This window comes from Rhizobium sp. PAMB 3174 (genome assembly GCF_052908375.1).
On record NZ_CM128608.1, the window covers coordinates 1,903,488 to 2,016,105 of the forward strand.

Annotated in this window: 107 protein-coding genes and 4 tRNA genes (2 of these 111 only partly in view); 34 read left to right on the plus strand and 77 right to left on the minus strand. The window is 60.5% G+C overall.

All coding sequences use genetic code 11. The features are described 5' to 3' along the window. A protein-coding gene (locus ACU5AY_RS09070; RefSeq protein WP_446828811.1) for a hypothetical protein crosses the window boundary here: on the plus strand, nt 1-2,178 show its 3' portion. The gene continues 2,133 nt to the left of window position 1, outside the view; 2,178 of the gene's 4,311 nt are visible here — the last part of the coding sequence; its start codon lies beyond the left edge, outside the window; the stop codon is at nt 2,176-2,178. A 43-nt stretch (nt 2,179-2,221) separates the two neighbouring features. On the opposite strand, the gene ACU5AY_RS09075 is transcribed toward ACU5AY_RS09070, so the two are convergent. Further along, on the minus strand, nt 2,222-2,617 hold the full coding sequence (locus tag ACU5AY_RS09075) for a hypothetical protein (protein ID WP_446828812.1): 396 nt from the start codon (nt 2,615-2,617) through the stop codon (nt 2,222-2,224). A gap of 506 nt (nt 2,618-3,123) precedes the next feature. Next, complete coding sequence (locus ACU5AY_RS09080; protein WP_446828813.1) at nt 3,124-4,497, minus strand: tyrosine-type recombinase/integrase; 1,374 nt, start codon at nt 4,495-4,497, stop codon at nt 3,124-3,126. A 434-nt stretch (nt 4,498-4,931) separates the two neighbouring features. On the opposite strand from ACU5AY_RS09080, the gene ACU5AY_RS09085 reads away from it, so the two are divergent. The 5 genes from ACU5AY_RS09085 to ACU5AY_RS09105 all read left to right on the plus strand — a co-directional run bounded on the left by ACU5AY_RS09085 (nt 4,932) and on the right by ACU5AY_RS09105 (nt 11,544). After that, entirely contained in the window at nt 4,932-6,176 is a 1,245-nt protein-coding gene (locus tag ACU5AY_RS09085; RefSeq protein ID WP_446828814.1) for an AAA family ATPase, read from the plus strand. 2 nt (nt 6,177-6,178) lie between these two features. Continuing rightward, entirely contained in the window at nt 6,179-6,841 is a 663-nt protein-coding gene (locus tag ACU5AY_RS09090) for an RloB family protein (protein WP_446828815.1), read from the plus strand. Nucleotides 6,842-7,424: 583 nt separating this feature from the next. Beyond that, the gene (locus ACU5AY_RS09095) at nt 7,425-8,762 is read left to right on the plus strand and encodes a hypothetical protein (protein ID WP_446828816.1); all 1,338 of its coding nucleotides are present in this window, start codon (nt 7,425-7,427) and stop codon (nt 8,760-8,762) included. Nucleotides 8,763-9,078: 316 nt separating this feature from the next. After that, nucleotides 9,079-11,019 carry a ParB/RepB/Spo0J family partition protein gene (locus ACU5AY_RS09100; protein WP_446828817.1) on the plus strand — a complete coding sequence of 647 codons (1,941 nt, stop codon included), beginning with the start codon at nt 9,079-9,081 and terminating at the stop codon, nt 11,017-11,019. A 228-nt stretch (nt 11,020-11,247) separates the two neighbouring features. After that, entirely contained in the window at nt 11,248-11,544 is a 297-nt protein-coding gene (locus ACU5AY_RS09105; protein WP_446828818.1) for a nucleotidyltransferase family protein, read from the plus strand. Between the two features lie 159 nt (nt 11,545-11,703). Here ACU5AY_RS09105 and ACU5AY_RS09110 read toward each other — a convergent pair whose 3' ends face one another. After that, nucleotides 11,704-15,618, minus strand: a complete 3,915-nt coding sequence (locus tag ACU5AY_RS09110; protein ID WP_446828819.1) for a beta strand repeat-containing protein — start codon at nt 15,616-15,618, stop codon at nt 11,704-11,706. A gap of 475 nt (nt 15,619-16,093) precedes the next feature. Here ACU5AY_RS09110 and ACU5AY_RS09115 point away from each other — a divergent pair, with 475 nt between their 5' ends. From ACU5AY_RS09115 to ACU5AY_RS09125, 3 genes are all read left to right on the plus strand, one after another. Next, nucleotides 16,094-16,954, plus strand: a complete 861-nt coding sequence (locus ACU5AY_RS09115; RefSeq protein WP_446828820.1) for a nitrate- and nitrite sensing domain-containing protein — start codon at nt 16,094-16,096, stop codon at nt 16,952-16,954. Between the two features lie 662 nt (nt 16,955-17,616). Then, nucleotides 17,617-18,192, plus strand: coding sequence for a YdcF family protein (locus ACU5AY_RS09120; RefSeq protein WP_446828821.1), 576 nt, complete (start codon nt 17,617-17,619; stop codon nt 18,190-18,192). Nucleotides 18,193-18,340: 148 nt separating this feature from the next. Next, entirely contained in the window at nt 18,341-18,649 is a 309-nt protein-coding gene (locus ACU5AY_RS09125) for a pyrophosphatase (RefSeq protein WP_446828822.1), read from the plus strand. Between the two features lie 42 nt (nt 18,650-18,691). Here ACU5AY_RS09125 and wrbA read toward each other — a convergent pair whose 3' ends face one another. Further along, a complete protein-coding gene (gene wrbA, locus ACU5AY_RS09130) occupies nt 18,692-19,291 on the minus strand; it encodes an NAD(P)H:quinone oxidoreductase type IV (protein WP_446828823.1) in 600 nt (199 codons plus the stop codon). A gap of 276 nt (nt 19,292-19,567) precedes the next feature. Between wrbA and ACU5AY_RS09135 the strand changes: the two genes are divergently transcribed. Further along, on the plus strand, nt 19,568-20,320 hold the full coding sequence (locus tag ACU5AY_RS09135; RefSeq protein WP_446828824.1) for a competence/damage-inducible protein A: 753 nt from the start codon (nt 19,568-19,570) through the stop codon (nt 20,318-20,320). A gap of 15 nt (nt 20,321-20,335) precedes the next feature. Here the strand turns inward: ACU5AY_RS09135 and ACU5AY_RS09140 are convergent, their stop codons facing one another. Both ACU5AY_RS09140 and ACU5AY_RS09145 read right to left on the minus strand, forming a co-directional pair. Then, entirely contained in the window at nt 20,336-21,505 is a 1,170-nt protein-coding gene (locus ACU5AY_RS09140; RefSeq protein ID WP_446828825.1) for a DUF1501 domain-containing protein, read from the minus strand. A gap of 10 nt (nt 21,506-21,515) precedes the next feature. Next, a complete protein-coding gene (locus ACU5AY_RS09145) occupies nt 21,516-23,021 on the minus strand; it encodes a DUF1800 domain-containing protein (protein ID WP_446828826.1) in 1,506 nt (501 codons plus the stop codon). A 202-nt stretch (nt 23,022-23,223) separates the two neighbouring features. Between ACU5AY_RS09145 and ACU5AY_RS09150 the strand changes: the two genes are divergently transcribed. After that, entirely contained in the window at nt 23,224-25,197 is a 1,974-nt protein-coding gene (locus tag ACU5AY_RS09150; protein WP_446828827.1) for a putative bifunctional diguanylate cyclase/phosphodiesterase, read from the plus strand. 96 nt (nt 25,198-25,293) lie between these two features. Here ACU5AY_RS09150 and ACU5AY_RS09155 read toward each other — a convergent pair whose 3' ends face one another. Then, nucleotides 25,294-26,553 (minus strand): MFS transporter, encoded by a 1,260-nt coding sequence (locus ACU5AY_RS09155; protein WP_446824445.1) that lies wholly within the window; start codon nt 26,551-26,553, stop codon nt 25,294-25,296. 349 nt (nt 26,554-26,902) lie between these two features. Between ACU5AY_RS09155 and ACU5AY_RS09160 the strand changes: the two genes are divergently transcribed. After that, nucleotides 26,903-27,460, plus strand: a complete 558-nt coding sequence (locus tag ACU5AY_RS09160) for an NADPH-dependent FMN reductase (protein WP_446828828.1) — start codon at nt 26,903-26,905, stop codon at nt 27,458-27,460. Between the two features lie 16 nt (nt 27,461-27,476). Here the strand turns inward: ACU5AY_RS09160 and ACU5AY_RS09165 are convergent, their stop codons facing one another. Continuing rightward, on the minus strand, nt 27,477-27,830 hold the full coding sequence (locus ACU5AY_RS09165; protein WP_446824447.1) for a DMT family protein: 354 nt from the start codon (nt 27,828-27,830) through the stop codon (nt 27,477-27,479). A 243-nt stretch (nt 27,831-28,073) separates the two neighbouring features. Here ACU5AY_RS09165 and ACU5AY_RS09170 point away from each other — a divergent pair, with 243 nt between their 5' ends. After that, nucleotides 28,074-28,916, plus strand: coding sequence for an RDD family protein (locus tag ACU5AY_RS09170; protein WP_446828829.1), 843 nt, complete (start codon nt 28,074-28,076; stop codon nt 28,914-28,916). On the opposite strand, the gene ACU5AY_RS09175 is transcribed toward ACU5AY_RS09170, so the two are convergent. Next, nucleotides 28,913-29,071, minus strand: a complete 159-nt coding sequence (locus tag ACU5AY_RS09175; protein WP_446828830.1) for a hypothetical protein — start codon at nt 29,069-29,071, stop codon at nt 28,913-28,915. The genes ACU5AY_RS09170 and ACU5AY_RS09175 overlap by 4 nt on opposite strands. Before the next feature lie 303 nt (nt 29,072-29,374). Between ACU5AY_RS09175 and ACU5AY_RS09180 the strand changes: the two genes are divergently transcribed. Further along, nucleotides 29,375-30,961 carry a tannase/feruloyl esterase family alpha/beta hydrolase gene (locus tag ACU5AY_RS09180; protein ID WP_446828831.1) on the plus strand — a complete coding sequence of 529 codons (1,587 nt, stop codon included), beginning with the start codon at nt 29,375-29,377 and terminating at the stop codon, nt 30,959-30,961. A gap of 256 nt (nt 30,962-31,217) precedes the next feature. Here the strand turns inward: ACU5AY_RS09180 and ACU5AY_RS09185 are convergent, their stop codons facing one another. Together ACU5AY_RS09185 and ACU5AY_RS09190 are read right to left on the minus strand one after the other, a co-directional pair. Further along, on the minus strand, nt 31,218-32,447 hold the full coding sequence (locus tag ACU5AY_RS09185; RefSeq protein ID WP_446828832.1) for an endonuclease/exonuclease/phosphatase family protein: 1,230 nt from the start codon (nt 32,445-32,447) through the stop codon (nt 31,218-31,220). Between the two features lie 301 nt (nt 32,448-32,748). After that, nucleotides 32,749-34,203: a hypothetical protein gene (locus ACU5AY_RS09190; protein ID WP_446828833.1), complete on the minus strand. Its 1,455-nt coding sequence runs from the start codon at nt 34,201-34,203 to the stop codon at nt 32,749-32,751. A 674-nt stretch (nt 34,204-34,877) separates the two neighbouring features. On the opposite strand from ACU5AY_RS09190, the gene ACU5AY_RS09195 reads away from it, so the two are divergent. Then, nucleotides 34,878-35,774 carry an alpha/beta fold hydrolase gene (locus ACU5AY_RS09195; protein ID WP_446828834.1) on the plus strand — a complete coding sequence of 299 codons (897 nt, stop codon included), beginning with the start codon at nt 34,878-34,880 and terminating at the stop codon, nt 35,772-35,774. 273 nt (nt 35,775-36,047) lie between these two features. Here the strand turns inward: ACU5AY_RS09195 and ACU5AY_RS09200 are convergent, their stop codons facing one another. Then, entirely contained in the window at nt 36,048-37,094 is a 1,047-nt protein-coding gene (locus ACU5AY_RS09200) for a potassium channel family protein (RefSeq protein WP_446828835.1), read from the minus strand. Nucleotides 37,095-37,383: 289 nt separating this feature from the next. On the opposite strand from ACU5AY_RS09200, the gene uvrB reads away from it, so the two are divergent. Then, the gene (gene uvrB / locus ACU5AY_RS09205; RefSeq protein ID WP_446828983.1) at nt 37,384-40,311 is read left to right on the plus strand and encodes an excinuclease ABC subunit UvrB; all 2,928 of its coding nucleotides are present in this window, start codon (nt 37,384-37,386) and stop codon (nt 40,309-40,311) included. A gap of 588 nt (nt 40,312-40,899) precedes the next feature. Next, on the plus strand, nt 40,900-41,103 hold the full coding sequence (locus ACU5AY_RS09210) for a hypothetical protein (RefSeq protein ID WP_446828836.1): 204 nt from the start codon (nt 40,900-40,902) through the stop codon (nt 41,101-41,103). 300 nt (nt 41,104-41,403) lie between these two features. On the opposite strand, the gene ACU5AY_RS09215 is transcribed toward ACU5AY_RS09210, so the two are convergent. Both ACU5AY_RS09215 and ACU5AY_RS09220 read right to left on the minus strand, forming a co-directional pair. Beyond that, a complete protein-coding gene (locus tag ACU5AY_RS09215) occupies nt 41,404-42,006 on the minus strand; it encodes a hypothetical protein (protein WP_446828837.1) in 603 nt (200 codons plus the stop codon). After that, nucleotides 42,007-43,041, minus strand: a complete 1,035-nt coding sequence (locus ACU5AY_RS09220; protein ID WP_446828838.1) for a ParA family protein — start codon at nt 43,039-43,041, stop codon at nt 42,007-42,009. It lies immediately after the preceding gene. A 1,343-nt stretch (nt 43,042-44,384) separates the two neighbouring features. On the opposite strand from ACU5AY_RS09220, the gene ACU5AY_RS09225 reads away from it, so the two are divergent. Both ACU5AY_RS09225 and ACU5AY_RS09230 read left to right on the plus strand, forming a co-directional pair. Beyond that, on the plus strand, nt 44,385-44,648 hold the full coding sequence (locus ACU5AY_RS09225) for a hypothetical protein (RefSeq protein WP_446828839.1): 264 nt from the start codon (nt 44,385-44,387) through the stop codon (nt 44,646-44,648). A gap of 65 nt (nt 44,649-44,713) precedes the next feature. After that, on the plus strand, nt 44,714-45,310 hold the full coding sequence (locus ACU5AY_RS09230) for a DUF922 domain-containing Zn-dependent protease (RefSeq protein ID WP_446828984.1): 597 nt from the start codon (nt 44,714-44,716) through the stop codon (nt 45,308-45,310). Nucleotides 45,311-45,609: 299 nt separating this feature from the next. Here the strand turns inward: ACU5AY_RS09230 and ACU5AY_RS09235 are convergent, their stop codons facing one another. Beyond that, nucleotides 45,610-46,182, minus strand: a complete 573-nt coding sequence (locus ACU5AY_RS09235) for a DnaJ domain-containing protein (RefSeq protein WP_446826090.1) — start codon at nt 46,180-46,182, stop codon at nt 45,610-45,612. A gap of 330 nt (nt 46,183-46,512) precedes the next feature. Here ACU5AY_RS09235 and ACU5AY_RS09240 point away from each other — a divergent pair, with 330 nt between their 5' ends. After that, nucleotides 46,513-46,821: a DUF1883 domain-containing protein gene (locus ACU5AY_RS09240; RefSeq protein WP_446824462.1), complete on the plus strand. Its 309-nt coding sequence runs from the start codon at nt 46,513-46,515 to the stop codon at nt 46,819-46,821. A gap of 16 nt (nt 46,822-46,837) precedes the next feature. Here ACU5AY_RS09240 and ACU5AY_RS09245 read toward each other — a convergent pair whose 3' ends face one another. Both ACU5AY_RS09245 and ACU5AY_RS09250 read right to left on the minus strand, forming a co-directional pair. Beyond that, complete coding sequence (locus ACU5AY_RS09245; protein ID WP_446828840.1) at nt 46,838-48,151, minus strand: replication-associated recombination protein A; 1,314 nt, start codon at nt 48,149-48,151, stop codon at nt 46,838-46,840. After that, nucleotides 48,148-49,542 carry a DegQ family serine endoprotease gene (locus ACU5AY_RS09250; RefSeq protein WP_446828841.1) on the minus strand — a complete coding sequence of 465 codons (1,395 nt, stop codon included), beginning with the start codon at nt 49,540-49,542 and terminating at the stop codon, nt 48,148-48,150. The genes ACU5AY_RS09245 and ACU5AY_RS09250 overlap by 4 nt, the downstream gene beginning before the upstream one ends. 204 nt (nt 49,543-49,746) lie before the next feature. On the opposite strand from ACU5AY_RS09250, the gene ACU5AY_RS09255 reads away from it, so the two are divergent. Next, nucleotides 49,747-50,124, plus strand: coding sequence for a lysozyme inhibitor LprI family protein (locus tag ACU5AY_RS09255; RefSeq protein WP_446828842.1), 378 nt, complete (start codon nt 49,747-49,749; stop codon nt 50,122-50,124). A gap of 10 nt (nt 50,125-50,134) precedes the next feature. Here ACU5AY_RS09255 and ACU5AY_RS09260 read toward each other — a convergent pair whose 3' ends face one another. The 3 genes from ACU5AY_RS09260 to ilvD all read right to left on the minus strand — a co-directional run bounded on the left by ACU5AY_RS09260 (nt 50,135) and on the right by ilvD (nt 52,714). Further along, nucleotides 50,135-50,590, minus strand: a complete 456-nt coding sequence (locus ACU5AY_RS09260; protein ID WP_446828843.1) for a hypothetical protein — start codon at nt 50,588-50,590, stop codon at nt 50,135-50,137. Continuing rightward, entirely contained in the window at nt 50,580-50,810 is a 231-nt protein-coding gene (locus tag ACU5AY_RS09265) for a DUF4160 domain-containing protein (RefSeq protein WP_446828844.1), read from the minus strand. Before ACU5AY_RS09265 ends, ACU5AY_RS09260 begins: the two co-directional genes overlap by 11 nt. 68 nt (nt 50,811-50,878) lie before the next feature. Next, nucleotides 50,879-52,714 carry a dihydroxy-acid dehydratase gene (ilvD, locus tag ACU5AY_RS09270; RefSeq protein ID WP_446828845.1) on the minus strand — a complete coding sequence of 612 codons (1,836 nt, stop codon included), beginning with the start codon at nt 52,712-52,714 and terminating at the stop codon, nt 50,879-50,881. A gap of 271 nt (nt 52,715-52,985) precedes the next feature. Between ilvD and ACU5AY_RS09275 the strand changes: the two genes are divergently transcribed. The 5 genes from ACU5AY_RS09275 (at nt 52,986) to ACU5AY_RS09295 (ending at nt 56,237) form a co-directional block, all read left to right on the plus strand. Continuing rightward, nucleotides 52,986-53,390: an OsmC family protein gene (locus ACU5AY_RS09275; RefSeq protein WP_446828846.1), complete on the plus strand. Its 405-nt coding sequence runs from the start codon at nt 52,986-52,988 to the stop codon at nt 53,388-53,390. Between the two features lie 151 nt (nt 53,391-53,541). Beyond that, the gene (gene msrP, locus ACU5AY_RS09280) at nt 53,542-54,486 is read left to right on the plus strand and encodes a protein-methionine-sulfoxide reductase catalytic subunit MsrP (protein WP_446828847.1); all 945 of its coding nucleotides are present in this window, start codon (nt 53,542-53,544) and stop codon (nt 54,484-54,486) included. A gap of 2 nt (nt 54,487-54,488) precedes the next feature. After that, complete coding sequence (gene msrQ, locus ACU5AY_RS09285) at nt 54,489-55,199, plus strand: protein-methionine-sulfoxide reductase heme-binding subunit MsrQ (RefSeq protein ID WP_446828848.1); 711 nt, start codon at nt 54,489-54,491, stop codon at nt 55,197-55,199. A 122-nt stretch (nt 55,200-55,321) separates the two neighbouring features. Then, entirely contained in the window at nt 55,322-55,456 is a 135-nt protein-coding gene (locus ACU5AY_RS09290) for a hypothetical protein (protein ID WP_261930324.1), read from the plus strand. A 115-nt stretch (nt 55,457-55,571) separates the two neighbouring features. Continuing rightward, complete coding sequence (locus ACU5AY_RS09295) at nt 55,572-56,237, plus strand: HAD-IA family hydrolase (protein ID WP_446828849.1); 666 nt, start codon at nt 55,572-55,574, stop codon at nt 56,235-56,237. Nucleotides 56,238-56,345: 108 nt separating this feature from the next. Here ACU5AY_RS09295 and ACU5AY_RS09300 read toward each other — a convergent pair whose 3' ends face one another. The 32 genes from ACU5AY_RS09300 to rpsL form a co-directional block, all read right to left on the minus strand. Continuing rightward, a complete protein-coding gene (locus tag ACU5AY_RS09300; protein WP_446824473.1) occupies nt 56,346-56,945 on the minus strand; it encodes a DoxX family protein in 600 nt (199 codons plus the stop codon). 240 nt (nt 56,946-57,185) lie between these two features. Continuing rightward, nucleotides 57,186-57,608: a 50S ribosomal protein L17 gene (gene rplQ / locus ACU5AY_RS09305; protein ID WP_261930329.1), complete on the minus strand. Its 423-nt coding sequence runs from the start codon at nt 57,606-57,608 to the stop codon at nt 57,186-57,188. Between the two features lie 49 nt (nt 57,609-57,657). Next, a complete protein-coding gene (locus ACU5AY_RS09310) occupies nt 57,658-58,668 on the minus strand; it encodes a DNA-directed RNA polymerase subunit alpha (RefSeq protein ID WP_261931946.1) in 1,011 nt (336 codons plus the stop codon). 106 nt (nt 58,669-58,774) lie between these two features. Next, entirely contained in the window at nt 58,775-59,164 is a 390-nt protein-coding gene (gene rpsK, locus ACU5AY_RS09315; RefSeq protein ID WP_007766864.1) for a 30S ribosomal protein S11, read from the minus strand. A 136-nt stretch (nt 59,165-59,300) separates the two neighbouring features. Next, nucleotides 59,301-59,669 (minus strand): 30S ribosomal protein S13, encoded by a 369-nt coding sequence (gene rpsM / locus ACU5AY_RS09320; protein ID WP_446828850.1) that lies wholly within the window; start codon nt 59,667-59,669, stop codon nt 59,301-59,303. Nucleotides 59,670-59,910: 241 nt separating this feature from the next. Next, entirely contained in the window at nt 59,911-60,561 is a 651-nt protein-coding gene (locus ACU5AY_RS09325) for an adenylate kinase (protein ID WP_446828851.1), read from the minus strand. Further along, nucleotides 60,558-61,898, minus strand: coding sequence for a preprotein translocase subunit SecY (gene secY, locus ACU5AY_RS09330; protein ID WP_446824476.1), 1,341 nt, complete (start codon nt 61,896-61,898; stop codon nt 60,558-60,560). Before secY ends, ACU5AY_RS09325 begins: the two co-directional genes overlap by 4 nt. A gap of 241 nt (nt 61,899-62,139) precedes the next feature. After that, the gene (rplO, locus tag ACU5AY_RS09335; protein ID WP_446828852.1) at nt 62,140-62,613 is read right to left on the minus strand and encodes a 50S ribosomal protein L15; all 474 of its coding nucleotides are present in this window, start codon (nt 62,611-62,613) and stop codon (nt 62,140-62,142) included. Nucleotides 62,614-62,629: 16 nt separating this feature from the next. Next, nucleotides 62,630-62,833 carry a 50S ribosomal protein L30 gene (gene rpmD / locus ACU5AY_RS09340; RefSeq protein ID WP_261930334.1) on the minus strand — a complete coding sequence of 68 codons (204 nt, stop codon included), beginning with the start codon at nt 62,831-62,833 and terminating at the stop codon, nt 62,630-62,632. A 14-nt stretch (nt 62,834-62,847) separates the two neighbouring features. Next, nucleotides 62,848-63,417, minus strand: a complete 570-nt coding sequence (gene rpsE, locus ACU5AY_RS09345) for a 30S ribosomal protein S5 (RefSeq protein WP_261930335.1) — start codon at nt 63,415-63,417, stop codon at nt 62,848-62,850. 155 nt (nt 63,418-63,572) lie between these two features. Then, the gene (rplR, locus tag ACU5AY_RS09350) at nt 63,573-63,935 is read right to left on the minus strand and encodes a 50S ribosomal protein L18 (protein ID WP_446824478.1); all 363 of its coding nucleotides are present in this window, start codon (nt 63,933-63,935) and stop codon (nt 63,573-63,575) included. Nucleotides 63,936-63,947: 12 nt separating this feature from the next. Beyond that, the gene (rplF, locus tag ACU5AY_RS09355; protein ID WP_261930337.1) at nt 63,948-64,481 is read right to left on the minus strand and encodes a 50S ribosomal protein L6; all 534 of its coding nucleotides are present in this window, start codon (nt 64,479-64,481) and stop codon (nt 63,948-63,950) included. Between the two features lie 42 nt (nt 64,482-64,523). After that, the gene (gene rpsH, locus ACU5AY_RS09360; protein WP_446824480.1) at nt 64,524-64,922 is read right to left on the minus strand and encodes a 30S ribosomal protein S8; all 399 of its coding nucleotides are present in this window, start codon (nt 64,920-64,922) and stop codon (nt 64,524-64,526) included. A 12-nt stretch (nt 64,923-64,934) separates the two neighbouring features. Further along, nucleotides 64,935-65,240 carry a 30S ribosomal protein S14 gene (gene rpsN / locus ACU5AY_RS09365; RefSeq protein ID WP_261930339.1) on the minus strand — a complete coding sequence of 102 codons (306 nt, stop codon included), beginning with the start codon at nt 65,238-65,240 and terminating at the stop codon, nt 64,935-64,937. A 33-nt stretch (nt 65,241-65,273) separates the two neighbouring features. Then, complete coding sequence (gene rplE / locus ACU5AY_RS09370) at nt 65,274-65,831, minus strand: 50S ribosomal protein L5 (RefSeq protein WP_446828853.1); 558 nt, start codon at nt 65,829-65,831, stop codon at nt 65,274-65,276. Next, nucleotides 65,824-66,135: a 50S ribosomal protein L24 gene (gene rplX, locus ACU5AY_RS09375; RefSeq protein WP_261930341.1), complete on the minus strand. Its 312-nt coding sequence runs from the start codon at nt 66,133-66,135 to the stop codon at nt 65,824-65,826. The genes rplE and rplX overlap by 8 nt, the downstream gene beginning before the upstream one ends. A gap of 12 nt (nt 66,136-66,147) precedes the next feature. Further along, on the minus strand, nt 66,148-66,516 hold the full coding sequence (rplN, locus tag ACU5AY_RS09380; RefSeq protein ID WP_261930342.1) for a 50S ribosomal protein L14: 369 nt from the start codon (nt 66,514-66,516) through the stop codon (nt 66,148-66,150). A 241-nt stretch (nt 66,517-66,757) separates the two neighbouring features. Further along, nucleotides 66,758-66,994 carry a 30S ribosomal protein S17 gene (gene rpsQ / locus ACU5AY_RS09385; RefSeq protein WP_446824482.1) on the minus strand — a complete coding sequence of 79 codons (237 nt, stop codon included), beginning with the start codon at nt 66,992-66,994 and terminating at the stop codon, nt 66,758-66,760. A gap of 13 nt (nt 66,995-67,007) precedes the next feature. Further along, on the minus strand, nt 67,008-67,208 hold the full coding sequence (rpmC, locus tag ACU5AY_RS09390; protein WP_261930344.1) for a 50S ribosomal protein L29: 201 nt from the start codon (nt 67,206-67,208) through the stop codon (nt 67,008-67,010). Nucleotides 67,209-67,220: 12 nt separating this feature from the next. Continuing rightward, the gene (gene rplP / locus ACU5AY_RS09395; RefSeq protein WP_446824483.1) at nt 67,221-67,634 is read right to left on the minus strand and encodes a 50S ribosomal protein L16; all 414 of its coding nucleotides are present in this window, start codon (nt 67,632-67,634) and stop codon (nt 67,221-67,223) included. A 38-nt stretch (nt 67,635-67,672) separates the two neighbouring features. Beyond that, a complete protein-coding gene (rpsC, locus tag ACU5AY_RS09400; RefSeq protein ID WP_446824484.1) occupies nt 67,673-68,386 on the minus strand; it encodes a 30S ribosomal protein S3 in 714 nt (237 codons plus the stop codon). Continuing rightward, complete coding sequence (gene rplV / locus ACU5AY_RS09405; protein WP_446824485.1) at nt 68,386-68,775, minus strand: 50S ribosomal protein L22; 390 nt, start codon at nt 68,773-68,775, stop codon at nt 68,386-68,388. Before rplV ends, rpsC begins: the two co-directional genes overlap by 1 nt. Before the next feature lie 2 nt (nt 68,776-68,777). After that, nucleotides 68,778-69,056 (minus strand): 30S ribosomal protein S19, encoded by a 279-nt coding sequence (gene rpsS / locus ACU5AY_RS09410; protein ID WP_261930348.1) that lies wholly within the window; start codon nt 69,054-69,056, stop codon nt 68,778-68,780. Nucleotides 69,057-69,071: 15 nt separating this feature from the next. Then, nucleotides 69,072-69,908, minus strand: coding sequence for a 50S ribosomal protein L2 (rplB, locus tag ACU5AY_RS09415; RefSeq protein ID WP_446824486.1), 837 nt, complete (start codon nt 69,906-69,908; stop codon nt 69,072-69,074). Nucleotides 69,909-69,919: 11 nt separating this feature from the next. Further along, nucleotides 69,920-70,213 (minus strand): 50S ribosomal protein L23, encoded by a 294-nt coding sequence (locus tag ACU5AY_RS09420; protein ID WP_261930350.1) that lies wholly within the window; start codon nt 70,211-70,213, stop codon nt 69,920-69,922. Next, on the minus strand, nt 70,210-70,830 hold the full coding sequence (gene rplD, locus ACU5AY_RS09425; protein WP_446824487.1) for a 50S ribosomal protein L4: 621 nt from the start codon (nt 70,828-70,830) through the stop codon (nt 70,210-70,212). Before rplD ends, ACU5AY_RS09420 begins: the two co-directional genes overlap by 4 nt. A gap of 13 nt (nt 70,831-70,843) precedes the next feature. Further along, nucleotides 70,844-71,485 carry a 50S ribosomal protein L3 gene (rplC, locus tag ACU5AY_RS09430; RefSeq protein WP_261930352.1) on the minus strand — a complete coding sequence of 214 codons (642 nt, stop codon included), beginning with the start codon at nt 71,483-71,485 and terminating at the stop codon, nt 70,844-70,846. A gap of 162 nt (nt 71,486-71,647) precedes the next feature. Next, nucleotides 71,648-71,956: a 30S ribosomal protein S10 gene (rpsJ, locus tag ACU5AY_RS09435; RefSeq protein ID WP_003547547.1), complete on the minus strand. Its 309-nt coding sequence runs from the start codon at nt 71,954-71,956 to the stop codon at nt 71,648-71,650. A gap of 117 nt (nt 71,957-72,073) precedes the next feature. Next, a complete protein-coding gene (gene tuf, locus ACU5AY_RS09440) occupies nt 72,074-73,249 on the minus strand; it encodes an elongation factor Tu (RefSeq protein WP_446828854.1) in 1,176 nt (391 codons plus the stop codon). Nucleotides 73,250-73,318: 69 nt separating this feature from the next. Further along, nucleotides 73,319-75,418, minus strand: a complete 2,100-nt coding sequence (fusA, locus tag ACU5AY_RS09445; RefSeq protein ID WP_446828855.1) for an elongation factor G — start codon at nt 75,416-75,418, stop codon at nt 73,319-73,321. Nucleotides 75,419-75,448: 30 nt separating this feature from the next. After that, nucleotides 75,449-75,919: a 30S ribosomal protein S7 gene (rpsG, locus tag ACU5AY_RS09450; protein ID WP_261930355.1), complete on the minus strand. Its 471-nt coding sequence runs from the start codon at nt 75,917-75,919 to the stop codon at nt 75,449-75,451. Nucleotides 75,920-75,999: 80 nt separating this feature from the next. Continuing rightward, nucleotides 76,000-76,371, minus strand: a complete 372-nt coding sequence (gene rpsL / locus ACU5AY_RS09455) for a 30S ribosomal protein S12 (protein ID WP_003507760.1) — start codon at nt 76,369-76,371, stop codon at nt 76,000-76,002. 584 nt (nt 76,372-76,955) lie between these two features. Between rpsL and ACU5AY_RS09460 the strand changes: the two genes are divergently transcribed. Continuing rightward, on the plus strand, nt 76,956-77,249 hold the full coding sequence (locus ACU5AY_RS09460) for a transcriptional regulator (RefSeq protein WP_261930356.1): 294 nt from the start codon (nt 76,956-76,958) through the stop codon (nt 77,247-77,249). 117 nt (nt 77,250-77,366) lie between these two features. On the opposite strand, the gene rpoC is transcribed toward ACU5AY_RS09460, so the two are convergent. From rpoC to ACU5AY_RS09515, 11 genes are all read right to left on the minus strand, one after another. After that, a complete protein-coding gene (gene rpoC / locus ACU5AY_RS09465) occupies nt 77,367-81,578 on the minus strand; it encodes a DNA-directed RNA polymerase subunit beta' (RefSeq protein ID WP_446824490.1) in 4,212 nt (1,403 codons plus the stop codon). Nucleotides 81,579-81,765: 187 nt separating this feature from the next. Continuing rightward, a complete protein-coding gene (gene rpoB, locus ACU5AY_RS09470; protein ID WP_446824491.1) occupies nt 81,766-85,908 on the minus strand; it encodes a DNA-directed RNA polymerase subunit beta in 4,143 nt (1,380 codons plus the stop codon). Nucleotides 85,909-86,167: 259 nt separating this feature from the next. Then, nucleotides 86,168-86,545 carry a 50S ribosomal protein L7/L12 gene (rplL, locus tag ACU5AY_RS09475; protein ID WP_446828856.1) on the minus strand — a complete coding sequence of 126 codons (378 nt, stop codon included), beginning with the start codon at nt 86,543-86,545 and terminating at the stop codon, nt 86,168-86,170. A gap of 57 nt (nt 86,546-86,602) precedes the next feature. Further along, entirely contained in the window at nt 86,603-87,121 is a 519-nt protein-coding gene (rplJ, locus tag ACU5AY_RS09480) for a 50S ribosomal protein L10 (protein WP_261930360.1), read from the minus strand. A gap of 331 nt (nt 87,122-87,452) precedes the next feature. Next, nucleotides 87,453-88,154 (minus strand): 50S ribosomal protein L1, encoded by a 702-nt coding sequence (gene rplA, locus ACU5AY_RS09485; RefSeq protein ID WP_446824493.1) that lies wholly within the window; start codon nt 88,152-88,154, stop codon nt 87,453-87,455. Nucleotides 88,155-88,158: 4 nt separating this feature from the next. Then, complete coding sequence (gene rplK / locus ACU5AY_RS09490) at nt 88,159-88,587, minus strand: 50S ribosomal protein L11 (protein WP_261930362.1); 429 nt, start codon at nt 88,585-88,587, stop codon at nt 88,159-88,161. A gap of 154 nt (nt 88,588-88,741) precedes the next feature. After that, entirely contained in the window at nt 88,742-89,272 is a 531-nt protein-coding gene (gene nusG / locus ACU5AY_RS09495; protein WP_261930363.1) for a transcription termination/antitermination protein NusG, read from the minus strand. Between the two features lie 19 nt (nt 89,273-89,291). Continuing rightward, nucleotides 89,292-89,492, minus strand: coding sequence for a preprotein translocase subunit SecE (gene secE / locus ACU5AY_RS09500; RefSeq protein WP_446824494.1), 201 nt, complete (start codon nt 89,490-89,492; stop codon nt 89,292-89,294). Between the two features lie 173 nt (nt 89,493-89,665). Further along, nucleotides 89,666-89,741: transfer RNA gene (locus ACU5AY_RS09505), tRNA-Trp, on the minus strand. A gap of 126 nt (nt 89,742-89,867) precedes the next feature. Continuing rightward, the gene (locus tag ACU5AY_RS09510) at nt 89,868-90,482 is read right to left on the minus strand and encodes a hypothetical protein (protein WP_446828857.1); all 615 of its coding nucleotides are present in this window, start codon (nt 90,480-90,482) and stop codon (nt 89,868-89,870) included. A 215-nt stretch (nt 90,483-90,697) separates the two neighbouring features. Further along, entirely contained in the window at nt 90,698-91,591 is an 894-nt protein-coding gene (locus tag ACU5AY_RS09515) for an NAD-dependent epimerase/dehydratase family protein (protein WP_446828858.1), read from the minus strand. Between the two features lie 178 nt (nt 91,592-91,769). Here ACU5AY_RS09515 and ACU5AY_RS09520 point away from each other — a divergent pair, with 178 nt between their 5' ends. After that, nucleotides 91,770-92,159, plus strand: coding sequence for a hypothetical protein (locus tag ACU5AY_RS09520; RefSeq protein WP_446828859.1), 390 nt, complete (start codon nt 91,770-91,772; stop codon nt 92,157-92,159). 413 nt (nt 92,160-92,572) lie between these two features. Here the strand turns inward: ACU5AY_RS09520 and tuf (ACU5AY_RS09525) are convergent, their stop codons facing one another. The 4 genes from tuf (ACU5AY_RS09525) to ACU5AY_RS09540 form a co-directional block, all read right to left on the minus strand. Continuing rightward, a complete protein-coding gene (tuf, locus tag ACU5AY_RS09525; RefSeq protein WP_446824488.1) occupies nt 92,573-93,748 on the minus strand; it encodes an elongation factor Tu in 1,176 nt (391 codons plus the stop codon). A gap of 249 nt (nt 93,749-93,997) precedes the next feature. Continuing rightward, nucleotides 93,998-94,071 (minus strand) — tRNA-Gly (locus tag ACU5AY_RS09530). Nucleotides 94,072-94,097: 26 nt separating this feature from the next. Next, nucleotides 94,098-94,182 (minus strand) — tRNA-Tyr (locus tag ACU5AY_RS09535). Nucleotides 94,183-94,389: 207 nt separating this feature from the next. Next, nucleotides 94,390-95,616 (minus strand): multidrug effflux MFS transporter, encoded by a 1,227-nt coding sequence (locus ACU5AY_RS09540; RefSeq protein ID WP_446828860.1) that lies wholly within the window; start codon nt 95,614-95,616, stop codon nt 94,390-94,392. Between the two features lie 112 nt (nt 95,617-95,728). Here ACU5AY_RS09540 and ACU5AY_RS09545 point away from each other — a divergent pair, with 112 nt between their 5' ends. The 4 genes from ACU5AY_RS09545 to ACU5AY_RS09560 are packed head-to-tail and all read left to right on the plus strand — an operon-like array spanning nt 95,729 to nt 99,374. Next, complete coding sequence (locus ACU5AY_RS09545) at nt 95,729-96,400, plus strand: TetR/AcrR family transcriptional regulator (protein WP_446828861.1); 672 nt, start codon at nt 95,729-95,731, stop codon at nt 96,398-96,400. Between the two features lie 49 nt (nt 96,401-96,449). Continuing rightward, nucleotides 96,450-97,337 carry a TrmH family RNA methyltransferase gene (locus ACU5AY_RS09550; protein ID WP_446828862.1) on the plus strand — a complete coding sequence of 296 codons (888 nt, stop codon included), beginning with the start codon at nt 96,450-96,452 and terminating at the stop codon, nt 97,335-97,337. Continuing rightward, on the plus strand, nt 97,334-98,107 hold the full coding sequence (locus ACU5AY_RS09555; RefSeq protein ID WP_446828863.1) for an HAD-IIB family hydrolase: 774 nt from the start codon (nt 97,334-97,336) through the stop codon (nt 98,105-98,107). Before ACU5AY_RS09550 ends, ACU5AY_RS09555 begins: the two co-directional genes overlap by 4 nt. Nucleotides 98,108-98,150: 43 nt before the next feature. After that, on the plus strand, nt 98,151-99,374 hold the full coding sequence (locus ACU5AY_RS09560; RefSeq protein ID WP_446824503.1) for a glycosyl transferase: 1,224 nt from the start codon (nt 98,151-98,153) through the stop codon (nt 99,372-99,374). A 57-nt stretch (nt 99,375-99,431) separates the two neighbouring features. On the opposite strand, the gene ACU5AY_RS09565 is transcribed toward ACU5AY_RS09560, so the two are convergent. Together ACU5AY_RS09565 and ACU5AY_RS09570 are read right to left on the minus strand one after the other, a co-directional pair. After that, nucleotides 99,432-99,689 (minus strand): hypothetical protein, encoded by a 258-nt coding sequence (locus ACU5AY_RS09565; protein ID WP_446828864.1) that lies wholly within the window; start codon nt 99,687-99,689, stop codon nt 99,432-99,434. A gap of 108 nt (nt 99,690-99,797) precedes the next feature. Continuing rightward, a complete protein-coding gene (locus ACU5AY_RS09570; RefSeq protein WP_446828865.1) occupies nt 99,798-101,024 on the minus strand; it encodes an MFS transporter in 1,227 nt (408 codons plus the stop codon). 267 nt (nt 101,025-101,291) lie between these two features. Between ACU5AY_RS09570 and ACU5AY_RS09575 the strand changes: the two genes are divergently transcribed. Further along, a tRNA-Thr gene (locus tag ACU5AY_RS09575) sits at nt 101,292-101,367 on the plus strand. 100 nt (nt 101,368-101,467) lie between these two features. Here ACU5AY_RS09575 and ACU5AY_RS09580 read toward each other — a convergent pair. From ACU5AY_RS09580 to ACU5AY_RS09595, 4 genes are all read right to left on the minus strand, one after another. Continuing rightward, entirely contained in the window at nt 101,468-102,214 is a 747-nt protein-coding gene (locus ACU5AY_RS09580; RefSeq protein WP_446828866.1) for a maleate cis-trans isomerase family protein, read from the minus strand. A gap of 18 nt (nt 102,215-102,232) precedes the next feature. Then, nucleotides 102,233-103,393, minus strand: a complete 1,161-nt coding sequence (locus ACU5AY_RS09585) for a M24 family metallopeptidase (RefSeq protein ID WP_446828867.1) — start codon at nt 103,391-103,393, stop codon at nt 102,233-102,235. Next, the gene (locus ACU5AY_RS09590) at nt 103,390-104,451 is read right to left on the minus strand and encodes a pyridoxal-phosphate dependent enzyme (RefSeq protein WP_446828868.1); all 1,062 of its coding nucleotides are present in this window, start codon (nt 104,449-104,451) and stop codon (nt 103,390-103,392) included. Before ACU5AY_RS09590 ends, ACU5AY_RS09585 begins: the two co-directional genes overlap by 4 nt. A gap of 70 nt (nt 104,452-104,521) precedes the next feature. Further along, complete coding sequence (locus ACU5AY_RS09595) at nt 104,522-106,063, minus strand: glycosyl hydrolase (RefSeq protein ID WP_446828869.1); 1,542 nt, start codon at nt 106,061-106,063, stop codon at nt 104,522-104,524. Nucleotides 106,064-106,260: 197 nt separating this feature from the next. Between ACU5AY_RS09595 and ACU5AY_RS09600 the strand changes: the two genes are divergently transcribed. After that, the gene (locus ACU5AY_RS09600; RefSeq protein ID WP_446828870.1) at nt 106,261-107,034 is read left to right on the plus strand and encodes an NAD kinase; all 774 of its coding nucleotides are present in this window, start codon (nt 106,261-106,263) and stop codon (nt 107,032-107,034) included. Nucleotides 107,035-107,040: 6 nt separating this feature from the next. On the opposite strand, the gene ACU5AY_RS09605 is transcribed toward ACU5AY_RS09600, so the two are convergent. The 4 genes from ACU5AY_RS09605 to ACU5AY_RS09620 all read right to left on the minus strand — a co-directional run. Continuing rightward, nucleotides 107,041-107,634, minus strand: a complete 594-nt coding sequence (locus ACU5AY_RS09605) for a LysE family translocator (RefSeq protein ID WP_446828871.1) — start codon at nt 107,632-107,634, stop codon at nt 107,041-107,043. A 136-nt stretch (nt 107,635-107,770) separates the two neighbouring features. Next, nucleotides 107,771-108,902 (minus strand): peptide chain release factor 2 gene (gene prfB, locus ACU5AY_RS09610; RefSeq protein WP_446824513.1). Its coding sequence is split into 2 segments (ribosomal slippage): nt 107,771-108,832 and nt 108,834-108,902, totalling 1,131 coding nucleotides; the frame shifts between segments, so codons are not numbered across the junction. A 103-nt stretch (nt 108,903-109,005) separates the two neighbouring features. After that, entirely contained in the window at nt 109,006-111,453 is a 2,448-nt protein-coding gene (locus ACU5AY_RS09615; protein ID WP_446824514.1) for a penicillin-binding protein 1A, read from the minus strand. A 254-nt stretch (nt 111,454-111,707) separates the two neighbouring features. Continuing rightward, nucleotides 111,708-112,618 carry the 3' portion of an N-acetylmuramoyl-L-alanine amidase gene (locus ACU5AY_RS09620; RefSeq protein WP_446828872.1) on the minus strand. The gene runs 298 nt beyond the window's last position, so the window shows 911 of its 1,209 coding nt (coding positions 299-1,209); the start codon falls outside the window, past its right edge; the stop codon is at nt 111,708-111,710.

Below are 112,618 nucleotides of genomic sequence, written 5' to 3' on the forward strand. Positions count from 1 at the left end.
ATCGGAGAACTGTTCGCAACTAAGCCTCTCTTGAAGCGAAGCCTCCTGTGGGAGGCAACAGCGCATGCGCGTGAAGATTCATCCGAAAAAAGAGACGTCACTGCTATTTGGAACCTTCATACCTTTCGTGGGCCGACACTCTCGTTTGCTGAAAACGATATCGGCTGGTTGTTCTCGGATCTTGAGGATATTTCCCGTCTTCTAGACGACCGGAAGGTGATACTGAGCATTCTATGGCGAATGATGCATTTTGCCGAATTCCAAAACGACGAACTAACGCCAGAACTGGTAGCTGCACGAATTTCCGATAACATCCCCCTGTTGGATTATTGGAAGCAGCTTCTTACGCCCCCCAAACGCGACAAAGAAATGGAAAAATGGGAGAGGCGTGAAGCGGATCTGAAGCAGAAAGAGGAACGTAGGCGGAAAAAGAATAACGCCACCTGGATTCAATTGCAGCGCAAGATTAAGGCAAACCCAGGTCTGCTAAACGATCCAGAGCGCGGCCTCAGTTATATTCACGACATGTCTGACCTATTACGTAGACAGTCGCGGGCTGGCGACGAACACTTCGTGGACCATTTTGACGATCTCGACACTTTGTTCTCACCAGAGGTGAAAACGGCTTATAAGCAGGCGCTTCAAAAACATTGGCGCTCGATAATCCCTTTGTTCGAAAAGCGATCTTATTGGGATCAGATTTACGCCAGAACCGGTGCCTATCTTGAGTTCCACAATGATCTCCCCGCTTTCAAAGAACTGCCAGAGGCCACAGCGCGTAAAGTCATTCAATTTGGGGTATATGACCACCACAGCGACTGGGTTCAGCGTCTTGTTGATTGCCGTCCTGAGATCGGCTTGCCCTTGGTGGCTATGGAAATTCACCGCGAAATCTCTGGCCCTTCCGCCAGTGGTCGCAGCTTCCTCTACTATTATGCCCGACAATCAACTGAGATACCCCGCTTAGTGCTCAACAGGATCGTTGACGCAATCAGACCAGAAACCCTTTCAAACGTCGAACTAACCGATCAGATACTTGCAGTTTTGATGAAAGCGGAATTGCTGGCGTCGGATCGCACTCATATATCTGATGTTTTTGAACAATACCTTCAGCACATGCTGAATGAGAAGGAATATCATAGAGCGGCACAATGCCTGGCAGGCCTCATGGTGGCCAATCACACGACTGGAGCCCAGCGGCTTCTGGAGATCTGCGCACAGCTGCCAAAAAAACAACGTCCAGCGTTTGTCGTGGCGGCTATAGGGAAGCTCTTCGACCCTCACCACCACGGTCTTGCTTTGCCCATATTGAGACAGTTGGAAGTGGATCATTTGGTCTCTCTATACAAGATGGCCCGTGACCATATTCCAGAAAGAGAACGGACATCAGGAGTAAAGTCGCTCGACGAGATCGATTATGCGGAACAAGGACGAGGAGCTGTTCTTTCCGCCCTCACCAACCGCAAAGGCAGTGAAGCCTATTTTCGGGTTTGTGAGTTAGCAAACTACGGGACCGCGCGAGACGGCTGGTATCTCCAACATGCAAAGCGCATGCTGGAGCGAGATAGCGAACCACAACCATGGCAAGAGAAAGAGGTCTTGAGCTTTGAAAAAGGCTTCACGGCTCCCATAAAAAGTGGAAGACAGTTGCATGAAGCAGTAATGCACGCGCTACAGCGGATCTCCGATGATTTGACGGGTGCCGACGCCTCAATGCTCGGAATCTTGAAAGCAATCGCCGCGAAAGGCGTACGAGACGAAGGTGCCTTGAGGGACGCCTTCATGAGTAAGCTTATCGACAGCAATTCGGACAGGTTTCACTCGGCGAAAGAAAACCACGTTGGGAATGAAAAGAGGCCGGACATCTTTCTGGCCTCAACAACCTGCCCATTCCAGATTGCCGTCGAGGTGAAACAGGCTGATTATTGGTCAGGTGCCGACTTGCTGGAAGCTTTAGAAAGTCAGCTGGTGGGGCAATATCTTTATCCCGAGAATCGGAGAAACGGCGTTCTGCTTCTCATAAATACCGGCAGCAAACAGAAGTGGCAGTTTCCGGGCATTAAGAAGAAGCTCAACTTCTCTGAGCTAGTTGGCAAGCTCGCAGGGCAAGCGGAAAAACTGAGTGATACCGATGGACGAGAGAAGGTTGGCGTATTTTCAATTGATGTGAGTGCCTGACCGACAATTCAACACTCGCAATCTCTGGAAAAAGCATTGGCTATTATCGCCCTCGATAATAGGCGTCCCACGCCAGTTTGATATCCATGAAAGTCCATTCCCTGCGGCGTCCATGCGCCGGACTTGGGCGACTCCGGCAATCCTTCAGGCCTGTTTCCCGCTGGAACTTCATGAACCAGGCTGTGGATTTCGGATTGCCGCGCGGGGTCTGTTCGATCCGGCGGATGATATCAGCGTGCGCCCAGCGCTCGTGCGGATTGGGAATATGGGCAGGATCGGAAAGATAGGCACGAAGTTGCTGCAGCGTGGCATCTTCCGGTGTTTGGTGGAGGTCGGCGCGCAGCTCGGTGACCGCGAGCTTCGCACCTTCCCTCGCGGCATCTGTCAAAAGATCGCGAAGCTGAGTATTGGTCAGGACAAGCGCCTGCAAGGCTTCCATGGGCCGGGCTTTCGTTGGTGGTGGATTCAGGGCAAAGGTGAAGAGGCGACCCTACTTCATTTCCACATAATGAAAAAATGACGTCAACAGCTTACTGCATAGGTTCTGTCGAGCGCCTTTTTATGGCAGTCTTAACTGAAGGCGGAGCATCTTGAAATCGCACCCCCTGACAGTATCTCTCACCAGGGTGTAATCAGCAGAGGAGCAAAATGTGCGGAAGGACCAAGTACCCGAGTTTGTCGAAGCAATTCTTGATACCGGCTGCTTGATACGTGTGGTCGAACACAAGAGGTACCTATTCACCAGCCCCGACGTGCCCGACAGTGAATTTGACCACATATGCCGCTCGGTACACAAAATATGCAACGCATACGGAGATCGCGACCGCCTTCGCCGTGACATTGTTGCTCATCTCTGCCGCATCGCAAAATATGGGGAGATCGAGGGCGTGAGCATCCATTGATGCGGCACCATTCTAGAATTTTTAACGGGGACGATCGCATAGGTCAAATACCCAGCATTTCCCCGAGCTTTTCGGTAACCGGCCGCAGCGGATCGACCAGGCCCAGGTCGTAGATCATCGTGGTTTCGAGGTTGCCCTTGTGGTCCACGTAGTGCGAGACCGCTTCGTGGGACACGCCCTGCCCCGTCAGCATGAGAGAGATCGCGATCCGCTTCAGGTCGTACATCTGGAAATAGTCCGGCACGCCGGGAAGTGCCTTGAATCGGTCGAAACCCTTTCGGAAATTGTCCCGCGGCCGGGTTTGATCGGTATGCGATGGGAACAATAGCGCACTTTGCGGCCAGCGTTGACGCTGGGACCGCACCATGCCAGCAACCCTCGGGTGGATCGGCACCGAACGGTAGGCGTATTCATAGATCGAGCGCGACAGCTTGATCCCCTTGGTATTGTGCTTGTGCCAGACCAACTTCTCCAGATCGAAGTGATCAAACGCGGCTTTCGACAGATCGCTAGGGCGCGCCATGGTCAGGAACAGGATGCCCATGAAGTTGCATAGCTCCAGCATCTGATCGTTGGCGACCATGGCATGCGCTTTGGCAAGTGCGGTATTCCTCTTGGCAAATCCTGAGAGATTTTCGGTTTCCGGTACGGCTTCCAAAACCGGACAGAAGATGTGGACGGCGATCTGTCGGATTTGTTCGGTGGAGTAATCCCTGCGCTGACGTAAAACCTTACGCTTCCGGATCGGATCACAAGGGTTGCGCATGTCAACCAATTGCATCCGGATGGCCCAGTTATAAAGGGCCATAACGTGCCGTAGTGCACTGTTGTACATATAAGGGGATGCAAACTGCTTCTGGTATCGTTCGATGTCCAGCGGCTTTATTGATGCCAGTGGACGATCGGCGAACATCGATCCAAAATCGGCATAGCGCCTGCGCACGTTGTGCCCGCGCCGGGTTGCCACCTTCGGCACCCTGCGCCGCCATTTCGCAACGAACATGGCGAAGTTGTCACGATATCCCTGGGAAAGTTCGTGAACATGGCTTTCCCAATAGCGGTCGATGGCCTGACGAACGGTCAGTAAATGGGCGCGGCGTGGATCGGTCTGATCGAGGTCGGGATTTTCGCCTGCCTGCAGCTGCCGCTCACGGTTACCTACGGCCAATCGGGCGGACGCGACGTTGAGAACAACCGTCGATCCCAATGCCTTTCGGTAGCGTTTGCCGTTGAACTGATAGGTGTGAACGAACGATTTGGCACCGAGAGCCGTCACGCGGAGACCAAGGCCAGACACAGAACCATTGCGGATTTGGCCATCGACGCCGACTGGGTAGTCCCAGTAGATTTCCTGATCCTTCCCGCTCGGGCATCGCGCATCGAAAACAACGGAATCGGTCAGGAATATCTTGGGCATCTCATGTAACTCTCATGTAACAAATTTATACATAATGTTACATGAGAAATATAGTATTGATCGAGTCAAAACATCAAAAAATGACGGAATAACACTTATTTATAACTTTATGAAGATTGTGAAATACGCCCCCTGTGGCCGCTCCGAAGGAAGGGGCCGTGGGTTCGAATCCCGCCGAGTGCACCATTGTTTTCAATAAATTGCATGAAGGCAACTTCCAGACAGCCCCCTCATGTAAATTTGATGTAACGGCCAGGTTTCTACTGAAACTATCCCTTTCAACCAAGCAGCGACTGGCTTTCCAGATAGCGGCGCTGATTCACACTCACCCCATTCCGCCGCCAAGACCTGATATTCGGACGCTTGATCGAAATAAATTGTATTTCCGCACATTTTATGCAAATGATTAGCCTATAACAGGATTGAACTGAAAAATGCTTTTAGAGTTTCGAGTCAAAAATTTCCGCTCTTTCCGCGAGGAGGCGGTATTGAGTTTGGCGGCTAGTGCCGATCCCACATTGGAAGATAGCCATACCCGCAAAACTGGGCTGGATAAGGTTAAGCGTGCCCTCAATGCGGTAGCGGTCTACGGCGCAAATGCAAGCGGCAAAACAAATATTATCCGTGCGCTTCAATTCATGCAGTTGATGGTAACAACGTCCAACCAGGTGCAGCCGGATCAGGAAAACAACCTTACCCCATTCCGTATGCGCCCGGATTTCGCCAACCATCCGACGTTGTTCGAAGCGACTTTTGTCATTGATGGGAAGCGTTTTCAGTATGGATTCGAGTTGACGCGCCAACGTGTCATCAGCGAATGGCTACTCGTGTATGAAAAGGCCAAACCGCAAGTATGGTTTTCCCGCACTTACAACGAAAAGAAAAAAAGCCGCTACGACTACACCTACAGTGACTATTTCCTTGGGTCGAAGAAGGTCTGGGAGAACGCGACTCGTAAGGAGACGTTGTTCTTAACAACCGCTATTCAACTTAACAGCGATCAGCTGAAGCCCCTGTATCAGAAGTTCTCCGACGAGATGGCGATTTTTCCCGACGGGGGAGGCATCGGGTTCGATTTTTCAGCGAACTATATCCAGAACTCCAGCAATATGCAGCGCGTGGTTTCCCTCATTGCAGCGGCTGATACCGGTATCTCCCAAGTCTCACTAACCAAACGTCCTGGACGCCAATTCCAAGTCAACCTGACCTCCGGCGTACCTGAAATCAAAGAAGCCGAGTTCGACATTCCGCAATTCGGGCACATGACTGAAGGGGAACTGTACAATTTTGAGTTCGCGGATGAATCCGCCGGCACACAAATTCTCTTCAGCCTCGCCGGACCTATACTGGATATTCTTCAGCGTGGGCGCCTGCTGATCATAGATGAATTGGACCGCAGTCTGCATCCACTTCTGGTGCAAAGAATTCTCGATATGTTTAATAACCCCGAGATCAACACCAAGGGCGCTCAGTTGGTCTTTTCCACCCATGACGTGTCTCTTCTGGAAAGTCGCAGGCTTCGGCGAGATCAGATTTGGTTTACCGAAAAGGATTCCTTTCAGGTTTCACATCTATTCCCGTTACTCGAATTCTCGCCCCGAAAGGGTGAAGCCTTGGAGAAAGGGTATTTGGGTGGACGCTATGGGGGCATCCCGATTCTCGGAACGGTGGACCACTAGCCTTGGCAAAAAAACACCGCTTTGAACGTACCGAATCTCGCCTGTCCCGACCGAAAGGCAAGAAGCGCTCATACGATCGCATGTTGATTGTTTGCGAAGGCGAAAAAACCGAGGTCAACTACTTTGAGGCCATCCGGCGCGAGAAGAGGCTTCCTAACGCGGATATCGAGGTGGTTCCCTCCGACTACGGCACGTCTCCGCTCGACATCGTCGAATACGCTATTGATCGGTTCAATGAGAGCCAGGCTTTTGATCGCGTCTACGTGGTTTTTGACCGGGACGATCACGCTAGTTATCACAATGCACTGTCAAAAGCCGATGCCACCCATAGGAAACTGAGAAATGACGAGGGAAATTTGGTTCCGTTTACGTCGGTTCCGTCCGTTCCGAATTTCGAATTGTGGATTCTACTTCACTTCCGTGATGTCCTGGCGCCGATCCATCGGAACGAGGTCTACGCAGCACTCCGCCGGGCCGAATTCTATCCCACCTACGTTAAGAACAGCAAAACGGTTTTTCGCGACACCAAGGACCGCCTTCCCGATGCAGCCCGGAGGGCGGCTGTGCTTCGGGGACGGTTCAACAAGTATGACGGGAACGACCCGTATACGGACATTGACGTGCTGACGTCCGAGTTGCTGAAGATTGCCGGGAGGTTTGGATGACGTCGGCTGGAGCCATACACGTTCTTGTCTTCTTGGACTCCGTCACTTGATAGCGACATCATCCTCTTTGGCGGAGGATGGAACTGTGCGGCATGGCAATCCGGCAAAGCAAGCGTCCTGACAGAAGTGAATACGCTTTGTTTGAATGGATATCAAATATACTTGGAATTTCCATAATGAATCTTTTCCTCCGGCCTGGGGTTGCATTGTCAATTTCCATATTCAGTAGCCTAATCGGCTGGGCTATCAGCGATCAGCCTTGGCGGGCCTGATCCTCGCGTGTTAGTACTAGCTTTCGCTGTTTGGGCATCGGCGGAAAGCCTAGTAGGTGGCACTGCAGGATTTTTCGCTGGCATAATTGGCTTCCAAGTGCTCGTGGGCGCGAACTCCAATTTGGGTATGTTTCACAAGTTGCCCTATGGCTGTATTTCGATTGATCGGCGAACCACCACAGATTGCCTCGACGATGCCGCTCGAAATGCAAATGAAATTCCGCCAAGCACGCTTATACATCCATAAAATGGCTTCAGATGTTTCAGCCTTTTGCCTGGGTAATGCCGACAAATAATGATAGTTGTTGGTTATGATCGAGAAACCCGAAAAGCATACTGACGGTTGTCCGCTTGAGCCTGTGCACAAGCGCCTCGAAGATTTGCACCATCAATGGCACTTAGCGCAGAATGCGTACTTCGACCCAGAGGCGTTCCGCATGGCGATCCAGACCGCCATTCAAACGTCGCGCACCGTGTCATTCATCCTTCAAAACAACAAACGCGTCATTCCTGATTTCGATAACTGGTATATGAAATGGCAGAATGAATTCCGTTCCATTCCGCTTATGAAATGGATGGTTGACGCCCGCAACAAGATTGAAAAACAGGGCGACCTTGAGGCGCACAGTTTCATCCGTGCAGAGATCGTGGCCTCCCACCTCAACGAAGGTCCAGTCGTACAAGTCCCTGCTGAATTGTTCGATGCGCCTTGGAAACTCGTAAAGAGCATTCCGGACAGCGAGTTGGGCAATCACATAAAGAAAGATGGTGTACTCAGGATCCAGCGCCGCTGGATTGAGAACACGCTTCCGGATTTCGAGCTCCTTGATGCAGTTGCCATCGCATATGGGCATCTCTCGCGCTTGCTTGATGATGCGCACCGGCAAATCGGCCTTCCTGTTCCAGAACATCGAAACGTCGAGACGGGCGAACTCTATGACGCCGAGGCCATGCAAGGCCGCCTGCCGTGCATGATCGGGCACGGAGACCTCCGCTCACTTGATGTTTGGCTTGCTAATGGCACGGCTGTTGAATTTGACCGGATCGAACGGAAAATCGATCGCGAGGATCTGATAGCGCAGGCTGACCGGTTCACGGAACGCTATGGTTTGGAGCCAAAAGATATATTTGGCGGGTCCGATAGTGCGGAAGCCACTCTCGACGCGCTTTTCAAGACTGCACGGGTGATGCTTGAAAAGGACGGCGGACACATCACCATTATGTTCTATTTCAAGGGTAAAGCGATGCTTCATATGACAGAGCTCCGCCCTGCAGAGCACGGTCAGAAATATCTCATGATGCGAAATGCAGCTCATGATCTCGTTCGCAAAGGCGCTGATACAGTGATTTTGATCGGTGAAGTTTGGAGTGCGCCTTACTCGCCATCAAATCCTTACCGGCGTGCCGTTGATGCACCGGAGCGGGAAGAATGGCTAGTGGCCAACCTCGTCCGCAAGACGGGCGAGCCCATCCAGTTGTCTGCCCGCATGGTCCGAAAGGAGGGGCGGATAACGCTTGACGCGACACAAGAACAGCGCGGCGGAGCGCACTTCCTTTTCGCACCCTTTTACGAGGCCTGGGGGCGCGAAATTCCTACCGAATGGATGGAGCAGGAGAAGGCGACCCGTGGCATGGATCACTTCGGCTAGTTTTCTTCCATATCCCTTCCGTATTTGTACCTCTCAAGTGCCGCGCATTGCGGCGCGTTCGAAAACAAACATCCACTTACTATTGAGAACGTCAAAGCCATTTCATCGACAAGGGGGCCGAGGGGCGTTGCCCCTTCTCTCCCCCAAACAGGATCTTCCGCCCAGCTTCCGTCCCTTCGCTTGCGCTGCGGTCCGTGCAGCCGGGTCCCCGCGAAGACCTGTTGTCCCCTTCCAACCCCACCACTCGCGCGGCCCCGGGAAGCAGGACGGGGTCCTGTTTCCCTGTCCCATCAACCAAAGTGAAGGGACAAAATCCATGAACATCATCAATCCTCAAGACGCCGCTGCGGCGGCGGTCGAGCAAAACATCAACATGCGCCACGCCGTGGAAGCCATTCCGCTGAACCGGCTGGTGCCGAGCGGCGCCAATGTGCGCCGCATCAGGGGTACGGCGGGCGTGCCGGAACTGGCCGACAGCATTGAAGCTCATGGGCTTCTGCATAACCTGACCGTCCGCAAGGGGAAAAAGGGCCGCTACGAGGTTGTGGCGGGTGGCCGTCGCCTTGCGGCGTTGCGCCTGTTGGCAAAGGAAGGGCGGCTGGCGGCGGATGTCGATATTCCCTGCAACGTGCGGGACGCCGACAGCGATACAGAGCTTTCGCTGGCGGAAAACGTCCAGCGGGAGGCCATGCACGTCGTCGATGAAATCCTCGCCTACCGTGACCTTGCCGAAACCGGCATGGCACCGGAAACCATCGCCGCGCGGTTCGGACAATCCGTCCTGACCGTGCGCCAGCGCCTCAAACTAGCAAACCTCTCGCCCAAGGTGCTGGACGTCATGCGCGAGGATGGCATCACGATCGAGCAGGCACGGGCACTCGCCATCAGCAACGACCACGAAGAGCAGGAACGGGTCTGGTTCGAGGCTCCGGCATGGAACCGCGACCCGCGCAGCCTGCGCGCCCTGTTGACGCGTGAACATGCGCGCAGCACCGACCGGCTGGCCCGTTTCGTGGGGCTGGAGGTTTATGAAGCCGCTGGCGGCACCGTTCTCCGCGACCTGTTCGCCGACGAAACCGGCTGCTATCTGACCGACCAGCCCCTGCTGGCGCGGCTTGCTCTGGACGCTCTGGAGACGGCGGCGGAATCCTACCGGAGCGAAGGCTGGAAGTGGGTGGAAACCACCCTCAACGCCTCCGCCAGCTACAGCAGCGGCCACGGGCGCATCTACCCGCAGATGCGTGAGCCAACCGAGGCCGAGCAGGCCGAACTTGCGGACCTCGGCGCGCAGTACGATGCCCTGCAGGCGCAGATCGAAGCCTATGCCGAGGGTGATCCCGCGATCGCGGACGACGAGCGGCGACTGGCCGACATCGAGGCTGCCATAACGGCCATCCGCAACGCGGCCAAGAGCTATGATGGTGAGGAGCAGGCGCTGGCAGGCTGCATCCTTGGCATCGACCACGCGGGCAGCCTGTATGTCGGTCGCGGCTATGTGAAGGACGAGGATCGGGACGCGCTGGAGCGCCTGCGCCGTGGTCAGGACGGTGACACGGACGAACCCGACAGCGTGGCACCGGCGACGCCGACCGAGCCCGATGCGGGGTATTCCGCCGCATTGGTTGAGGAACTGACCGCCATCCGCACTGCCGCCCTGCGGCTGGAACTTGCCAACCGTCCCGCCGTGGCTCTTGCCGCCCTGCTCTATCCGCTGGCCGGTCGCCTGTTCCAATCCGGCTACGGCATGTTCGATACGGCGGTGGAGGTCAGCGGCCAGCGCCGCGACCTCGCTCCCGCCATCAAGGAACCGGAAAAGGCCCGTGCGCTTGCGGCATGGCACGCGATGAAGGACGCGTGGGGCGAGACCTTGCCCGGCCAACCGGCGGACCTGTGGGAGTGGCTGTTGCAGCAGTCCACCGACAAGCTGCTGGACCTGCTCGCGTTCACCGCCGCCGCCAACCTCAATGCCGTCAAAGCCAAGCATGACCACAGCAAGGCGCGGCTGGACAATGCCGAGCGGATTGCGGAGGCGGTCGGTCTCGACATGCGGGAACACTGGCAGGCGGACGCCACCTTCCTCTGCCGCCTGAACAAGGGGACGATTGCGGAGGTACTGGCCGACGCTGGATGTACCCCCGAGACAGTCCAAGCGGTGGAGAAGGCACCGAAGGCCGATGCCGTTGCCGAGGCTGAAAAGCAGCTGGCGGGTAAGGACTGGCTGCCGCCCGTCTTGCGCGGAAAAGGCGACATGGCCTGACCAACCGCACCGATCTGTAATCAAGAGCCCGAGCCCTCCGCTCGGGCTGTTGTGTTCCGTGCCACCGGCGCGGACCGGCACCCGCCGGGGTCGACCCGGCAGGTGCCGGGGCGAGGAGAACCCCGTTCCCCTCTCCTCGCGCACCTCTCCCGCCCTGAAAGGTTTTGGCCCCGCGGACGTCAGTGAAGAAATCTGGATGGCTCGCGCGAAATGATATAAGTTGTAGGTATGAACAGGTCGGACGCCATTCGCAAACTCAAGCAGCACGCCCATGCCGTGAAAGGCATGGGCGTGACGGCCCTGTATATTTTCGGATCGACGGTCCGCAACGAGGCCCAGGCCTCCAGCGATTTGGATCTGTTTATCGACTATGACCCGGCACGCCGGTTCTCGCTTCTGGACCTGGTCGGCATCAAGCAACTGCTGGAGGAAGAACTGTCCGTCGAGGTCGATGTGACGACCCGCAGCAGCCTCCACCCGATGCTCCGCAACGACATCGAACAATCCGCCGTGCGGGTTTTCTGATGGTCAAACGCAAGGTCGGCCCGGTTCTGGCCGACATGCTGGAAGCCATCGAGGGCATCGAAACCCACACCGCCAGCAAAAACCCGATCTGACTTTGAGCGCAAACGTCAATGGAAGCTGGCCGTTCAAAGAGCTTTTGATATGAGGCCGGATCAAATTTCAGCTCCACTTGAAATCGGTTGCCGACAGATCCGACGAAGACACCCCAGCGAGCGTCAATTGCATGTCGGCAACGCCGTCCCCATTAACGTCGACAATCAAGGTATGACTCGAATTCACGAAATAGGCCTCGGAATTGCCGGTGCCTGACAGGGACGTCGAACCGCCGAGCCAATTGAACGTTCCCGACAGGAGCCCCGAAAACACCAGTTTGTCGGTTCCGGCGACGAAGTCGGTGATCTTGTCGGCCGCCGCGGCATTGGATTGGCTGGTAGAGGTGAAGGTGAACATATCCGCTCCCGCGCCGCCCGTCACAGTGTCGATGCCGTCGCCGAAGATGATGGTGTCGCTGCCCGCTCCCAGATCCACAATGGTCGATCCGTTTCCTCTCAGCACGATGAAATCGGCACCGGAACTGCCGGTGATATGTTCGGCATTGGAGACGGTCAGCGTCGATGCCGAAGACAAGGTCAGATAATCCTCGCCGGCACCCAAATCGATCGGCCCGCCGCTGAAGGTCCCGGAAATCGTGATATCGTCGGAGTATCCGGAACCTCGGATGGTCTCGACACTGGTCAGTGTGGCTGTCGCTCCCTTGGCAAAATAGATGCTGTCCATGCCGGTACCAAGGTTGAACTGGCCACCGGTCACTTCGTCTTCGACATAGACCGTGTCCGCATTGGACCCGCCAAGGATCGATTCCACGGAGTAGACAGAAACCGTGTTCGTGTAGTTGCCGAGGATGAGCGTGTCGTTGCCGTCGCCAAGATCGATTTCGATCCCTTTCGCCGCGTCGAGAATGGTAACGCGATCTGCCCCGCTGCCGCCCAGCACGGTTTCCACCCCGGTCAGCGTCACCGTGTTCGATCCTGCGGCGAGCCTCACCTCGTCGTAGCCCGCACCAAGATCCAAGCGTCCGGCAAATACCTCGGAGTTGATGACGACAAGATCGTCGGTCGCGCCGCCGATGACCGTCTCGACATTGCTGATCGTCACCGTGTTGATCACGTTTGCGAGAACGAGTTTGTCGTTGCCGTCGCCGAGGTCGATGTAGCCACCGGTCATTTGCGTTGCAAGCGTGATGCGGTCGGCATAGGCGCCGCCGGAAATCGACTCCAGGTTCGAGACCGTTGCCGTCAGGCCGCCGGTCCAGCTGAGCCTGTCCATGCCCTCGCCAAAGTCCATCACCGCCCCGGCAATCGAGCCGTCGATCGTGATGTCGTCGTCGCCGGACGAACCGACCAACGTTTCCACGCCCGCAATCGTCACGGTCGCGCCTGCCGAACCGATGATAAGCTTGTCGTTGCCGCTGCCAAGATCGATGTAGCCCCTCTCATAGGTTCCTTCGAGGGTGACCGTATCAGAGAGCGTACCGCCCTTGACGGTTTCGACGTTCTGGACGGTTGCGGTGTTGTTAAAATTACCAAATCTGACCTGATCATCACCGCTCATCAGGTTGATCACGCCACCGGTATATTGCTCGACAAAGGTTATGACATCCGATCCTGCATCCCCGATCAGTGATTCAATTCCGGCAACGGAGATAGTTGCCCCGAATTCGGAAAGCCGCAGCGTGTCGGTTCCCGCCCCGAGTTTGATCATCCCGCCGGTTATCGCATCGCTGATCGTGACGTCGTCATCGCCGCCGCCGCCGATGATGCTTTCCGTTCCGGAAACCGTCACCGTGTTGCCGCCGGCAGACAGGATGAGCGTATCTGCTCCATCGCCAAGCGCGATATAGCCGGTATCGCCGTCCGAAAGTGTGACCCTGTCGTTGCCGGCTCCACCGCGAATGCTTTCCACATGCGCAACCGTGACCGTGCCGCCGAGGTCGGAAAAAATGAGCTCGTCTTCACCGCCGCCAAGGTCGATGTAGGTTCCCGTCGTGAATGTGGCGAGAGTGACCACATCTTCCCGACTGCTGCCGATAACGGTCTCGATATTGGCGATGGTGACCGTCGCTCCTTGTGCCGAGAAGGTGAGCAAATCGCTACCCTTGCCGAGATCGATGTAGGCGCCGGTCACTTCCGATCCGAAGGTCACCGCATCGTTGGAACGCCCGCCGGTCAAAGTTTCCACGTTGCTGACCGTCAGCGTATTGTTCTTGTCGGCGAGGATGACGGTGTCGTTGCCATCGCCCAGGTCCAGCATCACACCTGCGGCAGCGCCGGCAAAAACGATGGTGTCGTCGCCGCGTCCCCCGATAATCTTTTCCACATTGGCAACCGACAGCGATGCGCCATTGTCACCGATCTTCAGCGTATCGTTGCCGTTGCCGAGATCGACGATCGTGGTGGTTCCAACCTTGGCGATGGTGACGACGTCATCGCCGCCGCCGCCGGTAATTGTCTCGACTGCCGACAGGGTAATCGTATTGCCACCATCGGCCATGATGACGGCATCGTTGCCTCCGGCAAGATCGATCTCACCGTCGAACGGAGCAGACAGATAGATCTTCTCGGTCCCGCTTGAGCCGGTGATGGTCTCAACATTGGCGACGGTCACGGTCACATTGCCGGAAAGCTTGAGGACGTCATTTCCGCCGCCAAGATCGATAAAGCCGCTGTCGACCGTTCCACCGAACTGGACGACATCGTCCGCGGCCCCGCCAATCACCGTTTCGACGTCGGCGACCGTCACGGTCGCTCCGAGATCGCTGAAGATGAGCGTGTCGTTACCACGACCGAGGCTGATGGTTCCGCCGGTATACTCACCGGAAAGAATGACGGTATCCGCCGACTTGCCGCCGGTAATCGTTTCCACATTGGCGATGGTTGCCGTGTTGTCATAGTCGCCGAACTTGACCCGGTCCTTGTTCTTGCCGAGATCGATGTAGGCTCCGGTCACCTGCCGGTCGAAGATCACATAGTCAGCGCTGGCGTCCCCGAGAATCGTCTCGATATTGCGGGCAGTGATCGTCCCGCCCGAATACATCATGACCGTATCGTTGCCGGCGCCAAGATCGAGGAAAGTTCCGGTCGTCTGGTTGGAGATCAGCACGTAGTCGGAACTCGTGCCACCGTTGATCGACTCGATCAGCGCAACGGTCAGCGAGTTGTCGAAGTTGCCGAGCGTCAGAGCGTCATAGCCAGCGCCGAGATTGAACAGCGCACCGGTCACTTGGCTAGCCACTGTGATCGTGTCGGTACTGGTAGAGCCGATCACCGTTTCGATATTGGCGACCGTCAGCCGGTTATTGCCAGCCGTCAGAGCGAGATAATCCGACCCCGCGCCAAGGTCAACGTAGGCACCGGAGGCTGATACCGCCATGGAGATGCGGTCGTCTCCCGCGCCTCCGATCAATGTCTCGACGGAACTGATATTGAAGGTATTGGTACCGTTGCCGAGATAGACCGTGTCATTGCCCGCGCCGAGATTGATCGAACCGCGCGTGACTTCGCCTTGAACGACAATGGTATCGGATGATTGGCCACCAACGATGGTCTCGACGTTGCGAACCGTCAGGGTATTGTCGTAGTTGGCAAGGAATACGCTGTCGCCGCCCTCGCCGAGGTCGAACAGGCCACCAGTCATTTGCGTCCTGACGGTGATGCGATCCGACTTCTCCCCGCCTGTGATGAATTCGACGTTGGCAACGGTCAGCGTCGCGCCCTGATCGGAAAGATAGAGGTAGTCGGTGCCATCCCCGAGATCGATTGTTGTCGATGTCACCTTGCCATCGAGGGTGACGACGTCAGACTGACTGCCGCCCGTCACCGTTTCAATATTGGCCAGTGTCAGTGTATTTGGGCCCGCATCCGAAAGGATCAGACTGTCTTTGCCAGCTCCGAGATCGATATAGCCACCTGTCACCTGCCGGGAGACGGTAATAATGTCGGTGTAGGACGACGCGGTGATCTCCGAGATACCGGTGACGGTCGCCTTCTTGCCGCTGTTTGATGTGCCCGTCGCCATGACTTTCCCGCGTTCGCCAGAGGTAACCGAAGACACACGGATCTATTGCGCAAACGGCGGGATGTTGAATGCGCACACCGAACGCGATCAGCGCTCGGGGGAATGGCACTCATCAACCCGGCTGGTCAGAGCCGCGATGTCATCGAATGTTCGGAAAGAGCCAGCCTTGGATGCTTCATCGGATTGTCCGATAAACACCGTTCACACGGGATGAACACGCCGCCGCGCCACCCTGATAACAATGAGGTGTGCCATCAGATGACACGTCCATTGCCGTTCCCCAAGCATCGACACTAAGCGTCATAGCTTGCCCGGAACTTGCCCTGAAAATCTCCTCGGAAGGCGGCGGATTTTGCACTCCGTCAATGCCTAAGAGTTTCCCCGTCCCGGCGCGAGCGTGGCCGCCATTGACACTTCGTTAACCTAAAACCTCTATGAGCATAGCGATATCCCTTTTCCATATCGGTAAACTGAAATGAGGCAGACCAACCGTGGCTACGCCCGCCATATTGGGTGGGCCGCTGCACTTCCGCTCACGATTTGTCTCTTGTCATTGCCGCAAGCTTTCAGGCTGTCGGAGTCGGCAAATTATGCCCAAATGAACCTTGCGGCCGACCTCCGGACCACTGCATTTGCAGACATGACCCAGCAACTTCAAGCCGAACGTTTCCGGGCACTGCGGTTCGGCCTCAACCCTTCACTGAAGAATAATGCCGCCCTCGCTGAAGCTCGGCTGCGAACGGACGATGCTCTAGATCGGTTTGATGAAGCCATGAGCCGGGTGACCGCCTCAGGAGTTTCAGATGTGCTAGCAGATCAAATCGACGAATTGATGCTGAAGTTCTCCTCGCTTGCCCGACAAAGAAGGCAAATCGATCGTCATAAGTTACCATGGCGAGAGAGCTTTGCGGCATACTCAGCATTGGTAACTGCGGTGCTGGATTTGTCCCAATCACTGCATCTCGACAAAGTGACATTATCCGGGTCCACCAGGGCGCAGTGGTTTGACTTAACATTTTGGACCGGCAAGGATTCAAATGACCTTGGAAAAGAGGTTGGACCAGACTCATTTGACGTAAATGGAGAGCTTAGTCACCTTCAGAGCAATGTTCTCGGTCGGTTGTCCGAGATTAGTGCCTCATTGGATGCGGCAGATATCCACGAAACCGATATCACTCCGCAAAAGCTCAGAATTATCAAATTGCAGCTTGGAATTCTGGCAGATCTGGAGAACAGGATTCTCTCCGAAACCACTGACGAACCGGATAAGAGTGTCGTCCGATCCCTCATGTGTCGTTCGTCAATGTGCAACCTGCTCAGCACAGATGTTCTTTAAGGCTGAACACGCCGGCGTCGTGCGTGCGCGCAAAGTCCGTGCCATTGAGAAATACCTCTATCGGATAGCGTCGGACTGGTCGTCCATGGACAACGCTGTGTCCGAACGCATGCTGTCAGGTGGGATTTGTGGACACACATGCGGACACACACGAAAGTCACTTACATTTTAAATAAAAAAATCATACACTTATTTATATCCAACAAGGACTTAAAATCCCTCGACCTTGGTCGTACGGGTTCGACCCCCGTCGTCCGCACCAACTTGATGCGTCGTCTCCGCCACTCGACGTAGAGTGAAGTTCACCTAAGAGAGCGAATTACACTATTGATGCAAAGTGTCTCGCTTCAGAACCAGAATTTCCGGAAACATGCGAGGCTACAGACAGCGCTTACACATTTCGCAGCCCCATTGGAAAGCTGATAATTTGCCCTAAGACGGTGCGGGAACTAGCGCCATAACACATATCCGATCCGCCCAGTTAGGTCTCCAGACCCCGATGGGCATTGCCACTTTGCTCCACAAAGATTGCGCCTCAAAAACGCCCACCGCCATTCGCAAATTTCTTCATGCAGGAAGTCATACGGGATAGCGCAATCTCCGTCGTACGCTATCGTGTGGTAGATCGGCGCCACATTTAGTTCAATCTTCGCGAGTGCTTCATGAACGAAATCTGGAAAGAAATACTGTCTTACGTCGCACCGGCAACCGCGAAAGTCACGTGCCGGTATTGCTTGGTTTTTGGCACACGTCACGGGGTAGATGAATTTGTAGAGGTAATTCACAGATGTTTCAGCGAGGGGGCCTTCGAAAAGATAATTATCTCCGGCGGGGCTACCATGGGCAATCCTGTTACAGAGGCCAAAATTATAGAATCCGCCCTGCTAAACCGTGGCCTTCCGCCAGATGCCCTTATTCTGGAGCCGAACTCCAATAATACATACGATAATGTCGTTATGAGCAGGAGCGTTCTATTTCAGTTGGAGAGCAATATCGATTCCATTGCCATAGTCGGAAAAATAAGTTCGATGAGGCGATATATGATGACGATCAGAAAAAATTGGCCCGAGATCAATCGCGTTGTAGCCTATCCCGTAAACATATTCTCATCGCAGCCCGAAAAATGGTTTGACGACACCGAATTCAGAGGACGAGTCTTGGGAGAATTAGATCGAATTGCCAAATATCAACTGAAAGGCGACATAGAAGAAATTGATATCAGTAATTTTTCTTATTAGCTGCAAATTTGAAATTGAGAGTTTCGAAATCCCTCGACCTTGGTCGTGCGGCGTCGGCAGGTCTCACCCACTCCCCGGTAAAACGCTTGACGAATCTCCTTCGACAACCAACAATAGAACAAACAGGAAACAAAAAATCGGAGCACCCATGCTCAAACAATTGATGGACATGTTCGAGGCGGCGTCTTCCGCCTATGCCGAGAAGAACGGCATCGCGCGCGACGCGGACTGGCATGTGTTCAAGCTGCAGGAAGAGTTGGGGGAACTGACGCAGGTGTTTAACCGGGTCACCGGGCGTTCACCGGCCAAGGGGCGTACGGCGGAAGAGCTCAAATCGGCGCTGGCCGACGAGACGGCCGATCTCATCGGCCATGTGCTGCTCTTTGCCCGCGCACACGACATCGACCTTGCAGCCGCCATCGCTCGGAAATGGCAATTCAGGCCGGAAAGCCCTTGAGCTTCCCGGCCTGACTGTGGCGTGGGGCTGTTCGCGGTCCGCTTATGCCGAAAGCTTGGCGGCGATCTTGGCGACGTGGGCGCCCTGGTAGCGGGCGGCATCCAGTTCGATTTCGGAGGGCTGGCGCGAGCCGTCGCCACCGGTGATCGTGGAAGCGCCGTAAGGCGAGCCGCCCTTGATCTCTTCCAGGCCCATCTGGCCCTGGAAGGCGTATGGCAGGCCGACGACGACCATGCCGTGGTGCATCAGGGTCGGGATGAAGCCGAGAATGGTCGTTTCCTGGCCGCCATGCTGGGTGGCCGAGGAGGTGAAGACCGAGCCGACCTTGCCGACCAGCTTGCCGGCGGCCCAGAGACCACCCGTCTGGTCGACGAAGTTGCGCATCTGCGAGGCGACCGTGCCGTAGCGGGTGCCGGCGCCGAAGATGATGGCGTCGTATTCTTCCAGTTCGGCCGGGGTGGCGATCGGCGCCTTCTGGTCCATCTTGTAGTAGGAGGCCTTGGCGACTTCCTCGGAGACGAGTTCCGGAACGCGCTTGACGGTGACGTCGGCGCCGGCGGACTTGGCGCCTTCGGCGACGGCATAGGCCATGGTTTCGATGTGGCCGTATGCGGAGTAATAGAGAACCAGTACCTTTGCCATTTGCAAATATCCTTCGTTGTCAGAACTGTATGGGTCGAGACGTGTCGACGGCAATCTAGGGTTTCCGCGCGCCATTCCAAGAGGCGCAATTGGTGACGGACTGTTCACACCGGCACCGCCAAGTTTCACTTGCGCGCACCGTTTCGTCGCCTTTCGACCGTCTTTGCCCGGCGATTGCCCCCGGCGACTGTCCAGCGATGCCCCGTCGCCATGCCGCATTTGCAAATCGGCAAAACGGCGCTACCTATGGCGCAACACTTCATCAGGACGCTTTTCATGACCACTGCCACCGTCGTCACCGCCGCCATGCTCGCCATCGGCGACGAACTCCTTTCCGGCCGCACCAAGGACAAGAACATCGGCCACCTCGCCGAGGTGCTGACGCTTGCCGGCATCGACCTGAAGGAGGTGCGCATCGTCGCCGACGACGAGGAGGCGATCGTCGAGGCGCTGAATGCGCTGCGGGCGCGCTACACCTATGTGTTCACCTCGGGCGGCATCGGCCCGACCCATGACGACATCACGGCGGATGCAATCTCCAAGGCCTTCGGCCTGCCCTGCGTCCACGACGAGAAGGCGATGGAACTGCTCGGCGCCATGTACGAGCGCCGCGGCCTCGAATTCACCGATGCCCGCAAGCGCATGGCGCGCATGCCGAAGGGTGCTACCCATATCCCCAATCCGGTCTCCACAGCACCGGGCTTCATCATCGGCAACGTGCATGTCATGGCCGGCGTGCCGTCGGTGTTCGAGGCGATGCTCGATGCCGTCGTGCCGACGCTTGCCACCGGCTCGAAGATGCTGTCGGAGGCCATCCCCTGCCCGCATGGCGAAGGCGATATCGGCGGCCCGCTGGGCGATATCCAGAAGGCCCATCCCGACACCTCGATCGGCTCCTATCCGCGCTTTTCGGAAAACCGCTTCTTCACCGAGATCGTCGTGCGCGGACGCACCGCCGAAGCGGTCGCCGCAGCGGCGGCCGATGTCCGCCAGATGATCGAGGCGCTCGACCGCAAGAAGGCCGGCTGACCGGCCTTACGCCGCTCAAATGTAGGGCGCGCTGCCGGAAAACTGCAGGCCGGGAAAGACGTCGCGGCCGAGCGCCGAGGCATTGACGCCAAACTGCTTGTAAAGGGCGGCCGCCGCCACCTCGCGCACGTCCGCGGTCGGCATCAGGTCGCGCTGTTCAAACAGCGACGCGTCGTCGAGGCCCGGCCATTTGCCGATCACCCGTCCGCCGGGAATGGCGCCGCCCGCCATCACCGCCACGCCGCCCGTGCCATGGTCCGTGCCGCCGGTACCGTTCTGGCGGGCCGTGCGGCCGAATTCCGTCATCGCCACCACCACCGTCTTCGACCAGACGTCCGGACCGAGTGTCGCCTTGATCGTGGTGATCGCCTCGGCAAGATCGCCGGCCACCTTTTGGAACTGCGCCTTCTGGCTGAAATGCGTGTCCCAGCCGTTGATCGAGAAACTGGCAATACGGAACTCCTTCAGGAGGAAGCCCGCCGCCAGACGCGCGGTTGCGGCAACGCCCCTGCCCTTGTCGCCGCCGCGCAGGAGGTCGCTGTACTTGTCGGCGCTGGTCGCCTCTTCGATCGCCGCACTGAAGGCGGGATCGGACCGGTAGAGTCGCTTCAAAAACTGGATCTGGTCGTCGTTCAGCGACAGGTCGGCATCGCTGGACCAGTTGGCGGCGCGATTGGCGCCCCACAGGATCAGTTCCGAGGACGCGGCGACGTCGATCGCGTTGGCCTTGCCGCTGCCGGGGATCACCGACAGGCTGCGGTTCAGCCAGCCGGTCCGCTCGCCGTTGACGCCTTCGGCGCCGGTCTCGAGGATATCCTGGCCGTCGAAATGGCTGCGCCCGTCGCGGTACGGCGTCGACACCGCGTGAACAAAACTCAGCTCCTTCGCCTTCCACAAATCGGCGAGACCGCCCGCGGCCGGGTTGAGCCCAAAAAAGCCGTCGAGATCAATTAGCCCGGCATCGGGCGAAAGCGCCAGATCGGGCCGCAAGGTTTTCAAAAGCGGATCGCCGTAGGGCTGCACGAGGTCGAGCCCGTCCATCGCGCCGCGCAGCACGATGGCGACGAAGCGCTTGTCACCGGGTGCGGCCGCGAATGTCACCTTGGTCAGAAGCGGCGAAGCGGCCGCGCAGCACGCGCCGGCCAAGAGACCGCGGCGGGTGAGCGAAAAGGGAATGGCGTTCATGGCGATCATCCTAGCGACGGTTGAATTCGGGGGAAGCAAGCACCAGCGTCAGCCCGTAGGGCCGGCTCGGCGCCTGCGAGACGACCTTGCGGGTATTGTCGCCGGCGGCATCCGCCAGCACGTCGTCGACAAAGGCGCGCGGATCGCGGTCGCCGCCGAAAAGCTGCACCGCGTTGCGGCACCAGGCGATGCGTTCCGTCAGCTGCGAGGCGTTGATCCATTCCTCGGCGCGGTCGCCGAAGCCGGCCGGGCTTGAGGGGTTCCAGATCGGCTGGCCCATGCGGTTGAGGGCTGCCACCGTCAGATTGCGCAGCCGGCGCCGGCGCTTGTCGTCGTTGTTCGCAGGCGTCTGCGGCGCCATCATCGACATGCTGTCGCCGCCCATTGCCTCCGCATCGTCTCCTTCGGTCATGCCAGCCATCAGCGGCGACGAAGCGACGTCGAGCGCCTTCAGCCCCGAGACGACGAATTCGAACGGCCGCTTGGCCTTGGTCAGTGGCGCATTCAGCTGATCGGGATGGGTCAGCAGCACCTGGTAGACTTCGGTCAGATCTCCGTCGCTTTTCTCCCACGCCGCCTCCATGTCACCGACCAGAGACTGTGGCGGATCGTCGGCGACGAAATGGCTGGCGAGCTTCAGGCAGATATGCTGGCGGGTGCGCGGATCGGCGGCGAGATCGGAGAGAAGGTCTGTCGTGTCGGCAAGCCGGCGTCTGGCCCCGCCATAGTCGCGGTCGAGCACCGTGAAGTCACCCGGCTGCGCGAGCCTCGGCCGATAGACGGCCTCCATCGCCTTGCGGTCGACGGTCAGGCCCGTCAGCACCATCGCAGCCTGGCGCACATCCGTCTGGGTATAGCCGCTATGGGCGCCGAGCGTATGCAGTTCGATCATCTCGCGGCCGAGGTTCTCGTTGATGCCGCGCTTGCCCTTGCCCTCGGCAACCGCAAGCGAATCCGGCCCAACCGAAGTCGCCTGGTCGAGATAGTAGAGCATGGCGGGATGGGTGACGGCCGCCGTCAGCAAGGTGGTGAAACTGCCCGCGACGTTGGGTCGGATCGCTTCCGCCTCGAACAGCGGCACCATGGCCGCCGTCATCAGGTTCTTGGCCGTGCTGACGGAGAAATGGTCGAACCAGAAGGCGACGAGCCGCTCGTAAAAGGCATTCGGCGAGACGACCGGCTGCAACAGGCGCTGCGACAATGTCGTGCGGCCAGCCTGGACCAGCGTCCTGCGGTAATCCCGGACGGCCACGCGCTTCGTCGGATCGTCCCTGGCAGCACGCTGGAGTTCCGCCATCTCGGCGGCGGCCACAACGGCGCGCGACCGGTAGGCCTCGACAGACGGCATGAACAGTGGCGGCTCGGCAGAAGCCGTCGTCAATTCCGCGAGCAGTCCGTCCGCATTCGCGGCTCCCGTCGCTGTGGCAGACCGACCGAAGCCAAATCGTATGGATGCAAGTGTCGCGTATTCCAAGGGCAATGCTCGCCTCCCGATTGACGAAAAATGCCCCCACACACGGATAGTTTTATCGAAAAATGCGACCAAATTACAGCGCTGCGGGCATTTGGCGCCCGCATCCCCATATCTGGGGAGGCGGTAAAATCTTAAGAAACTGTTATTAATCAATGACTAGTGTTCACCGGTCATGTAGTGACTGCGATTGACCTTGCACGGTCAATCAATGTGGCATGCGTTTGAAACGGGCGGCAAATCCGGAATGACCCAGGTAGAAAATCTGCAGCGGAAACTGAAAGCCGCTCAGGCGGAAGCGGTCGCGAGCAACATCCACCTCACGCTGTTCGCCAACAGCTTTATCGCCCTCTCGCTGGTGATGGTGCTGCGCAGCCAGACCAACCTGTCGAAAATCTACATCTGGTTCGCCTGCGTGCTTGCCATCAACGCCCTTCGCTGCCTGTTCGTCCACATCAGCAAACGCCGGAAGCTCATCTCCACCAGTCCCGAAATGGTGTTGCGGGTGCTCGTCGCCGGCGCGGCCTGTTCGGGCATCAGCTGGGCAACGGTTCCGCTGTTCTTCGGTGACGCCACGGCCGGCGCCTATCATGGCCAGGCCTTCTTCATCGTCACCGGGGTGGCGGCCGGGGCGTTGATCCAGAGCGCCGCCTATGCACCCCACGCCCTTGCCTTCTTCGGCCCCGTCATTCTGGCGACCGCCATCTCGTTTTTCCGGATCGGCGACATGCTGCAGACCATCGTCGGCATCAACGCCACGATGCTGCTGTTCCTCATGATCCGCGCCAGCCTGAACAGCGAGAAGGCCTATCTCAAGAGCCAGCGCGCCGCGCTGGCTGCAACCTCCCTCGCCCAGTCGCTGTCCCTGGCCAACAGCGAGATCCAGAGCAAGAATACGAAGCTGGAGATCCTGGCGAACCGCGACCCGCTGACCGGCCTGGTCAACCGCGCCGTCTTTCACGACCGGTTGAAGCAGATGGTTGCCGAATGCCAGGTCAACAGGTCCACGCTCGCCCTGCTGATCCTCGACCTCGACCGTTTCAAGTCGATCAACGACATCTACGGCCATCATGCCGGCGACCGGGTGCTCATCGAATTTGCCGACCGGATCGGCGAACTGGTCGCGGAGGACGAACTTGTCGGCCGGCTCGGCGGCGACGAATTCGCCATTATCATCCCCGGCCCCGATGCGGCCGGCCGGGCCCGGCAGGTGGCCGAGGCGATCGTCACCCGGGCCACCGATCCCGTGACCATCGCCGGACGGCGCGCCATCATCGGCTCCAGCGTCGGCATCGCGCACTATCCGGAGCACGCATCGAACGCCTCGGACCTATTCACCTTCGCCGACATGGCGCTTTACGAAGCCAAGGCGCGCGGACGCCGTCGCGTCATGGCCTTCAACGACATGCTCTGCAATCGCATCCAGCGCGAGCGGCTGATCGAATCCAGCCTGGAACAGGCGATCGCCAATGGCGAAATCCGCGCCGTCTTCCAGCCGCAGGTGGTGATCGGCACCGGTGAGATCATCGGCTTTGAGGCGCTGGTCCGCTGGACCAGTGCGGCGTTTGGCGAAGTCAAGCCGGCGGAAATCGTCGATGCCGCAAGCGTCGTCCACTACTCGCGCGAACTGACCGGGCTGATGGCCAACGAGGCCTGCCGGCTGATCGCCCTTCTCGACCGGCGCGGCCTCGCCCATGCGACCGTCGCCGTCAACCTGTCGCCGCGCGAATTCGCCAGCTACTCGCCTTCTGCACTGCTCAAGGAGACAGTCGACCGCCACGGCGTGCGGCCCGACAGGATCGAGGTTGAAATCACCGAAGAGGCGCTGCTCGACACGAAATCCAGCGAGGCCGAGCTGAAGGCGATGAACGAGACGGGCTTCAAGCTCGCGGTCGACGATTTCGGCATGGGGCATTCCTCCTTCGCCTATCTTCTCGGCTTCAAGATCGACCGCCTGAAGATCGACCGCTCCTTCGTCAACGGAATTACAACGAACCGCCACAACCAGGCGCTTGTGACCGCGCTGATCAGCGCCGGACGCGCTCTCGACATCGACGTCCTGACGGAAGGCGTCGAAACCGTGGAAGACGCCGAAACGCTGCGCCTGCTCGGCTGCCGTCTGGCGCAGGGCTATCTCTACGGCAAGCCGATGCGGATCGAGGACATCGACCGCTGGCTGGACGAGAGCGTCTCCAGGCATCCGCCCTTCGCGCGGGTCTGACCCGCGACAGGACCCCGCCCGGCTACCATCCCCCGGCATGCACGAAAACAGCGGGAGGCCGATGGGCTCTCCCGCTGCTTTTCCTCCCAAGGTCATTCAACTCCTGGCCGGGTGCCCGATGTCCGGGGCCGGTGCGGCGCGGGCTTCGCCAAAGGCGACGTTGTGCTTCTCGTAGCCAAAGCCGGCCAGCAGCGCGACGGCAACGGCCACCACGACCGCGACGACGATCAGCGCCAGCGCATAGTCACCGTTCCAATGGGCGGCAAGCGTCGTCTGCAGCGTGGCGTTACCGGAGGCAAGCAGATTGCCGAGCTGATAGGCGAAGCCGGGGAACGTGCCGCGGACCTCGTCGGGCGACAGTTCATTCAGATGGACCGGGATCACGCCCCAGGCGCCCTGGACGAAGAACTGCATGATGAAGGCGCCGACGGCCAGCAGCACGGCATTGGGTGCATAGGCCCAGAGCCAAGACGCCGGGATGGCGAGGATGGCGGCAAGCACGATCGCCCGCTTGCGGCCGATCTTCTGCGAGAAGGCGCCGAAGACGATGCCGCCGATGATGGCGCCGACATTGTAGACGATGGCAATCGCACCGACCGTGTAGCTGTCATAGCCGCGCTGGGTTTCCAGGAAGGTCGGGTAGATGTCCTGGGTGCCGTGGCTGAAGAAGTTGAAGGCGGTCATCAGGAAGACGGCCCAGATGAATAGCGGCACATTGCGCTTCAGCACGGTGAGGAACGGCTCGCGTCCGCGCTTCTGCTGGGCGATGAAGGCCGGTGATTCCTCGACGTTGCGGCGGATGTAGAGCACCAGCAGCGCCGGCAGCGCGCCGACGAAGAACATGCCGCGCCAGCCGACGATCGGGAACAGGAAGAAGAACACCAGCGAGGCCAGCAGATAGCCGGTCGGATAGCCGGCCTGCAGCAGGCCGGAGACGACGCCGCGCGATTCCTCCGGCACGGTCTCCATCGTCAGCGACGCGCCGACGCCCCATTCGCCACCCATGGCGACGCCGTAGAGCATGCGCAGCACGATGAACATGGTGAGCCCGGTGGAGAAGCCGGACAGGAGTTCGAACAGCGAGTAGAGGGCCACGTCGGCCATCAGCGTCGCCCGCCTGCCGAACCGGTCGGAGGCAAGCCCGAACAGCAGCGCACCGATCGGCCGCATGGCCAGCGTCAGGAAGATCGCGATCGAGACCTCCGGAACGCTGGTATGGAACTCGTCGGCGATGTGCTTGATGACGAAGACGAGAATGAAGAAATCGAACGCGTCGAGCGTCCAGCCGAGGAAGCTGGCGATGACGGTTCTGCGCTGCTGCGGATTCAGCGCTCTGAGCGAGTCCACGATGGACATGGCAAAACTCCTCCTGTTGCAGCCGGCACGCCGGAGCGCTCTCCGGATGCCGCCACTGGGGCATGGAACAAGGATGTAGAACGATGTGGCGGCGGGTGCCGGCTCGCCTTCGGAGGTGTGACGGGCGGAGGTGTGTCGGGCGACGGGCCGCGTTTCCGGGAGGAAACAATTAGCAATTGGGGCAAATCGGTGGACTGGCAACCGACTGCGACAAAATGGCCGCGACAAAGCGATCCACCTTCGGTCCATACGCCGAAAAGACGGCAGCGATTGACGCAGCCGCCTCAGCCGGTATTGCTGTCACATGCCGTGCGGCAAAGCCGCGGGACAACGACAGAAGGAGAACGGAATGGTGAAGCTGATCGGCGTTTCTGGAAGCCTGCGCAAGGGCTCGTTCAATACGGCGCTGCTCTCCGCCGCCACCGGCCTGATGCCGGAAGGCGCGACGCTTGAGACCGGCACGATCCGCGGCATTCCGCTCTACGACGCCGATCTCGAGGCCGAACACGGCATTCCCGACGCGGTCGCCACGCTCAAGGATGCGATCGCCGCCGCCGACGGTCTCCTGCTGGTGACACCGGAATACAACAACTCCATGCCCGGCGTCTTCAAGAACGCGATCGACTGGCTGTCGCGGCCGCCGGCCGATATCGCCCGCGTCTTCAAGGGCAAGCCGACCGCCATAATCGGCGCCTCGCCGGGCGGCTTCGGCACCATCCTGTCGCAGAACGCCTGGCTGCCGGTCATGCGCACGCTCGGCACGGACCTGTGGACCGGCGGCCGCCTGATGGTTTCGCGCGCCGGCAGCGTCTTCGATGCCGGCGGCAAGCTCACCGACGACAAGGTCGCCGAGCAGCTCAAGGCCTTCCTCGCCGACTTTGCCGCGCATGTGGCCAGGCGCGGCTAGTCCGGCGCAATCCGCCCTACCCCTTGAAGACGAAGCCCGCGCCGATCGCGATCAGCGCGAAGCCGATGGCGTGGTTCCAGGTCAGGCTTTCCTTCAGCCAGAAATAGGAAAAGCCGGAGAACACCACCAGCGTGATCACTTCCTGGATCGTTTTCAGCTGCGCCGGCGAATAGGCGTAGGAGCCGATGCGGTTGGCCGGCACCGCCAGGCAGTATTCGAAGAAGGCGATGCCCCAGCTCACCAGGATGACGATATAGAGCGGCGCGCCGCGGAATTTGAGATGGCCGTACCAGGCAAAGGTCATGAAGACGTTCGACGCGCACAACATGAGGATCGGCCAGAGATAGGCCGGAGAAAAACTGAACGCCATCGCGGGGCTCCGGGGACTTGAGGAATTCGCGGGCATGCACATAGCACGGCCGAACGATCCGGCAAGCGCAATGTGGGGCTCGCGACCACCTGCCACGGATGCGGTGCCAAGTCTTGCCCTGTCTCGCAACGCGACAATGATGAATGTTCTCACAACGCCAGACCGCAAGAACCGACACTTTATTGCCCGCTCCGGTTGCGCGATGGTCGCACCAACATCAATCGCCGGAGTCTCCCCGCCCCTATGCCGTCCGACCAGGATTTCGTCCCGCCGCGCCTCGCGTTCCGCCGCTTCTTTGCGTTCATCATCGACGGCATGCTGTGGGGTGCTGCGGCCAGTATCTTCTTCTATGTCCTGGGCTTTGCCGTTCCGGCGGTGCACTTCTACAACAATGCCCTTATTCCCTGGGGTAATCATTGCGAACCCGCCGCCTTCAGGGAGCCGCTCACCCAGACGATCGAGGACCTCTGGCCGTTGGCAGAGGGAGAAACTCGGTTTCACACCGTCTGCAGCGTGAATGGCGTTCTCGCTCCGCCAAGGCGAATACTTCACAGCGGCACGACCCTGACGGAGGGCGTCGTCGTCCAGACCCGCTCCCTTTCCGTTTTCGTCATGCCCAATGGGCAGCCGGCCTTCCCGAACCCGGTCGTCGGGACGTTCGTCACCTATCTGCCGCAGTTCCTTTTCCCCATCTTTATCGGCCTCTTTACCGGATTGAGCGGCCGGACGCCGGGCAAGCGCCTGATGCGGCTGAAGGTGATCGAGAATGGCAAATACGAGTTTGACAACCATCCGGACGTGACGACCGCCATCGCCCGGGAGCTGGTGAAATTCTGGCCTTATCTGGGCTGCCTTGCGCTGGTATTCGGCTCGACGTTTCTCGCCGCCTCAGCCAAACCGGATACCCTTCCGGGCCTCGTCGCGGCGGCACGAGCACTGCCGGTTCCGACCGAACTCGGCCTCTTCAACGTCGTACTTTTGGTCGTTGGCCTCCTCGGCCTCATCTGGTGGGTCGGCCCGCTCCTCTTCTGGCGCGGACGCATGTGGTACGACGCCATCATCGGCTGCCGCGTGGAGCGGCGCTAATCGGCGCCTGCCAGCCCCGCTAGGTATTCGTCGGCGAAGTCGATATCCAGTTCGACGAACAGCGGAAAATGGTCGCTGATCTGGAAGGTCCGCCATTCCTCGAGATAATAGTCCTCGCGCAGCGCGGCGCCTGCCAGCCACGCTGAACAGTCCAAATACTGTTCGTACACAATTGACATACACCCCAATTCATCGCAAATTTCATTTGTATGCAGTCGAATTTATTGAAATTTTTCTGCTGGATTGCCGCCGGTTTCGACAGAGGAAGCCGGCCAAGTTTCATAATTAGAAAAGTACCGGGCGGGCAACCGCGAAAGGGGATGGAAACACCTATATTTCAATAGTTTATAGGGGTTTCTGTAATGTCTCGACAGTTTCGTTATATCACCATTCTCGCCGCCCTTGGTGCAGCTGGAAGCGCAAGCACAGCCATGGCGGCGGACGCGTGCTCTCAAGCCATGCTGGAAAAAATTGCACCGCAGAGCGTAACCTTCACAAAAGTCGCATTGGACAGCGAGGGCAATGCGCAAGATTGCATCGTCGAAGGTTCCGTCACCACAAGCGGTTTCGGCGTCGAGCCCGGGTCTGCAAGGTTCAGCCTGCGTCTGCCGGCCAAGTGGAACAGCAAGTTTCTGATGCTGGGAAATGGCGGCTTTGCGGGCTCCGTTCGCGGTTCAGGCAATGGCGAGGATATCCAATATGCGCTCGAATCCCGCTACGCGACGGTCGCCACCGACATGGGTCACGAGGGCGAGAGTTCGCTCGACGCCACATGGGCGCTGAAGAAGGATGGAACGCCTGATCTCGCCAAGGTGATCGACTATAACTACCGGGCCACGCATGATGTTGCGGATACCGCCAAACAAATTGTCCGCGCCTTCTACGATCAGCCCATTCAGCGGTCCTATTTCACCGGCTGCTCGACCGGCGGTCGCATGGGCATGGTGGAGGCAAACCGTTTCCCCTCCGATTTCGACGGCATCATTGCGGGGGCTCCATTCATGGACATTTCGTCCATGCTGCAAATTCAGCACTTCCAGATCGCGCAGCTTGCCACGAAGGATGCGCATATCCCGGCCTCGCTGGTCCCGGTCATCAACAGTGCAATCACCAAAGCCTGCGATCCTGTCGATGGCGTGACAGACGGATTGATCCAGAATCCCGCCGCCTGTTCCTTCGATCCGTCGAGCCTGATCTGCAAGCCAGGACAAGCGGACGCCTGCCTCAATCCGGATCAGGCCAAGGCACTTCGCGCCTATTACACCGGGCTTTACACCGACGACAGACAACTGGTCTTTCCTGGCTATTCCCCGGCTGCGATGAACGAGACGTTCTCCAAATACATGGCCGGCAACGAACCGCCGCATGACATCAACGCAGCCGAACCATGGGGGAATAACGGCAACCCGCCCTCGCCCTTCGAATGGGCGTTCTCCGATCACGTCATCCAGTATTTTGTCGAAAAGGACCCGAAGTTCGACGTTCGGAAATTCGGCGTCACGGCGGATGGCACCATCAGCCGCGCGGCAGTCGAGCGTTTTCTTGAAGGAACGAACGAGGGCAATGGCACAAACCTCGACACCATCAAGACGTTTCTTGGCTCCGGGCGCAAGCTGATCCTCTATCACGGCCTTGGCGACCATGCCTTGAGCCCTTTCCGCACCATTCGCTATTACGATGATCTTGCGAAGGAAAACGGCGGTTATGACGCACTCCAGAAAGATGCGCGCCTTTTCACGGTGCCGGATATGAACCACTGCAGCGGCGGAACCGGTCCCGACAAGTTCAACACGCTGAAAGCCCTGGAAAAATGGGTGGAGCAAGGCGAAGCACCGACAAGCCTGTTGGCTGAAAGCCGGCAGGAGGACAACTCCGTCACACGTTCGATGCCGCTTTGCGCCTATCCGACAATGGCAGCCTATGACGGCAAGGGCGACGTCAACGATGCCGCCAGCTGGAGCTGCACGCCAAACCAGAAGATGCTCAAGGTCGGCAGCATCGGTATTGCCGCGGGTCTGACCGCTGCCGGCAGGCCCACTCAGTAATCGCTACCGGGAGATCCCGGGAAACCTGGGAGATCTCGCAGACGAACACACGAATGCCGTGTTCATCAAGCTGACCCCCGAACGTCGAAACCGACTTCGGGGGTTTTGCATGACTGACCACTGCACGCCATTCGCAGGGCTGCGAAATTTGACGGCGCCGAACCTCAGAGACACGGGTGGCATCACCCGGAGTGTCTCCTTCTCCCTGCCCGCGGGGAGAAGGTGCCCGGCAGGGCGGCTGCCGGGTGGAGCGGCGCTAATCGGCGCCTGCCAGCCCGGCCAGATATTCGTCGGCGAAATCGATGTCCAGTTCGACGAACAGCGGAAAATGGTCACTGATCTGGAAGGTCCGCCATTCCTCGAGGTAATAGTCCTCGCGCAGCGCGGCATCGGCCAGCCGCGCCTCCTGCAGGGCGAGCGCCTTTTCCGCCGTCTTCTTCTGCCCCTCGGCGCGCTTGCGGGCACTCACGCTCAGGTCCGGCTTCTGCAGCTTCTCGGTGAGCGCGGCGATCTCCGCTTGCGCCTCGGCCTTGCGACGTTCCGTCAGGTCGATGATCACCCGGTCGAACAGCGGAAAATCCTCCGGCCGGAACACCGAAATGAACGGGTTGAAGACGCCATGCGCCTTCTCCGATGCCGGGTCGGCCAGCATCACCCGCTTCGGGTCGGGCATGAAGGAGATCTGGTCGTAGAATTTCGTCTCGTCGGTGTTGGAGCCGATCTTGTTGCGAAACACCTCGAAGCCGTGCTTTTCCAGCGCATCGAAGGTCCGGTCCTTGTAGCCCTCGATGTTGAAGTCGCCGACGAGGATATGGGCGCGTTCCTTGTCCGCCTTCGCCTGGGCGGCGATGAACTTGGCGACCGCGTCGATCTCCTTCACCCGCCGCTCGAATTGCGGCGAATTCGGCGCGTCGTCGCCGAAATAGATATGCACGGTCGCGAAGTTGAACTTGAACCAGCCGGCCTGGAAGGTGCAGGAAAACGGCGTGCGGGCGAATTGCCGCTGCTTCGTGCCGTCGGAAATCTGGTCGTCGAAGGGCAGCACCAGCTCGCCGGCAATGCCGCTGAAGCGCACCTTGTTGCGGTCGAAGACGAAGGCCAGCCGCTCGCGGTTGCCGCCGGGCCCGAGCGTCACATCCGTCATGATGAAATCATAGGCCGGCCCGAGCGTATCCATCAGCCGTTCGAACGGCGCCAGATCGACGCAGATCTCCTGCACCGCCAGAATGTCGAAGGCGGAGATGATCTCGGCCAGATAGAAGAAGCTTTCGGGATGGCGCGGCCCGTGGCCGAAGCGGTTGTCGTCGAAATTGCGGATGTTCCAGGTGCCGAGCAGCAGCGTCTTGCCGACCTTGCGCTCGGGTATCTTCTCCACGAGCGAAGCCCTCAGCCGCGCCAGCCCCGCAATCGCCCCCTTCAGCCGAAGCCCCCGCTCCGGCTCCGGCAGATCGCGAAACGCATGTTTCAGACGCCAGTAAGCAACCATGTCCCACCCCCGTTGTGGACCGATCGGGATTGCAACGGCGAGTATAGCCGGGATTTGACGGTTTGACGATGGCGTCTCCTTCTCCCCACTTGCGGGGAGAAGGTGCCCGGCAGGGCGGATGAGGGGCTGGGCCTGATCCACCCGTTGAAACTTGCAACAAGCAATGCGGCTTCAGGGAGAAAATACCTCAAGTGGAAGTTTCGGCCCTAGTATTGATGGTGCGTTAATTAATGAATTCGAACAGAATCCCCAATCTGAATGGCGGCATTCGGGCGATCTCAAGCCGCCCTCAGCGAAATGCCTAATCGAGGATAGACTCGGTTACCTCAATATCACCTGCAGTCTCACCCGCGGCGACCGGAACATCCGGAAATCTTACGATGCCTGACATTTCAATCATGGCCAGACGGCAGCGGCGAGCAAATTCGTCGTCTGAATTACCGGAAAGATACTGTGCGGCAGCGTACAGTCGGTCGGTTGAAACTAATCCGTATGACATAGATGTGGCCGAGGTGATGCACTTATCGGTGAACTGGGTCTCGCGCTCACCCGGCTTCGTCAGGCGATAGCCGTTTCCGAACAGAATGCCTTTGGCCGGCTGATTGACTTCTTCGCGCTGAAGGTCTTCGTGCAGGTTGGTTGACAGCTGACGCAGCTTCTCGATATTTACTGCTTTGTTGTCTTTGCCTTCAGCTTCACCAAGGAGGCGGCCTTCCGCACTCTCAAAGACCGCGTCGAATTCCGATTTCCCGTCCTCATATGGTTCTGCTTTGAAGCCGAGCACCGTCAACGCAGTGATGATCGCGGCTTCCAACTGCTTGCCCTTCTCGAAGAGCAGTGCGCGTAGCTGCCCGGCATCCTCCAGCTTGCGGGATAGATCTTCCTTGGCGCGCTGGGCTTTCTCCAGTTCTGTCTCTGCCTGGAGCAGTTGCTGGCGAAGCTCGATCTCCGGGGCGAGCGCGAATTCGTCAGCTGACGCCCATTCGGGCTGCGGCGTTTTCTCACCATCGCTGGCAATTGCCTTCGATAGCGAGACAATTTCCCTAATCAGGGACGCGCAGAATTGTTCTCCTGCCGGCGACCAGACTTCACCTTCCTCTTCATCCTCAGCGAAGAACTCCTCGGCGATAAAATCCATGTCCGGAAGGAGCAGAAGCGCACCACCGGAAACCTTGCTCTTAAGGAACAGCCCGACAGGCTTCTGTCCGTGCTCAGTTTGAACACATACACCTTTGGCGTCGCTGTCCCAGACCACGTTGTAATAGGAGGATTGCCCAAACAGCTTCCAGTAAGGAGCCAGCAAGTCGCGTGCGCCAGCGGTCAGCGTCATAGCAGTGCCCTGCGTTGCCGTCCAGCGTGGCGATACAGGCAAACAATCGTAGCTCGTGACTAGGTCGACGTGTCGAGTAACTTTCTGATTGCGGCCGGTACCGGACGTAGATTTCGTGCCGGTTGCCGCGAAGACCTCCACAGGGGGCGGGAGGAATCCTACCACCAATTTTCCGGCTTCGACCGCCTGGGCAATCTCCCGCCGCCAATGAGCGCTCGCCTCGCGCATTTCGAACGACTTGCGATCGTTCAGGGCCAGCTTCCCCATGTACTCGCCGTTATCGTATTGGTATCTGATGAAATCAGACATGTCTGGTCGGAATAGTACGATGTCCCAATCCAGAAGCGATTTCTTTTCAGTGAAAGCCGCAAACTCTATGTCGTCGCCGGCCAGATCAAAACCAACAGTCAAAATCTTCTTAGGCATACAACCCCGCAGTCCCGTTGATAACTCCCAATGTATTGTTGGCCGAATACCCATTCAAGATTGACGGTTGCGGTCATCCCGGGAAATGTGACCTTCGAGGGTAAAACTTGCTACAGCTGCATGATAGTCAGTCTATTGACTTGACCAGCAATATCACCCTGGCTGGTTGACTCTAGTCACGCCTGAAAAGATCGCGATTTGATCATCATGTTAACCTGCTCAGACTAGCATCATCGTTCCGCGCCAAAAGGGTCAAACTTCAACGCTTAATCACAGCCCGCTTCTGACCCCGGAATGCCCCGTAGCACGCGTGACTTCGGTGAGTGTCTGCTTACTTGCGTCCCCCGCCAAGGAGCCGCCAGTCCGCTGGCGGCGCGAAATCAGCCGCTGCATAGCCGGAAGCCTCTCTCCGCACCTAGCGCAACAAGGCGGCAATGCTCTTTTCCACAGTTGCAACATCACTGCTTGCCCCCCGAAAGGGGACGAGACGCCCCGCCCCTCACCCTGGCCCTCTCCCCGCCTGCGGGGAGAGGGAACGGACGCATCGGCGAGCACCTCCGACACCTTTGCATCGCCCGCCCCGGTTGCGGCGGTCGCGAAAACCGGTAACCTCACGACAAGGTCACACACCGGCGGAAATCCCGCCATGCCGGGACACCGACGAGGGAGATGCCATGAAAACCGTTGCCGCCGGGGTGCTGGAGATTGCCTATCGCGAGACGGGGCCGGTGGATGGACCGGCCGTCATCCTCCTGCACGGCTTTCCCTATGACATTCACGCCTATGACGTGATCACCGAACGCCTGGCCGCCGCCGGGCATCGCTGCATCGTGCCCTATCTCAGGGGGTATGGGGCGACGCGCTTCCTGTCGGCGGACATGCCGCGGTCCGGCGAACAGGCGGCGCTCGGCGCGGACCTGCTGGCGCTGGTGGATGCGCTCGGCATCGAAAGCGCCATTCTCGGCGGCTATGACTGGGGCGGACGCGCCGCCTGCATCGTCGCGGCGCTCTGGCCCGAGCGGGTGCGCGGTCTCGTCAGCTGCGGTGCCGGCTACAACATCCAGAACATCGCCGCCGCCGGCACCCCCGCCCCGCCGGAGCAAGAGGCGCGCTACTGGTACCAGTACTATTTCCATTCGGCGCGCGGCCGCACGGCGCTGGAACAGAACCGCCGCGGCGTCTGCGAGTTCATCTGGAAAATCTGGTCGCCGACATGGCGCTTCGACCGGCAGACCTTCGCGCAGACGGCAAACGCCTTCGACAATCCGGATTTCGTCGACATCGTCATCCATTCCTACCGGCACCGCTTCGGCGGTATTCCCGGCGATCCGGCCTATGCCGGCATCGAGGCCCGCCTTGCCGCCCAGCCCGACATCGCCGTGCCGGCCATCGTCCTGCAGGGCGCCGACGACGGCGTCGATCCGCCAACCGAGGCCGATCACGACCAGCCGCATTTCACCGCGGCCTATCGCCGGCTGATCCTGCCCGGCGCCGGCCACAACCTGCCACAGGAAGCCCCCGACGCCTTTGCCGAGGCGGTGCTGGAGCTCGCCGGCCAGAACGAGCTTTAGGTCTGAGTGCGGCGCAAAACCGACGAGAGCTGGCACGGCACCGGCGGCGCGTCCCCTTCTCCCCGCCTGCGGGGAGAAGGTGCCCGGCAGGGCGGATGAAGGGCAAGTCCCCAGGCATCGTCCGTCTAGCCGCCGCTGACCTCCGCCAAAATCCACCCTCACTTCGTGCAGCCTTGCCCCTCACCCTGGCCCTCTCCCCGCAAGCAGGGAGAGGGGATGGACCCGCCCGCTTCCTGCCGTATCGTTGAGAGACCTCGCCACCGGCACCGCGTCCTACCCCTCGCCCGCCTGCGCCTCCGTCTCGAACAACACCCGCGCCGCCGAGCCGCTGCGGCCGATGATGACCATGCCGTCGCCGCCGTAGAGCTTCGTGCCCGGCGCCGGGGCGGTCACGGCGTCGCCGTCGCGGCGGTTGATCTGCACGACGAAGAAGCGGCCGTTCGCCCGCCGCTCGACCTCCTCGACCGCGATGCCGGCCGTGGCGCTGTCATGCGGCACCACCACGACCTCCATCTCCAGCCCCAGGCCGTGCAACGAATGGTCGAGTTCCTGCATCTCGGCGCTCGAGCGCAGGAAGCGCGAGGTCTGCGGATAGAGGATCATCTCGGCGATGCGCTCGGCGCCGATATGGGCCGGCAGCACCACCTTGTCGGCGCCGGCCTGCTTGAGCTTGTTTTCCGTCGACGGCACCTCGCCGCGGGCGATGATCTCGATTGCCGGATTGAGGCTGCGCGCCGACAGCGTGATGAAGACGTTGGCGGCATCGTCCGGCAGCACGCAGGCGAGCGTGCGCGCCCGCTCGATGCCGGCGTTTTTCAGCGTCTCCTCGCTGGTGCCGTCGCCGACCATGCACAGATGCCCGAGTTCGCGCACGGCCTCCGCCCGGTGTTCGTCGACCTCGAGGATGACGAATTTCCGCCCGGCGGTCTTCAGCTCCTTGGCGAGCATCAGGCCGATACGGCCGAAGCCGACGACGATGACGTGGTCGCGGAGCTTGTCGATTTCCGTTTGCATGCGCTTTCCTCCGAAAATCTGCTGCAGCTGGCTGATGGTCAGGAACTGCACCAGCGCACCGGTCAAAAGGATCGTGCCGGTGCAGCCGAAGATCATGGTCAGGATGGTGACGGTGTGCAGGTAGGAGGTGTCGATCGGATGAACTTCGCCGTAGCCGACGGTGTAGACCGTCAGAAGCACCATGTAAGAGGCATCGACGAAGCTCCAGCCGGCATGCATGTAGGCAAGCGTCGCCACCGCGACCACCAGGAGGTTGAACGCGATGATCCGGTTCAGCGTGCGCCCGGGTTGCCCCAGAAGGTTCATGCGTCATCCCCCGGACCTTGGGCGATTCCCTCTTTCGCCAGGCCCGCGGCCAGTATTTCACCGCGCGACGTGAATGCAAGATGCGGGCAGGCGCACGTCTGGCAAAACCGGGTGACAGTTTCTGTCAGCAGCGCCGCGCCTGTTGCCATTTTGTACTTCCCCGCCTCTTTCCTTTTCACCCGGCTGCCTCCATATTCCGGCCATGGCCAGATCACCGAAAAAATCCGACTCCCATCCGGGCGAAGCCCGGCAAGGGCGCAAGCCCGTCGCGGACTTTTCCGCGCCCCGCGTGGAGGCCAGCCCGAAGGGCGGTGCGGCCGTGAACGCAGGACAAGGTTTTGAAGAGGCGCCGCAGTCCTCCTTTGAAGGCGCGCCGCTGTCGGGTGACATCTCCGACTGGGTGCGGCAGCTGGAGGCGGAAGCCGAGGCGGCGGCTGTCGAGAGCCAGCGCGAGATCGCGTCGAAGGCCGGCAAGCACCGCAAGAAGGTGGAAAACGAGGCACGCAAGCATTCGGAAAAGGTCGAGGCGCAGAAGGCCGCCGGCGCCAACAAGAACACCACCGTCGCCAAGACGTCCCGCGGCGTCTCCATCGGCGCCTCCTCCGATCCGAAGACGCGCGCCGCCGCCGGGCTCAATCCGGTCGCAGGCCTCGACGTGTCGCTGGAAGACGCCGGCGCGCTCGCCAAGGGCAGCGTCACGGCCACCGTCGAGGCGCTCTCCGCGCTGATCGAGAGCGGCAATCCGCTGTTCAAGGACGGCAAGCTGTGGACGCCGCACCGGCCGGCCCGGCCGGAGAAATCCGAAGGCGGCATCGCCATCGAGATGGTCAGCGAGTACCAGCCGGCCGGCGACCAGCCGACGGCGATCAGGGATCTCGTCGAGGGTCTGGAAACCGGCGAACGGTCGCAGGTCCTGCTCGGCGTCACCGGCTCGGGCAAGACTTTCACCATGGCCAAGGTGATCGAGGCCACCCAGCGCCCGGCCCTCATCCTGGCGCCCAACAAGACGCTCGCCGCGCAGCTCTATTCGGAGTTCAAGAACTTCTTCCCGAACAACGCCGTCGAGTATTTCGTCTCCTACTACGACTACTACCAGCCGGAAGCCTATGTGCCGCGCACCGACACCTTCATCGAGAAGGAATCGTCGATCAACGAGCAGATCGACCGCATGCGCCACGCCGCCACCCGCGCCGTCCTGGAGCGCGACGACGTCATCATCGTCGCCTCGGTCTCCTGCATCTATGGTATCGGCTCGGTCGAGACCTATACGGCGATGACCTTCCAGATCCAGCTCGGCGATCGCATCGACCAGCGGCAGCTGCTGGCCGATCTCGTCGCCCAGCAGTACAAGCGCCGCGACATGGATTTCCAGCGCGGCTCCTTCCGCGTCCGCGGCGACACGATCGAAATCTTCCCGGCCCACCTGGAGGATGCCGCCTGGCGCATCTCCATGTTCGGCGACGAGGTCGAGCAGATCACCGAATTCGATCCGCTGACCGGCAAGAAGACCGGCGACCTGAAGTCGGTCAAGATCTACGCCAATTCGCACTATGTCACGCCGCGCCCGACGCTGAACCAGGCGGTGAAGTCGATCAAGGAGGAGCTGAAGGGCCGCCTCGCCGAGCTCGAAAAGGCCGGCCGCCTCTTGGAAGCCCAGCGGCTCGAGCAGCGCACCCGCTACGACATCGAGATGCTGGAGGCGACCGGGGTCTGCCAGGGCATCGAGAACTATTCGCGTTACCTCACCGGCCGCAATCCCGGCGAGCCGCCGCCGACCCTGTTCGAATACATCCCCGACGACGCGCTGATCTTCATCGACGAGAGCCATGTCACCATCCCGCAGATCGGCGGCATGTATCGCGGCGACTTCCGGCGCAAGGCGACGCTGGCCGAATACGGCTTCCGCCTGCCCTCCTGCATGGACAACCGCCCGCTTCGCTTCGAGGAATGGGACGCCATGCGGCCGGACACCATCGCCGTCTCGGCCACGCCCGGCTCGTGGGAGCTCGAACAGTCCGGCGGCGTCTTCGCCGAACAGGTCATCCGCCCGACCGGCCTCATCGACCCGCCGGTCGAGGTGCGCTCGGCCCGCACCCAGGTCGACGACGTGCTCGGCGAGATCCGCGAGACCGCGCTGAAGGGCTACCGCACGCTCGTCACCGTGCTCACCAAGCGCATGGCCGAAGACCTCACCGAATACCTGCACGAACAGGGCGTGCGCGTGCGCTACATGCATTCCGACATCGACACGCTGGAGCGCATCGAGATCATCCGCGATCTCCGCCTCGGCGCCTTCGACGTGCTGGTCGGCATCAACCTCTTGCGCGAAGGCCTCGACATTCCCGAATGCGGCTTCGTCGCCATCCTCGACGCCGACAAGGAAGGGTTTCTGCGCTCCGAAACCTCGCTGGTGCAGACCATCGGCCGCGCTGCGCGAAACGTCGATGGCAAGGTCATCCTCTATGCCGACAACATCACCGGCTCCATGGCCCGCGCCATGGAAGAGACCAGCCGCCGCCGCGAAAAGCAGCTCGCCTACAACGAGGAACACGGCATCACGCCGGAATCGGTCAAGGCGAAGATCTCCGACATCCTCGACTCGGTCTACGAGCGCGACCATGTACGCGCCGACATTTCCGGCGGTTCGGGCAAGGGTTTTGCCGATGGCGGCCATCTGGTCGGCAACAATCTGCAGTCCCACCTCAACGCGCTGGAAAAGCAGATGCGCGACGCCGCCGCCGACCTCGACTTCGAGACCGCCGCGCGCCTGCGCGACGAAATCAAGCGCCTCAAGGCCGTCGAGCTCGCCTCCATGGACGACCCCATGGCGCGGGAGGAGGCGCGGAGTGTGGAGAAGACCCCCTCTCCCCACAAGGGTGGAGACAGGGCGCAAGCGGCAGCCCCGCGCACGACGGACTCCCTCCCCCCTGTGGGGAGGGTTGGGGAGGGGTCAGGCGACACCGCCACATACTTCCGCAAGAACTCCCTCGACGAAATGACCGTCGGCCGCACCGAAAAACCGGTGACCGGCAAGCTGCCCCAAAAGCCGGCCGATGGATCGATCTCCCCCCTCACGGGGAAGGTTGCGGAAGGGCAAGACAAGGACGACCCCCGCCCGCTCGTGCGCGGCAAGGTCGGCGCCGGCTCCTACGAGGACCCGGCCGAGGCCAAGCGCAAGAGCCGCACCAAGGGCAAGACGGGGAGACCGGGACGCTGAGTGCCCCACCTCTCCCCTTGCGGGAGAGGATACAAAATCAAGGCCTTGGCGCAGCCAAGTCTTAGATTTTGTTGGTGAGGGGGTGATACGCGGCCGCCTTTGCCGATGAACCGATCCCGAGAGCCGTTTCAAGCCGCGAACGCGCGGAGCTCAAGCGCAGCGCCGGGGATGACAATTGCCGGCCTACCCCCTCTCTTGGAATTTCTAGCACTTACCGCTTCGCGCTAAGACGCTGAAATTCCATTCTCCCCCGCCAAGGGGGAGATGGCACCCCGCCCCCTTCACAAACTGATTCAACACCCTGCCAAACCGATTCCGGAAACGCCGCCAACCCGTTCAAATCGGAGTCCTTTCCGCCCCCGGTCCACCGCCGAGCCCGCCGCATTCGGCGCCCGAATCCCGCCACCGGAACCACCGCCGATCACCCCCGGCCCTGCGCATGGCTTCGGGCGTTTGGCGCTGCGATCGGTGCACTGGATCGATCGCTCCGCTGCGCGGACCGCGCATCACGATGTCAGGAAAATGCCGCATAGTCCGCGCAAGGAATCCATGGCACTTTAGCGACGGACCAGCAGCGAAAGGCACGCCATGCCAGACATCGGCAGCATATTCTCCCCCACCGATCTCCTCCTCATGGTCCTGATTGCCTGCGCCCCCGGCACCCTGCTCGGCACCGCCATCGGCGCCTGGGTCTACCCCCGCCACCGCATCACCGGCGGCATCGTCGGCTTCATCGCCGGGTTTGCCGTGTCGTTCGGCGCGTGGGCGGCGTATTTTGCTGTGGTGAAGTAGAGAAGCGCGATCACTGCATCACCCTCCCATTCCATCGGAGAATTCCTGCGCAAGCGTTGAACTGCCCTCATCCTCGGGCTTGTCCCGGGGATCCAGCCACCGCGCTTCTGCGCGGTGAATGACTCATTGATAAAGTGGTGAACGCTCCATCCCCTCACCTGAAAAATCTGCGACTTGGCTGTGCCAAGACCGTGATTTTATGGCACTAGATAACAACTGCCATCAGTGGCCGCTTCCGGCCGATTGCGGCCATTCATTCGTGATATGCAGAAAGTTTCACGCTCTCTACAGGGGGCTTCGTTACCAGAATGCCCGCTGCGGGAAGCTAATCGTGCCGTGGGCAAGCAAACCGGCGTCAGTCGCTGACGCCAGATGAATAAAAAAACGCTCTATCCGAAATAAAGCTTGGTCGCTGAGTTGAATCCGACCACTTGGAGTCTGGGTCCAACGAAAGGTTGGTATTGCAAAGCCGTGAGCGAAACTGTGTCTGACTTTAAGTATGCCGTTTAGAAAGTCCTGTGACTGCTGCCTGTTGAGTTGTGCTTTTCGCCAAGTCCAGTCTGAAATCGGATCGTAACCGGTACAACTTATCAGTAGTTCTCGCGAATTTTCCCAATTTGGCGTGTTAAATTTACATAATTTTTGGTAAACAATCGGCGAAAATAGAGAGTGTATACTGGAATAATCTACGACAGAATTATCTGCTATTTTTTGCAGGAACTCCATTATTACTTGATTGAGGTATGAGTCCCAGCCCGCCACGTATTTCGCCAGTGCGGCATGAAAAAAACGCGTCTTTTGATCGTGCGAGACAGGGCGAAGGCGCGCGTCTTTTCCAACAGCCCGCAATTCGCGAGCTGCCTCCACGGACGATTGAAATCGAGTGTAGGAGACGCTCGACATTCAAAGCCTCGCAACAAACTCGTGAAGCGCGACCTTATAGTTATCAAGAGGGCCTTCGTTGAGTTGGACGCGTTCACCGTCAAATTCCTTTGGACCCGGTTTCAGTTTGAATATCGGAGTTCCAGTTGCTGCGCAGTATACTGACGCCCCGTGATAATCAGGAATTTGAACAAACGCATTACTTGGTTTTTCTTTTGGAATCGCGTAGAAACTTCTGTGTTTTTCGTGAATAGCGTCTACAGTTTTCTTAATGCGCTCGCTTACCACCCGAAAAGCTTTACTTGGTTGGCCATCATAAAGCGTAACGCGATTTGAAACGAATGTGTGAAGCCTCGGTTGATTAATGCCCTCTTCATCCGCTTTACGTGCAAAACTAATCTTCGCATATGTCTCTGTGTGCTTGTCTCCTACGCCGTAAAGCAGAGCAATAACATTTTCGATGCCACGCCTTGAACTGTCGTCAGCAGTAAACGGGATGATTACATTATCCGCAGCCACTAACCCAAGCTGGGTGTAAACTGCGAAGCTTGGGTTACAATCAATTATAAATATTGAGTCTCGTGGTCCGCTTCGCCGTTTAAGGGCCTGACGAAGATCGTTAATCCATCCTATCACCTTCGCCCAAGCATCAAACGGGACGGCTAATTGAGAAGTCTGACGGATAGCTTCGGAGAGAATTTCCAGAAGATTATCACCACAAACGAGCCAGAGATTTTCTGGAATTTTTGGATTGAATTTTTTTGGGTGCGTCAAGTAGGATTCAATGTCGTCAATCATCCTAAATGGAGAGTTTAAGCGGTCCTCTAAATAGCCAGCTACTGTACATCTGGGCTTGGAATTTGTGAGTTCTAACAACGCTTTTGCATCAGGATCGAATCCGCCGAGAAGAGTTTCAGACAGGTTTCCTTGAGGGCACAAATCGATAACATAAACGTCGGTATCAGGATGGAGGTGAGCATACTCCGTTGATGCAATAAAAGCTAAGAAGCTCTTCCCAACGCCACCTTTGTTATTCCAGAACGCGTAACCCGTCATGACTGCCCTCATTTATTCTGAACTGCGATGCCGAGACACAAGCCATACAGCTACATGGTCAGAGCGGCTAGCTAGAGTTGGCAATGCAATCAGTACGCATTAGTGCCTTAGCAATGCAAGGGGCTCACTTCCATGCACGAACCTTATCGGTCAGTCTACATTCACCGCAGCAAATCAAATGGCGAGGTGAAGCGGTTCAAAAGTTTTAAAGTGAAACTGCTATCCCCCAATAGGTATGTAAGAGACTGTAAGTCTCCTCTTGGCGCAAAGCGACCATCGCGCACGATCGCCGGCTGGTGGCAATGGCTATGTAATTCTGTGATTTTGCATCCTCCCCCGCCAAAGGGATAGGCAAACCGCCGGCCGCCACCCCCGGCCCTCCGCATGGCTCCGGGCGTTCGCTGCTTGAAACGATTCACTGGATCGTTTCATCGGCAAAGCCGACCACATCTCACCCCCTTAAATCCCCCTCCTGAAAACCCGTGCCATACTCGTTCCGTTCCGTGTGGATAGGCCGGGGGAGCGAACCTGGCGAGCGGAACCGGCGCTGACGGGTGCGGGCGATCGCAGGCTCATATCCGTCGGGGTTCGCGAACGGTCCCCCTCGGCCCGTGCGGTTCCCGCGATGCGGGGGCCATACAGGACGCAAGCCGTTGCGTGCTGGCGGGTGGGCAGACCGGTCGGGTGCGGAAACGCCCCGCCGGCGCGCCCTTGAATGATGTGCCTTGGAGGCACGCAAGGCCCTGCCGCAAGGCAAGGCCGCAGAGGGATCCGCGGGCATAAACCGCCGAACGAGGCGCCCGGAAGGGCCATGATACCAAACAAAAGATGAGGCACCCCGGGCGCTTCGTCCTTCATACCCTTCATGCCACGGCCGGCAACGGCGCGTGAAGGGGAAGGTGTGTCGGGAGGGTAAGGACAGGAATGGAGACGCAGACGATGGCCACCAGCAACACCCGTCATCCCGGACTTGATCCGGGATCCAGCAGCGCGATGTCCATCGCGCCAGGGACTCCCTTGGAAGGGAGGCGTCCGCCGCCCCTTCTCTCACCGCGCGGACGCGCGGTGGCTGGATCCCCGGGACAAGCCCGAGGATGAGGGAGGGCGACGGCGGCGGCGCGCTATCTCCCCCCTGGCGGGGGAGAATGGAATTTCAGTGTCTTGGCGCGAAGCGGCAAGCGCTAGAAATTCCAAGAGAGGGGGTCAGGGCCACGCCTAGCGAAGCAATCCCCTCACCTGAAAAATCTAGCACTTAGCCTGACGGCTAAGATGCTGATTTTTCTTCCTCTCCCGCAAGGGGAGAGGTGTCTTCAACCCCAAACCCAAACCCGAAAGGAACCCCCATGCGCATCACCGCATCCGAAACCCTGATGACCGAACTCCGCCGGCTGGCCGAGATCTGGGGCGATCCCCTCGCCTGTCCGACGCGGCGCTGCCGGCGGGCGCGGCGGTGCGAGGGCCAGCTGACGGCGGCGGGCTATCCGCGCTGCGCCGGCGCGGACGAGGCCAGCGGCCACGGCACCGGCACCGGCACCGGCGCCCGATGGACTTGGCCGGCGGAGCGCTCTAGTGTCGCGCCGACCGACACCGACGGAGCCCGCCCGTGATCCACCGCCCCGCCGCAACACCCGACACCGGTTCAGGTTCGGGCCGCGCCATCCGCCCGAAACCCATCCGGCGCCTCGCCCTGCCGGCCGCGCTCGTCCTGCTGTCAACGCTCCTGCCCGCCGCGGCCAGCGCCGGCGGCAGCGTCAGCGAGCGGGTCGAGACCTATGCCGTTTCCGGCGCGAGTGGCGCGGCGCTCTACGAATCGATCGGCCTTCACGGCCCGAAGGCCGGCGGCGGGCGGGCGATCGCCCATACCGGCTTCCGCCTCACCTGGCGGCGCGACTACCAGAACCGCGGCAGCGCCTGCGTCATCGCCTCCGCCGTGCCGAAGCTCGTCATCACCACCACGCTGCCGAAAGCGAAGGGCCGGCTGTCGCCCGAGGTCGCCGCGAGCTGGAAGACCTTCGTCGACGGCGTGGCCGCGCATGAGCGCGTGCATGGCCAGCACATCCGCGAGATGGTCGAGAAGATCGAAGCCGCCAGCATCGGGCTTTCGGCGGAGAACGACCCGAAATGCGCCAAGGTGCGCGCCACGCTGCAGGCCCGGCTGAAGGTCCTCTCCGACGAGCGCGTCGCCCGCGAGCGCGATTTCGACCGCGCCGAACTCTCCCCTGGCGGCACCGTCCACCAGCTGATCCTCACCCTCGTCAACGGCCCGTGACGGGACGGTTCAATCTCCCCCCGTGTGGGGGAGATGTCCCGACAGGGACAGAGGGGGGTGAAGCGGAGAATACGAAGGGTGGCGGAAGAGGCAAAGTTCACCCCCCTCTGTCGGCTTCGCCGACATCTCCCCCACAAGTGGGGAGATCGGGCAGGACGCCGGCGCAACAGCCCCTTCTCCCCCTGGGGAGAAGGTGGCCCGAAGGGCCGGATGAGGGGTTTTCAGGCAGCCAAGGGGAACCCCTCATCGCCTCACTGCGTTCGGCACTTCTCCCCAAGGGGAGAAGGGGAAAAACGCCCCTACTCCGCCGCCTTGGCGGGCTGGGCCTCCAGCGCTTCGAGCTCGTAGGAATATCCCTCGAGCAGCGAATAGGCCTTCTCGATCGCCTCGATCTGGTTTTCGGTGTTCTTGATCGCCTCGGCGATCGCCTGCGAGCGGGCGCGCAGCATCGAGCCGAGCACGTCGGTTTCCGGCTTGCGGCCGAGGCGGTCGACATGCTGGCGGATGCGGGTGCGGTGGCGCTCCAGCTCGAGGATGTGGAAGCGGTTCTTGAGGATGTCGTCGGACAGCTTGCGGCGCATGGCGGCCAGCGGATCGAAGGAGCCGGGGTCGCGCTCGTCGAGGATGACGTCGTTGATCAGCGTCTCCAGCATCATGACGCCCTTCAGGTCCTTCGGGTCGGCCAGCTGCGGGTCGTAGCCGGTGTCGTCATAGACCTTGCGGCGCACCGGGTCCTTCAGGAGGTCGTAGGCCGCCTGCAGGCGCTCGAACTCGCCGGGATCGCCGCCCTGGTCCGGGTGCGCGGTCTTGGCCTTGGTGCGGTAGGCCGCCTTGACGGCCGGCTCCTGCGCATCACGGTCAATGCCAAGCATCTGATAGGGATCGATCAATCTGCCACCTGCCTTCCGGGCTCCGTCCGTTACCTTCACCTACTCCCGCGGGCCGCTTGCCGCAAGCCCGCCGGGTCGACTGCCGGGTCGCGAAGCGCCGGGCGTCACCGCCATCATCGGCCAAAACCGGCGGCGAAATTGTGGTCGTGGCAATCAAATCAGCAAATTACCGCGTATTTTCCCCGCCGACAAATTTCGTGGGATAATTCCAGGGACAGAGAATGGCGGCGGCGGTCGGTCATCCAACCAACGCTTCCTTAACCGGCGCGGGCTAAAATCCGGTCCGCATGGCATTTTAGGGAGACTGAGGGCATGGTTGCCTTCCGCTTTACGCATTACGATCTCGGCCGCATCAAAGCCGGGCAGATGATCGAGGTGACGCTGTCGGCGGTCGCCAATGTCCGGCTGATGACGCCGGAGAATTTCGAGCTGTTCAAGCAGACGCGGCCGTTCAAGTTCAAGGGCGGCATCGCCCGCAAGTCGCCGCTCAGGCTCGCCGTGCCGGAAGACGGCCACTGGCATGTCGTCGTCGACATGGAAGGCCACAAGGGATTCGCCAATTCCGCCGTCAAGCTGGTCGCGCCGCCGGCCCCGCCGCCGCGCATGAGCAAGGCGTCGTAGCCCCGCGATCGCGGGTCTACTTGCCGGAGCGCTCGCGCCGGAGCTTCGCCCACCAGTCCAGCCGCTTGCGGATCTCGCGTTCGAAGCCGCGCTCGGGCGGGTCGTAGAAGGTCTTTCGGCCCATCTTCTCCGGAAAATAGTCCTGGCCGGAAAAGGCATCCGGCTCGTCATGGTCGTAGCGGTAGCCGTCGCCGTAGCCCTCGCCCTTCATCAGCTTCGTCGGGGCGTTCAATATGTGCTTGGGCGGCAGCAGCGAGCCGTTCTCCTTGGCCGCCCGCATCGCCGCCTTGAAGGCCGTGTAGACGCCGTTCGACTTCGGCGCGGTCGCCAGATAGACGCAGGCCTGTGCGAATGCGAGTTCGCCCTCCGGCGAGCCGAGATAGTCGTAGGCGTCCTTGGCGGCATTGGCGATCACCAGCGCCTGCGGATCGGCGAGCCCGATATCCTCGACCGCCATGCGCACCAGCCTTCGGCCGAGATAGAGCGGGTCCTCGCCGGCGTCGAACATGCGGGCGAGATAGTAGAGCGCGGCATCCGGGTCGGAGCCGCGCACCGACTTGTGCAGCGCGGAGATGAGGTTGTAGTGGCCGTCCTGGCCCTTGTCGTAGACCGGCGCGCGGCGCTGGACGATGCGCGTCAGGCCCTCGGTGTCGAACACCTCGCCCTCGCGCGCCGCCCGCCAGACTTCCTCGGCCAGTGTGAGCACCGCCCGTCCGTCGCCGTCGGCCATCCGCACCAGGCTGGCGCGGGCGTCCTCGTCGAGCGGCAGCGCCCTGCCCTCCGTGGCCTCCGCCCGGCTCAACAGTTCGCCAAGGCTTTCCTCGTCATGCGGCTTGAAGGTCAGCACCCGGGCGCGCGACAAAAGAGCGGCGTTCAGTTCAAAGGACGGATTTTCCGTCGTCGCGCCGACGAGGATCACCGTGCCGTCCTCCATGACCGGCAGGAAGCTGTCCTGCTGGGCGCGGTTGAAGCGGTGGATCTCGTCGACGAAGAGCAGCGTCTGGCGGCCGTTCATGCGGCGCGTGCGGGCGGCCTCGAAGACCTTCTTGAGGTCCGCGACGCCGGAGAAGATCGCCGAGATCTGCTCGAACGCCAGCCCTGCCTCGCCGGAAAGAAGCCGGGCGACCGTCGTCTTGCCGGTGCCGGGCGGGCCCCAGAAGATCATCGAGCCGAGCGAGCCGGAGGCGATCATGCGCCTCAGCACCCCGTCGTCACCGGTCAGATGCGACTGGCCGGTGACATCGCCGAGGCTCTGCGGTCGCAGCCGGTCGGCCAATGGCCGGCGGTTCGCCACATCCTCGGGGATCTGCGGGGCGAAGAGATCGCTCATCGGAAGGATTGCCTTATGTCCTGGCCGCCGCGGTTGATGTCGAAGGACCAGAAGCCCGGATCGTCGGCCAGCATGGCGGCGAGCGTCTTGGTGCTGTCGACCTTCTGGCCGTTCATGGCGACGATGATGTCGCCCGGCTTGAAGCCGGCGCGGACAGCCATGGCGTTGTCGGCAAAGTCGGAGATGACGACGCCGGTCTGATCGGCCGGCAGGTGCAGTTCGGTCGCGACCCGCGGCGACAGGTTTTCGACGATCGCGCCGGCCAGCGGATTGTTGCCGTCAAGCGTCCGGGTGTCACGCGGCACCGTTTCCGGTGCTACGCTGAGCTTAATGTTCATGTCGCGCTTCTTGCCGTTGTCGATCACCGTCAGGTCGACCGTCTGGCCAAGACCCGCCGTCGTCAGCCGGTAGCCGAGCGCGTCGGGATGCTCGACCTCCTCGCCATTGACCGCGACCACCACTTCGCCGGTCTTCAAACCCGCCTTGTCGGACGGGCCGTCCTTGATGACCTTGGTCACCAGCGCGCCGCGCGGCACCGGCAGGCCGAGCGCTTCGGCGACATCGGAGGTCACCGGCTCGAAGGAGGCGCCGATATAGGGGCGTTCGAAGCTCTTGGCGCCGCTCTCGGCCGCCTTGACGAAGACGCGCACGAGGTTGGACGGGATGGCGAAGCCGATGCCGTTGGAGCCGCCGCCGCGGGTGAAGATTGCCGAATTGATGCCGATCAGCTCGCCGTTCATGTTCATCAGCGCGCCGCCGGAATTGCCCGGATTGATCGATGCATCGGTCTGGATGAAGAAGGAAAAATCGGAGGACTGCAGCTTGTTGCGGGCGAGCGCCGAAACGATGCCGCTGGTCACCGTCTGGCCGACGCCGAAGGGATTGCCGATCGCCAGCACCAGGTCGCCGACCTCGGCATTGTCGGAATTGCCGATCGGCATCGCTGTGAAGCTGTCCTTCGACTGGATCTTCAATACCGCGAGATCCACGCCGGCGTCCTTCAGCACGACCTTGCAAGGGTACTCCCGGCCGTCGGCGAGCGCGATCTTGATGTCGTCGGCGCCGTCGACCACGTGGTTGTTGGTGACGACGAAACCGTCGGCCGCGACGATGACGCCGGAACCCAGCGACGACTGCTTTTCGGTCCTGTTCGGCATGCGCTGGCCGAAGAACTGCTGGAAGAACGGATCGTCGAACAGCGCCGAGCGCCGTTGGACAAGCCGTTCGGCATAGACGTTGACCACGGAGTTCTTCGACTGCTTGACGAGCGGCGCAAAGGAAAGCTGCATTTCCTCGCGGGTCGAGGGAACGGTCTTGGTATCCTGCGCATCGGCAAGCGGCGCGGACAGCACGAGACAGGCGATAAGGGCGAATGAGGCTTTCTTGATCATCTTGTTTTCCGAATCCCAGTTCTGGCTGCACTTTATCTAGGGTTCCGGCAATCGGAACGGTAGACCGGCGAGACGACGCGATAGCGGACGCACCTCGCGTGAAGACGCCTCGAACGACATAGGGATGTCGCAACCCTCTTCCCAAGGGTCAACTTAATTCCATGTTAGATTCGCCAGACGATTGCCAACGGAAGGATCGCCATCATGAAGATTTCAACCGCTTTGCCCCGGCTCGCACGCCACGCACTATTGCCGGCCTTGCTGTTTGCCGCGCCCGCGCCCCTCGCCCATGCCGCAAGCTTCGACTGCGACGCCAAGGGGCTTGCTGCCGACGAACAGGCGATCTGCGACAACCGTGATCTGAACGATCTCGACGTCAAGATGGTGACGGAATTCCATTTCTTCGAAGGACTGATGGCCATGGGCAGCAGGGGCGAGCTTCAGGACGAGCAGACCGCATGGCTCGCCAAACGCCAAGCCTGCGGGCCGGACAAGGCCTGCATCAAGGCTACCTATGACGAACGCCTGAAGCAGTTCGACGACCTCTACAACAAGCTCGAACGGCCGGCGATGTGGCGTTGATTGACGGGTTTCACGCGACCTTTGCCTGATGCTCCAGCAGAAAGCGCACCGCATAGGCGATGTTGCGGGGAACCGGCTTGTCCTTGCGGTAGCTCGCAACCTGCCGTCTGGAAATGTCGAGCGCCGCCGCCATTCCGTCCAGTGTCATGTGCAGATCGTCCATGGCGCGACGGAAATCCTCATTGTCGAACTCGACCGGCGGCAAGCGCAGCAGCCAGAGCGCAGAGAATTCGAGGTCCCCATCCCACTCAAGCGCATCGCCGAACTCGCTCACACGCAGGGACTGAAAGAGTGCATCGTCCTTTCTCAGACGCTGGTAGATACGCCGGCTTTCCAATGCCGGCGCGAGATCGACCACGCCAGTCTCTCCCGTCGACAGCCGATAGCGCACAAGGCGATTTTCCAGCGGAAGCGCTTCCGCGATCCGCGGCATGATGGAGCCGGACGAAACGATATCATCTTTCATTCAAACGCCTCCATTCGCCTTCCAGCACGGTGCGGTTCTCGTCGGCCCACGCCAATGCGATTTGCAGGCTCTTCCGGTCCATTTCGCCCGCAATCATGACGAAGTCAGCGATGCGCACCGCCCCATGATGATCCGGCGTGACGATATGAAAGTGCGGTGGATGATGGTCATCCGCAAACATCCGGATCACAATGTTTCCGATCCGGACCAGCGTCGGCATCGCACACCTCTCACCTCGAAAACATAGTGCGCCATGTGCACTATGTCGAGTCGGGAATGCGAGGAACCCTATTCCGGAAGGATGCGCACGGCGCCGCGGTCGGCGGACGAGGCGAAGGCGGCGTAGGCCTTCAGGGCCGTGGTAACGTTGCGCTTGCGGGCATGGGCGGGCTTCCAGCCGGCCTTGTCCTGCTCGGCGCGGCGGGCTTCAAGCTCGGCGTTCGACACCTTGAGGTTGATCGTCCGGTTGGGGATGTCGATCTCGATCGTGTCGCCCTCGCGCACGAGGCCGATGGCACCGCCCTGGGCTGCTTCCGGCGAGGCATGGCCGATGGAGAGGCCGGAGGTACCGCCGGAGAAACGGCCGTCGGTGATCAGCGCGCAGGCCTTTCCGAGGCCCTTCGACTTCAGGTAGCTCGTCGGATAGAGCATTTCCTGCATGCCGGGGCCGCCCTTCGGGCCTTCGTAGCGGATGACGACGACATCGCCGGCAACCACTTCATTGCCGAGGATACCCTTCACGGCCGCATCCTGGCTTTCGAAGACCTTGGCCGGACCGGTGAACTTCAGGATCGATTCATCGACGCCAGCCGTCTTCACGATGCAGCCGTCGAGAGCGATGTTGCCGTAGAGAACGGCGAGACCGCCATCCTTGGAGAACGGCTTTTCGACGGAGCGGATGACGCCCTTTTCGGCGTCGGTATCCAGGTCGTCCCAACGCGAGGACTGGGAGAAGGCAACCTGTGTCGGTACGCCGCCCGGCGCGGCCTTGAAGAAGGTCCGCACGCTTTCCGAATTGGTACGGGTGATGTCCCAGCGATTGATCGCGTCGCCGAGCGTCGCCTCATGCACGGTCTTGCAATCGGTGTTCAGCAGGCCGCCACGCTCGAGCTCGCCGAGGATGCGCATGATGCCGCCGGCGCGATGCACGTCTTCCATGTGCACGTCCTGCTTGGCCGGAGCCACCTTGGAGAGGCAGGGGACGCGGCGCGAAAGCTTGTCGATGTCATCCATGGTGAAGTCGACGCCGCCTTCATAGGCAGCGGCCAGGATGTGCAGAACGGTGTTGGTCGAGCCGCCCATGGCGATGTCGAGTGCCATGGCATTTTCGAAGGCCTCCTTCGTGGCGATCGAACGCGGCAGGACGCCATCGTCGTCCTGTTCGTAATAGCGGCGCGCCAGATCAACGATCAGGTGGCCGGCTTCGACGAAGAGGCGCTTGCGGTCGGAATGGGTGGCAAGGGTCGAGCCGTTGCCGGGCAGAGACAGGCCGAGCGCTTCCGTCAGGCAGTTCATCGAATTGGCGGTGAACATGCCGGAGCAGGAACCGCAGGTCGGACAGGCCGAACGCTCGATGACCTGGACGTCCTCGTCCGTCACCTTGTCGTCGGCGGCGGCGACCATGGCATCGACGAGGTCGAGCGCAACCGTCTTGCCGTGCATGACGACCTTGCCGGCCTCCATCGGGCCGCCCGAGACGAAGACGGCCGGAATGTTGAGGCGCATCGCGGCATTCAGCATGCCGGGGGTGATCTTGTCGCAGTTGGAGATGCAGACCATGGCGTCGGCGCAGTGTGCGTTGACCATGTATTCGACCGAGTCGGCGATGACTTCGCGCGAGGGCAGCGAATAGAGCATGCCGTCATGGCCCATGGCGATGCCGTCGTCGACGGCGATCGTGTTGAACTCCTTGGCGACACCGCCGGCGGCCTCGATTTCGCGGGCGACCAGCTGGCCGAGATCCTTCAGATGCACGTGGCCCGGCACGAACTGGGTGAACGAATTGACGACCGCAATGATCGGCTTGCCGAAGTCGCCATCCTTCATGCCCGTCGCGCGCCAGAGGCCGCGGGCGCCGGCCATGTTGCGGCCGTGGGTGGTGGTGCGTGAACGATAAGCGGGCATCTTGCGTTTCCTCACATCTGACGTGATTTTTTTATCGGGCGGTCCCAGGCGACGAAAATCTCGCGGAAAATGCGCCAAACGGCCCGATCTTTGGGACTTCCTAACGCAAATGCGGGCGGGTGTCACTATCAGGACGGGCCGTTTCGGTACGCATGGCGCCGCCTGCAGCCGCTTGCCGATCGTCAATTTCGGTGCCGGCTACAAGAGGCTGGCTTTTTCCGTTTCCGCGTGATCGAATTCGTTTCGTTCACCCTTTTCCGGAGGTTCTCCGATGGCATCCGTGACCGTTGAATTGCGCTCCATAGACGAAACCGAAGCCGCGCTCGGCTGGGCCGGAGGCCACACGATCGTCGTCGACAGGCCGGAGGGACGAGCCGGCGGAATGGGGCTCGGCTTTAACGGCGCGCAGCTTCTCGGGCTGGCGGCGGGTGGCTGCTTCTGCAACGATCTGCGCTACGCCTCGCACGAGCTCGGCATTCCGCTGAAGTCGGTGCAGGTGACCGTCTCCGCCGAGCTCGGTGGCGAACCGTTGCTGGCGACCGCGATCGAGATCGACGCGAAGGCGGAGACGGAGAGTGGCAAGGATCCCTCGCCTGTGATCCGCAGGGCACGCGCGATCTGCACCGTCGCGAATTCACTGAACCGGGGTGTTCCGACGCACTTTGCCACCGGTTGAAAACACGGGCGCGATCAAACGCACTACACGAAAACGTGCCTGATGCCCCCCTTCCATGTGAAGACGACTTTTGGTCTTCTCTTTTCGAAACTGTTCCGGGTCCCATCTCGTATAGAACGACAGACCCCAAAGACCGAAACGGAAGAATGCCATGACCTATCATCCGCCCCGCATCCCCTCTTCCGAGATCACCGCGCGCAAGTTCTACCTCACCCGGCGCGAGATCATCAAAGGTGCCGCGGCCGCCGGTATCGCCATTACCGGCGCATCGACAGCCTTCGCCAAGGCGCTCGACGCCAAGAAGACCGATTACACCGTCGACGACACGCTGACGCCGAAAAAGGATGTCCTCAGCTACAACAACTTCTACGAATTCGGCACCGGCAAGGGCGACCCGGCCCAGAACTCCGGCGACTTCAAGCCGCTGCCCTGGTCGATCAAGATCGACGGCATGGTGCAGAAGCCGATGACCATCAGCTATGAGGACATCATGACGAAGATGCCGATCGAGGAGCGCGTCTATCGCATGCGCTGTGTCGAGGCGTGGTCGATGGTCATTCCGTGGGACGGCTTCCAGCTCTCCGAACTCCTGAAGATGGCCGAACCGCTGGGCAGCGCCAAATATGTCGCCTTCGAGGGCGTTGTCCGTCCGGAGGAGATGCCCGGCCAGTCCGGCTGGGCGCAGCCCCTGCCCTGGCCCTATCTCGAAGGACTCAGGCTCGACGAAGCGATGCATCCGCTGACGATCCTCGCCGTCGGCGTTTACGGTGAAACCCTGCCCAACCAGAACGGCGCGCCGATCCGGCTCGTCGTACCGTGGAAATACGGTCTCAAGGGCATCAAGTCGATCACCAGGATCACGCTGACCGACAAGCAGCCGGAAACGAGCTGGAACAACGCCGCCGCAAACGAGTACGGCTTCTACGCCAACGTCAATCCCGAGGTCGACCATCCGCGCTGGAGCCAGGCGACCGAACGCGTGATCGGCGAAGGTTCGTTCCTGTCGCCCGTCACCAAGAAGACGCTGATGTTCAACGGCTATGGCGACGAGGTCGCGAGCCTCTATGCCGGCATGGACCTGAAAGCGAACTTCTGACCATGATCGTGCTTGCCCCCCGCAACCGGACGCTGCGCTCGGCCGTCATCTGGCTTATCTATGCGGTCAGCTTCGTGCCGGCGGCCTGGTATTTCTATCAGGCCGCGACCGGCGCCTTGGGCGCGGACCCGATCAAGACCTACGAACACCTGCTCGGCATCTGGGCGCTGCGCTTCCTGATCGCCACGCTGCTCGTCACGCCGCTGATCGACCTCGCCGATCTCAACCTGATGCATTACCGACGCGCCTTCGGCCTGATGGCCTTCTGGTATGTCGTGATGCACTTCCTCGTCTATGTCATCCTCGACAAGAACCTCAATCTCGGCGTCGTGCTGCAGGACATCACCAAGCGCTGGTTCATCATCATCGGCATGTCGGCCTTCGTCATGCTGATCCCGCTGGCGCTGACCTCGAACCAGTTCTCGATCCGCCGGCTCGGCTCGACATGGGCAAAGCTGCACAAGCTCGTCTACGTGATTGCCGCCGCCGGCGTCATCCACTTCGCCATGTCGCGCAAGTCGATCACGCTGGAACCGGCGATCTACATCGCGATCATCGCCTTGCTGCTCGCCTACCGGCTGGTTGGTCCCAGGATCCGCGGCTGGAAGAACGAGCGGCGCAAGGCGGCAAGGCTCGCCGAGCGGGAGCGGCAGAAGACGCAAGGCGTCTCGGCGCGCTCGGGTGAGATGCCACAGGCGGGCGGCAGGGCCTGACCGGCCCAAGCCTTGCATTGGCTGCATGGCTGGCATCGCAAATGGGCGCGGCCCGACTATTGTGCGGCGCACAATCCAGGATTACCTTGTCTTCAACGAAGCGAACTCGAGAGGACAAGATCATGAGACACGACAGAAACCCCGCCGACGGCAGCTTCTTCACCCGCTTTCGCAAGGGCTGCGTCGACTACTACCGCACCTACCAGGAAGTGAAGCAGGAAGCCGATCGCATCACGCGCAAGCACGGCCTGCGATAAGCGGACCACTGACGCACACAAAAAAGCCGGGGCATGCCCCGGCTTTTTGTTTGCACGGGATGTCCCTGAATCCGTTGCCAGACTGCCGGCTTTCCACTAGGGCGGAGGCAGGTATGTGTTCCCGGATGAGAGTGCTTCTTCGATGCGCGAAATATGTGTCATCTTCGATCTGGACGGCACGCTGGTCGACAGCGAGACCCTCTGCAATCAGGCGTTTCTGGATCTTCTGCCGAACCTGAACGAACCGGTCAGCAGCCTGTTGCTGCGATATCGGGGGCACAAGCTCACCAATATCTTTTCCGACCTTGAAGCCCGCCTTTCCATGGCGCTGCCGCGCGATTTCGAGAAAACGTATCGGGCGCGCGTTGCCGAACTCATGCAAAGCGAACTGAGACCAATGCCCGGCGTCGCAGGCATGCTGGCCAGCCTCACCTACCCCAAGTGCATTGCCTCGAGCGGCCCACCGGCGAAAATCATGCAGGCGCTTGATATCTGTTCCCTGAGGTCTCATTTCGGCCCACACCTGTACAGTTCACATACCGTCGGAAGCTGGAAACCTGAGCCGGACCTGTTCCTTCACGCCGCGAAGTCGATGGGCTTTGAGCCCTCAGAATGCGTCGTCGTCGAAGACAGCGACGTCGGTGTCGAGGCCGCAATGCGAGCGGGAATGCATGCTTTTCACTATCTGCCGGGAGGAGAGCCTTGCGGTCATCTGCATGCAAAGGCCTTTCGAGACATGCAGGACCTTAACGGCCTCATCGAAGACCATTTCCAAAACTAGATAATTCGGAGAGCCATCCGACGAGCAAGTGGGGCCGGAACATCCTGTCGGATGCTCCGGCCCCACGATACGCAATTCAGGTGGCGACCTTTGTCGCCTGTTTCCCACTCAGAACCACTTCTTGAAGAACAGCCGGTCCAGCGAGAGATAGCCGCCGCCGAAGGCTGCGAAGAGGAATGCGCCGCCGGTCCAGAACAGCGACGCCAGTTCGGCCTTTTCCTGGACCTGATGGACGAATTTCGTGCCGCCGTCGGCAAGCCGGGCGACACCGTTGGCGGTGAAGAAGTCACTGCCGGCCTTCAGGGCATCGATGCCGGCCTGGGTCAGAAACGCATCGCCGTAGGGATGCGCCCAGTGGAACCAGAGCGTGATCGCCAGCATCACGGCGTTGGCGAGCGCGATCGGCCGGGTGAAAAGACCGATGGCGATCAGAAAGCCTCCGAAGAACTGCATGGCAGCCAGAAGGGGCGACCATAACCAGCCGGGGTAGAAGTGCAGGCTCTCGACGAACCCGACCTGCGCCATGGGCGCCGTGATCTTCGGCCAGCCTTCGATCATCAGCATGCCGCCGACCGCAAGGCGGAAGATGCTCCATGCCATGGGCTGGGCGATGCGATCGTAAAATCCGCCGAGAAAGGGAAGGATCAGATGGTCGCGGTCATTCTCGAAAATGGGGTGTTCAGCTTGAAATGCAGTATGGTCGGTCATTGCCTTAATCCTTTAAGTATCAGTCCCGAATTGACAATACGCCGTTCCGGATCCGTCCTATTGATACAAGTCAAATAACCTGAGTACTGCGATCACAATTTCTGCCGAAACCGGGCCCGCCTCCCCGCCCCTTTGAGACAGTTCACTGACATGAACGCGGCCGCAGATGCAAAAAGGCCGGGCGCCCCAGCGGCACCCGGCCTTCTTGAACAGTTCCCGTTGCCTGGAACCTATATGCTATTAAGCAGCTTCAGCCTGGGCTTCGGCTTCGACGCGGGCCTTGTCGGCTGCGCCCTTGGCGTCCACGTCGCGGTCAACGAATTCGATGACGGCGAGCGGAGCGTTGTCGCCCTGACGGAAACCAGCCTTCATGATGCGCAGGTAGCCGCCGTTGCGCGAAGCGTAACGGGAAGCGATGGCATCGAACAGCTTGCGGACGGCGTCCTGATCCTTGATCTGCGAGATGGCCTGACGACGAGCGTGCAGGTCGCCGCGCTTGCCGAGGGTAACGAGCTTCTCGACGATCGGACGGATTTCCTTTGCCTTCGGCAGGGTGGTGACGATCTGCTCATGGGTGATGAGCGAGGCCGCCATGTTAGCGAACATGGCCTTGCGGTGGCTGGCGGTTCTGTTCAGCTTGCGGCCGGCTTTCTGGTGGCGCATTGCTTTTCTCCTTCACTTGCAGGCATCCCGCCCGCAGTATGATACTCGGTTAATACTGGTCTTCGTAACGCTTGGCGAGGTCTTCGATGTTCTCCGGCGGCCATGCGGGCACTTCCATGCCGAGGTGCAGGCCCATGGAGGCGAGGACTTCCTTGATCTCGTTCAGCGACTTGCGACCGAAATTCGGCGTACGCAGCATTTCGGCTTCGGTCTTCTGGATGAGATCGCCAATGTAGACGATGTTGTCGTTCTTGAGGCAGTTGGCCGAACGGACCGAAAGCTCCAGTTCGTCGACCTTCTTGAGAAGTGCCGGGTTGAACGCGAGTTCGGTAACCGATTCTTCTTCTGCTTCCTTCTGCGGCTCGTCGAAGTTGACGAAGACGCCGAGCTGGTCCTGAAGGATGCGCGCGGCGAATGCAACAGCGTCCTCACCGGAAACGGAACCGTCGGTTTCGATCGTCATGGACAGCTTGTCGTAGTCGAGAACCTGGCCTTCACGGGTGTTTTCCACCTTGTAGGACACTTTCTTGACCGGCGAATACAGGCTGTCGACCGGGATCAGGCCGATCGGTGCGTCTTCGGCGCGGTTGCGCTCGGCAGGAACATAGCCCTTGCCGTTGTTGACGGTGAATTCCATGCGGATTTCAGCGCCCTCGTCGAGGGTGCAGATCACATGGTCGGGGTTCAGGATCTCGATATCGCCAACCGTCTGGATATCACCAGCGGTTACCGAGCCCGGGCCCTGCTTGCGTACGACCATGCGCTTCGGATCATCGCCGTCCATCTTGATGGCGATTTCCTTGATGTTGAGCACGATGTCCGTCACATCTTCCCGGACGCCCGGGATGGAGGAGAACTCGTGCAGCACGCCGTCGATCTGGACGGCGGTGACCGCAGCGCCGCGCAGCGACGACAAGAGAACGCGACGAAGCGCGTTGCCGAGCGTCAGGCCGAAACCGCGTTCCAGCGGCTCGGCAACCAGCGTCGCCTTGGTGCGGCCGGAGGTGGTGAATTCCACCTTGTTCGGCTTGATGAGTTCTTGCCAGTTCTTCTGGATCATATTTCTACCTTCCATTCGCCACCACCATCCAATCGTGACGGCCGATTTTCAGAAGCGCCGGGAGGAGCGCGAAATGCGCGCTCTCCGGCTTGATGAATGACCAATGTCAGACGCGGCGCTTCTTGCGCGGACGGCAACCATTGTGCGGGATCGGCGTCACGTCGCGGATCGAAGTGATCATGAAACCAGCAGCCTGGAGCGCTCGCAGTGCGGACTCACGACCCGAACCAGGACCGCAGACTTCGACTTCCAGCGACTTCATGCCGTGTTCCTGGGCCTTCTTGGCGCAGTCTTCAGCGGCGATCTGTGCGGCGAACGGGGTCGACTTGCGCGAACCCTTGAAGCCCTTGGCACCGGCAGACGACCAGGCAATGGCATTGCCCTGTGCGTCGGTGATGGTGATCATCGTGTTGTTGAAGGTGGAGTTGACGTGGGCAACACCGGACGTAATGTTTTTACGTTCGCGACGGCGAACGCGAGTGGCTTCCTTGGCCATGCTATTCCTTTCATTGATCTCATCGCCGCCGTAATCCCAGCGGCTACACCGACAGGGCAGACCGGAAGCCTACCCTGTCAAACTCAAAAAGAGGCCGGTGGAAACCACCAGCCTCCCCTTCCCGGTTTCCCGGAAATTACTTCTTCTTACCGGCGATAGCCTTTGCCGGACCCTTGCGGGTGCGGGCATTGGTGTGCGTGCGCTGACCGCGGACCGGAAGGCCACGGCGATGACGCAGACCACGGTAGCAACCGAGGTCCATGAGACGCTTGATGTTCATCGAGGTCTCACGACGCAGGTCACCTTCGACCTGGTAGTCCTGGTCGATGGCTTCGCGAATCTGCAGGACTTCGGCGTCCGTCAGTTCGTGAACCCGGCGCTCGGCCGGAATGCCAACCTTGTTGCAGATTTCCTGCGCGAATTTCGGACCGATCCCGTGAATGTACTGAAGCGCAATAACGGTGCGCTTTGCAGTCGGGATGTTGACGCCAGCGATACGTGCCACGTCTCTTCTCCTTAGTTTCATGTTCCGGCCGGAAAAACGCAAAAGCTACGCGTACCCTGCCACCGTTGTTCTTTAAAAATCCAGGTTCGTCACAAGTGAACACGACCGAAGCCGGACTTCCTTCTCGAAATCCGCACCGATCGCGTTAACTTATTGCGAGTTGGCGCGGTGTTTAGCGGAATCAGCGGCCAAAAGCAACCGGCCCCGCCAAGTTTATTTTCCTGCCGACTTCCCCGTGAAATCAGAGAGCGGACAGAATGGCTTCGATGTCGGCGCTGACCGCGTCGATATCCTTCATGCCGTCGACGCCCTTCAGCTTGCCCTTGGCATAGTAATAGCCGATCAGCGGCGAGGTTTCCTTGTAGTAGGCCTGCAGGCGCGTGCGGACCGTCTCGCGGTTGTCGTCGGGACGACGCTTGAAGGTCGTGCCACCGCACTTGTCGCAAACGCCTTCGACGGCGGGCTTCAAGTTTTCGTCATGATAGCCGGTGCCGCAGGTCGCGCAGGTGTAGCGGCCGGCGATTCGGTCGGCGAGAACGGCGTCGTCGACGCGAATCTCGATGACGGCCGAAATGTCGAGGCCCTTGGCGGCAAGCATCTTCTCGGTCGCATCCGCCTGGACAAGCGTCCGCGGAAAGCCGTCGAGAATGAAGCCCTTGGAACAATCGTCCTGATCGATTCGCTCGGACACAATGGCGATCACGATATCGTCGGAGACAAGGTTGCCGGCGTCCATGACGGCTTTCGCCTTCTTACCGACTTCCGTACCTGCGGCAACCGCCGCACGCAGCATGTCACCGGTGGAAAGCTGGGGAATGCCATACTTTTCCACGATACGGTGGGCCTGGGTCCCCTTCCCTGCACCCGGCGGCCCCAAAAGAATAAGTCTCATCGTCCCCTCTTTCCTCCACGCAACTTCGACTTCTTGATCATGCCTTCATACTGCTGGGCAATAAGGTGCCCCTGGATCTGTGCTACCGTATCGAGGGTCACGCTGACAATAATCAGAAGCGACGTTCCGCCGAGAGCGAGCGGTACACCCGTCTGAGACACGAGAATTTCCGGAAGAATGCAAACAAACACCAAATAGATCGCGCCGACGACGGTGATGCGTGTCAAAACGAAATCGATGTATTCAGCGGTGCGCTCGCCGGGACGGATGCCAGGGATGAAGCCACCGTGCTTCTTGAGATTGTCGGCGGTATCGGACGGGTTGAAGACGATCGCCGTGTAGAAGAATGCAAAGAACGCAATCAGGGCACCATACAGCACCATGTAGAGCGGCTGGCCGTGGCCGAGCAGCGCGATGGTGCGCGTCGCCCAGTCGGGCATGTCGGACGACCCGGAGAAGCCTGCGAGCGTCGCGGGCAGCAACAGCAGCGAGGACGCGAAGATCGCCGGGATGACGCCCGCCGTGTTGAGCTTCAGCGGCAGGTGCGAGGTGTCGCCCTGGAACATGCGGTTGCCGACCTGTCGCTTCGGATACTGGATCAGCAGCCGGCGCTGGGCGCGTTCCATGAAGACGATCAGGGCGATGACCAGGATGCCGACGACGAGGACGGACAGGATGATGCCGGTCGACAGCGAGCCGGTGCGGCCGAGTTCGAGCAGGTTGACGACGGCGGTCGGCAGGCCGGCTGCGATACCGGAGAAGATGATCAGCGAAATGCCGTTGCCGATGCCGCGCGAGGTGATCTGCTCACCGAGCCACATCAGGAACATGGTGCCGCCAACGAGCGTGATGACGGTGGAAATACGGAAGAACATGCCCGGATCGTTGACCAGACCGTTGCCGTTCTCGAGGCCGACCGCGATGCCATAGGCCTGCAGCGTGCCGAGAATAACCGTGCCGTAACGGGTGTACTGGTTGATGATCTTGCGGCCCTGCTCGCCTTCCTTCTTCAGGTTTTCCAGAGTCGGAATGACCGAGGTCAGCAGCTGCACGATGATCGACGCGGAAATGTAGGGCATGATGCCGAGCGCGAAGATCGCCATGCGCTGGACCGCGCCGCCCGAAAACATGTTGAAGAGTCCGAGAATGCCGTTGGACTGGCCCTGGAAAGCCGCCGCATAGGCGCCGGGATTGATGCCCGGAAGCGGGATGTGCGTGCCAAGACGATAGACAAGGAGTGCCGCCAGGGTGAACCAGAGGCGCTTTTTCAGATCCTCGGCCTTGGCGAAGGTCGAAAAGTTCAGGTTCGAAGCCAGTTGTTCAGCTGCAGAAGCCATGCATATCTCCGCGCGACTTCGCCTCACGCCTCTGTCCTCAGAGGGGTCGAGACTCAGTCTTCATGACATTCCAGAAAGCAAAGCCAAGGACGGATTGCAACGCAACCAAACGCCTCACCCTCGTTTTCCGTTTGTGCCCGGTCCAATAATGCAACATCATCGCGACCGGAATTGTGAGGCTCTTATATGAGAGCAAAATCGCCCGGTGTGAAGCACCCCGGGCGATAACTTCGCAAATTGTTTATTCAGCAACTTCTGCAGAGAGAAGCTTGATCGAGCCACCGGCCTTTTCGATCTTTTCGACGGCAGCCTTGGAGGCGCCGGCGACTTCGATCGAAAGCTTGGCCTTCAGTTCGCCGTCGGAGAGGACGCGAACGCCATCCTTGGTGCGACGGATCACGCCAGCAGCCTTCAGGGCTTCGGCATCAACGGTCTTCTTGGCATCGAGCTTGCCGGCGTCGACGGCTGCCTGGAGGCGGCCGAGCGATACTTCAGCGAACTCGGAAGCGAAGATGTTGTTGAAGCCACGCTTCGGCAGACGGCGGTAGATGGGCATCTGGCCGCCTTCGAAGCCGTTGACGGCTACACCCGAACGCGCCTTCTGACCCTTTACACCGCGGCCACCGGTCTTGCCGGTGCCCGAGCCGATGCCGCGGCCGATACGCTTGCGCGACTTGGTTGCGCCTTCGTTGTCTTTGATTTCATTCAGTTTCATCGATCAATCCTCCGGCTTACTTCTCGTCGACGATGCGAACGAGATGCTGCACAGCGCGGATCATGCCACGAACAGACGGGGTATCTTCCAGCTGGCGGCGGCGGTGCATCTTGTTGAGGCCCAGGCCGATCAGCGTCTTGCGCTGGACTTCCGGGCGGCGGATGGGGCTGCCGATCTGTTCGACGGTCAGCATCTTCTTCTCTGCGGGCTTCTTGGCCATGGTCAAGTCTCCCCTTATTCTTCAGAGGCAATGCCGGCTGCAACGCGGCGAGCCTGCAGGGTTGCGTACTTGAGACCGCGCTGAGCAGCAACATCCTTCGGATGAACCTGATGCTTCAGGGCGTCGAACGTGGCGCGAACCATGTTGTACGGGTTCGACGAACCGGTCGACTTTGCAACGACGTCGTGCATGCCGAGCGTTTCGAAGACGGCGCGCATCGGGCCGCCGGCGATGATGCCGGTACCAGCCTTGGCAGCGCGCAGCAGAACCTTGCCGGCGCCGTGACGGCCGTGAACGTCATGGTGCAGCGTACGGCCGTCTCGCAGCGGTACGAAGATCATGTCGCGCTTGGCGGATTCGGTCGCCTTGCGGATGGCTTCCGGCACTTCACGTGCCTTGCCGTGACCAAAGCCTACGCGGCCCTTCTGGTCGCCGACGACGACGAGAGCAGCGAAGCCGAAGCGACGGCCACCCTTAACAACCTTTGCGACGCGGTTGATCGCGACCAGCTTGTCGACGAATTCGCTATCGCGTTCTTCACGGCTCTGGCGATCCTCGCGCGAGCCACGCTTTTCCTGTGCCATTGTCCTGTTCCTTTTTCTTTTCCGGGTGCAATCGGCAGATATGCAATTAGACCCCACCTCCCCTTACGCATAAGGGGGTCGGCACGGCCCGGGTTAGTGAGTGGGCGTATGCCCGAAACTGCCCGGCCTCGACTGGAGGCCGGGCAGAAACCTAATCAGAAGCTCAGGCCACCTTCACGGGCTGCATCGGCGAGTGCCTTGATGCGGCCGTGATAGATGAAAGCGCCACGGTCGAAGACAACTTCGCTGACGCCTGCCTTGACGGCACGCTCAGCAAGGAGCTTGCCGACGACGGCAGCAGCCGAGGTGTCGGCGCCGGTCTTGAGGTCCTTGCGCAGATCGGCTTCCAGAGTGGAAGCAGCTGCAAGCGTGTGGCCTGCAACATCATCGATGACCTGTGCGTAGATGTTCTTCGACGAGCGATGAACCGACAGGCGCGGACGGCCGTTGGCCACCTTCTTGAGCTGGCGACGCACGCGGCTGGCGCGACGCTGGAGGGATTCTTTCCTGCTAGCCATTTCGCGTGTTCCTTACTTCTTCTTGCCTTCTTTGCGGACAATCCGCTCCTCGGCATACTTGACGCCCTTGCCCTTGTAGGGCTCGGGGCCGCGGTAGCTGCGGATCTCGGCGGCAACCTGGCCGACGATCTGCTTGTCGATGCCGGTGACGACGATTTCCGTCGGCTTCGGGCAGGCAAGCGTGATGCCCTTCGGCGGTTCGTAGACGACGTCGTGGCTGAAGCCGAGCGCCAGCTGCAGGTTGGAACCCTGCATGGATGCACGGTAGCCGACGCCGTTGATTTCGAGCTTGCGCTCGAAGCCGTCCTTGACGCCGCGGAAGATGTTCTCGATCATCGTGCGGGACATGCCCCACTTCGAACGAGCATCCTTGCTCTGGTTGACCGGAGTGACGACAACGCTGTTGTCCTCCAGCTTGAGGGCGACTTCGTCATTAGCAACGAAGAAGAGTTCGCCCTTAGGGCCCTTCGCGGTAACCTTCTGGCCGTCGACCGAGGCGGTCACGCCCGCAGGAACCGGAACGGGTTTTTTACCGATACGAGACATTTTAAATCCTGTCTGTTTCGCTATGGAGATCTATGCGCCGCCTTAGAAGACGGAGCACAGAACCTCACCACCAACATTCTGTTCGCGAGCCTGGTGATCAGCCATCACACCCTTCGGAGTCGAAAGGATGGTGATGCCGAGACCGTTCGCGACCTGCGGAATGGACTTAACCGAGACGTAAACTCGGCGGCCCGGTTTGGATACGCGTCCGATCTCACGGATAACGGAAGCGCCTTCGTAGTACTTCAGCTCGATCGAAAGCTCGGACTTGCCGTTTTCGAACTGCACTTCCGAATAGCCACGGATGTAGCCTTCAGCCTGCAGGACATCGAGCACGCGGGCGCGCAGCTTGGAAGCCGGGGTCGAAACCGACGACTTCTTGCGGGCGGCGCCGTTGCGGATACGGGTGAGCATATCGCCCAAAGGATCAGTCATAGCCATGTGCCCGTCTCCTTACCAGCTCGACTTGACGACGCCCGGCACCTTGCCGAGGTTGCCCAGCTCGCGAAGCGCAATACGCGACATCTTGAGCTTACGATAGAATGCCCGCGGGCGACCGGTGACTTCGCAACGGTTGCGGATACGTGTCTTGGACCCGTCGCGCGGCAATTCTGCCAGCTTGAGGGTGGCCTTGAACCGGTCTTCGATCGGAAGATCCTGGTTCATGATGATCGCCTTCAGGCCGGCGCGCTTGGCTGCCTGCTGGGCGACCGTCTTGCGGCGGCGCTTGTTCTTTTCAACTGCGCTGACTTTCGCCATATCGGTGTTCCTTCTCTACGCTCGTCGTTACGGTTACTGACGGAACGGGAAGTTGAACTCTTTCAGAAGAGCCCGAGCTTCGTCGTCGGTCTTGGCCGTCGTGCAAACGATGATGTCCATGCCCCACATCTGATCAACCTTGTCGTAGTTGATCTCAGGGAACACAATGTGCTCCTTGATGCCCATGGCGAAGTTGCCACGGCCGTCAAAGCTTTTCGGGTTCAGACCGCGGAAGTCGCGAACGCGCGGAAGAGCGATGTTCACGAGACGATCGAGGAACTCGTACATGCGGGTGCCGCGCAGCGTCACCTTGGCGCCGATCGGCATGTTCTCACGAACCTTGAAGCCGGCGATCGAGTTGCGTGCATGTGTGATGACCGGCTTCTGGCCAGCAATGGCGGCCAGGTCGGCGGCAGCAATCGTGGGCTTCTTCGAATCAGCAGTCGCTTCGCCAACGCCCATGTTGATCACGATCTTTTCAAGCTTCGGGATCTGCATTTCGTTGTCGTAGGAGAACTGCTCCATCAGCGCCTTGCGGATGCGGCTGACGTACTCGGCCTTCAGCCGCGGCTCATACTTGTTATCAGCCATCGATCAATTCTCCCGAACGCTTGGCGAAGCGGACCTTCTTGTCGCCTTCGACCTTGAAGCCAACGCGGGTCGGCTTGCCGTCCTTGGGATCGGCGATCGCGAGATTCGACAGATGAATCGACGCTTCCTTGGAAACAATGCCGGCTTCCTGGGTCTGCGTCTGGCGCTGGTGGCGCTTGACGACGTTGACGCCACGAACGACTGCGCGGTCGTCCTTCGGCATTACCTGGATTACTTCACCGGTACGACCCTTGTCCTTACCGGTCAGAACGACAACCTTGTCGCCTTTTTTGATCTTCTGCATAGCCATCGCTCCTTACAGTACTTCCGGAGCCAGCGAGATGATCTTCATATGGCTCTTGGCGCGGAGTTCGCGCGGAACCGGTCCGAAGATACGGGTGCCGATTGGCTCTTTCTTGTTGTCGATAAGAACTGCTGCGTTGGTATCGAAGCGGATAACGCTGCCGTCCGGACGACGGATGTCCTTGGCGGTGCGAACGACTACCGCCTTCATCACGTCACCCTTCTTGACGCGGCCGCGCGGGATCGCTTCCTTGACCGAAACGACAATGATGTCGCCGATGGAAGCGTACTTGCGCTTGGAGCCGCCCAGCACCTTGATGCACATGACACGACGTGCGCCGGAATTATCCGCCACGTCGAGGTTTGTTTGCATCTGAATCATGTCAGGTCGCCTTCTTGTTGTAACCGGCACGGTTGGGCGCAAAGCCCCCTATGCCGGCTTATGAACGAATCTCTTGGTTTTTTCGCGCGGGGAAAAGTTGCCAAGGTGGTATCCTAAACGGACCTGCCCTGCGCTAAATTCAAAGCAAAAGACGCCCGCAAAACGGGCGTCCTTTGCGCCAAGTCAGTGCTTCATACAGAATTCTACGCCAGACGCAAGGGCCTGGCGAAAATTCCGATGATTAAGCCTGGGCGGAAATCACCGTCCAGCGCTTGTCCTTGGAGATCGGTGCGCATTCCTCGATGGAAACAACATCACCAACCTTGTACTGGTTGCTCTCGTCGTGTGCCTTGTACTTCTTCGAACGACGAACGGTCTTCTGAAGCAGCGGGTGAGCGAATCGGCGCTCAACGCGGACAACTACCGTTTTGTCATTCTTGTCACTGACGACAGTACCCTGCAGAATACGTTTCGGCATGGTTATTGGTCCTTCAGGCCTTGGCTTCAGTCGCCTTTTGGGCGGCTATGGTTTTAATGCGTGCAATATCCCGGCGGACTTCCTGGATGCGCGAAGACTTTTCGAGCTGGCCGGTCGCCTTCTGGAAGCGCAGGTTGAACTGCTCCTTCTTCAGCTTGGCAAGCTCATCTTTCAGCTGATCGGCGCTCAGAGCGCGAACATCATCGGCTTTCATGGCTTTCGTTCCTTACTCTGCGATGCGCTGGATGAAGCGCGTCTTGACCGAAAGCTTGGCAGCGCCGAGACGCAGCGCCTCGCGGGCGATCTCTTCGCTGACACCATCGATCTCGAACATGATACGGCCGGGCTTGACCTTGGCTGCCCAGTATTCGACGGAGCCCTTACCCTTACCCATGCGGACTTCGGTAGGCTTCTTCGTGACCGGAACATCAGGGAACACCCGGATCCACACACGGCCTGCACGCTTCATGTGACGCGTGATCGCGCGGCGGGCCGCTTCGATCTCGCGTGCGTTGACGCGGTTGGGCTCCTGGGACTTCAGGCCGAACTCACCGAAAGCCAGATCAGTGCCGCCCTTGGCAACGCCATGGATGCGGCCCTTGAACTGCTTACGGTATTTCGTACGCTTTGGCTGCAACATTTTCTATTCTCCAAATCTCTACCACGCGCAACGCGGAATTAAGCGTTTTCGCGGCGGCGATTGCCGGCGTTGCCGCCCTGGTTATCACCTTCAAGCGCACGGCGCTCGGAAGCCATCGGATCGTGCTCAAGGATTTCGCCCTTGAAAATCCAGACCTTGATGCCGCAGATACCGTAGGCGGTTTCAGCTTCAGCCGTGCCGTAGTCGATGTCGGCGCGCAGCGTATGAAGCGGAACGCGACCTTCACGATACCATTCAGTACGGGCGATTTCCGCGCCGCCGAGACGGCCGGCGCAGGTGATCTTGATGCCTTCGGCGCCAAGACGCATCGCAGACTGAACGGCACGCTTCATGGCGCGACGGAATGCTACGCGGCGCTCGAGCTGCTGAGCAATCGACTGGGCGACGAGCGTGGCATCGGTTTCCGGCTTGCGCACTTCAACAATGTTGAGGTGCGTTTCGGAGCTGGTCATCTCGGCGATCTTCTTGCGAAGCTTCTCGATGTCAGCGCCCTTCTTGCCGATGATCAGACCCGGGCGAGCCGAGTGGATCGTGACGCGGCACTTCTTGTGCGGACGCTCGATGACGACCTTGGCGATACCAGCCTGCTTGAGTTCCTTCATCAGGTAGGCGCGGATCTTCAGGTCTTCGTGCAGCAGCTGGCCGTATTCGGCATTGTCTGCATACCAGCGGCTATCCCACGTGCGGTTGATGCCGAGGCGGAAACCGATTGGATTGATTTTCTGACCCATTATGCGGCCTCCCCTTTTTCTTCGACTTCACGAACAACGATCGTCAAGTGCGAGAACGGCTTTTCAACACGCGATGCACGGCCACGGCCACGGGCGTGGAAGCGCTTCATGGTGATCGACTTGCCGACATAGGCTTCGGCGACGATCAGAGCGTCCACGTCGAGATCGTGGTTGTTTTCGGCGTTGGCGATAGCAGACTCGAGGGTCTTCTTCACCGTGCCTGCGATCCGCTTGCGGGAGAACTCGAGTTCTGCCAGCGCGCGCTCGACCTTCTTGCCGCGGATCATCGCGGCAACCAGGTTCAGCTTCTGGGGGCTGACGCGGATCGTGCGCGCAACTGCCTGCGCTTCGTTGTCCTTCAGCCGGCGTTCGGCTTTTGCCTTGCCCATCGTTACTTCCTCTTCGCCTTCTTGTCGGCACCGTGACCGTAGTAGGTACGGGTCGGAGAGAATTCGCCGAACTTGTGTCCGACCATTTCTTCCGAGACGGAAACCGGAACATGCTTGCTGCCGTTGTAGACGCCGAAGGTCAATCCGACGAACTGCGGCAGGATCGTGGAGCGACGGCTCCACGTCTTGATTACTTCGTGACGACCGCCATCGCGGACCTTCTCAGCCTTCTTGAGAAGATAGCCGTCAACGAACGGTCCTTTCCATACTGAACGAGCCATATCAGACTACCTCTCTTACTTCTTCTTCTGGTGGCGCGAGCGCATGATGAACTTGTCGGTCGACTTGTTCGAACGTGTGCGCTTGCCCTTGGTCGGCTTGCCCCACGGGGAAACCGGGTGACGACCACCGGAAGTCCGGCCTTCACCACCACCGTGCGGGTGGTCGACCGGGTTCATGACGACGCCGCGAACATGCGGACGCTTGCCGCGCCAGCGAGTACGGCCGGCCTTGCCGTCATTGATGTTGCCGTGATCGGGGTTCGATACAGCGCCGATGGTTGCAAGGCAAGAGCCGGGAACGAGACGCTGCTCGCCCGAGTTCAGGCGAAGGATCGCCATGCCCTGGTCACGACCGACGAGCTGGACGTAGGTCCCAGCCGAACGGGCGATCTGGCCGCCCTTGCCCGGCTTCATTTCGACGTTGTGAACGATCGAGCCAACCGGGATCGACTGAAGCGGCATGGTGTTGCCGGGCTTCACGTCGGCGCCCTTCTCCGAAGAGATGACCTTGTCGCCTGCAGCCAGACGCTGCGGAGCCAGGATGTAGGCCTGCTCGCCGTCAGCGTAGGAAACCAGCGCGATGAACGCGGTGCGGTTCGGATCGTATTCCAGACGCTCGACCGTGCCCTCTACTTCAAACTTGCGACGCTTGAAGTCGATGATGCGGTAGGTGCGCTTGTGACCGCCGCCCTTGTAGCGTGCGGTGACGCGACCGGCGTTGTTGCGGCCGCCCTTGGAGGTCAGGCCTTCCGTCAGCGTCTTGACCGGCTTGCCCTTGTACAGGCCCGAACGGTCGACGATGACCAGCTGGCGCTGGCTCGGGGTTATCGGGTTGAAGCTTTTCAATGCCATTGTCTTTTACCTCACAGGCCGGTGGAGACGTCGATCGACTGGCCGTCAACGAGCGTGACGACTGCCTTCTTGACGTCCGACTGCTTGCCGGAGAAGCCGCGGAAACGCTTGGTCTTGCCCTTGCGGACGAGCGTGTTCACAGCCTTGACCTTCACGCCGAAGAGCGCTTCGACAGCTGCCTTGATTTCAGGCTTGCTGGCGTCCTTGGCGACGTTGAATACGACCTGGTTGTTATCAGAAACCAGTGTCGACTTTTCCGTGATGACCGGCGTGCGGATCACATCGTAGTGACGAAGATCAGTCATTTGAACCGCTCCTCCAGAGCTTCGACAGCAGCCTTGGAGAGCACGAGCTTGCCGCGGCGCAGGATGTCGTAAACGTTGATGCCCTGAACCGGCAGAACATCGATGTTCGGGATGTTCTGGGCTGCGAGCTTGAAGTTGTTGTCGAGCTCGGCGCCACCGATGATCAGTGCGTTTTCGAGGCCGAGCGTCGCCAGTACGCCGGACAGCGCCTTGGTCTTGGCTTCCTTGGAGACCAGATCGTCGATGATGATCAGGTCTTCAGCCTTGAACTTGGCAGACAGCGCATGACGCAGGCCGAGAGCACGGATCTTCTTGGGAAGATCGTGAGCGTGGCTGCGGGTCTGCGGGCCGTGAGCACGACCGCCGCCGCGGAACTGCGGTGCACGTGCGGAATGGTGACGAGCGCGGCCCGTACCCTTCTGCTTGTACATCTTCGCACCGGTGCGGGAAACTTCGCCGCGGGTCTTGGTCTGGTGCGTGCCCTGCTGCTTCTTGGCGAGCTGCCAGCGGATGACGCGTGCAAGAATGTCTTCACGCGGATCGAGGCCGAAAATAGCATCCGACAGGGAGACCTTGCCGGCGTCTTTTCCCTCGAGGGTCTTGACGTTCAATTCCATATCAATGGCTCCCTTACTTCGATGCCGACTTGATGGCGTCGCGCACGATGATCCAGGAACCCTTGGAGCCGGGAACGGCACCCTTGACCAGGATCAGACCGCGGTCGGCGTCGGTGGAGACGACTTCCAGGTTCTGGGTGGTGACGCGGGTCTGGCCCATGTGACCAGCCATGCGCTTGCCCTTCCAGACCTTACCCGGGTCCTGGTTGTTACCGGTCGAACCATGCGAACGGTGCGATACCGACACGCCGTGGGTTGCGCGAAGACCACCAAAGTTGTGGCGCTTCATCGCACCTGCGAAGCCCTTACCGATCGTGGTGCCGGTGACGTCCACCAGCTGGCCAGCGGCAAAGTGAGCGGCGGTCAGCTCGGTGCCGACGTCGATGAGGTTGTCCTCGGAGACGCGGAATTCAACGAGCTTCGCCTTGGGCTCAACGTTCGCAGCAGCAAAGTTGCCGCGCATCGCCTTCGACGTGTTCTTGACCTTCGAATGGCCTGCACCGAGCTGAACTGCGGTGTAGCCGTTCTTGTCATTCGTGCGCTGTGCGACAACCTGGCAGCTGTCCATGCGCAATACTGTTACCGGAATGTGTTCGCCGGCGTCGTTGTAGACCCGGGTCATTCCCACTTTCTGTGCAATCACACCTGAACGCATTGGTTCATTCCTCTTGCGAGTAGGGAAAGGCATTTGCGGCCAGTCCCTTGGCACTTTGTTTAAGGATTCCGCTCCGGCTTATCGCCTTCGGGTTTCCCGTTTTAAGAAGCCGTTGGCCGAAGCCACGTACCTTCCTTGTAATTTCGGCTCTCGCCGGAATTCTTAGAGCTTGATCTCGACGTCGACGCCGGCGGCCAGATCGAGCTTCATCAGCGCGTCAACCGTCTGCGGGGTCGGGTCGACGATGTCGAGAAGACGCTTGTGGGTGCGCATCTCGAACTGTTCGCGGCTCTTCTTGTCGATGTGCGGCGAACGGTTGACCGTGAACTTTTCAATCCGCGTCGGAAGCGGAACCGGACCACGGACGGAGGCGCCGGTGCGCTTGGCAGTCGACACGATTTCGCGCGTGGAGGCATCGAGGATCCGGTGATCAAACGCCTTCAGGCGGATGCGGATATTCTGGCCGTTCATACGTTTTGTCCTTGTTCAACATGCCCTCACCAAAAGAGGGCTGTTTTGAATCTTTGTTCTTATTCAAACAAGGACAGGGACCCTTCTGGGCCCCTGCCCCGAGACTTTGTCCGTCGATTACTCGACGATCGAAGCGACGATGCCGGCGCCGACGGTGCGGCCGCCTTCGCGGATAGCGAAGCGCAGCTTTTCTTCCATCGCGATCGGAACGATCAGCTCGACGTCAACGGTGACGTTGTCGCCAGGCATGACCATTTCCGTGCCTTCCGGAAGCGTCACGATGCCCGTCACGTCCGTCGTGCGGAAGTAGAACTGCGGACGGTAGTTCGTGAAGAACGGCGTATGACGGCCGCCTTCTTCCTTCGTCAGGATGTAGGCTTCGGCCTTGAACTTGCGGTGCGGCTTGACAGAACCCGGCTTGCACAGGATCTGGCCACGCTCGACGCCGTTGCGGTCGACACCGCGAAGCAGCGCGCCGATGTTGTCGCCGGCCTGGCCCTGGTCGAGCAGCTTGCGGAACATTTCAACGCCGGTGCAGGTCGTCTTCGTCGTCGGCTTGATGCCAACGATTTCGATTTCTTCGCCAACCTTGACGATACCGCGCTCGACGCGGCCGGTCACAACCGTACCACGGCCCGAGATCGAGAACACGTCTTCGATCGGCATCAGGAACGGCTGGTCGATCGGACGCTCAGGCGTCGGGATGTAGTCGTCGACAGCGGCCATCAGGGCGCGGATCGCGTCTTCGCCGATCTTCTTGTCCGAATCTTCGAGAGCAGCCAGAGCCGAACCCTTGACGATCGGAATGTCGTCGCCCGGGAAGTCGTAGGACGACAGAAGTTCGCGAACTTCCAGCTCGACGAGCTCGAGGAGCTCTTCGTCGTCGACCTGGTCGACCTTGTTCAAGAACACGACGATCGCCGGAACGCCAACCTGACGGGCGAGCAGGATGTGCTCGCGGGTCTGCGGCATCGGGCCGTCAGCAGCCGAGCAAACCAGGATCGCGCCGTCCATCTGGGCAGCACCGGTGATCATGTTCTTGACGTAGTCGGCGTGGCCGGGGCAGTCGACGTGCGCATAGTGACGGTTGGCCGTCTCATACTCGACGTGGGCCGTCGAGATGGTGATGCCACGAGCCTTTTCTTCCGGAGCAGCGTCGATCTGGTCGTACGCCTTGAACTCGCCGAAGAACTTCGTGATCGCTGCCGTCAGCGACGTCTTGCCGTGGTCAACGTGACCAATCGTGCCAATGTTTACGTGAGGCTTATTGCGCTCAAACTTGCTCTTTGCCATTTTCGGCTCTCCAATTTGCCCCTCTTACGGGGGAATGTCCTACAATTTGGTTTCTAGTAGTCCGGCCAATTACTTCTGGCCGGAATACTTCGCCTGGATTTCGGTTGCAACGTTCGACGGAACCGGTGCGTAGTGGTCGAAGACCATCGAGTACTGGGCGCGGCCCTGAGACATCGAACGCAGGTTGTCGACGTACTTGAACATGTTGGCCAGCGGAACGTTGGCGTTGATGACAACGGCAACACCACGGCTTTCCTGACCCTGGATCTGACCACGGCGGGAGTTCAGGTCGCCGATCACGTCACCGACGTAATCTTCCGGCGTCACAACTTCAACCTTCATCATCGGCTCGAGGAGCTGGGCACCGGCCTTCTTGGCTGCTTCACGGAAGCAGGCGCGGGAGGCGATTTCGAATGCCAGGACCGAGGAGTCAACGTCGTGGAAGGCACCGTCGACGAGCGTCGCCTTGACGCCCAGCATCGGGAAGCCAGCCAGCGGACCGGAAGACAGAACGCTTTCGATACCCTTCTGAACGCCCGGGATGTATTCCTTCGGAACAGCACCGCCGACGATCTTGGATTCGAAGACGAAATCTTCGCCATCCGGGTTCGGTTCGAAGATGATCTTGACGCGCGCGAACTGGCCGGTACCACCGGACTGCTTCTTGTGCGTGTAGTCTTCTTCGTGGGTGCGGGTGATGGTTTCGCGATAGGCAACCTGCGGCGCGCCGACGGATGCTTCAACCTTGAACTCACGACGCATGCGGTCGACGATGATGTCGAGGTGCAGTTCGCCCATGCCGGCAATGATCGTCTGGCCCGACTCGTGATCCGTCTTCACGCGGAAGGACGGATCTTCGGCTGCCAGGCGGTTGAGCGCGAGGCCCATCTTTTCCTGGTCGCCCTTGGTCTTCGGCTCGATGGCGATCTGGATGACCGGCTCGGGGAATTCCATGCGCTCGAGGATAACCGGCTTCAGGGGATCGCAGAGCGTGTCACCCGTGGTGGTTTCCTTGAGGCCGGCGAGAGCAACGATGTCGCCTGCAAAGGCTTCTTCGATGTCTTCACGCGAGTTGGAGTGCATCTGCAGCATGCGGCCGACGCGCTCGCGCTTTTCCTTGACCGTGTTCATGACCGACGAACCCTTTTCGAGCTTGCCGGAGTAGATACGGGCGAAGGTGAGCGAACCGACGAAGGGGTCGTTCATGATCTTGAAGGCGAGCATGGAAAGCGGCTCGTCGTCATCGGCATGACGCTCGATTTCGGCTTCGGTCTTGACGTCAACGCCCTTGATCGCCGGGATATCGAGCGGCGACGGCAGGTATTCGACAACAGCGTCGAGCAGCGGCTGAACGCCCTTGTTCTTGAAGGCGGTGCCGCAGAACATCGGGTGGAACTTCACGTCGATCGTGCCACGACGAACGAGAGCGCGGATCTTGTCGTTGTCCGGCATGTCGCCGTTCAGGTAGGCTTCCATCGCTTCTTCGTCGATCTCGACAACCGTCTCGATCAGCTTTTCACGATATTCTTCGGCCTTTTCCTTCAGGTCGTCCGGAATCTCCACGACGTCCCACTGAGCGCCGAGCGATTCGTCGCGCCAGACGAGCGCGTTCATTTCGATCAGGTCGACGACGCCCTTGAAGTCGGCTTCAGCACCGATCGGCAGCTGCATGACAACAGCCGTCGCGCCGAGGCGGGTCTTGATCATCTCGACCGAGCGGTAGAAGTCAGCACCGGTCTTGTCCATCTTGTTGCAGAAGATCATGCGCGGAACATGGTACTTCTCGGCCTGACGCCAGACGGTTTCCGTCTGCGGCTCAACACCGGCGTTGGCGTCGAGCAGTGCGATGGCACCGTCGAGAACGCGCAGCGAACGCTCGACTTCGATGGTGAAGTCAACGTGGCCGGGGGTGTCGATGATGTTGAAGCGGCGCATCTTGCCGTCACGGCCCTTCCAAAAGGTCGTGGTGGCAGCGGACGTGATCGTGATGCCACGCTCCTGCTCCTGCTCCATCCAGTCCATGGTGGCAGCGCCGTCATGAACTTCACCGATCTTGTGCGACTTGCCGGTGTAGTAAAGGATACGCTCGGTCGTGGTCGTCTTGCCGGCGTCGATGTGCGCCATGATACCGAAATTGCGGTAGTCTTCGATTTTATATTCGCGGGCCATTTTGGTCTGCCTTTCGAAAATTGCCGCCGATTACCAGCGATAGTGGGAGAAGGCGCGGTTAGCGTCAGCCATCTTGTGCGTGTCTTCGCGCTTCTTCACTGCAGAACCACGGTTGTTGGCCGCATCCATGAGTTCGCCGCAGAGGCGATCGATCATGGTGGGCTCGTTGCGCTTGCGGGCAGCAGCGATCAGCCAACGGATCGCGAGTGCCTGACGGCGCTCCGGACGAACGTCGACCGGAACCTGGTAGGTCGCACCACCGACGCGGCGCGAACGCACTTCAACGTGCGGAGCAACGTTGTCGAGTGCCTGATGGAAGATCGCGACCGGCTCCTGCTTCATCTTGCCTTCGACGGCGTCGAACGCGCCGTAGACGATGGATTCAGCAACCGACTTTTTGCCATGAAGCATGATGGCATTCATGAACTTGGTAACGACGAGATCACCGAACTTCGGATCCGGGTTGATCTCACGCTTTTCTGCACTATGGCGACGGGACATACTACTTGTCTCTCAACAGTTATGACGCTTCATCACGCGGAGAACCTCGCGCAGCGCCTGGAAAACGATAAAAGCCCGAATTACTTCGGACGCTTCGCACCGTACTTCGAACGGCGCTGCTTGCGGTTCTTGACGCCCTGGGTGTCGAGAACGCCGCGGATGATGTGGTAACGCACGCCCGGCAAGTCCTTCACGCGGCCGCCACGGATCATGACGACGGAGTGTTCCTGCAGGTTGTGACCTTCGCCCGGAATGTAGCCGATGACTTCGAAGCCATTGGTCAGGCGGATCTTTGCGACCTTACGCAGAGCCGAGTTCGGCTTCTTCGGGGTCGTCGTGTAAACACGGGTGCAAACGCCGCGCTTCTGAGGGTTTTCCTGCAGAGCAGGCACTTTATTGCGCTTTACCTGTGCCTGACGCGGCTTGCGGATCAGCTGGTTTACGGTAGGCATACAACCATCCCTTACAAAATCTTCTGTCTCATGCCCTCGCGGGCGGATCTAAACTGCCGATAACGGCTCAACACGATCGACGTCATAATGCGCAAAATATGGCCCGACCCGCTCGCTTGCGGATGGACCAGAAAAAGCAGAGGACGCAAGCTCTCGCGTCATGCGTACAGCATTTCGAAGTCTCAACGTATTTTAGGAACCGTGTTTGAGACGAACTCCAGAGCGTGTCGCGCCGAACAGTCAAGCCTCACATCGGGACCGATGGCGCGGGTACTACTGCGTAAAGCCCTCTCCGTCAAGACCGGGCGCCAAGAAATTCTTAAAACGCAGGGCCTGGAGCCTCCGGCGGGGGTCGCGAAACCGAATTTTCGGAATATTGACCGCCTGGGTGCCATTTTCCGTTGGGCTAAGGCCCGAACTTGCCCTAAATAAGGCAATGATCGACGGGAATATCATCTCCATAACCCGTCGCAAACCACCAATCAAGAATCGCTTTTGTGGCGGTTCCCTTTTTCCCCGCCCGACCGAATCTCCGGCCCGATTGTCGGACGGCCCTTCCAGAGGCGAACGCCAAGGAGCAGATCATGATCGCATTTCCGGACAACGACAACGCCCCCGACGAGCCCATCGTCTTCATCATCATCGGAAAAGCGTATCGCATAAAGGGCGACGAAGGCATGGAGATCCATATCATGCTGGCAGCCCCCGACGACGATACCGCGGTCCGCACCGCGCTCGACGCGCTCGCCCAGGAAGGTTTCGCCGAGGCCGACCTCGACCAGATCGGCACGCTCGACGGCATGCCGGACGAAGAACCGCACGCCTCCGCCTATCAGGGCGTCCTCGAAGGCGAAGTGGCGATCATCCGCTTCGACTGACATTGTCGCGACGATTGACCGGGAGCGCCCTGCCCTTCCGGTCCCGACCATCGCCAGAACGGAAAAAGCCGCCGGTCGAAACCGGCGGCTTTCTTGTTTTCAGGTTCGGCTGATGCCTTATTCGGCGGCCGGGGTCGGATCGCTTGCGGCCATGTCGCGGAGCATCGGCGTTGCCGAATCCGCGCCGGTCGACTTGCGGCGTTCCTCGAGGATCAGATCGTCGCGCGACGTTGCGATCCGGCGGATCTGGGTCATGGTGCGACCCGTACCTGCCGGGATCAGACGACCCACGATGATGTTTTCCTTCAGGCCCTGCAGCGTGTCGGTCTTGCCGGCGATCGCCGCTTCGGTCAGAACCTTCGTCGTCTCCTGGAACGAAGCCGCGGAGAAGAACGACGGCGTCTGCAGCGAAGCCTTGGTGATGCCGAGCAGAACCGGATCGCCCGAAGCCGGCTTCTTGCCTTCTTCGATCAGCGCATCGTTGAGGTCGTCGAGCTCGATGCGGTCGACATTGTCACCGACGATGTACTGGCTGTCGCCGGCATCGGTGATTTCGACCTTCTGGAGCATCTGACGGACAATCACTTCGATGTGCTTGTCGTTGATGACAACGCCCTGCAGTCGGTAGACTTCCTGGATTTCGTTGACCAGGTAGGAAGCCAGAGCCTCCACGCCCTTGATCGCCAGGATGTCGTGCGGTGCCGGGTTGCCGTCGAGGATGTAGTCACCCTTTTCGATGTAGTCGCCATCCTGCAAGTGGAAGGGCTTGCCCTTCGGGATGAGATACTCGACGGGCTCGACACCATCTTCCGCCGGCTCGATGACGATGCGACGCTTGTTCTTGTAGTCGCGGCCGAAGCGAACCGTACCGTCGATCTCGGCGATGACGGCGTGATCCTTCGGACGACGTGCTTCGAACAGTTCGGCGACGCGCGGCAGACCACCGGTGATGTCCTTGGTCTTGGCGCTTTCCATCGGGATACGTGCAAGCACGTCGCCCTGGGAAACCTTCTGGCCGGGTTCGACCGAAAGGATCGCATCCACCGAGAGCATCAGGCGGGCTTCACCGCCACGCGGCAGCTTGATGATGTTGCCGGAAGCATCCTTGATGACCATGGCCGGCTTGAGGTCCGTCCCGCGCGGGGTCGAACGCCAGTCGATGATCTGACGCTTGGTGATGCCGGTCGACTCGTCGGTCGCTTCGAGGGCGGAGATGCCATCGACAACGTCTTCGAAGTGAACGGTACCCGTCACTTCCGTCATCATCGGACGGGTGTAGGGGTCCCACTCGGCAAGACGCTGACCGCGCTTCACCTTGTCGCCATCATCAACGAAGATCTTCGAACCATAGGCCACACGCTGCGAGGAACGCTCAACGCCGCGTTCATCGAGGATGGTGACGGCCATGCTGCGGCCCATGGCAATCAGGTTGCCTTCGGAGTTGCGCAGCATGTTGCGGTTCTTGATCTGCACCGTACCTTCGTACGAGGCTTCCAGGAACGACTGGTCGACCACGGTTGCCGTACCGCCAAGGTGGAACGTGCGCATGGTGAGCTGCGTGCCCGGCTCGCCGATCGACTGAGCGGCGATGACGCCAACGGCTTCGCCGATGTTGACCGGCGTACCGCGTGCAAGGTCGCGACCGTAGCAGACCTGGCAGACGCCCGTCTGGATTTCGCAGGTCAGTGCCGAACGGATGCGGACAGACTGGATGCCGGCCTTCTCGATTTCGACGACGTCGGCTTCGAGGATCATGCGGCCGGCGTCGACGATACGCTCGCCGGTGACCGGGTTGTCGATGTCATCCAGCGCCGTACGGCCAAGGATACGCGCTCCGAGCGAAGCCACGACCTGACCGGCGTCGACGATTGCCGTCATGGTCAGACCGGTGTCGGTGCCGCAGTCATTGTGAATGACGATGCAGTCCTGGGCCACGTCGACGAGACGACGGGTCAGGTAACCGGAGTTCGCGGTCTTCAGAGCGGTGTCGGCCAGACCCTTACGGGCACCGTGCGTCGAGTTGAAGTACTCGTTCACGGTCAGGCCTTCTTTGAAGTTCGAGATGATCGGCGTCTCGATGATTTCGCCCGACGGCTTGGCCATGAGGCCGCGCATGCCGCCCAGCTGACGCATCTGGTTCGGTGAACCACGGGCCCCCGAGTGCGACATCATGTAGATGGCGTTCATCGGCTTCTGGCGACCGTTGTCGTCGAACTCGACGGCCTTAATGCGGGCCATCATGTCCTCGGCGACCTTTTCGGTGGCCTTGCCCCAGGCGTCAACGACCTTGTTGTACTTCTCGCCCTGAGTGATCAGGCCGTCGTTGTACTGCTGCTCGTATTCCTTGACCAGGGTTTCGGTGTCACCGACGATCTTCGCCTTGGTTTCCGGAATGATCATGTCGTCCTTGCCGAACGAGATGCCCGCCTTGCAGGCATTCGTGAAGCCGAGCTGCATGATGCGGTCGCAGAAAATGACCGTGTCCTTCTGGCCGCAATGGCGGTAGACCGTGTCGATCATCTTGGAGATGTTCTTCTTGGTCATTTCCTGGTTGCAGATGTCGAACGGGATGTTCGAATTGCGCGGCAGGAGTTCGCCGATGATCATGCGGCCCGGGGTCGTTTCATAGATCTTCGAAACAGGCTTGCCGTCCTCGTCGACCGTCTTGAAGCGGCCGCGGATCTTGGCATGCAGGGTCACGGCCTTGGTTTCCAGCGCATGGTGCAGTTCGCCCATGTCGGAGAACACCATGCCTTCGCCCGGCTCGTTCTGGTTCATGATCGACAGGTAGTAGAGACCGAGAACCATGTCCTGCGACGGCACGATGATCGGCTGACCGTTGGCGGGGTGCAGGATGTTGTTCGTCGACATCATCAGCACGCGGGCTTCAAGCTGGGCTTCGAGCGACAGCGGCACGTGAACGGCCATCTGGTCGCCGTCGAAGTCGGCGTTGAAGGCGGTGCAGACGAGCGGATGCAGCTGGATGGCCTTGCCTTCGACCAGGGTCGGTTCGAAGGCCTGGATGCCCAGGCGGTGCAGCGTCGGCGCACGGTTCAGGAGAACCGGATGCTCGCGGATGACCTCGTCGAGGATATCCCAGACTTCCGGACGTTCCTTTTCAACCAGCTTCTTGGCCTGCTTGACGGTCGAGGAGTAACCCTTGGCGTCGAGGCGGGCGTAGATGAACGGCTTGAACAGTTCGAGCGCCATCTTCTTCGGCAGGCCGCACTGGTGCAGCTTGAGTTCCGGACCGGTCACGATGACCGAACGGCCGGAATAGTCGACGCGCTTGCCGAGCAGGTTCTGACGGAAGCGGCCCTGCTTGCCCTTGAGCATGTCGGACAGCGACTTCAGCGGACGCTTGTTGGCGCCGGTGATGACGCGGCCACGGCGGCCGTTGTCGAACAGCGCATCGACAGATTCCTGCAGCATGCGCTTTTCGTTGCGGATGATGATGCCCGGTGCGCGCAGTTCGATCAGCCGCTTCAGACGGTTGTTACGGTTGATGACGCGGCGGTACAGATCGTTGAGGTCGGACGTCGCGAAACGGCCGCCGTCGAGCGGCACGAGCGGACGCAGGTCCGGCGGGATCACCGGAACGACCTTCATGATCATCCATTCCGGACGGTTGCCGGATTCGATGAAGTTCTCGACGATCTTCAGACGCTTCATCAGCTTCTTCTGCTTCAGGTCGGACGTCGTGTCGGCCAGATCCGAACGCAGTTCGCCGGCGATCTTTTCCAGATTCATGCTGGCGAGCATTTCGTAGATGGCTTCGGCGCCGATCATCGCCGTGAACTGGTCTTCACCATATTCATCGACGGCCAGCATGTATTCTTCTTCGGAAAGAAGCTGGTTTTCCTTCAGCGCGGTGAGGCCCGGCTCGGTGACGATGTAGTTCTCGAAGTAGAGAACGCGCTCGACATCCTTCAGCGTCATGTCGAGCAGTGTCGAGATGCGCGACGGCAGGGACTTCAGGAACCAGATGTGGGCGACGGGCGCAGCGAGCTCGATGTGGCCCATGCGCTCGCGGCGAACGCGCGACAGCGTGACTTCGACGCCGCACTTTTCGCAGATGATGCCCTTGTACTTCATGCGCTTGTACTTGCCGCACAGGCACTCGTAGTCCTTGATCGGTCCAAAGATGCGCGCGCAGAAGAGACCGTCGCGTTCCGGCTTGAACGTACGGTAGTTGATGGTTTCCGGCTTCTTGATCTCGCCGTACGACCACGACAGGATCTTCTCGGGGCTCGCAATGGAGATCCGGATCTGGTCGAAGTGCTGTGCAGGCACCTGCGGGTTGAAAAGATTCATGACCTCATGGTTCATGCCTATCTCCTTCTAGGGCTCTGGGCCCTCTATTTGGCGCGGCGGATCCGGCTTTCCCGGGTGCCGGTCCGGCGCCTCGAAACAACGTCACGCCGCATGTAACTGCGGCGGCCTCCCCTCGCCCGGCGACCAGCACCGGCAAGGGGGAAGATGTGCGCCGGAAAACCCGCGCACATCCAACGTTTGATTATTCGGCCGCGTCCGGCAGCTGATCGGTTCCGTCCTGGCCTTCGCCGATCTTGGAGTTCTCGAGCTCGACGCTGAGACCCAGAGACCGCATTTCCTTGACCAGAACGTTGAACGATTCCGGAATGCCTGCTTCGAAAGTATCGTCGCCGCGTACGATGGCCTCGTAGACCTTCGTACGGCCCGCCACGTCGTCCGACTTGACGGTGAGCATTTCCTGCAGCGTGTAGGCGGCGCCATACGCTTCCAGTGCCCAGACTTCCATTTCCCCGAAGCGCTGACCGCCGAACTGCGCCTTGCCGCCCAGCGGCTGCTGGGTAACGAGCGAGTACGGACCGATCGAACGGGCGTGGATCTTGTCGTCGACAAGGTGGTTCAGCTTGATCATGTACATGTAGCCGACAGTCACCTTGCGGTCGAAGGGCTCACCCGTACGGCCATCGTAGAGAACCGACTGACCCGAGGTATTGAGACCCGCACGCTCCAGCATGCTGGCAATATCCGGCTCATGCGCACCGTCGAAGACCGGCGTGGCGATCGAGACGCCCTTCCGGGACTGCTCGGCAAGCTTGACCAGCGCGTCGTCGTCGAAGGACGAAACTTCGTCCTTGGCGTCACTGGCGTAAACCGTCGTCAGTTCATTCTTCAGATCGGTGATGTCCATCGTCTTGCGATAGTCATCGAGCAGCTGGCCGATCTTCTTGCCCATGCCGGCGCAAGCCCAGGCAAGGTGGGTTTCGAGGATCTGGCCGACGTTCATGCGCGACGGCACGCCCAGCGGGTTCAAGCAGATGTCGACATGCGTGCCGTCTTCGAGGAACGGCATGTCCTCGATCGGCAGGATGCGCGAAACCACGCCCTTGTTGCCGTGACGGCCGGCCATCTTGTCGCCCGGCTGGATCTTGCGCTTCACAGCGACGAAGACCTTGACCATCTTCATGACGCCCGGAGGCATTTCATCGCCGCGCTGGACCTTTTCGACCTTGTCCATGAAGCGCTGTTCAAGGCGCGACTTGGATTCGTCGTACTGGCCGCGAAGTGCTTCGATCTCGCCCTGGACCTTTTCGTCCTCGACGGCGAACATCCACCACTGCGAGCGGGGATATTCGGAGACGACGGCATTCGAAAGCTCGACGCCCTTCTTGAAGCCCTTCGGTCCGGCAATCGAGACCTGACCACGCAGCATGTCGATCAGACGGCCGTAGACGTTACGGTCGAGGATCGCCTGTTCGTCGTCACGGTCCTTGGCCAGACGTTCGATCTCTTCGCGTTCGATCGCCATGGCGCGTTCGTCCTTTTCAACGCCGTGGCGGTTGAAAACGCGAACTTCGACGATGGTGCCGAAGGTGCCCGGAGGCATGCGCATGGAGGTGTCGCGAACGTCGGACGCCTTTTCACCGAAGATGGCGCGCAGAAGCTTTTCTTCCGGCGTCATCGGGCTTTCGCCCTTCGGCGTGATCTTGCCGACCAGAATGTCGCCCGGCTGAACATCGGCGCCGATATAGACGATGCCGGCTTCGTCGAGGTTCTTCAGAGCCTCTTCCGAAACGTTCGGAATGTCGCGGGTGATTTCTTCCGGACCGAGCTTGGTGTCGCGGGCCATCACTTCGAATTCTTCGATGTGGATGGAGGTGAACACGTCGTCAGCGACGATGCGTTCCGACATCAGGATCGAGTCTTCGTAGTTGTAGCCGTTCCACGGCATGAACGCGACGAGCGCGTTGCGGCCGAGCGCCAGGTCGCCGAGGTCCGTCGACGGACCGTCGGCAATGATGTCGCCCTTGTTCAGAACGTCGCCGACGGAGACCAGCGGACGCTGGTTGACGCAGGTGTTCTGGTTGGAGCGCTGGAACTTCTGCAGACGATAGATATCAACGCCGGACTTCGACGGATCGAGGTCCTCGGTGGCGCGGATAACGATACGCGTCGCGTCGACCTGGTCGACCACGCCGCCGCGGCGGGCGCCGATGGCAGCACCGGAGTCGCGTGCTACGATCGGCTCCATGCCGGTGCCGACGAACGGTGCTTCGGCCCGCAGAAGCGGAACGGCCTGACGCTGCATGTTCGAGCCCATGAGAGCGCGGTTGGCGTCGTCGTTTTCCAGGAACGGAATGAGCGCGGCTGCAACCGAGACGAGCTGCTTCGGCGAAACGTCCATCAGGTTGATGGTGTCGCGCGGAGCGAGCATAACGTCACCGGCGTGACGGCAGACGACGAACTCTTCCGAGAACGAGTTGTCCTCGTCCAGGACGGCGTTCGCCTGGGCGACGTAATACTTGGCCTCTTCCATGGCGGAGAGGTAGATCACGTCGCTCGTCACCTTGCCGTCAACGATCTTGCGGTACGGGCTTTCGATGAAGCCGTACTTGTTGACGCGGGCGAAGGTTGCCAGCGAGTTGATCAGACCGATGTTCGGGCCTTCCGGCGTTTCAATCGGGCAAATACGGCCGTAGTGGGTCGGGTGAACGTCGCGGACTTCGAAGCCGGCGCGCTCGCGGGTCAGACCACCCGGGCCAAGTGCCGAAAGACGGCGCTTGTGGGTGATTTCCGAAAGCGGGTTTACCTGGTCCATGAACTGCGAAAGCTGCGAGGAGCCGAAGAATTCGCGGACGGCGGCGGCTGCCGGCTTGGCGTTGATCAGGTCCTGCGGCATGACGGTGTCGATCTCGATCGACGACATGCGTTCCTTGATCGCACGCTCCATGCGCAGGAGACCCAGACGGTACTGGTTCTCCATCAGCTCGCCGACCGAACGGACACGGCGGTTGCCGAGGTTGTCGATGTCGTCGATTTCGCCCTTGCCGTCGCGCAGGTCGACCAGCATCTTGACCACGGCCAGGATGTCTTCCTTGCGCAGGACGCGCATGGTGTCCGGAGCGTCGAGGTCGAGACGCATGTTCATCTTGACGCGGCCGACAGCGGACAGGTCGTAACGCTCGGAGTCGAAGAACAGCGACTGGAACATGGCCTCAGCCGATTCCATGGTCGGCGGCTCACCCGGACGCATGACGCGATAGATGTCGAACAGAGCGTCCTGACGGTTCTCGTTCTTGTCGGCGGCCAGCGTGTTGCGGATGTAGGCGCCGACATTGATGTGGTCGATGCCGAGAACCGGGATTTCGCTGAAGCCTGCGTCGAGAATGATCGGAAGGGTCTTCTCGTCGATCTCGTCACCGGCCTCGAGGTAGATCGCACCGCTTTCCATGTCGACGATGTCTTCGGCGAGGTAGGAGCCGTAGAGATCCTCGTCGGTGGCCTTGAGAGCCTTCAGGCCCTTGTCCTTCAACTGCTTCAGCAGGCGTGGGGTCAGCTTCTTGCCGGCCTCGACGACCACTTCGCCGGTGTCGGCGTCGATCATCTCGGAAATGGCCTTGGAGCCCTTCAGCGCGTCCGGCTGGAAGGGAACGCGCCAGCCGTCGCCGTCACGCTCGAAGATGTCCTTGGTATAGAAGGTCGACAGGATTTCTTCGCCGTCCATGCCGAGCGCCATCAGCAGCGACGTTACCGGCAGCTTGCGGCGACGGTCGATACGGGCGAAGACAACGTCCTTGGCATCGAACTCGATGTCGAGCCAGGAGCCGCGGTACGGGATGACGCGGGCAGCAAACAGCAGCTTGCCCGAGGAATGGCTCTTGCCCTTGTCGTGGTCGAAGAACACGCCCGGCGAACGGTGCATCTGGGAAACGATGACGCGTTCGGTACCGTTGACGATGAACGTACCGTTGTTGGTCATGAGCGGCATGTCGCCCATGTAGACGGACTGTTCCTTGATGTCCTTGATCGACTTGGCGCCGGTATCCTCGTCAATATCGAACACGATGAGGCGCAGCGTCACCTTGAGCGGTGCCGCATAGGTCAGGTCGCGCTGACGGCACTCGTCAACGTCGAACTTCGGCTGTTCGAATTCGTAGGACACGAATTCCAGCATCGACGCACCGGAAAAATCGGTGATCGGGAAAACGGACTTGAAAACGGACTGCAGACCCTCGTCAGGACGGCCGCCCTTGGGCTCGTCGACCATGAGGAACTGATCATAAGACGCCTTCTGAACCTCGATGAGGTTCGGCATCTCTGCTACTTCGGGGATTTTACCAAAAAACTTGCGTACGCGCCTACGACCGTTAAACGAAAGGGTCTGAGCCATCGTCGCTCCTTCAATCTTTTTGCATCCGGGCCTGCAACGAACGGATCACCGCTGGCCAGGCGGCTCCGTCGACATGGGTCAATTCAATCTCGTAGCGCTCCTGAACTCCGCATGGCCGGATTGCCATGCCCTTCAGTGCGCTACTATGCTCTTGAAGAGCCCATTACCCAAAAGCCGATTTCACCCGGCTTTTGGGTAATGGATTTCAATAGCGTAAACGGGAAGCGGCGCGAGGCCGCTTCCCGAAGCAATCCGAAGATTACTTGACTTCGACCTTAGCGCCGGCGTCTTCCAGCTTCTTCTTGAGGTCAGCAGCTTCGCCCTTGGAAACAGCTTCCTTGACAGCCTTCGGAGCGCCTTCGACGAGGTCCTTGGCTTCCTTGAGGCCGAGGCCGGTGATGGCGCGGACTTCCTTGATGACGTTGATCTTGTTGGCGCCGGCGTCGGCGAGGATCACGTCAAATTCGGTCTTTTCTTCTTCAACAGCAGCGGCAGCACCACCACCAGCAGCGGCAGCAACAGCAACCGGAGCAGCAGCAGAAACGCCCCACTTTTCTTCGAGCATCTTGGACAGCTCAGCCGCTTCGAGAACGGTCAGAGAGGAGAGGTCTTCTACGATCTTTGCGAGATCAGCCATTTTAAAGTTCCTTTGTTCGGTTCGAACTGGTTTGTTTGATTACAGCAAAAAACCGCCTTAAGCGGCTTCGTCCTTCGAGGCGTAAGCCGAGAACACGCGGGCCAGCTGAGCTGCCGGTGCCTGTACAACGCCTGCAATGCGGGTAGCCGGGGTCTGGATCATGCCCACCAGCTTCGCACGCAGCTCGTCCAGCGAAGGCAGGGTCGCGAGCGACTTCACACCTTCTGCGTCGAGAGACGTTGCACCCATGGCGCCACCGAGGACGACGAGCTTGTCGTTGCCCTTGGCGAAATCCATGACGACCTTAGGAGCCGTGATCGGGTCGACGCTGTAAGCAATCAGCGTCTGTCCGGTGAAGAGATTGGACATCTCTTCCGACTCCGTACCCTGAAGGGCAATTTTGGCCAGACGGTTTTTCGCGACCTTGACGGTACCGCCGGCTGCGCGCATCTTCGAACGGAAGTCGTTCATCTGCGCGACCGTGATACCGGCATAGTGGGCTACGACAACCGAGCCGGAAGCCTTGAAGACTTCGTTCAGTTCCGCAACGAATTCGCGTTTTTCCGCTTTTTCCACTGCCTATCTCCAGTTGGCAGGCCTCAAATACTCGAGAACCTGCCGGGTTTGCCTTTGCCTCAAGGGATCCGTTCAAAAGGATCCCGAGCGACGCTTGAGGATCCTGCCCCCTCGCGCTCCCAACCGTCAGGCTGGCAGGCACAAGGCACACTAGGTTCGAACCGCAACAGTGAATTACGGTCTCACCCGTCTCATGCAGGCAAAGTGATTAAGGTATAACCACCTGCAATCTCGGACAGGAGTCCGGGTTTCCCCGGATATTCCGGCCCGCGAACGGACCGGAAATTCTTTAGAAGTGCGGCTCTATAAAGCAGAGCCGCGCAAATATCAATCAGGCGGACGCGAGAAGCGTGCCAACTTCGATCTTGACGCCCGGACCCATGGTCGAGGACAGGGCAACGCGCTTGACGTAGTTGCCCTTGGCGCCTGCCGGCTTGGCCTTGATGACGGCATCAGCGAAAGCGCGGATGTTTTCTTCAAGAGCCTTGGCGTCGAAGGAAGCCTTGCCAACGCCAGCCTGGATGATGCCGGCCTTTTCGACGCGGAACTCGACTGCGCCGCCCTTGGAGGCTTCGACAGCAGACTTCACGTCCATGGTGACGGTGCCAACCTTCGGGTTCGGCATCATGCCACGCGGGCCGAGAACCTTGCCGAGACGGCCGACGAGCGGCATCATGTCCGGGGTCGCGATGCAGCGATCGAAATCGATCTTGCCGCCCTGGACGATTTCAACGAGGTCTTCCGCACCGACGATGTCAGCGCCGGCAGCCTTGGCTTCGTCAGCCTTGGCGCCACGTGCGAACACGGCGACGCGAACCGTACGGCCGGTGCCGTTCGGCAGGTTGACCACGCCGCGGACCATCTGGTCAGCGTGGCGAGGGTCTACGCCGAGGTTCATCGCGACTTCGATGGTTTCATCGAACTTCGCCGTTGCGCGCTCCTTGACCATGGCGATGGCATCGCTCAGGCCGTAGAGCTTCGTCGGATCGACACCTTCACGGGTCTTCTGAATACGCTTTGCAATCTTCGCCATGATATCAGCCCACAACCTGCAGGCCCATGGCGCGGGCGGAGCCCTCGACCATTGCCATTGCACCTTCGATATCGGCCGCGTTGAGGTCCTTCATCTTGGCCTCTGCGATCGAACGAACCTGGTCCTTCGAGATCGAGCCGGCCGAAGCCTTGCCCGGGGTCTTCGAACCGCTCTTGATCTTCGCTTCCTTCTTGAGGAAGTAGGAGACCGGCGGCTGCTTCATGATGAAGGTGAAAGACTTGTCCTGGTAATAGGTGATGACGACCGGGATTGGCATACCCTTTTCCATTTCCTGCGTGGCGGCGTTGAACGCCTTGCAGAATTCCATGATATTGATGCCACGCTGACCAAGTGCGGGGCCGATCGGCGGGGACGGGTTTGCCGAACCTGCCGAGACCTGCAGCTTGAGCTGGCCTGCAACTTTCTTAGCCATTTCTCTGCCTTTCCAAATACGGGCCGGTTTCCCGGACCCTTCGATGCCAGATCCGATAGCGGACTGGCGGCTGCGGTTGCGTGGTGCGGATCAATGGATGCCGGCTTAGAGCACCCTCACCTTCCACGCGGATTGGCGGGCAAGCCCGCCGCGATCAGACCTTTTCGACCTGACCGTATTCCAGCTCGACCGGGGTCGCACGACCGAAGATGGAGACTTCCACCTTGAGGCGCGAACGCTCCTCGTCGACATCCTGCACAACACCGTTGAACGAGGCGAACGGACCGTCGGAGACGCGCACCTGCTCGCCGATCTCGAAGGATACGGACGACTTCGGACGCTCGACGCCCTCCTGGACCTGGCCGAGAATGCGATCGGCCTCATAGTCCGGGATCGGAACCGGCTTGGAGTCGGAACCGAGGAAACCCGTCACCTTCGGGGTATTCTTGATGAGGTGATAGGCCTCATCGGTCAGGTTGGCGCGCACCAGCACGTAACCCGGGAAAAACTTGCGTTCCGAATCGACCTTGCGGCCGCGGCGCACCTCGACGACCTTTTCGGTCGGCACGAGAATCTTTTCGAAGAGATGATCGAGACCCTTCTGGCGGGCCTTGTTCTCGATATCCTCGGCGACCTTCTTCTCGAAATTCGAATATGCGTGGACGATATACCAGCGCGCTGCCATGACTGCCTCTCCGTCCGACTTAGTTACCAACATTCAGCACAAGGCCGAGTATCCAGCTGATCAGCTGGTCCGAGGCGAAGAAAAACAATGCGGCCAAGACCACCATGACCAGGACCATCACCGTCGAGATCATCGTCTCGCGGCGCGAAGGCCAAGTAACTTTCTGCGTCTCGGAACGAACCTGCCGCAGAAATGTGAATGGATTTGCTTTGGATGCCATTGACTGCTCACGCGCTTACGACGCGTAAAGCCAGCCCTGCCAGCCCCACGCGCCGCGTGTCTGTTTTTGCCTACATAAACACTCTGCCCTCAATTAACAAGAGCATTTCGAGCGTTTAGCGAAAAGTGCCAGATCGTCAGCCAAGTCGCGCTGCCGCGCCAGGACCTATAAAATGGCAGGGGCAGAGGGGCTCGAACCCCCGACCTGCGGTTTTGGAGACCGCCGCTCTACCAACTGAGCTATACCCCTTCAGCCCGAACCGAACGACATAAAGTCACCCGAGCAAGACCGTGGGCGGTTCATATTCAAGTTGACCGAGGATGACAAGCGGTTTTGGCGCAATTGAACCGAATATTTTGAAGCGGCACCAAGCCCCTACCATCGACGGTTATATGACAGCCGCATGCGCATGTCCGGCTCGTCCTTGGTGCTCTGCGCAAGGCGCTGCAGGTCGGTCAAGGATGCGGAGAACGTCCAGTGCGCGGTCAGGCGGCTTTCGAGCTTCAGACTCGCGGCACAGCTTTGTGACGGCAGATTGGCAGCGAGCGAGGCGACGGTTTTCAGCCGGAAGTCAGGGATTGCGACGCCGAACGACTGACTCGCTTCGAGCGCATTGCTGCCGGTCGTATCGAGCCGGGCCGTCAGCGCCCGCACGCTCGTCAGGGTCACTTCGGGCGTGGCGATCCAGGAATTCGAATCATAGTAGCGCAACGACGCGTCCTGGACGAATGATTCGTCGGCATCGTCCCCATTGAGGCGCGCCTGCAGCTGAAGGTCGTGATCCTCGACGGCATTGTGGACGTCGCGAATGCTGATATTTGCCCAGAGCGCCACGGGAACGGCCTGAATGTCCCCGCCCCTGTCGGCCTTGACCTGCATCTCCGCGCCGGTGGCCGGCTGGAAGCGCAGCGGCCAGCGGATGCCCGTCCTGAACTTGTAGGAATTCTCCGCCGTCTTCGTTGCCGCCCAGATGATGCGGCTTCCGTCCATCGCGGATGCGCTCGCCGGCGACAAGGCCGCCAGCATCAGGCACAGGACAAGACTATTCCGGCAAAGGGCAAACATCGACACGTCATCATTTTTCGAAAAACGAAGAGCGGCGTCCACTCAGGGACGATGCGGCAAGGTTAACAAAGGATCAATCGCGAGATCTTGCCTATCCCGCGATTGCGGTTGGAAAAATTCCGGACCGTCGCCAGGCTGCATCAGCCGCCGACATACTTTCGCCAGTTGTGCTGCTCCTTGAAGCCCAGTACCTCGCGGATCTTGCGGTTGGAAATCACCGCCTCGTCGGCCCCCATCTCGCGCTTGAAGGGCGTGTTCGGGAAGAATTTGGCAGCCAGTTCCTGCGTCGTCATGTCGGCCGTCACGGTATCGTTCGTGGCGTTGAAGACCTGGAAGCCCAGGCCGTCCTTCTTGATGCAGAGATCGACGATCTGGGCGAGATCGCGGGCGTCGATATAGCACCAGGCGTTGCGGATGCGGGTCTCCGGCTTCTCTACGAAGCCCGGGAAGCGGTCGTATTCGTTCGGCTCGATCACATTGCCGATTCTGAGCGCATAGATATCGGCGCCGGTGCGCTCTGCGAAGGCGCGGGCCGTCTTCTCGTTGACGACCTTGGAGAGCCCGTAACTGTCCATCGGATCAACGTCGTATTCTTCATCCAGCGGCAGATAATGCGGCTCCCGGTCCCCCTCGGCAAAGCAGATGCCATAGGTGGTCTCGCTGGAGGCGACGATCACCTTGCGGACGCCGAGCTTCACGGCTGCCTCGATGACATTATAAGTGCCCATCACATTGACGCGGAACGTCTCGTTGTCCGGCTTGATCAGGATGCGCGGGATCGCCGCGAAATGCACCACGGCGTCGAAGGGCTGCACACCCTTGCCGGATTCGAGATCGGGGAAATCGCGATGCATGGAGAGCGCGTTGAAGACCTGTCCCGAGTCCGCGATATCGACAACGAGATTGGTCACGCCCGGGCAATCCAGCGGCACGAGATCGATATTGTGCACCTCATATCCGGCCTCGATCAGCCACGGCACGACATGCCGACCCGCCTTGCCGGAACCGCCGGTGAACAGAATGCGCTTTTTCATGGTGCTGCCTCCTCGATACACATACAACCAAAGTCATGGATGCTGACTCGTGGGGAGCAGACTAACCATCGCAAAAATGTTCTCAAGGGCGCGAGACGAGAAACAGTGCGCCCTCTCCCGCGCGTCAATATTTTGCGGTAGCGTCCATAAATCAACCTTGTTCTGGAGGAGAAAAGTCATGTCGGAGAAACGTTCGATAGTGGCTGCCCTGTTGCTGCCATTGCTGATTGGCGGGACACCGGCCGTGGCGGCAGAACTTGTGGACGAATACAACGCCTACATTGGCCGCGACGATCTCTACAACTCCAACGGCGAGCGTCTGCGGGAACCTTGGCAGATCGTTCGCCAGGACCGCGCGAACTATTACAAGTTCGGCATCCGGCAACGAGGGGCCGAGCCGGACTCCTTCTTTTCTTCCGTGAAGAACCGTGCCAAAGCGGAGCGAATGCTCCGTACCGGAACCATTACCCACGAAGCGCGACGGCTGCTCCTGCAGGGCGACTGTACTGTCAATGTGAAGGTTTATCGCGACCGCAACGGCGACTATCTCGAGATTACCGTGTACTGACGTCTAGAGATCGCCAACGGGCGAGCCGGGCTTGTCGCGACCGAGCGCACAATCCCGGTTCAGCCCAGTGCCTGGCGCGTTTTCGAACTTGCAGAATGTCTCCGGCGGATTACCGCAGACCTTGGACAATTGCTTGAACCCCACACATCGCCCATCCGGCCCACGATAGCCGGGACCGCCTTTGCAGCCGCATCCCTTGCAGGCTGGCCGATCAGGGCAGCGCGCGAAGACAGGTGTCGCAACAATAGCCGCAACAGACTGCAGGCATAGGAGGAAAAACAAGGCTCTGGCAGCAAAGATCATCTTAAAGCTGTATCTAGGCCCCACGCCCATTTTTCACAATCTCTAAAACAAAAAACCCCGCCGTTGCCGGCGGGGCTCTTCACTCCCTTTCGGGATTAAGTAGCCGTCGATTACTCGACGATCGAAGCGACGATGCCGGCGCCGACGGTGCGGCCGCCTTCGCGGATAGCGAAGCGCAGCTTTTCTTCCATCGCGATCGGAACGATCAGCTCGACGTCAACGGTGACGTTGTCGCCAGGCATGACCATTTCCGTGCCTTCCGGAAGCGTCACGATGCCCGTAACGTCCGTCGTGCGGAAGTAGAACTGCGGACGGTAGTTCGTGAAGAACGGCGTATGACGGCCGCCTTCTTCCTTCGTCAGGATGTAGGCTTCGGCCTTGAACTTGCGGTGCGGCTTGACAGAACCCGGCTTGCACAGGATCTGGCCACGCTCGACGCCGTTGCGGTCGACACCGCGAAGCAGCGCGCCGATGTTGTCGCCGGCCTGGCCCTGGTCGAGCAGCTTGCGGAACATTTCAACGCCGGTGCAGGTCGTCTTCGTCGTCGGCTTGATGCCAACGATTTCGATTTCTTCGCCAACCTTGACAACGCCACGCTCGACGCGGCCGGTCACAACCGTACCACGGCCCGAGATCGAGAACACGTCTTCGATCGGCATCAGGAACGGCTGGTCGATCGGACGCTCAGGCGTCGGGATGTAGTCGTCGACAGCGGCCATCAGGGCGCGGATCGCGTCTTCGCCGATCTTCTTGTCCGAATCTTCGAGGGCGGCCAGAGCCGAACCCTTGACGATCGGAATGTCGTCGCCCGGGAAGTCGTAGGACGACAGAAGTTCGCGAACTTCCAACTCGACGAGCTCGAGGAGCTCTTCGTCGTCGACCTGGTCGACCTTGTTCAAGAACACGACGATTGCCGGAACGCCAACCTGACGGGCGAGCAGGATGTGCTCGCGGGTCTGCGGCATCGGGCCGTCGGCAGCCGAGCAAACCAGGATCGCGCCGTCCATCTGGGCAGCACCGGTGATCATGTTCTTGACGTAGTCGGCGTGGCCGGGGCAGTCGACGTGTGCATAGTGACGGTTGGCCGTCTCATACTCGACGTGCGCCGTCGAGATGGTGATGCCACGAGCCTTTTCTTCCGGAGCAGCGTCGATCTGGTCGTACGCCTTGAACTCGCCGAAGAACTTCGTGATCGCTGCCGTCAGCGACGTCTTGCCGTGGTCAACGTGACCAATCGTGCCAATGTTTACGTGAGGCTTATTGCGCTCAAACTTGCTCTTTGCCATTTGATTTCTTCCTGTGAACGTCAGATGGTAGTTGCCGGCCAGCCGGATTAGTGCCGCCGTTTAAGGCTTTCGCACGCTTTGCGCAAGACCAAATTGCGGGGCCGTCCCACGAAATGGAATTTGCAGCGGAATATTGTTCCGGAAACGGGGCGCGGCGTGAAAGTCACATGACGGCGAATTGCCATAGAAAGGCAAAAACAATCCCTTGCCGCGACTAATTAAACCAACGCTTCAAGGTTAGGCTGAATATGGAGCGGGTAGCGGGAATCGAACCCGCGTATTCAGCTTGGAAGGCTGCTGCTCTACCATTGAGCTATACCCGCGGCGATCGATCATTTGACGGTCCTGATGGTGGAGGGAGTTGGATTTGAACCAACGTAGGCTAAGCCAACGGATTTACAGTCCGTCCCCTTTAACCACTCGGGCATCCCTCCAGTATCAGTCCGGATCAAGCGACCAAGCTTTTGAAGCTTACGGGGTTTTTGCCGCCCCGCAATCTGCGCCGGGTATATGACCGCCCGTTTCGCGTCTGTCAACACGGTCCGATCAGAAAAGTTTCATTTTCTGATCGGAGCCCACAGGCGACGGCCGGCATGCATGACGGGCGGCCGATGCCGACACCATCCATGCCGGCCAGCCCTTCAATGAAGGTTGCCGACGGAGGCCACCTGAACGGGCGCGGCCGGGCGCTGCCTGGGGAAAAGCGTGAGCGCGCCGATCAGGCCGGCGGCAGCGCAGACGGCCATGACGACGAACAGCGGCATGGCGGAGCCATCGGCAAGCAGACCGAGAACAGCACCCGAGAGAGCGCCGCCGCCAAACCCCATCGCCCCGATGAGCGCTGCCGCAGCGCCGGGATTGGCCCCCTGCTCTTCCATCGCCAAGACATTGCTGTTCGGCATGATCGCCCCCATGCTGAAGACAAACACGAACATAAGCACGCTGACGACGATCAGATCGGCGAGCCCGGCCAGTTGCAGAACGACCAGGGCGAGCGCGCAGGCGAGGTTCAGGGCCGCCGCCAGCTTGACCATGAATCGCGGAGAGGTGCTGGCGACCAGCCTTGAGTTGACCTGAACGCCGATCGCGAGACCGACGGCATTGGCGGCGAAGAGGAACGAGAAATGCAGCGGGGTCATGCCGTAGATGCTGACGAAGACGCTGGCCGCACCGGCGATATAGGCGAAGAAACCGCCCTGCAGAAAGGCGAAGGGCACGGCATAGCCGAAGAAGTTTCTCTGCAGGAGAATGATCCGGTAATTGCGCAGGACCGCCAGCGGATGCGCGCTGGTGCGATCTTCCGGCTTGCGCGTCTCCGGCAACACCACAGCGATCAGCAATGCCGCCGCCACGGCGAGAACGGCAAGAATGACGAAAATCATTTCCCAATAGCTCAATCGCAGCACGAGGCTGCCGGCCATCGGCGCGATGATCGGCGCAAGCCCGCTGACGAGCGAGATCATGCCCATCATGCGCACAGCCTCGACGCCGGAAAACATGTCCCGCGCCACCGACATGGCGACCACCATGCCGACCGAGCCGGCAATGCCCTCGAGGAACCGAAAAGCCATCAGCTGGCCGGAGGAGACGGCAAGCGCGCAACCAAGGGAGGCAAGTGCGAAGACGGCCAGGGCCGAAAGCGACGTGGCCTTGCGGCCATAGCGATCGGACACCGGGCCCCAGAAGAGCTGGCCGAGCGTGAAGCCTGCAAAGAAGCTCATGACGCTCATCTGGATTTCACCCTCCCCGACCGCGAGGCTGCGGGCGATGGTGGGAATGGCTGCCACATACATGTCGATTGCAAGTGGGCCAAAGGCGGTGAGCGCCCCCAGGCATACGGCGATTGCGATATGATTCTTGTCGGACATAAAAATCTCTCTTCCAAAATTTGGAAACGATGGCGTATTCAAAATCTTTCGATTGCATTTGGAAACGATATCGTTTCTTATTTGTCAAGCAGATTCTGGGAGAAGGACCGAAATGAGCGCGGAAATCGGAAAAAAAGGGCCTGGCGTCGGGCGTCCGCCGGTGCTGACGAGCGAAGAACGGCGGTCACGCATATTGGCGGCGGCGGAAAAGACCTTCATGACAGCGGGCTACGGACAGGCGACGATGGAGGAGATTGCCCGCAGCAGCGGCATGTCGAAGAAGACGCTCTACCAGTTCTTCAGCGACAAGGCCGGGCTATTCGAAGCGCTGGTGGAGGCGCAGGAAATGCCACCGCGGCTGGAGATGCCGACCAACACCGGGCGAGATGACCTTCGGAAGACCCTTCAGCGCGGCCTCACCAAATTTGCCTCCTATGTGCTGTCGAACGCTCAGCTCTCGCTTACCCGCTTGGTCGTGTCCGAATCGAAGAACCATCCGGAAGTCTCGCAGCTCTTCTTCACGATCTGCGTCGAACGCGGCCGTCGGGAGATTGCCGAGTTCATCGGCCATTTCCAGGACAAGGGCTTGCTGACACGTGTCTGCGATGCCGAAACACTTGCCGATGTCCTGGTTGGCGGGACCTTCGCCATGTCGCACCTGCGCCAGCTGGTAATGGGCGGCAGCGGCTCGGCGGTCCAGTCGGATATTCTTGAGCGCGACATCGGCCTGCGGCTGGAAGTCCTGCTGCAGGGCTTCATGTCCGAAGCCAACACCGGACAATAACGATCGATCCGCATCTTCACGCCGCCCCCGGGCACCGCTATAAGGCGGCATGAGCAAAGATAGAAATGACGACCGGTCCGCCAAGGACAGCCATTACGCCAGCCTGCGCCGCCAGCATCGCGACGCGAAACGCGAGCGCGGCGAAATCCCGACCCCATCACCGAAGGATCGCCGCCAGGCGGCCGCCGCGCAGTGGTCGCCCCCCACCCTGCAGCCCGACCAGGTGTTTCTCTACGGCCTGCATACCGTGCGCGCCGCGCTTGAGAACCCGGCCCGCACGCTGATCAAGCTGTCCGTCACACAGAATGCGCTTGCCCGTCTCGAGATCGACGATCCGAGCGGCCTTCGCTGCCCGGTCGAGATCGTCCAGCCGTCGGACATCGACAAGATGCTTGGGCCCGATGCCATCCACCAGGGCGTGATGCTGGAGACGCGGCCGCTGCCGGTGCGCAAGCTGGAGGCTTTGAAGGAAAGCCCGCTCATTCTGGTGCTCGACCAGGTGACCGATCCGCACAATGTCGGCGCGATCATGCGGTCGGCCGTGGCGTTTGCCGCCGGCGCGGTGATCACCACGCAGCGCCATTCGCCGACCGAATCGGGCGTGCTCGCCAAATCGGCGTCCGGTGCGCTGGAAATGATCCCCTATATCCAGGTCACCAATCTGGCAGATGCGCTCGGCGAACTGCACAAGCTCGGCTTTTTCTCGATCGGTCTCGATTCGGAAGGACCGGCGGCCATCGAAGGGACGTTTTCCGGCGACAGGATTGCCCTGGTTCTCGGCTCCGAGGGCAAGGGCCTCAGGCAGAAGACGCGCGAAACGGTGAGCGCGCTGGCCCGGCTGGACATGCCCGGCGAGATCAAGTCGCTCAATGTTTCGAACGCTGCGGCAATCGCGCTCTATGCCACGAGGCAGTTTTTGCTATCCTCCAAAGGATGATTCTCGTCTTCTCCGATCTCGACGGAACACTGCTGGACCACGAAACCTATTCCTTCGACGCGGCCAGGCCCGCGCTCGAACGGCTTCGTGACAAAGGCATTCCGCTGATTCTCGCCTCCAGCAAGACCGAGGCCGAAATGCTGCCGATCGCTAAGGCGATGGGCATCGACCATCCGCTGATTGTCGAGAACGGCGCCGGCATCGCCCGCCATCCCGCCGGCACCGCGCGGGACGCGACCGACACCTATGCGAAGATCCGCGGCGTGCTCGCCGCATTGCCGGCGGAACTGAAAGGCCTGTTTGCGAGTTTCGGTGACTGGGACGCCGAAACCGTCAGCGACAGGACCGGCCTTCCCATCGAAAGTGCGAAGCTCGCCAAAGAGCGCCGCTTCTCCGAGCCCGGGCTCTGGTCCGGAACGGAGGAGCAGAAGGCGGCTTTCCAGGCGCTGCTGAAGGACGAGGGACTGATGGCGGTACAGGGCGGGCGGTTTTTCACCATCATGCCGAAAACATCGAAGGCCGAGCGCATGCGCGAACTCGCCGACTGGTACGCCGGGCAAAGCGGCGGCGCGGTCAGGACGATCGCGCTTGGCGATGCCGCCAACGACGTGGCGATGATCGAGGCGGCCGACACCGGTGTCATCGTCGCCAATCCGGCGCACGCGCCCCTTCCGCGGCTCGCGGGAGAGACGAACGGACGCATTCTGAGAACGACAAAACCCGGCCCGTCGGGCTGGAATGACATAATTCTGAAAATCATCGGTCCGTAAAACGACAGGATCGATACAAAACAGATAATAAAGGGGACAGGCGTTGGCGGATTTTCATCAGAACGGCGTGGTGGCGACGCTCCACAATTTTCGCGAACGAACCACTGCCGAGATCGAGAAGGACCTGGAACTCTTTTCCAAGGTCCGGCCGATTACCCTGATCCTCCCTTCCCTCTATTCCGAACTGGAAGCGCCGGCGCTGGAGAAGATCGTCGACGAGCTCTCGCAGGTAAACTACGTCTCGTCGGTCGTCATCGGCCTCGATCAGGCAACCCGCGAGCAGTATCTGCATGCCCGCGAGTATTTCTCGCGGCTGCCGCAGGAACATCATATCCTTTGGAACGACGGCGCCCGGCTTCGCGCCGTTGACGAACGGCTGGCAGAAGCCAATCTCGCTCCCGACCAGCCGGGCAAGGGCCGTAATGTCTGGTACTGCATCGGCTTCGTGCTCGGCCAGCGCAATGCCGGCGTTGTGGCGTTGCACGACTGCGATATCGTGACCTACCGGCGCGACATGCTGGCCCGGCTCGTCTATCCGGTCACCAATCCCGGATTCCCCTACGTCTTCTCCAAGGGCTACTATCCCCGCATCGCCGACGGATCGCTGAACGGGCGCGTCACGCGGCTGCTGGTGACGCCGCTGCTCTTAAGCCTCGAACGGGTGCTCGGGCATCATCCCTATATCGACTACCTGAAGGCCTTCCGCTATCCGCTCGCCGGCGAATTCGCGATGCGCTCACACATCCTTGCCGACATCCGCATTCCCTCGGACTGGGGACTGGAGATAGGCGTGCTCTCCGAACTCTGGCGCAACTATTCCAACATGGCGATCTGCCAGGTCGACATCGCCGACCGCTACGACCACAAGCACCAGCCGCTATCGCCGGAGGATACGGCCAAGGGCCTGTCGCGCATGTCGATCGACATCTGCAAGGCGGTCTTGAGGAAGCTTGCGACCGACGGCGTCGTCTTCAGCCAGGAGACGCTGCGCACGCTCAAGGCCACCTATTACCGCACGGCGCTCGATCTCGTGGAGATCTACCACAACGACGCCAAGATGAACGGGTTCTCGACGGACCGTCACAAGGAAGAGCAAGGGGTCGAACTGTTTGCCGCCAATCTGGTCGAGGCCGGCAACATCTTCCTAGAATATCCGAACGCCACCCCGTTCATGCCGAGCTGGAACCGCGTGCAGAGCGCCATGCCCGGCGTCTTCGAGGAAATCCAGGCCGCGGTACGGCGCGACGCCGAGGACGCCGGAAAGTGATCGCGCGTCAATAGTCATCATGAGGTGACATGGCCGTGCGTCCCGGGGAATGTTCGATTATTGCAGCACGGCCTGCTGCCAGGCGCTCTGGTGTTCGGCATGACGGACCGGCCGGAGCTGCGTCATCGGGCAGCCATCCTGGATCTTCTGCCATGAGGTGTTGTTCAGCACCATTTCGCAGCGCGCCAGATAGGCCATGTCATTGATGCGGATGCAGGTCACCTGCCCGAGCGAAAGCTTGGTTCCGTCCTTGATGCTGCAGGTGCAATCGGCAAAGGCCGGCGTGGCAAATGGGCCCGCGGCCAGGAGGATCATGGCCGAGCCCACTCTGGTCAGTCCATGGGGCGGTATCCAGCTCATGCAGGCAGGATACGCCGTTCCGGCCAAAAGTAAATTCCGGGCTCAAATTGCGGGTGGCCTGCCTCAAGCGCCGGGTTCGGCGGCATTGCGCGCGAGAATCTTATGCCGGACCAGCGCCATCACGGCGGTGGCGAACAGGCAGTAGACGCCCATCGCGGCGATCTGGAAGGGATAGTAGACGCCGAAGTCGATCAGGTAGCCGGTGATCCCCGGCCCCATGGCCGTGCCGAAGACGGTGAGCGCGATGATGATCGAGCGGATGCCACCCAGATGTTTGAGCCCATAGACCTCGGGCCACAGCGCGCCGAGCAGCGTGCCGGCGACGCCGTTGGAGATGCCGAGCAGGCACATGAAGGCAAACGCGCTCCATTCACCCGAGAACGCCGCGAGCACCGCGCAGGCGCAGGCCATCGGCAGCAGGAAGTATGGCATCAGGTCGACGGCCGAGAACTTGTCGATCAGCTGGCCGGTGATCAGGGCTGCGACGACGCAGGAGGCCGAAGAGAAGACGAAGGCGCCGGCAAAGACGGTGAGCGACCAGCCACGCAGTTCCACCAGATAGACCTGGTGGAAGAAGATCGTGGTGGCGATGAAGCCGGGCGCGAGCACGCCGAGCATGGTCATCCAGAAGACCGGATCGCGCACGACTTCGCCGCGGGTCCAGTCGCGCGCGCCGCTGCGCCGCTCCGGCCGGTCCGTCTGGCGCGGCGTGCGCTCCACCCGCATCAGCATCAGGATGGCCGGCAGGCCGACGGCGACGATGGCGCAGGCTGAGAAGAACCAGGTGTTGCGCCAGCCGAAGGCGCCGCCGAGGATGACGAACAGGAACGGCAGCGCCGCCTCACCACCCTGCAGGCCGAGATTGGTGAACGACACCGCCCTGCCACGCTGGCCGGCAAACCAGCGCGCCATCGCCGTCTGCGCCGTGTGGGTCATCATGCCCTGGCCGAAGAGGCGCAGCAGATAGATGGTGAAGAGCAGCAGCGGCAGCCAGGTGGAGACCGCCATCAGGGTGCAGGCCAGCGCCAGCACCGGCATGATGATGAGCGTGACCTTCGCTACCGAAAAATGATCGACGATGCGGCCGAGCATCGGCAGCGTCAGCGCACTGCCGAGCGTCGCGATCATGTAGATGACGCCGTACTGACCGTTGGAAAGACCGTATTCGCCGCGAATGCCGCCGGCAGACAGAGAAATGAAGAAGGTCTGCCCGAAGGCGGAGAAGAAGTTCAGCAGGAAGCCACCGGCAATCCAGCGGGCGTTCTCGCGAAAAAAGGCGATGATCGGCATGTCAGTCTCTGTGGTGGCGGCCGGTCGCACAGGAAAGGCGACCGCGGGATATATGAGCGTCTGCGAAATCAACGCCTGTGCAGTGAGCGCGTCAAGGTCGCACCGTCGCGATTTCCGTCTTTCGCGTCCGATGCCGCGAATTTCAGCATTTCGGTCTGCCGGATGAACGTGTTGGATCAAAGAGCAAAGCGCTGTAAATTAGGAAGGACGCATTATTTCCGCTTTACAGATTCCCAGAATCTGATAGTTGCCATGTTCACTTTGAATGCCCTTGTAGCTCAGTTGGTAGAGCACCTGATTTGTAATCAGGGGGTCCCGGGTTCGAACCCTGGCGGGGGCACCATCAAACCACTGAAAACATTATAAATTCCCAAAGTTTGCGACTTCTGTGCGACATTTTGCGACTGAAAAAGTCGCACGGTGTTTCCGCCCTGTTCCGGCTTTCACGCCATCTCGAACAGCCGACCATAACCGTTGAGGCGATCGTCGATGCCGGAAAGCCGTAGCATGTGCCAGCAGAGAACCTGATTGCTGGAGAGCGCCGGGCGGCCGATGGCCGATTCGATCGCGGCCAGGCAGTCGAGCGTACGCAGATTGGTGCAGGAGAGAAACACCGCATCGACATCGGCGTCACCGACCAGTGATATTGCTGCCTCGATGATCGAGGCCCGGTCGATCCAGGCGACATTTTCCTCACGCGCTTCATCGAACGTGCCGAACACCGGGCTTTCCAGGCCGGCATCGGCAAGCACGCCGCGCAGACGCGCCGACACCTCGGCGACATAGGGCGACAGGAAGGCGATGCGCTTGAGGCCGAGGGCGCTGGCGGCGGCCAGCAGTGCCGAGACCGGCTCGCTCGTCGCCTTCGCGTCGCAGCCGGCATGCAGCCTTTCGGCAATCGCACCGACGCCGATCACCGACGTTCCAGACGTGCAGCCGTATCCGACCGAATCGAAATGGATCGGCCGCGGCAGGAGCCCGGCGGCGCCGGCGATGCGGTCGCGCATCCCGGCAAGCGTCTCGGTCGTCACCTCCGGATCGCTTGCGACACGGGTGACATAGAGCGAGACGCCGTTCGGCATGAGCCGGCGAAAATCGCGTTCGATCGTCTCGTCCGATTGCAGGACGACGAGGCCCAGCCGGGCGCGTTCGCTGTCGCGGCGGTCGAGAGTGAAGGGAAAGACCGTCATTGCTTGCACCACCTCGTTTCAGACCACCTGGATTTCCGGCGACGCGAAGCGCGTCAGCCGCTCGCCGCCCGCAGCCGTCACGCGGACATTTTCCTCGTGAACGAGGATCGTGCCACCGCCAAGCTCGACGCAGGGCTCGAGCGTCAGCACCATGTTCTCCGCGATGACGGTGTGGTCATGTTCGATCAGCGAAGGCCACTCCGTCAACTGCATGCCCAACCCGTGGCCGAAGCGGCCGCCCGATGGCGTGCCGCCATCCGAAACAATCGAAGCCACCATGACCGCCTTCAGCTCGGCGGCGGTGATGCCCGGCCGAAGCGCCGCGAATGCCGCCTCGCTCGCCGCGACCAGTTGTTTATGTGCGCGGGTGACGGCGGCATTGGACGAGCCCATCGCGAAGTTACGGTCAAAATCGCAGAAATAGCCATCCCAGACGAGCCCGGTATCCAGCATCAGCACGTCGCCGGATCGAAGCGGTGTCGGGCCGGCAGGCGAAATGACATCGTCATAGCCGTTCGGCCCCGCGCCGCCGGCGAGATAGGCGACGTGATCGGCGCCGTGCTCCAGGCACAGCATCTGGAAGCGGCGAAACACTTCCTCGAGCGGCCGGCCCGGCGAGGCGATTTCCTCGACACGGGCAAAGGCGGCATCGCCGATGCGGCAGGCGCGGCGGATCTTGCCGATCTCGGCCTCCGACTTGATCATCCGCAGCCGTCGCATGATGCCCGCGTCGCCGCCGAATTCGATACTGCCTAGACGCGCCTTGACGGCCTCGAAGCTCGCAAGCGGCATGCGGACCGATGTTTCCGGACCGTCCGGCACGCCGACGCGGCCGCTACTGCCGACCACGTCGCGCAGCGTGTCGCCAAGCAGGCCGACGCCGTCGTCCGGTGCCGGCGATGGCCAGGTGCGGATGTCGGCGATCCAGGTCTTGCGCATCAGCGCCTCGCCGATGGCGGGAATCACCGCGATCGGCGCGCCATCCGCCGGCAGGACGAGAAACCACGGCCGCGTCGGGCTTTCCCAGAAACGGGTGAGGAAGCCGGAGAGATATCGGATCTCGGGTTCGGTGGTCAGAAGCAGCGCGGCAAGCCCCTGCTCCCGCATCATCGCCTGCGCACGCGCAACGCGGCCCTGATATTCGGCGATGTCAAAACCGCGTTTCGGCTGGGGGGTCATTGGGGCTCCTCGCTCAGGATGGCCAGCACGCGGCTTTGCCCGTCAAGGCCGAAGGCCGGGGCCTGCCTGCCGATCGCCAACAATCCGGCAAGACCGGCACCCCCGGAGGGCGTGGTGGCGAGCCCCGCCTGCGCGAGCGGCTCCATGGCGGCTTCGGCTTCCGCCTCGCTGATCGTCATGAAGATATCGGCATCGCGGGCGAGTCCCTTCAGGGCGATCATCGAGGCCTCCTTGCAGTCGAGCCGCCCCATGGCGGAGACCCCGCCTTCCGTCTTCACGAGACTGCCCGCCTCTATGCTGGCAATCAACGCCCGCGCGAGTTCCGGCTCGACGACGACGATGGTCGGCGCGTCGCCCCAGACCCGGCGCGCATAGGCGGCGACAGCGCCGGCTAGACCACCGACACCGGCCTGCAGAAAGATGTGGGTCGGCGCGGCCTCCAGCGCCTCAGCCGATTCGGCGGCCAGTTGCAGGTAGCCTTCCATCAGCCGCCAAGGGCGCTCGATATAGCCCGGCCAAGAGCTATCGGAGAGAAGCTGCCAGCCATTGTCGTCGGCGGCCTTTTCAGCGGCGACCATGCTCGCCTCGTAGTCATGCCCCTCGCGGATGACGTCCGCCCCCTTGGCGGCAAGACGGGCGGCGAAGCTTTCAGGCACCGTTTCTGCAATGAAGACCTTGGCCTTGGCGCCGAACAGCCGCGCGCCGGCGGCAACAGAAAGGCCGTGGTTCCCGGCGCTGGCCGTCACATAGGTGCGTCCGGTGAGACTTTGCGGGTGTGGGTTGCCAATCGCGGCGGCCTCCGAGGCAATGACGTAGGCAGCTCCCAGCGCCTTGAAACTGCCGAGCCCCATCCGGCCGCGCTCGTCCTTGACGTGGACGGAGGCGACGCCGGCGCGGGAGGCAAGCTCCGGCGAGGCGCGCAATGGCGTTTCGCCATGCGCGGGACAGCGCTCCAGAAGTGCCGCCACCCGCTCGGCATCGATGCTCGGATACGGCACCTCGTCGGGCAAGGGAAAGGCCAGCGCCGACCGGCGCCATGGATTCTTCAGCAGATGCAAGCCGGTGCTCCCTTCAACCTTGGCGACTGACGGCCGGCGAACCGGCACCGGGAGGGCGCACCGGGCGGGATCATATCCCCGGAACCGGCGCGTGCTCCTCGGGTGGATGGGTCGCCGTGTAGACCATTTCGGACGCATGCTCGACGACCGGGCGGGTCAACCGCTCCATGACGACGTTGCGCACCCCGAGCGTCGCCGATTCGGCGTAGAAGCCGACAGCGCCCTCGGTGAAGGTGTCGTCGACGAGGCTCAGCACGACGAAACCATCGATCGAGACCTCCAGATACATGCCATGGGCGACCACCTCGATCTTCCAAGGACCATGCTTGTTGCCGCGGAAGTGGGCCTCCTGCAGCGGCTGGTAGCGGAAGGCGTGTTCGAATTCCGGCGTCGCATTGGCGCCCCAGGCGCGCATCTGGGCGATGCCGTTGATGAGATCGAGCGACAGATAGTAGCCATCGCCCTCCTCGTTGATGCGCAGCACGAGACCACCCTTGCCGGATCCTTCCAGCGTCATGTCGGCGCGCAGGCGGAATTCCTCGTGCCGGCCGGGCAGCAGGAAGGCCTCGTAGCCGCTGCGACATTTGAGGAACATCGCACCGTCATGGTCCTCTATGCCGGCGTGCGGATTGCCGTAGAGCATGCGGCACTGGCCGGCGGCGTCGATCTTGTCGCTGCCGGTCACGAGATCATCGAAGCCGCTGTGCGAGCGCAGCAACAGCCGGCCATCCTTGGCGACCACCAGTTCCTTCGGCGGTGGCAGCAGCTTTTTGACGACCTCGCGGCCATAGACATACTCGGTCTTGGCGAAGAAGTTGAAGAGCAGCAGCTTGCTGCCGTTGCGGCAGACGCGGGCGGCATAGTTGCCGTTCGGCAAAAGCACGTTGTTGAAGAAGTTCTCGAAGGGGCCGGAGGCGCTGTCGGCGTACCAGTAGTGGATCTTGGTATCCTCGCGAATCGATCCGAGCAGATAATAGCGGTCCTCAAGCACGAACAGGTTCGGCACCTCCACATCGTCGTAGAGCCCCGGCCGGTGCAGCGGCGGATCGAAGACGAACTTGTCCGGTTCCACCTCGCGGGCGAGCCCGACGCAGCCGCGGCGGATCACCGGCCCGTGACGCACGCGCGCCGAGGTCAAAAGCAGACGGTCGCCCGTCGCCGGATCGATGAAGAAATAGGGATCGCGGAAGCTCACCCAGTGGCGGCCCTCGTCGATGTTCGATTCGTAGTAGGAGCCGTCGATCTCCAGCGGATACGTGCCCTTACGGCAGCGTTTCCAGGTCATCAGGTCCTTCGAGCGCGCCATGCCGATGCGCTGCACGCGGCCGTATTCCGAGCGCGACAGCCCCGTGTAGAACATGCGCCAGGTGCCCTCTTCATCCGGGTCCGGCGAGACATGCATGGTCCACAGCATGTCGTCGTCCCACTCGCCGGGATCACCGACGAAAAGCGCGTTCTTGACCCGCCGCCAGGTCATGGCGTCGGTGCTGACCGCGTGGGCTATGAAGTCGTGGTTGGGCAGAACCAGGTGGAAGAGATGATAGAGCCCGTCGTGGTAGACCACATCGACATCGCCGATGTCCGAGCGAAGAAATCCATGAGAAGCATACATGCAGTCAAATCTGCCCGGCTTTGGCCTCGGTTTCAAGGGCACAATTGCCGCGTCCGTCATTCCATGGCTCACGGAGCCTCGGCGCAAAACGTACCGGCATCGGCGCACATGCACTTGTGGCACACAGGTTTTTTCCGGTACCAAGAGGGCATTGACAGTCGCCGGCCGCGCCCGGCCCATCAAATGCGGGATGTTTCATGCAGCGTTCGACCGGCTCCTTCCGCATCATCGCGTCCACGGCCCCCGAGGCCATGGCGGCGCGTGAGGAGCTCATCGCCATCTATGGCAATGCCTCGGAAGAGAACGCGGACGTGATCGTGGCGCTCGGCGGCGACGGCTTCATGCTGCAGACGCTGCACGAGACGATGAACACCGGCAAACGGGTCTACGGCATGAACCGCGGCTCGGTCGGCTTCCTGATGAACGACTACCGGGTGGGAAACCTGCCGGAACGGGTGGCCGCCGCGGTGGAAAATGATCTGCGCCCGCTGAAGATGACGACGACGGATGCCGACGGGCAAGTCGCAGATGCGCTGGCGATCAACGAGGTCGCGCTGCTGAGGCAATCCTACCAGGCGGCGAAGCTGCGCGTCGAAATCGACGGACAGGTCCGCCTCGACGAACTGATCTGCGACGGCGTGATGGTCGCAACGCCCGCAGGTTCGACCGCCTACAATTACTCCGCCCATGGGCCGATCCTGCCGCTCGAGGCGCCGCTTTTGGCACTGACCCCGGTCAGCGCCTTCCGGCCCCGCCTATGGCGTGGCGCGCTGCTGCCGGACAAGGTGACCGTCGACATCCATATTCTCGAAGCGGAAAAGCGGCCGGTCAACGCGGTTGCCGACCACTTCGAGGTCAAGTCGGTCATCCATGTCCGGATCGCGCAGTCGGATGACAAGACGGCGCGCGTGCTCTCCGATCCCGATCATTCATGGTCGGAGCGCATCCTGGCGGAACAGTTCACCTACTGAACGGCGTCAGCCGAAGAGCGTGACCGACAGCGAGGCAAGCAGCGCCGCGGCGAAGATCATGTTGATCACCCGGCTTGCCTTCGGATCGCGGAAGAGCCTCGTAAACGCCGCGCCGAGCATCAGCCAGAGACCGTTGACGATGGCGATCACGGCTGTCAGCACGACGATCTTGGCAAGTGCGTCACTCTGGGGCGAGACGTGGACAAGGATGAAGCCGGAGAACAGCGCGCCCATCGCCGCATAGGCCTTGGGATTGACGAGCGACAGGAAAACGCCCGCCTTGAATAAGGGAGCGGCGCCCTCGCCCGTCTGCGCCCCGACCGGCGGCGCGGTCGCGATCTTCCAGGCGAGATAGAGGAAATAGGCCGCGGCCAGCAGCGTGACGATCGGCAGTGCGCCGGGTACGGCGAGGATCAAACCGGTGATGCCCGCGGCGACCGCGCTCATGACGAGAACCATGCCCACAAGCAGGCCGAGCATGAAGCCGACGCTCCGGCGCGCGCCGAAAGCTGCTCCGGCTGCGGCAAGGCTCAGCGTGTTCGGCCCGGGGCTGCCGGTCAGCGCGAATGCGGCAAACAGGAATGGCATCAGGTTTTCCAAGCGCGGTCCTCCTTCTCGCAATCGGTGTCTCGGGCGGTAGCACGTTGCGGCTCTCGCCGTCTTGAACGAACGTGCCCGCCCCGACAAACGAAAAAGCCCCGCGAACGGGGCTCAATCAATCTTGCATCCGCATCGGTCAGTCGATGTCGCTGACATCCGCATTGGCCTTGCCGGAAATGCGGTGGGCGAGCGAGGCTTCCATGAACGGGTTCAGGTCGCCATCCAGCACGTCGTCCGGGCTGGTGCTTTCCGTGCCCGTCCGCAGGTCCTTGACGAGCTGATAGGGCTGCAGGACGTAGGAGCGGATCTGGTGGCCCCAGCCGATCTCCGTCTTGGACGCCGCTTCGGCGTTCGCCGCCTCTTCGCGCTTCTTCAGCTCGGCCTCGTACATGCGGGCGCGCAGCATGTCCCAGGCCTTCGCCCGGTTCTTGTGCTGCGAACGTTCCTGCTGGCAAGCAACCACGATGCCGGTCGGGATATGCGTGATGCGCACCGCCGAGTCGGTCGTGTTGACGTGCTGGCCACCGGCGCCGGACGAGCGGTAGGTGTCGATGCGGCAGTCGCTCTCGTTGATCTCGATGTTGATCGAGTCGTCGACGACCGGATAGACCCAGATCGACGAGAAGGACGTGTGGCGGCGGGCGTTGCTGTCATAGGGCGAGATGCGAACCAGGCGGTGGACGCCCGATTCGGTCTTCAGCCAGCCATAGGCGTTGTGGCCCTTGACGAGGATGGTCGCCGACTTGATGCCGGCTTCTTCGCCGTCATGGACTTCCAGAAGCTCGACCTTGAAGCCTTCCTTCTCGGCCCAGCGCGTGTACATGCGCAGAAGCATGTTCGCCCAGTCCTGGCTTTCCGTGCCTCCGGCGCCGGAATGGACTTCAAGATAGCTGTCGTTGCCGTCGGCCTCGCCCGAAAGCATAGCCTCGACCTGGCGCCTGCCGGCTTCGGAGAGAAGCGCCTTCAGCGCCTCCTCGGCCTCGGTGACGACCGACTGGTCGTCTTCTTCCTCGCCGAGTTCGATCAGCTCGATGTTGTCGTTCAGCTGCTGCTCGAGCGAGCGCACGCCGGAAATATTGTCGTCGAGCTGCTGGCGTTCACGCATCAGCTTCTGCGCTTCCGCAGCATCGTTCCAGAGATTGGGATCTTCAGCCTTGTTGTTCAGCCAATCAAGGCGCCGTACAGCCTGATCCCAGTCAAAGATGCCTCCTCAGCAGGCTTATGGCCTGCTTGATTTCGTCGACTACGTTCTCGATTTCTGCTCGCATTTTCCGTTTCTTTTCAATGAAAATTCGAATTGGCCCCGTGCATAGTCAGACCGGCAGCGGATGTAAAGACCCGCCTGCCGGTTTGCCAAGGCGACGGCCCTTGTCAGAAAAGGCCGCTCTTGCCCGAGGTCACCGCCTGGTTGGCCTGCGGCGAGGACTGCATGATTTCATCCGGCGTCATATAGCCGTCCATGCCGATGACGTTGAAGGTGTCGGACGGACCGGTGCCGGGCTTGAAGGCCTCGATGATCGTGTCCGGGTCGCCTTCGTTCGCCCACATGCCGGTCTTTCGGTTGATGGCGACCTGCTGCATGCCGTCCGGGATCTTGAACTTCGAGGCAGGCATGGTCTTGACGGCCTGCTGCATGAACTCGTTGAAGACCGGCGCGGCAAGGCCGCCGCCCGTCGCGCCACGGCCCATCGGCGTCGGGTTGTCGAAGCCGACATAGAGGCCGACGACGAGGTTCGGCGTGTAGCCGACGAACCAGGCATCCTTTTCGTCGTTGGTCGTGCCAGTCTTGCCGGCAACCGGACGATCGAGCTTGACATGGCCGGCGGCGGTGCCGCGGGTGATGACGCCTTCCATCATCGAGGTGATCTGGTAGGCGGTCATCGGGTCGAGCACCTGCTCGCGGTTGTCGACCAGCGTCGGCTCTTCCTGATTGTCCCACTCTGCCGTGTTGCAGGCCTCGCAGATGCGCTCTTCATGGCGGAAGATGGTGCGGCCGTAGCGATCCTGGATGCGGTCGATCAGGGTCGGCTTGATCTGCTTGCCGCCATTGGCAAGGACGGAATAGGCCGACACCATGCGCAGGACGGTGGTTTCGCCGGAACCGAGCGCCATGGCCAGAACCGGGTTCATGTGATCGTAGATGCCGAAACGCTCCGCATATTCGGCGACGATGTTCATGCCCATGTCGTTGGCAAGGCGGACGGTCATGAGGTTACGCGACTTCTCGATGCCTGTGCGCAGCGTCGACGGACCGGCGAAGCCGCCGCCGTAGTTTTCCGGCTTCCACATTTCGCCACCGGACTTGATCTCGATCGGGGCGTCCATGATCACGGATGCGGGGGTGTAGCCGTTGTCCAGCGCGGCGGCATAGACGAACGGCTTGAACGAGGAACCGGGCTGGCGCATGGCCTGGGTGGCGCGGTTGAACTGGGACACGGAGTAGTCGAAGCCGCCGACCATGGCGAGCACGCGGCCGGTCTGCGGATCCATGGCGACCAGACCGCCTTCGACCTTCGGCACCTGCCGCAATTTGTACTGGCCGTCGCCGGTGCCCTCGGCATAGACGACGTCGCCCACGGAAAGAACACCTTCGGGAGACTTGGCGTTCTTCGTGTCCTTGCGGGCCGAGCGGTAGGCCCACTTCATGTTTTCGGCGCTGATGGAGCCCGTCACGCGGTCGGGAAGTGTCTTGCCGTCGGGCTCCTTGCCGGGACGGATACCGATATCCACACCCTTGTCGGACACCTTGAGAACGACGGCGAGATGCCATTCCGGCATATCATCGAGCGGCGACACATCAGAGAGCGGCACGCCCCAGTCGTCGCCGAGCTCGATCGTCTTGACCGGACCACGGAAGCCGCGCCGCTCGTCATATTCGATGAGCGCATCCTGAAGCGACTTGCGGGCATAATCCTGCAATTGCGGATCGAGCGAGGTGCGCACCGACAGGCCGCCCTCGTAGAGCGCATCTTCGCCGTAACGGGCGATGATCTGGCGACGGACTTCGGCGGAGAAATACTCGGACGCGAAGACCTTGTCGCCGCCGCCGCGCAGATTGACGCCAAGCGGTTCCTTCTTGGCCTTCTCGCCGTCGGCCTGGGTGACGTAGCCGTTCTCGACCATGCGGTCGATGACCCAGTTGCGCCGCTCGATGGCGGCTTCGGGATGGCGGAAGGGATGATAGTTCGCCGGGCCCTTCGGCAGGGCGGCGAGATAGGCGGTTTCGGCGATGGTGAGCTCGGTGACCGACTTGTCGAAATAGGTCAGCGCGGCGCTGGCGATGCCGTAGGAATTCAGGCCGAAGAAAATCTCGTTGAGGTAGAGCTCGAGGATCTTGTCCTTGGAATAGGTCTGCTCGATGCGGAAGGACAGGATCGCTTCCTTGACCTTGCGGTCGATCGTCTGGTCGGCCGACAGCAGGAAGTTCTTGGCGACCTGCTGGGTGATCGTCGACGCGCCGACCGGACGGCGGCCGGTGCTGAGGTTCTTGAAGTTGACGAGTACCGCGCGGCCCAGCCCCTGAACGTCGATGCCCGGATGGGTGTAGAAGTTCTTGTCTTCGGCCGAGATGAAGGCAGCCTTGACGCGGTCCGGAATGGCCTGGATCGGCAGGAACAGGCGGCGTTCCTTGGCGTATTCGGCCATCAGCGCACCGTTACCGGCATGCACGCGGGTCGTGACCGGCGGCGCGTAGTTCGCCAGCACTTCGTAGTTCGGCAGATCCTTGCTGATATCGGAGAGATAGACAGCAACGACAGTCGCGACAGCAAGATAGATGACGCTGCCCAGTCCGAAGAAATATCCAATGAGTCTGATCATGTTTCCGCGCTATCGATTTCCCGTCCGGTCGCCTATACCGGAATTCAGGCATAAAAGCGTTGCTCGCCTGGTCGCCGGGCGCCACAATCGCACATGACGCCGCGTTTTGCACGGCAAGGCCGCTAATTCAAGTCGGCTTATCCGCATTCCCCTGCCCCGCGCAATGCTTGAGCACCAATCCACCCCCCGAATGTGAGCAAATTACGGCTCGCGGCCTGCGCCGTTCGACGCACCCGCCGGCCGGCAGCCTCCGCTCAGCCTCCATTCGCCAGCACCGTGGCCTTGTAGCCGGTCACGCCGGCGGCAATCAGGTCGGCCACCTTCGCGCGCCATTCCGTGTCCATCAGCAGCTTCTCGTCCTCCTTGTTCGACAGGAAGCCGAGCTCGATGAGGATCGAAGGAATATCCGGCGCCCTCAACACGCGGAAGCCGGCCGAACGCAACGGATTGTTGATCAGCCGGATCTTGCCGTCGAACGAACCGACGACCGACTTGGCGAGCGATATCGAAAAGGCCTGCGTCTCGCGCCGCGTCAGGTCCAGCAGGATGTCGGTGACGTCATCCGGCTCGTCGGCGATGGTGAAGCCGGCCATCGCGTCGGACAGGTTCTCGCGCTTGGCGAGATCGTCGGCGAGCTTGTCGGAGGCCTTGTCGGAGATCGTGTAGACGGTGGTGCCGCGAATGTTGTGCTGGCGCAGCGTGTCGGCATGCAGCGAGATGAACAGGCGCGCGCCCTGCTGGCGGGCGATCTGCACCCGGCGGGACAGGGACAGGAACTCGTCGCCGTCGCGGGTCATGACCACCTTGACGCCGGGAATTTTCCCGAGCCGCTCGGACACAACCTTGGCGAAGGCAAGCGTGATGTCCTTCTCCACGACCTTCGAACCGAGCCCGATCGCGCCTGTATCGATGCCGCCATGGCCGGCGTCGACGGCGATGACGAAGTCCGAAGCGTTGGCTGCCAGCGGCTCGCGGCCCGCCACATCGGACGCCTGCGCGGCGGAAGCGCCGTCATCCTGCGCGCCCATCAGGGCTGCAAACTGGTCCGGTGAAATCGCTTCGGCGTCGAGGACGAGCCGGTAGCCCTTGTCCTGCTCGTTGTCCTGGACTTCGGACATGGCCAGGCGCACCGGCTTCGGCGCGGTCAGCACCAGGCGGGCGCTGC

Excerpts from the sequence above, each read along its gene's own strand:
- rpmD (WP_261930334.1), bottom strand. The coding sequence starts at position 62,833 with ATGGCCAAGAAGCCCGCAGAGAAGAAGATGCTGACCGTCGAACAGATC.
- ACU5AY_RS09200 (WP_446828835.1), bottom strand. The coding sequence starts at position 37,094 with ATGAACCTTCTGGGGCAACCCGGGCGCACGCTGAACCGGATCATCGCG.
- rpsG (WP_261930355.1), bottom strand. The coding sequence starts at position 75,919 with ATGTCCCGTCGCCATAGTGCAGAAAAGCGTGAGATCAACCCGGATCCG.
- ACU5AY_RS09100 (WP_446828817.1), top strand. The coding sequence starts at position 9,079 with ATGAACATCATCAATCCTCAAGACGCCGCTGCGGCGGCGGTCGAGCAA.
- ACU5AY_RS09300 (WP_446824473.1), bottom strand. The coding sequence starts at position 56,945 with ATGACCGACCATACTGCATTTCAAGCTGAACACCCCATTTTCGAGAAT.
- ACU5AY_RS09540 (WP_446828860.1), bottom strand. The coding sequence starts at position 95,616 with ATGTCCGACAAGAATCATATCGCAATCGCCGTATGCCTGGGGGCGCTC.
- tuf (WP_446828854.1), bottom strand. The coding sequence starts at position 73,249 with ATGGCAAAGAGCAAGTTTGAGCGCAATAAGCCTCACGTAAACATTGGC.
- ACU5AY_RS09120 (WP_446828821.1), top strand. The coding sequence starts at position 17,617 with ATGAACGAAATCTGGAAAGAAATACTGTCTTACGTCGCACCGGCAACC.
- ACU5AY_RS09420 (WP_261930350.1), bottom strand. The coding sequence starts at position 70,213 with ATGACTGATCTTCGTCACTACGATGTGATCCGCACGCCGGTCATCACG.
- rplO (WP_446828852.1), bottom strand. The coding sequence starts at position 62,613 with ATGAAACTGAATGAAATCAAAGACAACGAAGGCGCAACCAAGTCGCGC.
- ACU5AY_RS09195 (WP_446828834.1), top strand. The coding sequence starts at position 34,878 with ATGAAAACCGTTGCCGCCGGGGTGCTGGAGATTGCCTATCGCGAGACG.
- ACU5AY_RS09170 (WP_446828829.1), top strand. The coding sequence starts at position 28,074 with ATGCCGTCCGACCAGGATTTCGTCCCGCCGCGCCTCGCGTTCCGCCGC.
- ACU5AY_RS09310 (WP_261931946.1), bottom strand. The coding sequence starts at position 58,668 with ATGATCCAGAAGAACTGGCAAGAACTCATCAAGCCGAACAAGGTGGAA.
- rplE (WP_446828853.1), bottom strand. The coding sequence starts at position 65,831 with ATGGCTGATAACAAGTATGAGCCGCGGCTGAAGGCCGAGTACGTCAGC.
- ACU5AY_RS09220 (WP_446828838.1), bottom strand. The coding sequence starts at position 43,041 with ATGACGGGTTACGCGTTCTGGAATAACAAAGGTGGCGTTGGGAAGAGC.
- ACU5AY_RS09215 (WP_446828837.1), bottom strand. The coding sequence starts at position 42,006 with ATGTCGAGCGTCTCCTACACTCGATTTCAATCGTCCGTGGAGGCAGCT.
- tuf (WP_446824488.1), bottom strand. The coding sequence starts at position 93,748 with ATGGCAAAGAGCAAGTTTGAGCGCAATAAGCCTCACGTAAACATTGGC.
- secY (WP_446824476.1), bottom strand. The coding sequence starts at position 61,898 with ATGGCTTCTGCAGCTGAACAACTGGCTTCGAACCTGAACTTTTCGACC.
- ACU5AY_RS09240 (WP_446824462.1), top strand. The coding sequence starts at position 46,513 with ATGGTTGCCTTCCGCTTTACGCATTACGATCTCGGCCGCATCAAAGCC.
- ilvD (WP_446828845.1), bottom strand. The coding sequence starts at position 52,714 with ATGCCCGCTTATCGTTCACGCACCACCACCCACGGCCGCAACATGGCC.
- ACU5AY_RS09140 (WP_446828825.1), bottom strand. The coding sequence starts at position 21,505 with ATGAACGCCATTCCCTTTTCGCTCACCCGCCGCGGTCTCTTGGCCGGC.
- ACU5AY_RS09180 (WP_446828831.1), top strand. The coding sequence starts at position 29,375 with ATGCTGGAAAAAATTGCACCGCAGAGCGTAACCTTCACAAAAGTCGCA.
- ACU5AY_RS09115 (WP_446828820.1), top strand. The coding sequence starts at position 16,094 with ATGAGGCAGACCAACCGTGGCTACGCCCGCCATATTGGGTGGGCCGCT.
- rplC (WP_261930352.1), bottom strand. The coding sequence starts at position 71,485 with ATGCGTTCAGGTGTGATTGCACAGAAAGTGGGAATGACCCGGGTCTAC.
- rplX (WP_261930341.1), bottom strand. The coding sequence starts at position 66,135 with ATGCAGAAGATCAAAAAAGGCGACAAGGTTGTCGTTCTGACCGGTAAG.
- ACU5AY_RS09110 (WP_446828819.1), bottom strand. The coding sequence starts at position 15,618 with ATGGCGACGGGCACATCAAACAGCGGCAAGAAGGCGACCGTCACCGGT.
- ACU5AY_RS09615 (WP_446824514.1), bottom strand. The coding sequence starts at position 111,453 with ATGATCAGACTCATTGGATATTTCTTCGGACTGGGCAGCGTCATCTAT.
- rpsN (WP_261930339.1), bottom strand. The coding sequence starts at position 65,240 with ATGGCGAAAGTCAGCGCAGTTGAAAAGAACAAGCGCCGCCGCAAGACG.
- ACU5AY_RS09595 (WP_446828869.1), bottom strand. The coding sequence starts at position 106,063 with ATGTATGCTTCTCATGGATTTCTTCGCTCGGACATCGGCGATGTCGAT.
- msrQ (WP_446828848.1), top strand. The coding sequence starts at position 54,489 with ATGATCGTGCTTGCCCCCCGCAACCGGACGCTGCGCTCGGCCGTCATC.
- ACU5AY_RS09570 (WP_446828865.1), bottom strand. The coding sequence starts at position 101,024 with ATGCCGATCATCGCCTTTTTTCGCGAGAACGCCCGCTGGATTGCCGGT.
- ACU5AY_RS09125 (WP_446828822.1), top strand. The coding sequence starts at position 18,341 with ATGCTCAAACAATTGATGGACATGTTCGAGGCGGCGTCTTCCGCCTAT.
- rplA (WP_446824493.1), bottom strand. The coding sequence starts at position 88,154 with ATGGCGAAGATTGCAAAGCGTATTCAGAAGACCCGTGAAGGTGTCGAT.
- secE (WP_446824494.1), bottom strand. The coding sequence starts at position 89,492 with ATGGCATCCAAAGCAAATCCATTCACATTTCTGCGGCAGGTTCGTTCC.
- rplK (WP_261930362.1), bottom strand. The coding sequence starts at position 88,587 with ATGGCTAAGAAAGTTGCAGGCCAGCTCAAGCTGCAGGTCTCGGCAGGT.
- rplF (WP_261930337.1), bottom strand. The coding sequence starts at position 64,481 with ATGTCTCGTATCGGTAAAAAACCCGTTCCGGTTCCTGCGGGCGTGACC.
- rpsJ (WP_003547547.1), bottom strand. The coding sequence starts at position 71,956 with ATGAACGGCCAGAATATCCGCATCCGCCTGAAGGCGTTTGATCACCGG.
- ACU5AY_RS09250 (WP_446828841.1), bottom strand. The coding sequence starts at position 49,542 with ATGATCAAGAAAGCCTCATTCGCCCTTATCGCCTGTCTCGTGCTGTCC.
- ACU5AY_RS09150 (WP_446828827.1), top strand. The coding sequence starts at position 23,224 with ATGACCCAGGTAGAAAATCTGCAGCGGAAACTGAAAGCCGCTCAGGCG.
- rpsQ (WP_446824482.1), bottom strand. The coding sequence starts at position 66,994 with ATGCCGAAACGTATTCTGCAGGGTACTGTCGTCAGTGACAAGAATGAC.
- rpsE (WP_261930335.1), bottom strand. The coding sequence starts at position 63,417 with ATGGCACAGGAAAAGCGTGGCTCGCGCGAGGATCGCCAGAGCCGTGAA.
- rpsH (WP_446824480.1), bottom strand. The coding sequence starts at position 64,922 with ATGGCTATGACTGATCCTTTGGGCGATATGCTCACCCGTATCCGCAAC.
- ACU5AY_RS09165 (WP_446824447.1), bottom strand. The coding sequence starts at position 27,830 with ATGGCGTTCAGTTTTTCTCCGGCCTATCTCTGGCCGATCCTCATGTTG.
- ACU5AY_RS09095 (WP_446828816.1), top strand. The coding sequence starts at position 7,425 with ATGATCGAGAAACCCGAAAAGCATACTGACGGTTGTCCGCTTGAGCCT.
- ACU5AY_RS09545 (WP_446828861.1), top strand. The coding sequence starts at position 95,729 with ATGAGCGCGGAAATCGGAAAAAAAGGGCCTGGCGTCGGGCGTCCGCCG.
- ACU5AY_RS09275 (WP_446828846.1), top strand. The coding sequence starts at position 52,986 with ATGGCATCCGTGACCGTTGAATTGCGCTCCATAGACGAAACCGAAGCC.
- rplQ (WP_261930329.1), bottom strand. The coding sequence starts at position 57,608 with ATGCGCCACCAGAAAGCCGGCCGCAAGCTGAACAGAACCGCCAGCCAC.
- ACU5AY_RS09600 (WP_446828870.1), top strand. The coding sequence starts at position 106,261 with ATGCAGCGTTCGACCGGCTCCTTCCGCATCATCGCGTCCACGGCCCCC.
- rpsL (WP_003507760.1), bottom strand. The coding sequence starts at position 76,371 with ATGCCTACCGTAAACCAGCTGATCCGCAAGCCGCGTCAGGCACAGGTA.
- ACU5AY_RS09135 (WP_446828824.1), top strand. The coding sequence starts at position 19,568 with ATGACCACTGCCACCGTCGTCACCGCCGCCATGCTCGCCATCGGCGAC.
- ACU5AY_RS09190 (WP_446828833.1), bottom strand. The coding sequence starts at position 34,203 with ATGCCTAAGAAGATTTTGACTGTTGGTTTTGATCTGGCCGGCGACGAC.
- ACU5AY_RS09160 (WP_446828828.1), top strand. The coding sequence starts at position 26,903 with ATGGTGAAGCTGATCGGCGTTTCTGGAAGCCTGCGCAAGGGCTCGTTC.
- rplR (WP_446824478.1), bottom strand. The coding sequence starts at position 63,935 with ATGGCTAGCAGGAAAGAATCCCTCCAGCGTCGCGCCAGCCGCGTGCGT.
- ACU5AY_RS09245 (WP_446828840.1), bottom strand. The coding sequence starts at position 48,151 with ATGAGCGATCTCTTCGCCCCGCAGATCCCCGAGGATGTGGCGAACCGC.
- rplP (WP_446824483.1), bottom strand. The coding sequence starts at position 67,634 with ATGTTGCAGCCAAAGCGTACGAAATACCGTAAGCAGTTCAAGGGCCGC.
- ACU5AY_RS09520 (WP_446828859.1), top strand. The coding sequence starts at position 91,770 with ATGTCGGAGAAACGTTCGATAGTGGCTGCCCTGTTGCTGCCATTGCTG.
- ACU5AY_RS09460 (WP_261930356.1), top strand. The coding sequence starts at position 76,956 with ATGATCGCATTTCCGGACAACGACAACGCCCCCGACGAGCCCATCGTC.
- nusG (WP_261930363.1), bottom strand. The coding sequence starts at position 89,272 with ATGGCAGCGCGCTGGTATATCGTCCACGCATATTCGAATTTCGAGAAG.
- ACU5AY_RS09510 (WP_446828857.1), bottom strand. The coding sequence starts at position 90,482 with ATGGACGGAAGCCGCATCATCTGGGCGGCAACGAAGACGGCGGAGAAT.
- ACU5AY_RS09155 (WP_446824445.1), bottom strand. The coding sequence starts at position 26,553 with ATGTCCATCGTGGACTCGCTCAGAGCGCTGAATCCGCAGCAGCGCAGA.
- rplB (WP_446824486.1), bottom strand. The coding sequence starts at position 69,908 with ATGGCATTGAAAAGCTTCAACCCGATAACCCCGAGCCAGCGCCAGCTG.
- ACU5AY_RS09225 (WP_446828839.1), top strand. The coding sequence starts at position 44,385 with ATGCGCATCACCGCATCCGAAACCCTGATGACCGAACTCCGCCGGCTG.
- ACU5AY_RS09580 (WP_446828866.1), bottom strand. The coding sequence starts at position 102,214 with ATGACGGTCTTTCCCTTCACTCTCGACCGCCGCGACAGCGAACGCGCC.
- ACU5AY_RS09565 (WP_446828864.1), bottom strand. The coding sequence starts at position 99,689 with ATGATCCTCCTGGCCGCGGGCCCATTTGCCACGCCGGCCTTTGCCGAT.
- rpoB (WP_446824491.1), bottom strand. The coding sequence starts at position 85,908 with ATGGCTCAGACCCTTTCGTTTAACGGTCGTAGGCGCGTACGCAAGTTT.
- rpsC (WP_446824484.1), bottom strand. The coding sequence starts at position 68,386 with ATGGGTCAGAAAATCAATCCAATCGGTTTCCGCCTCGGCATCAACCGC.
- wrbA (WP_446828823.1), bottom strand. The coding sequence starts at position 19,291 with ATGGCAAAGGTACTGGTTCTCTATTACTCCGCATACGGCCACATCGAA.
- rpmC (WP_261930344.1), bottom strand. The coding sequence starts at position 67,208 with ATGAAAGCCGATGATGTTCGCGCTCTGAGCGCCGATCAGCTGAAAGAT.
- rpsS (WP_261930348.1), bottom strand. The coding sequence starts at position 69,056 with ATGGCTCGTTCAGTATGGAAAGGACCGTTCGTTGACGGCTATCTTCTC.
- fusA (WP_446828855.1), bottom strand. The coding sequence starts at position 75,418 with ATGGCCCGCGAATATAAAATCGAAGACTACCGCAATTTCGGTATCATG.
- rplV (WP_446824485.1), bottom strand. The coding sequence starts at position 68,775 with ATGGGCAAGGCAAAAGCCGAACGCCGGCTGAAGGACAACGAAGCGCAG.
- ACU5AY_RS09235 (WP_446826090.1), bottom strand. The coding sequence starts at position 46,182 with ATGCTTGGCATTGACCGTGATGCGCAGGAGCCGGCCGTCAAGGCGGCC.
- ACU5AY_RS09105 (WP_446828818.1), top strand. The coding sequence starts at position 11,248 with ATGAACAGGTCGGACGCCATTCGCAAACTCAAGCAGCACGCCCATGCC.
- ACU5AY_RS09255 (WP_446828842.1), top strand. The coding sequence starts at position 49,747 with ATGAAGATTTCAACCGCTTTGCCCCGGCTCGCACGCCACGCACTATTG.
- ACU5AY_RS09550 (WP_446828862.1), top strand. The coding sequence starts at position 96,450 with ATGAGCAAAGATAGAAATGACGACCGGTCCGCCAAGGACAGCCATTAC.
- ACU5AY_RS09080 (WP_446828813.1), bottom strand. The coding sequence starts at position 4,497 with ATGCCCAAGATATTCCTGACCGATTCCGTTGTTTTCGATGCGCGATGC.
- ACU5AY_RS09585 (WP_446828867.1), bottom strand. The coding sequence starts at position 103,393 with ATGACCCCCCAGCCGAAACGCGGTTTTGACATCGCCGAATATCAGGGC.
- ACU5AY_RS09325 (WP_446828851.1), bottom strand. The coding sequence starts at position 60,561 with ATGAGACTTATTCTTTTGGGGCCGCCGGGTGCAGGGAAGGGGACCCAG.
- ACU5AY_RS09515 (WP_446828858.1), bottom strand. The coding sequence starts at position 91,591 with ATGAAAAAGCGCATTCTGTTCACCGGCGGTTCCGGCAAGGCGGGTCGG.
- ACU5AY_RS09555 (WP_446828863.1), top strand. The coding sequence starts at position 97,334 with ATGATTCTCGTCTTCTCCGATCTCGACGGAACACTGCTGGACCACGAA.
- ACU5AY_RS09085 (WP_446828814.1), top strand. The coding sequence starts at position 4,932 with ATGCTTTTAGAGTTTCGAGTCAAAAATTTCCGCTCTTTCCGCGAGGAG.
- ACU5AY_RS09185 (WP_446828832.1), bottom strand. The coding sequence starts at position 32,447 with ATGGTTGCTTACTGGCGTCTGAAACATGCGTTTCGCGATCTGCCGGAG.
- ACU5AY_RS09265 (WP_446828844.1), bottom strand. The coding sequence starts at position 50,810 with ATGCCGACGCTGGTCCGGATCGGAAACATTGTGATCCGGATGTTTGCG.
- ACU5AY_RS09075 (WP_446828812.1), bottom strand. The coding sequence starts at position 2,617 with ATGGAAGCCTTGCAGGCGCTTGTCCTGACCAATACTCAGCTTCGCGAT.
- ACU5AY_RS09260 (WP_446828843.1), bottom strand. The coding sequence starts at position 50,590 with ATGAAAGATGATATCGTTTCGTCCGGCTCCATCATGCCGCGGATCGCG.
- rplL (WP_446828856.1), bottom strand. The coding sequence starts at position 86,545 with ATGGCTGATCTCGCAAAGATCGTAGAAGACCTCTCCTCTCTGACCGTT.
- msrP (WP_446828847.1), top strand. The coding sequence starts at position 53,542 with ATGACCTATCATCCGCCCCGCATCCCCTCTTCCGAGATCACCGCGCGC.
- rpoC (WP_446824490.1), bottom strand. The coding sequence starts at position 81,578 with ATGAACCATGAGGTCATGAATCTTTTCAACCCGCAGGTGCCTGCACAG.
- ACU5AY_RS09210 (WP_446828836.1), top strand. The coding sequence starts at position 40,900 with ATGCCAGACATCGGCAGCATATTCTCCCCCACCGATCTCCTCCTCATG.
- ACU5AY_RS09290 (WP_261930324.1), top strand. The coding sequence starts at position 55,322 with ATGAGACACGACAGAAACCCCGCCGACGGCAGCTTCTTCACCCGCTTT.
- rpsK (WP_007766864.1), bottom strand. The coding sequence starts at position 59,164 with ATGGCCAAGGAAGCCACTCGCGTTCGCCGTCGCGAACGTAAAAACATT.
- rplD (WP_446824487.1), bottom strand. The coding sequence starts at position 70,830 with ATGGAATTGAACGTCAAGACCCTCGAGGGAAAAGACGCCGGCAAGGTC.
- rplN (WP_261930342.1), bottom strand. The coding sequence starts at position 66,516 with ATGATTCAGATGCAAACAAACCTCGACGTGGCGGATAATTCCGGCGCA.